General features: G+C 71.6%; 111 protein-coding genes and 1 pseudogene (1 of these 112 cut by a window edge). 67 read left to right on the top strand and 45 right to left on the bottom strand.

The annotated features are described in order from the left end of the window. On the top strand, positions 1 to 413 hold a 413-nt coding region (locus ABFX51_RS20370; RefSeq protein ID WP_346054578.1), incomplete at its 5' end, for a DUF2188 domain-containing protein. A gap of 36 nt (positions 414 to 449) precedes the next feature. On the opposite strand, the gene ABFX51_RS20375 is transcribed toward ABFX51_RS20370, so the two are convergent. Genes ABFX51_RS20375 through ABFX51_RS20390 form a run of 4 tightly spaced genes read right to left on the bottom strand, consistent with a single transcriptional unit; the run spans position 450 to position 5,000 of the window. Beyond that, a complete protein-coding gene (locus tag ABFX51_RS20375) occupies positions 450 to 1,352 on the bottom strand; it encodes a carbamate kinase (RefSeq protein WP_346054579.1) in 903 nt (300 codons plus the stop codon). Beyond that, entirely contained in the window at positions 1,349 to 2,341 is a 993-nt protein-coding gene (argF, locus tag ABFX51_RS20380; protein ID WP_346054581.1) for an ornithine carbamoyltransferase, read from the bottom strand. Before argF ends, ABFX51_RS20375 begins: the two co-directional genes overlap by 4 nt. 17 nt (positions 2,342 to 2,358) lie before the next feature. Continuing rightward, on the bottom strand, positions 2,359 to 3,576 hold the full coding sequence (locus tag ABFX51_RS20385) for an arginine deiminase (protein ID WP_346054582.1): 1,218 nt from the start codon (positions 3,574 to 3,576) through the stop codon (positions 2,359 to 2,361). 17 nt (positions 3,577 to 3,593) lie between these two features. Then, entirely contained in the window at positions 3,594 to 5,000 is a 1,407-nt protein-coding gene (locus ABFX51_RS20390) for an APC family permease (RefSeq protein ID WP_346054584.1), read from the bottom strand. Positions 5,001 to 5,138: 138 nt separating this feature from the next. On the opposite strand from ABFX51_RS20390, the gene ABFX51_RS20395 reads away from it, so the two are divergent. After that, positions 5,139 to 5,774 carry a GntR family transcriptional regulator gene (locus ABFX51_RS20395; RefSeq protein ID WP_428832487.1) on the top strand — a complete coding sequence of 212 codons (636 nt, stop codon included), beginning with the start codon at positions 5,139 to 5,141 and terminating at the stop codon, positions 5,772 to 5,774. A gap of 11 nt (positions 5,775 to 5,785) precedes the next feature. Beyond that, a complete protein-coding gene (locus ABFX51_RS20400; protein WP_346054587.1) occupies positions 5,786 to 6,793 on the top strand; it encodes a 1-aminocyclopropane-1-carboxylate deaminase in 1,008 nt (335 codons plus the stop codon). Between the two features lie 3 nt (positions 6,794 to 6,796). On the opposite strand, the gene ABFX51_RS20405 is transcribed toward ABFX51_RS20400, so the two are convergent. Further along, complete coding sequence (locus ABFX51_RS20405) at positions 6,797 to 7,084, bottom strand: ArsR/SmtB family transcription factor (protein ID WP_428832488.1); 288 nt, start codon at positions 7,082 to 7,084, stop codon at positions 6,797 to 6,799. A gap of 101 nt (positions 7,085 to 7,185) precedes the next feature. Here ABFX51_RS20405 and ABFX51_RS20410 point away from each other — a divergent pair, with 101 nt between their 5' ends. After that, positions 7,186 to 7,674, top strand: a complete 489-nt coding sequence (locus tag ABFX51_RS20410) for a YybH family protein (RefSeq protein ID WP_346054590.1) — start codon at positions 7,186 to 7,188, stop codon at positions 7,672 to 7,674. On the opposite strand, the pseudogene ABFX51_RS20415 reads toward ABFX51_RS20410, so the two are convergent. The 3 genes and pseudogenes from ABFX51_RS20415 to ABFX51_RS20425 form a co-directional block, all read right to left on the bottom strand. Next, a pseudogene (locus tag ABFX51_RS20415) lies at positions 7,671 to 9,035 on the bottom strand (MFS transporter); the annotation flags it as partial. The gene ABFX51_RS20410 and the pseudogene ABFX51_RS20415 overlap by 4 nt on opposite strands. Positions 9,036 to 9,050: 15 nt before the next feature. After that, complete coding sequence (locus ABFX51_RS20420; protein ID WP_346054591.1) at positions 9,051 to 9,176, bottom strand: hypothetical protein; 126 nt, start codon at positions 9,174 to 9,176, stop codon at positions 9,051 to 9,053. After that, on the bottom strand, positions 9,173 to 9,754 hold the full coding sequence (locus ABFX51_RS20425; protein WP_346054592.1) for a class I SAM-dependent methyltransferase: 582 nt from the start codon (positions 9,752 to 9,754) through the stop codon (positions 9,173 to 9,175). Before ABFX51_RS20425 ends, ABFX51_RS20420 begins: the two co-directional genes overlap by 4 nt. A 67-nt stretch (positions 9,755 to 9,821) precedes the next feature. On the opposite strand from ABFX51_RS20425, the gene ABFX51_RS20430 reads away from it, so the two are divergent. From ABFX51_RS20430 to ABFX51_RS20455, 6 genes are all read left to right on the top strand, one after another. Continuing rightward, positions 9,822 to 10,409, top strand: coding sequence for a helix-turn-helix domain-containing protein (locus ABFX51_RS20430; protein ID WP_346054593.1), 588 nt, complete (start codon positions 9,822 to 9,824; stop codon positions 10,407 to 10,409). 137 nt (positions 10,410 to 10,546) lie between these two features. Further along, positions 10,547 to 11,995: an amidohydrolase family protein gene (locus tag ABFX51_RS20435; RefSeq protein ID WP_091509749.1), complete on the top strand. Its 1,449-nt coding sequence runs from the start codon at positions 10,547 to 10,549 to the stop codon at positions 11,993 to 11,995. Continuing rightward, the gene (locus tag ABFX51_RS20440) at positions 11,970 to 13,127 is read left to right on the top strand and encodes a CaiB/BaiF CoA transferase family protein (protein ID WP_346054594.1); all 1,158 of its coding nucleotides are present in this window, start codon (positions 11,970 to 11,972) and stop codon (positions 13,125 to 13,127) included. The genes ABFX51_RS20435 and ABFX51_RS20440 overlap by 26 nt, the downstream gene beginning before the upstream one ends. Then, on the top strand, positions 13,124 to 13,912 hold the full coding sequence (locus tag ABFX51_RS20445; RefSeq protein WP_346054595.1) for a citryl-CoA lyase: 789 nt from the start codon (positions 13,124 to 13,126) through the stop codon (positions 13,910 to 13,912). The genes ABFX51_RS20440 and ABFX51_RS20445 overlap by 4 nt, the downstream gene beginning before the upstream one ends. A 1-nt stretch (position 13,913) precedes the next feature. Further along, a complete protein-coding gene (locus ABFX51_RS20450; RefSeq protein WP_346054596.1) occupies positions 13,914 to 14,774 on the top strand; it encodes a DODA-type extradiol aromatic ring-opening family dioxygenase in 861 nt (286 codons plus the stop codon). Then, on the top strand, positions 14,771 to 15,133 hold the full coding sequence (locus ABFX51_RS20455; RefSeq protein WP_346054597.1) for a hypothetical protein: 363 nt from the start codon (positions 14,771 to 14,773) through the stop codon (positions 15,131 to 15,133). The genes ABFX51_RS20450 and ABFX51_RS20455 overlap by 4 nt, the downstream gene beginning before the upstream one ends. Here ABFX51_RS20455 and ABFX51_RS20460 read toward each other — a convergent pair. The 9 genes from ABFX51_RS20460 to ABFX51_RS20500 form a co-directional block, all read right to left on the bottom strand. Continuing rightward, positions 15,126 to 15,767: a hypothetical protein gene (locus ABFX51_RS20460; protein WP_346054598.1), complete on the bottom strand. Its 642-nt coding sequence runs from the start codon at positions 15,765 to 15,767 to the stop codon at positions 15,126 to 15,128. The two genes, ABFX51_RS20455 and ABFX51_RS20460, sit on opposite strands and share 8 nt — an antisense overlap. Positions 15,768 to 15,920: 153 nt before the next feature. Continuing rightward, positions 15,921 to 16,115 (bottom strand): hypothetical protein, encoded by a 195-nt coding sequence (locus ABFX51_RS20465; protein WP_346054599.1) that lies wholly within the window; start codon positions 16,113 to 16,115, stop codon positions 15,921 to 15,923. A 6-nt stretch (positions 16,116 to 16,121) separates the two neighbouring features. After that, entirely contained in the window at positions 16,122 to 16,652 is a 531-nt protein-coding gene (locus ABFX51_RS20470; protein WP_346054600.1) for a CGNR zinc finger domain-containing protein, read from the bottom strand. Positions 16,653 to 16,862: 210 nt separating this feature from the next. After that, positions 16,863 to 17,666, bottom strand: coding sequence for an IclR family transcriptional regulator domain-containing protein (locus ABFX51_RS20475; RefSeq protein WP_091509736.1), 804 nt, complete (start codon positions 17,664 to 17,666; stop codon positions 16,863 to 16,865). 26 nt (positions 17,667 to 17,692) lie between these two features. Beyond that, a complete protein-coding gene (locus ABFX51_RS20480; protein ID WP_346054601.1) occupies positions 17,693 to 18,892 on the bottom strand; it encodes a cytochrome P450 in 1,200 nt (399 codons plus the stop codon). A 111-nt stretch (positions 18,893 to 19,003) separates the two neighbouring features. Next, entirely contained in the window at positions 19,004 to 19,621 is a 618-nt protein-coding gene (locus tag ABFX51_RS20485; protein ID WP_091509733.1) for a TetR/AcrR family transcriptional regulator, read from the bottom strand. A gap of 35 nt (positions 19,622 to 19,656) precedes the next feature. Then, entirely contained in the window at positions 19,657 to 20,706 is a 1,050-nt protein-coding gene (locus ABFX51_RS20490; RefSeq protein WP_346054602.1) for an amidohydrolase family protein, read from the bottom strand. After that, entirely contained in the window at positions 20,703 to 21,776 is a 1,074-nt protein-coding gene (locus tag ABFX51_RS20495) for an amidohydrolase family protein (protein WP_346054603.1), read from the bottom strand. The genes ABFX51_RS20490 and ABFX51_RS20495 overlap by 4 nt, the downstream gene beginning before the upstream one ends. 2 nt (positions 21,777 to 21,778) lie before the next feature. After that, on the bottom strand, positions 21,779 to 22,234 hold the full coding sequence (locus ABFX51_RS20500; protein ID WP_346054604.1) for a Rieske (2Fe-2S) protein: 456 nt from the start codon (positions 22,232 to 22,234) through the stop codon (positions 21,779 to 21,781). 96 nt (positions 22,235 to 22,330) lie between these two features. Between ABFX51_RS20500 and ABFX51_RS20505 the strand changes: the two genes are divergently transcribed. After that, complete coding sequence (locus ABFX51_RS20505) at positions 22,331 to 23,731, top strand: 3-oxoacid CoA-transferase (RefSeq protein ID WP_346054605.1); 1,401 nt, start codon at positions 22,331 to 22,333, stop codon at positions 23,729 to 23,731. A gap of 41 nt (positions 23,732 to 23,772) precedes the next feature. On the opposite strand, the gene ABFX51_RS20510 is transcribed toward ABFX51_RS20505, so the two are convergent. The 3 genes from ABFX51_RS20510 to ABFX51_RS20520 all read right to left on the bottom strand — a co-directional run bounded on the left by ABFX51_RS20510 (position 23,773) and on the right by ABFX51_RS20520 (position 26,367). Continuing rightward, positions 23,773 to 24,891 (bottom strand): NDMA-dependent alcohol dehydrogenase, encoded by a 1,119-nt coding sequence (locus tag ABFX51_RS20510; RefSeq protein ID WP_346054606.1) that lies wholly within the window; start codon positions 24,889 to 24,891, stop codon positions 23,773 to 23,775. 66 nt (positions 24,892 to 24,957) lie between these two features. Next, positions 24,958 to 25,248, bottom strand: a complete 291-nt coding sequence (locus tag ABFX51_RS20515; protein ID WP_346054607.1) for a muconolactone Delta-isomerase family protein — start codon at positions 25,246 to 25,248, stop codon at positions 24,958 to 24,960. A 9-nt stretch (positions 25,249 to 25,257) separates the two neighbouring features. After that, on the bottom strand, positions 25,258 to 26,367 hold the full coding sequence (locus ABFX51_RS20520) for an NDMA-dependent alcohol dehydrogenase (RefSeq protein ID WP_346054608.1): 1,110 nt from the start codon (positions 26,365 to 26,367) through the stop codon (positions 25,258 to 25,260). A gap of 157 nt (positions 26,368 to 26,524) precedes the next feature. On the opposite strand from ABFX51_RS20520, the gene ABFX51_RS20525 reads away from it, so the two are divergent. Then, on the top strand, positions 26,525 to 27,889 hold the full coding sequence (locus tag ABFX51_RS20525) for an FAD-dependent oxidoreductase (RefSeq protein WP_346054609.1): 1,365 nt from the start codon (positions 26,525 to 26,527) through the stop codon (positions 27,887 to 27,889). Positions 27,890 to 27,948: 59 nt separating this feature from the next. On the opposite strand, the gene ABFX51_RS20530 is transcribed toward ABFX51_RS20525, so the two are convergent. Continuing rightward, positions 27,949 to 28,815 (bottom strand): amidohydrolase family protein, encoded by an 867-nt coding sequence (locus ABFX51_RS20530; RefSeq protein WP_346054610.1) that lies wholly within the window; start codon positions 28,813 to 28,815, stop codon positions 27,949 to 27,951. Between the two features lie 252 nt (positions 28,816 to 29,067). Continuing rightward, entirely contained in the window at positions 29,068 to 29,736 is a 669-nt protein-coding gene (locus ABFX51_RS20535) for a GntR family transcriptional regulator (RefSeq protein WP_091509710.1), read from the bottom strand. Between the two features lie 235 nt (positions 29,737 to 29,971). Here ABFX51_RS20535 and ABFX51_RS20540 point away from each other — a divergent pair, with 235 nt between their 5' ends. The 11 genes from ABFX51_RS20540 to ABFX51_RS20590 all read left to right on the top strand — a co-directional run bounded on the left by ABFX51_RS20540 (position 29,972) and on the right by ABFX51_RS20590 (position 41,407). Further along, on the top strand, positions 29,972 to 31,204 hold the full coding sequence (locus tag ABFX51_RS20540; protein ID WP_346054611.1) for a GAF domain-containing sensor histidine kinase: 1,233 nt from the start codon (positions 29,972 to 29,974) through the stop codon (positions 31,202 to 31,204). Positions 31,205 to 31,287: 83 nt separating this feature from the next. Further along, positions 31,288 to 31,926, top strand: coding sequence for a response regulator (locus tag ABFX51_RS20545; RefSeq protein WP_091509708.1), 639 nt, complete (start codon positions 31,288 to 31,290; stop codon positions 31,924 to 31,926). 151 nt (positions 31,927 to 32,077) lie between these two features. After that, positions 32,078 to 33,184 (top strand): NDMA-dependent alcohol dehydrogenase, encoded by a 1,107-nt coding sequence (locus ABFX51_RS20550; protein WP_091509705.1) that lies wholly within the window; start codon positions 32,078 to 32,080, stop codon positions 33,182 to 33,184. A 15-nt stretch (positions 33,185 to 33,199) separates the two neighbouring features. Continuing rightward, on the top strand, positions 33,200 to 34,318 hold the full coding sequence (locus ABFX51_RS20555; protein ID WP_346054612.1) for an NDMA-dependent alcohol dehydrogenase: 1,119 nt from the start codon (positions 33,200 to 33,202) through the stop codon (positions 34,316 to 34,318). A gap of 10 nt (positions 34,319 to 34,328) precedes the next feature. Then, positions 34,329 to 35,942, top strand: a complete 1,614-nt coding sequence (locus ABFX51_RS20560; protein WP_346054613.1) for an ABC transporter substrate-binding protein — start codon at positions 34,329 to 34,331, stop codon at positions 35,940 to 35,942. After that, complete coding sequence (locus ABFX51_RS20565; RefSeq protein WP_091509701.1) at positions 35,939 to 36,949, top strand: ABC transporter permease; 1,011 nt, start codon at positions 35,939 to 35,941, stop codon at positions 36,947 to 36,949. The genes ABFX51_RS20560 and ABFX51_RS20565 overlap by 4 nt, the downstream gene beginning before the upstream one ends. Beyond that, a complete protein-coding gene (locus ABFX51_RS20570; RefSeq protein ID WP_346054614.1) occupies positions 36,936 to 37,814 on the top strand; it encodes an ABC transporter permease in 879 nt (292 codons plus the stop codon). Before ABFX51_RS20565 ends, ABFX51_RS20570 begins: the two co-directional genes overlap by 14 nt. After that, positions 37,811 to 38,836: an ABC transporter ATP-binding protein gene (locus ABFX51_RS20575; RefSeq protein WP_346054615.1), complete on the top strand. Its 1,026-nt coding sequence runs from the start codon at positions 37,811 to 37,813 to the stop codon at positions 38,834 to 38,836. Before ABFX51_RS20570 ends, ABFX51_RS20575 begins: the two co-directional genes overlap by 4 nt. After that, positions 38,833 to 39,804, top strand: a complete 972-nt coding sequence (locus ABFX51_RS20580; RefSeq protein WP_346054617.1) for an ABC transporter ATP-binding protein — start codon at positions 38,833 to 38,835, stop codon at positions 39,802 to 39,804. The genes ABFX51_RS20575 and ABFX51_RS20580 overlap by 4 nt, the downstream gene beginning before the upstream one ends. A 4-nt stretch (positions 39,805 to 39,808) precedes the next feature. Then, complete coding sequence (locus ABFX51_RS20585; RefSeq protein WP_218153502.1) at positions 39,809 to 40,462, top strand: response regulator; 654 nt, start codon at positions 39,809 to 39,811, stop codon at positions 40,460 to 40,462. Positions 40,463 to 40,474: 12 nt separating this feature from the next. After that, positions 40,475 to 41,407 (top strand): SDR family NAD(P)-dependent oxidoreductase, encoded by a 933-nt coding sequence (locus tag ABFX51_RS20590; RefSeq protein WP_346054618.1) that lies wholly within the window; start codon positions 40,475 to 40,477, stop codon positions 41,405 to 41,407. 21 nt (positions 41,408 to 41,428) lie between these two features. Here ABFX51_RS20590 and ABFX51_RS20595 read toward each other — a convergent pair whose 3' ends face one another. The 4 genes from ABFX51_RS20595 to ABFX51_RS20610 are packed head-to-tail and all read right to left on the bottom strand — an operon-like array spanning position 41,429 to position 45,062. Then, positions 41,429 to 42,421 carry an NAD(P)-dependent alcohol dehydrogenase gene (locus ABFX51_RS20595; protein ID WP_346054619.1) on the bottom strand — a complete coding sequence of 331 codons (993 nt, stop codon included), beginning with the start codon at positions 42,419 to 42,421 and terminating at the stop codon, positions 41,429 to 41,431. 13 nt (positions 42,422 to 42,434) lie between these two features. Then, on the bottom strand, positions 42,435 to 43,985 hold the full coding sequence (locus tag ABFX51_RS20600) for an amidase family protein (protein WP_346054620.1): 1,551 nt from the start codon (positions 43,983 to 43,985) through the stop codon (positions 42,435 to 42,437). 37 nt (positions 43,986 to 44,022) lie between these two features. Further along, positions 44,023 to 44,508: a nuclear transport factor 2 family protein gene (locus ABFX51_RS20605; RefSeq protein WP_091509672.1), complete on the bottom strand. Its 486-nt coding sequence runs from the start codon at positions 44,506 to 44,508 to the stop codon at positions 44,023 to 44,025. Continuing rightward, entirely contained in the window at positions 44,505 to 45,062 is a 558-nt protein-coding gene (locus ABFX51_RS20610) for a cupin domain-containing protein (protein ID WP_091509669.1), read from the bottom strand. Before ABFX51_RS20610 ends, ABFX51_RS20605 begins: the two co-directional genes overlap by 4 nt. 126 nt (positions 45,063 to 45,188) lie before the next feature. On the opposite strand from ABFX51_RS20610, the gene ABFX51_RS20615 reads away from it, so the two are divergent. Continuing rightward, a complete protein-coding gene (locus ABFX51_RS20615) occupies positions 45,189 to 45,833 on the top strand; it encodes a TetR-like C-terminal domain-containing protein (protein ID WP_091509667.1) in 645 nt (214 codons plus the stop codon). A gap of 46 nt (positions 45,834 to 45,879) precedes the next feature. Here ABFX51_RS20615 and ABFX51_RS20620 read toward each other — a convergent pair whose 3' ends face one another. Further along, the gene (locus ABFX51_RS20620) at positions 45,880 to 46,653 is read right to left on the bottom strand and encodes an IclR family transcriptional regulator (RefSeq protein WP_245783153.1); all 774 of its coding nucleotides are present in this window, start codon (positions 46,651 to 46,653) and stop codon (positions 45,880 to 45,882) included. Between the two features lie 385 nt (positions 46,654 to 47,038). On the opposite strand from ABFX51_RS20620, the gene ABFX51_RS20625 reads away from it, so the two are divergent. Both ABFX51_RS20625 and ABFX51_RS20630 read left to right on the top strand, forming a co-directional pair. Further along, entirely contained in the window at positions 47,039 to 48,643 is a 1,605-nt protein-coding gene (locus ABFX51_RS20625) for an ABC transporter substrate-binding protein (protein ID WP_245783142.1), read from the top strand. Between the two features lie 64 nt (positions 48,644 to 48,707). Beyond that, positions 48,708 to 49,712 carry a DUF11 domain-containing protein gene (locus ABFX51_RS20630; RefSeq protein ID WP_091509661.1) on the top strand — a complete coding sequence of 335 codons (1,005 nt, stop codon included), beginning with the start codon at positions 48,708 to 48,710 and terminating at the stop codon, positions 49,710 to 49,712. Positions 49,713 to 49,763: 51 nt separating this feature from the next. Here the strand turns inward: ABFX51_RS20630 and ABFX51_RS20635 are convergent, their stop codons facing one another. From ABFX51_RS20635 to ABFX51_RS20645, 3 genes are read right to left on the bottom strand one after another with little or no spacing between them, the layout of a single operon-like run. Then, positions 49,764 to 50,792, bottom strand: coding sequence for a hypothetical protein (locus tag ABFX51_RS20635; protein ID WP_091509658.1), 1,029 nt, complete (start codon positions 50,790 to 50,792; stop codon positions 49,764 to 49,766). Beyond that, positions 50,789 to 51,340: a UGSC family (seleno)protein gene (locus ABFX51_RS20640; protein ID WP_346054621.1), complete on the bottom strand. Its 552-nt coding sequence runs from the start codon at positions 51,338 to 51,340 to the stop codon at positions 50,789 to 50,791. The genes ABFX51_RS20635 and ABFX51_RS20640 overlap by 4 nt, the downstream gene beginning before the upstream one ends. Before the next feature lie 10 nt (positions 51,341 to 51,350). Next, positions 51,351 to 52,679: an MFS transporter gene (locus ABFX51_RS20645; protein WP_091509654.1), complete on the bottom strand. Its 1,329-nt coding sequence runs from the start codon at positions 52,677 to 52,679 to the stop codon at positions 51,351 to 51,353. 174 nt (positions 52,680 to 52,853) lie between these two features. Between ABFX51_RS20645 and ABFX51_RS20650 the strand changes: the two genes are divergently transcribed. From ABFX51_RS20650 to ABFX51_RS20670, 5 genes are read left to right on the top strand one after another with little or no spacing between them, the layout of a single operon-like run. Then, positions 52,854 to 54,320 carry an aldehyde dehydrogenase family protein gene (locus tag ABFX51_RS20650; protein ID WP_346054622.1) on the top strand — a complete coding sequence of 489 codons (1,467 nt, stop codon included), beginning with the start codon at positions 52,854 to 52,856 and terminating at the stop codon, positions 54,318 to 54,320. Then, a complete protein-coding gene (locus ABFX51_RS20655) occupies positions 54,307 to 55,263 on the top strand; it encodes an LLM class F420-dependent oxidoreductase (protein WP_091509649.1) in 957 nt (318 codons plus the stop codon). Before ABFX51_RS20650 ends, ABFX51_RS20655 begins: the two co-directional genes overlap by 14 nt. 11 nt (positions 55,264 to 55,274) lie before the next feature. Further along, positions 55,275 to 56,564, top strand: coding sequence for a phenylacetate--CoA ligase family protein (locus tag ABFX51_RS20660; RefSeq protein ID WP_346054623.1), 1,290 nt, complete (start codon positions 55,275 to 55,277; stop codon positions 56,562 to 56,564). A gap of 16 nt (positions 56,565 to 56,580) precedes the next feature. Then, positions 56,581 to 57,678, top strand: coding sequence for a zinc-dependent alcohol dehydrogenase (locus ABFX51_RS20665; protein WP_346054624.1), 1,098 nt, complete (start codon positions 56,581 to 56,583; stop codon positions 57,676 to 57,678). Between the two features lie 9 nt (positions 57,679 to 57,687). After that, positions 57,688 to 58,695, top strand: coding sequence for an amidohydrolase family protein (locus tag ABFX51_RS20670; protein ID WP_346054626.1), 1,008 nt, complete (start codon positions 57,688 to 57,690; stop codon positions 58,693 to 58,695). 120 nt (positions 58,696 to 58,815) lie between these two features. Here the strand turns inward: ABFX51_RS20670 and ABFX51_RS20675 are convergent, their stop codons facing one another. Next, positions 58,816 to 59,649 (bottom strand): SDR family oxidoreductase, encoded by an 834-nt coding sequence (locus tag ABFX51_RS20675; protein ID WP_346054628.1) that lies wholly within the window; start codon positions 59,647 to 59,649, stop codon positions 58,816 to 58,818. Between the two features lie 128 nt (positions 59,650 to 59,777). On the opposite strand from ABFX51_RS20675, the gene ABFX51_RS20680 reads away from it, so the two are divergent. Next, positions 59,778 to 60,698: a LysR family transcriptional regulator gene (locus tag ABFX51_RS20680; RefSeq protein WP_346054629.1), complete on the top strand. Its 921-nt coding sequence runs from the start codon at positions 59,778 to 59,780 to the stop codon at positions 60,696 to 60,698. A 344-nt stretch (positions 60,699 to 61,042) separates the two neighbouring features. Here the strand turns inward: ABFX51_RS20680 and ligM are convergent, their stop codons facing one another. Beyond that, positions 61,043 to 62,446, bottom strand: coding sequence for a vanillate/3-O-methylgallate O-demethylase (gene ligM / locus ABFX51_RS20685; protein ID WP_091509635.1), 1,404 nt, complete (start codon positions 62,444 to 62,446; stop codon positions 61,043 to 61,045). Positions 62,447 to 62,662: 216 nt separating this feature from the next. On the opposite strand from ligM, the gene pabB reads away from it, so the two are divergent. The 8 genes from pabB (at position 62,663) to ABFX51_RS20725 (ending at position 69,744) form a co-directional block, all read left to right on the top strand. Beyond that, positions 62,663 to 63,817, top strand: coding sequence for an aminodeoxychorismate synthase component I (pabB, locus tag ABFX51_RS20690; RefSeq protein ID WP_091509878.1), 1,155 nt, complete (start codon positions 62,663 to 62,665; stop codon positions 63,815 to 63,817). Positions 63,818 to 63,894: 77 nt separating this feature from the next. Further along, on the top strand, positions 63,895 to 65,247 hold the full coding sequence (locus tag ABFX51_RS20695; RefSeq protein ID WP_091509632.1) for an aminomethyltransferase family protein: 1,353 nt from the start codon (positions 63,895 to 63,897) through the stop codon (positions 65,245 to 65,247). 39 nt (positions 65,248 to 65,286) lie between these two features. Continuing rightward, positions 65,287 to 66,162: a methylenetetrahydrofolate reductase gene (locus ABFX51_RS20700; RefSeq protein ID WP_091509631.1), complete on the top strand. Its 876-nt coding sequence runs from the start codon at positions 65,287 to 65,289 to the stop codon at positions 66,160 to 66,162. Continuing rightward, the gene (purU, locus tag ABFX51_RS20705) at positions 66,159 to 67,034 is read left to right on the top strand and encodes a formyltetrahydrofolate deformylase (RefSeq protein ID WP_091509629.1); all 876 of its coding nucleotides are present in this window, start codon (positions 66,159 to 66,161) and stop codon (positions 67,032 to 67,034) included. Before ABFX51_RS20700 ends, purU begins: the two co-directional genes overlap by 4 nt. Next, positions 67,031 to 67,873, top strand: coding sequence for a bifunctional 5,10-methylenetetrahydrofolate dehydrogenase/5,10-methenyltetrahydrofolate cyclohydrolase (locus ABFX51_RS20710; protein ID WP_346054630.1), 843 nt, complete (start codon positions 67,031 to 67,033; stop codon positions 67,871 to 67,873). Before purU ends, ABFX51_RS20710 begins: the two co-directional genes overlap by 4 nt. Then, entirely contained in the window at positions 67,870 to 68,214 is a 345-nt protein-coding gene (locus tag ABFX51_RS20715) for a protocatechuate 3,4-dioxygenase (protein ID WP_346054631.1), read from the top strand. Before ABFX51_RS20710 ends, ABFX51_RS20715 begins: the two co-directional genes overlap by 4 nt. Position 68,215: 1 nt before the next feature. Beyond that, on the top strand, positions 68,216 to 69,052 hold the full coding sequence (locus ABFX51_RS20720; RefSeq protein ID WP_487046921.1) for a class III extradiol dioxygenase subunit beta: 837 nt from the start codon (positions 68,216 to 68,218) through the stop codon (positions 69,050 to 69,052). Further along, on the top strand, positions 69,049 to 69,744 hold the full coding sequence (locus ABFX51_RS20725) for an alpha/beta fold hydrolase (protein WP_346054634.1): 696 nt from the start codon (positions 69,049 to 69,051) through the stop codon (positions 69,742 to 69,744). The genes ABFX51_RS20720 and ABFX51_RS20725 overlap by 4 nt, the downstream gene beginning before the upstream one ends. A 180-nt stretch (positions 69,745 to 69,924) precedes the next feature. On the opposite strand, the gene ABFX51_RS20730 is transcribed toward ABFX51_RS20725, so the two are convergent. Then, entirely contained in the window at positions 69,925 to 70,656 is a 732-nt protein-coding gene (locus tag ABFX51_RS20730) for a response regulator transcription factor (RefSeq protein ID WP_346054635.1), read from the bottom strand. Then, a complete protein-coding gene (locus ABFX51_RS20735) occupies positions 70,560 to 72,029 on the bottom strand; it encodes a sensor histidine kinase (RefSeq protein WP_346054636.1) in 1,470 nt (489 codons plus the stop codon). The genes ABFX51_RS20730 and ABFX51_RS20735 overlap by 97 nt, the downstream gene beginning before the upstream one ends. 171 nt (positions 72,030 to 72,200) lie before the next feature. Here ABFX51_RS20735 and folP point away from each other — a divergent pair, with 171 nt between their 5' ends. Together folP and ABFX51_RS20745 are read left to right on the top strand one after the other, a co-directional pair. Further along, positions 72,201 to 72,962 (top strand): dihydropteroate synthase, encoded by a 762-nt coding sequence (folP, locus tag ABFX51_RS20740; protein WP_346054637.1) that lies wholly within the window; start codon positions 72,201 to 72,203, stop codon positions 72,960 to 72,962. Positions 72,963 to 73,031: 69 nt separating this feature from the next. Continuing rightward, positions 73,032 to 73,709 (top strand): hypothetical protein, encoded by a 678-nt coding sequence (locus tag ABFX51_RS20745; protein WP_346054638.1) that lies wholly within the window; start codon positions 73,032 to 73,034, stop codon positions 73,707 to 73,709. 2 nt (positions 73,710 to 73,711) lie between these two features. Here ABFX51_RS20745 and ABFX51_RS20750 read toward each other — a convergent pair whose 3' ends face one another. Further along, entirely contained in the window at positions 73,712 to 74,617 is a 906-nt protein-coding gene (locus tag ABFX51_RS20750) for a LysR family transcriptional regulator (RefSeq protein ID WP_346054640.1), read from the bottom strand. Between the two features lie 103 nt (positions 74,618 to 74,720). On the opposite strand from ABFX51_RS20750, the gene mdlC reads away from it, so the two are divergent. Further along, complete coding sequence (gene mdlC / locus ABFX51_RS20755; protein ID WP_346054641.1) at positions 74,721 to 76,295, top strand: benzoylformate decarboxylase; 1,575 nt, start codon at positions 74,721 to 74,723, stop codon at positions 76,293 to 76,295. Positions 76,296 to 76,346: 51 nt separating this feature from the next. Next, entirely contained in the window at positions 76,347 to 77,573 is a 1,227-nt protein-coding gene (locus ABFX51_RS20760) for an MFS transporter (protein ID WP_346054642.1), read from the top strand. A 66-nt stretch (positions 77,574 to 77,639) separates the two neighbouring features. Here the strand turns inward: ABFX51_RS20760 and ABFX51_RS20765 are convergent, their stop codons facing one another. Continuing rightward, positions 77,640 to 77,852 carry a hypothetical protein gene (locus tag ABFX51_RS20765; protein ID WP_346054643.1) on the bottom strand — a complete coding sequence of 71 codons (213 nt, stop codon included), beginning with the start codon at positions 77,850 to 77,852 and terminating at the stop codon, positions 77,640 to 77,642. A gap of 212 nt (positions 77,853 to 78,064) precedes the next feature. Between ABFX51_RS20765 and ABFX51_RS20770 the strand changes: the two genes are divergently transcribed. The 3 genes from ABFX51_RS20770 to ABFX51_RS20780 are packed head-to-tail and all read left to right on the top strand — an operon-like array spanning position 78,065 to position 79,578. Next, complete coding sequence (locus ABFX51_RS20770) at positions 78,065 to 78,874, top strand: endonuclease/exonuclease/phosphatase family protein (protein WP_346054644.1); 810 nt, start codon at positions 78,065 to 78,067, stop codon at positions 78,872 to 78,874. A gap of 21 nt (positions 78,875 to 78,895) precedes the next feature. Next, on the top strand, positions 78,896 to 79,189 hold the full coding sequence (locus ABFX51_RS20775; protein WP_346054645.1) for an ArsR/SmtB family transcription factor: 294 nt from the start codon (positions 78,896 to 78,898) through the stop codon (positions 79,187 to 79,189). Further along, on the top strand, positions 79,186 to 79,578 hold the full coding sequence (locus ABFX51_RS20780) for a VOC family protein (protein ID WP_346054646.1): 393 nt from the start codon (positions 79,186 to 79,188) through the stop codon (positions 79,576 to 79,578). The genes ABFX51_RS20775 and ABFX51_RS20780 overlap by 4 nt, the downstream gene beginning before the upstream one ends. Here the strand turns inward: ABFX51_RS20780 and ABFX51_RS20785 are convergent. Then, complete coding sequence (locus ABFX51_RS20785; RefSeq protein ID WP_346054647.1) at positions 79,575 to 80,270, bottom strand: NPCBM/NEW2 domain-containing protein; 696 nt, start codon at positions 80,268 to 80,270, stop codon at positions 79,575 to 79,577. The genes ABFX51_RS20780 and ABFX51_RS20785 overlap by 4 nt on opposite strands. Positions 80,271 to 80,476: 206 nt before the next feature. Continuing rightward, positions 80,477 to 80,728: an SEFIR domain-containing protein gene (locus ABFX51_RS20790; RefSeq protein WP_346054648.1), complete on the bottom strand. Its 252-nt coding sequence runs from the start codon at positions 80,726 to 80,728 to the stop codon at positions 80,477 to 80,479. Between the two features lie 185 nt (positions 80,729 to 80,913). Between ABFX51_RS20790 and ABFX51_RS20795 the strand changes: the two genes are divergently transcribed. The 4 genes from ABFX51_RS20795 to ABFX51_RS20810 are packed head-to-tail and all read left to right on the top strand — an operon-like array spanning position 80,914 to position 86,718. After that, positions 80,914 to 81,498 carry a TIR domain-containing protein gene (locus ABFX51_RS20795; RefSeq protein WP_091509599.1) on the top strand — a complete coding sequence of 195 codons (585 nt, stop codon included), beginning with the start codon at positions 80,914 to 80,916 and terminating at the stop codon, positions 81,496 to 81,498. 5 nt (positions 81,499 to 81,503) lie between these two features. After that, positions 81,504 to 83,057 (top strand): KGGVGR-motif variant AAA ATPase, encoded by a 1,554-nt coding sequence (locus ABFX51_RS20800; RefSeq protein WP_091509596.1) that lies wholly within the window; start codon positions 81,504 to 81,506, stop codon positions 83,055 to 83,057. Then, positions 83,054 to 83,674: a hypothetical protein gene (locus ABFX51_RS20805; RefSeq protein ID WP_091509595.1), complete on the top strand. Its 621-nt coding sequence runs from the start codon at positions 83,054 to 83,056 to the stop codon at positions 83,672 to 83,674. The genes ABFX51_RS20800 and ABFX51_RS20805 overlap by 4 nt, the downstream gene beginning before the upstream one ends. Continuing rightward, positions 83,674 to 86,718, top strand: a complete 3,045-nt coding sequence (locus ABFX51_RS20810; protein ID WP_091509593.1) for a helicase HerA domain-containing protein — start codon at positions 83,674 to 83,676, stop codon at positions 86,716 to 86,718. The genes ABFX51_RS20805 and ABFX51_RS20810 overlap by 1 nt, the downstream gene beginning before the upstream one ends. A 7-nt stretch (positions 86,719 to 86,725) precedes the next feature. On the opposite strand, the gene ABFX51_RS20815 is transcribed toward ABFX51_RS20810, so the two are convergent. Beyond that, positions 86,726 to 87,265 carry a CGNR zinc finger domain-containing protein gene (locus ABFX51_RS20815; RefSeq protein WP_218153501.1) on the bottom strand — a complete coding sequence of 180 codons (540 nt, stop codon included), beginning with the start codon at positions 87,263 to 87,265 and terminating at the stop codon, positions 86,726 to 86,728. Positions 87,266 to 87,340: 75 nt separating this feature from the next. Between ABFX51_RS20815 and ABFX51_RS20820 the strand changes: the two genes are divergently transcribed. From ABFX51_RS20820 to ABFX51_RS20835, 4 genes are all read left to right on the top strand, one after another. Continuing rightward, complete coding sequence (locus tag ABFX51_RS20820) at positions 87,341 to 87,805, top strand: mycothiol transferase (RefSeq protein ID WP_346054649.1); 465 nt, start codon at positions 87,341 to 87,343, stop codon at positions 87,803 to 87,805. Next, positions 87,802 to 88,956, top strand: coding sequence for a MalY/PatB family protein (locus ABFX51_RS20825; protein ID WP_346054650.1), 1,155 nt, complete (start codon positions 87,802 to 87,804; stop codon positions 88,954 to 88,956). The genes ABFX51_RS20820 and ABFX51_RS20825 overlap by 4 nt, the downstream gene beginning before the upstream one ends. A 63-nt stretch (positions 88,957 to 89,019) precedes the next feature. Further along, positions 89,020 to 90,420 (top strand): MFS transporter, encoded by a 1,401-nt coding sequence (locus ABFX51_RS20830; RefSeq protein ID WP_346054651.1) that lies wholly within the window; start codon positions 89,020 to 89,022, stop codon positions 90,418 to 90,420. Beyond that, positions 90,417 to 91,670, top strand: a complete 1,254-nt coding sequence (locus ABFX51_RS20835; RefSeq protein ID WP_346054652.1) for an alpha-hydroxy acid oxidase — start codon at positions 90,417 to 90,419, stop codon at positions 91,668 to 91,670. Before ABFX51_RS20830 ends, ABFX51_RS20835 begins: the two co-directional genes overlap by 4 nt. 13 nt (positions 91,671 to 91,683) lie before the next feature. Here ABFX51_RS20835 and ABFX51_RS20840 read toward each other — a convergent pair whose 3' ends face one another. The 4 genes from ABFX51_RS20840 to ABFX51_RS20855 all read right to left on the bottom strand — a co-directional run bounded on the left by ABFX51_RS20840 (position 91,684) and on the right by ABFX51_RS20855 (position 95,255). Then, positions 91,684 to 92,607, bottom strand: a complete 924-nt coding sequence (locus tag ABFX51_RS20840; protein ID WP_346054653.1) for an NADP-dependent oxidoreductase — start codon at positions 92,605 to 92,607, stop codon at positions 91,684 to 91,686. A gap of 104 nt (positions 92,608 to 92,711) precedes the next feature. After that, on the bottom strand, positions 92,712 to 93,194 hold the full coding sequence (locus tag ABFX51_RS20845; RefSeq protein ID WP_091509580.1) for a hypothetical protein: 483 nt from the start codon (positions 93,192 to 93,194) through the stop codon (positions 92,712 to 92,714). Positions 93,195 to 93,224: 30 nt separating this feature from the next. Beyond that, positions 93,225 to 94,598, bottom strand: coding sequence for a UbiD family decarboxylase (locus ABFX51_RS20850; protein ID WP_091509578.1), 1,374 nt, complete (start codon positions 94,596 to 94,598; stop codon positions 93,225 to 93,227). An 87-nt stretch (positions 94,599 to 94,685) separates the two neighbouring features. After that, a complete protein-coding gene (locus ABFX51_RS20855) occupies positions 94,686 to 95,255 on the bottom strand; it encodes a PadR family transcriptional regulator (protein WP_091509575.1) in 570 nt (189 codons plus the stop codon). 132 nt (positions 95,256 to 95,387) lie between these two features. Between ABFX51_RS20855 and ABFX51_RS20860 the strand changes: the two genes are divergently transcribed. From ABFX51_RS20860 to ABFX51_RS20910, 11 genes are all read left to right on the top strand, one after another. Next, positions 95,388 to 96,899: a class I adenylate-forming enzyme family protein gene (locus ABFX51_RS20860; RefSeq protein ID WP_091509573.1), complete on the top strand. Its 1,512-nt coding sequence runs from the start codon at positions 95,388 to 95,390 to the stop codon at positions 96,897 to 96,899. Beyond that, positions 96,896 to 99,295 carry a xanthine dehydrogenase family protein molybdopterin-binding subunit gene (locus tag ABFX51_RS20865; RefSeq protein WP_091509570.1) on the top strand — a complete coding sequence of 800 codons (2,400 nt, stop codon included), beginning with the start codon at positions 96,896 to 96,898 and terminating at the stop codon, positions 99,293 to 99,295. Before ABFX51_RS20860 ends, ABFX51_RS20865 begins: the two co-directional genes overlap by 4 nt. 2 nt (positions 99,296 to 99,297) lie before the next feature. Further along, positions 99,298 to 100,077 (top strand): enoyl-CoA hydratase/isomerase family protein, encoded by a 780-nt coding sequence (locus ABFX51_RS20870; RefSeq protein WP_091509567.1) that lies wholly within the window; start codon positions 99,298 to 99,300, stop codon positions 100,075 to 100,077. 7 nt (positions 100,078 to 100,084) lie between these two features. Next, entirely contained in the window at positions 100,085 to 100,906 is an 822-nt protein-coding gene (locus ABFX51_RS20875; RefSeq protein ID WP_346054654.1) for an FAD binding domain-containing protein, read from the top strand. Continuing rightward, a complete protein-coding gene (locus ABFX51_RS20880) occupies positions 100,893 to 102,083 on the top strand; it encodes a xanthine dehydrogenase family Fe-S subunit (protein ID WP_091509563.1) in 1,191 nt (396 codons plus the stop codon). The genes ABFX51_RS20875 and ABFX51_RS20880 overlap by 14 nt, the downstream gene beginning before the upstream one ends. A gap of 7 nt (positions 102,084 to 102,090) precedes the next feature. Next, positions 102,091 to 102,999, top strand: coding sequence for a LysR family transcriptional regulator (locus tag ABFX51_RS20885; RefSeq protein ID WP_091509560.1), 909 nt, complete (start codon positions 102,091 to 102,093; stop codon positions 102,997 to 102,999). Between the two features lie 283 nt (positions 103,000 to 103,282). After that, positions 103,283 to 104,617, top strand: a complete 1,335-nt coding sequence (locus ABFX51_RS20890) for an MFS transporter (protein ID WP_091509559.1) — start codon at positions 103,283 to 103,285, stop codon at positions 104,615 to 104,617. Then, the gene (locus ABFX51_RS20895) at positions 104,614 to 105,366 is read left to right on the top strand and encodes an SDR family NAD(P)-dependent oxidoreductase (RefSeq protein WP_091509557.1); all 753 of its coding nucleotides are present in this window, start codon (positions 104,614 to 104,616) and stop codon (positions 105,364 to 105,366) included. Before ABFX51_RS20890 ends, ABFX51_RS20895 begins: the two co-directional genes overlap by 4 nt. Then, positions 105,366 to 106,754 (top strand): aldehyde dehydrogenase family protein, encoded by a 1,389-nt coding sequence (locus ABFX51_RS20900; RefSeq protein ID WP_091509556.1) that lies wholly within the window; start codon positions 105,366 to 105,368, stop codon positions 106,752 to 106,754. The genes ABFX51_RS20895 and ABFX51_RS20900 overlap by 1 nt, the downstream gene beginning before the upstream one ends. Then, on the top strand, positions 106,751 to 107,329 hold the full coding sequence (locus tag ABFX51_RS20905; protein WP_346054655.1) for a UbiX family flavin prenyltransferase: 579 nt from the start codon (positions 106,751 to 106,753) through the stop codon (positions 107,327 to 107,329). Before ABFX51_RS20900 ends, ABFX51_RS20905 begins: the two co-directional genes overlap by 4 nt. A gap of 25 nt (positions 107,330 to 107,354) precedes the next feature. Next, a complete protein-coding gene (locus ABFX51_RS20910; protein ID WP_091509552.1) occupies positions 107,355 to 107,693 on the top strand; it encodes a P-II family nitrogen regulator in 339 nt (112 codons plus the stop codon). A gap of 208 nt (positions 107,694 to 107,901) precedes the next feature. On the opposite strand, the gene ABFX51_RS20915 is transcribed toward ABFX51_RS20910, so the two are convergent. Then, entirely contained in the window at positions 107,902 to 108,183 is a 282-nt protein-coding gene (locus ABFX51_RS20915) for a hypothetical protein (protein WP_346054656.1), read from the bottom strand. A gap of 213 nt (positions 108,184 to 108,396) precedes the next feature. Here ABFX51_RS20915 and ABFX51_RS20920 point away from each other — a divergent pair, with 213 nt between their 5' ends. Beyond that, positions 108,397 to 109,812, top strand: a complete 1,416-nt coding sequence (locus ABFX51_RS20920) for an MFS transporter (RefSeq protein ID WP_346054657.1) — start codon at positions 108,397 to 108,399, stop codon at positions 109,810 to 109,812. A 45-nt stretch (positions 109,813 to 109,857) separates the two neighbouring features. Here ABFX51_RS20920 and ABFX51_RS20925 read toward each other — a convergent pair whose 3' ends face one another. Continuing rightward, positions 109,858 to 110,896, bottom strand: the 3' portion of a protein-coding gene (locus ABFX51_RS20925; protein WP_143249899.1) for a DUF7933 domain-containing protein. Its footprint extends 182 nt past the window's final position; 1,039 of the gene's 1,221 nt are visible here — the last part of the coding sequence; its start codon lies beyond the right edge, outside the window; the stop codon is at positions 109,858 to 109,860.

A 110,896-nucleotide genomic window follows, 5' to 3' on the forward strand; every position in this document is an offset into this window, starting at 1 on the left:
CCCTGTTCGACGAGGAGAACCAGGAGCACAACCACACGATCTGGCACCTGTCCGACGGTCCCCACGGGCCCGAGGGCGGGTGGACCCGCGAGCTGGAGTACCTGATGGAGCCCCAGCCGCTGGGTGGTCCCGCGTCGGCCCCGGCACCCGACCCGGCGCTGTTCGCGACGTACGCGCCCGCGACGTCCGCGACCGCGGCGCCGGAGATCGCCGAGGGTGACGTGCAGACGTTCTACAGCGAGCGTGACGGCCGCTGGAAGAACCAGGTCGAGGGCAACAAGCGGGCGTCCAGTGCGAGTGACACGAAGGCCGAGGCGCAGCGGGAAGGCCGGCGTCTGGCCAAGGACCGCGGGGTGACGCACGTCGTGCGCAAGAAGGACGGCGAGATCGCCGAGACGCACGACTACTCGTGACACGGGGTCCGGCAGGGTGACCTGCCGGACCCCGTGTCACGGCGTGACGACCGTTCCCGCGGTGCCCACGGCGAGTTCCGGGGCGTCGGCGAGGCGTCCGATCGCGGCGAACCGGCCACCCCCGTCGACGAAACGGCACGCCGCGGTCACCTTCGGGCCCATCGAGCCCGCCGGGAACGAACGCGCACCCAGCTCCCCGCTGGAGATCCGGGAAATCGGTCTGGCTTCCGGGGTGCCGAAGCCCTCCTGCACCGCCTCGACGTCGGTGAGCAGCAGCAGTGCGTCGGCGCCGAGTTCCCTCGCCACCAGTTCGGCCGTGAAGTCCTTGTCCACCACGGCTTCCACCCCGGTGAGCCCGCCGTCCCCACCGCGCACGACCGGGATGCCGCCGCCGCCCCCGCACACGACGGTGGTGCCGTCGGCGATCGCGTGCCGGACGAGGGGGAGTTCGACGAGCCCGGCGGGCTCCGGCGAGGGCACGACGCGCCGCCAGCGCGCGCCGTCGCGGGCGACGCGCCAGCCGCGTTCGGCCGCGAGCCGCCGTGCGGTCGCCTCGTCGTAGACCGGGCCCACGAACTTCGACGGCGCCGCGAGCGCGGGGTCGTCGGCGTGCACGAGGGTCCGGCTCAGCACGCACACCGCGTCCAGCCGGGCCACGTTGTGCAGCGCCTGCACGAGCCAGTAGCCGATCATGCCCTGAGTCTGGGCGCCGAGGACGTCGAAGGGGTAGGGGCGGGACAGCGCCGGATCGCTCTCGTTCTCGATCGCGAGCAACCCGATCTGCGGCCCGTTCCCGTGCGTGATCACCAGTTCGTGCTCACGAGCCAGCGGTGCCAGTGCCTCGGCCGCCGCGAGCACGTGCTTCTCCTGGATCTCCGAGTCCGGCGCCTCCCCGCGTTCGAGCAGCGCGTTCCCGCCCAGTGCCACGACGATCCTCATGCGACGGTCGCCACCATGAGCGCCTTGATGGTGTGCAACCGGTTCTCGGCCTGGTCGAACACCACCGACGCGGGCGAGGAGAACACCTCGTCGGTCACTTCCAGTCCGTCGAGCCCGTACCGCTCACCCAGCTTCCGGCCGACGGATGTCTCGCGGTCGTGCAGCGCGGGCAGGCAGTGCAGGAACTTCACGTGCGGGTTCCCCGTGGCCTCCAGCACCTTCGCGTTGACCTGGTAGGGCAGCAGCAGCTCGATCCGCTCGGCCCAGCTGTCCTCCGGCTCGCCCATCGACAGCCACACGTCGGTGTAGACGAAGTCGGCGCCGTGCACCGCGCGCGGGAGGTCGTCGGTGACGAGCGTGTTCGCGCCCGAATTCCGCGCCAGGCCGTCCGCCAGCTCCCGCACTCCCGCCGCGGGCTGCAGTTCCGGCGGCGCGCAGATCCGGACGTCCAGTCCCAGCAGGGCGCCGGTGACGAGCAGTGAGTTCGCGACGTTGTCCCGGCCGTCGCCCACGTAGCAGTAGCTCACGTCGTCGAGCGGCTTCCCCGCGTGGTCGCGCATCGTCAGCATGTCGGCCAGCATCTGGGTGGGGTGCCACTGGTCGGTCAGGCCGTTCCACACCGGCACGCCCGCGTATGCCCCCAGCGTCTCCACCGCTTCCTGCGCCGAGCCGCGGAACTCGATGCCGTCGAACATGCGGCCGAGCACCTGGGCGGTGTCGCGCACCGATTCCTTGTGCCCCAGGTGGGAATCACCGGGACCGAGGTAGGTCACCTGTGCGCCCTCGTCGTAGGCGGCGACCTCGAAGGCCGACAGCGTGCGGGTCGAGCTCTTCTCGAACACCAGCGCGATGGTGCGCCCCGCCAGGCGCAGCGGCCGGACGCGGGCGCGCTTCTCGGCGCGGAGGTCGCCCGCGAGGTCCAGCAGGTACCGGAACTCCTCCGCGCTCAGGTCGGTTTCCTTGAGCAGGTTGCGTCCCTGCAGGTTCATCGTCTTCCTCCGGGTTCTCAGGCGGGGTCGCGTTCGATCGGGCAGCTCATGCAGCGCGGGCCGCCGCGGCCGCGACCGAGCTCGCCGCCGGGCACGGTGATCACCTCGATGCCGTGCTTGCGCAGCAAGGTGTTGGTGGCGACGTTGCGGTCGTAGCCGAGCACCACACCCGGTGCCACGGCGAGGTAGTTGTTGCCGTCGTCCCACTGCTCGCGTTCGGCCGCGCGCACGTCCTCGTCGGTGGACAGGACCGTCAGCTCGGCGACGTCGAGCACCTGGGCGAGCGTCTCCCACAGGTCCTGGTTCTGACGGATGCCGAGCTCACCCGGCTCGTCGCCACGGGTGATGGTCCAGGACCGCAGGTACCGGTCGAAGTACGGGTAGAGCACGAAGGTGCCCTTGTCGACCATCGTCATCAGGGTGTCGAGGTGCATCATCGCGTGTGAGCGGGGCAGCTCGACGGCGACGACGGTGTGCGCGTAGCCGTCGGCGAACAGCGCGCGGGACAGCATCTCCACCGCCATCGGCGTGGTGCGCTCGCCCATCCCGATCAGCACCGCGCCGCCGCCGAGCACGTGCACGTCCCCGCCTTCGACGGTGGCGGGGAAGTACTCCCCGTCCTCGTCGCCGTAGTACCGCGTGAACCCGCCCTCGGCGAACATCGGGTGGTAGCGGTAGATGGCGCGGGCGTGCAGGGTTTCGCGCTGCCGCGCGGGTTTCGCCATCGGGTTGACCGACACGCCGCCGTAGACCCAGCACGAGTTGTCGCGCGGGAACAGGTGGTTCGGCAGGGGCGGCAGGACGAAGTCGTCGGCGTGCATCAGGTGCCACTTCAGGCTCGTGGCCCGCAGGGGGTGCAACTCGGCCTTGAGCACGCCGCCGATCAGCGACTGCGCGAGCTGCTCGCCGTCGAGGTCGTCGAACAGCCGGCGCACGGGGTCGACGAGTGCCGGGCCGAGCGCCTGCGGAGTGCACACGCGGTCGAGCACGAACTCCCGTCCCTGCGGCACCTCCAACGTCTGGGCGAGCAGATTCGCGAAGTAGTGCACGCGCACGCCCTGCTCCCGCAGGGTCTCGGCGAACACGTCGTGTTCCTCCTTGGCCTTCTTCGCCCACATCACGTCGTCGAACAGCAGCTCGTGGACGTTGCGCGGGGTCAGCCTCGCCAGCTCCGCGCCGGGGCGGTGGATGACCACCTGGCGCAGCTTGCCGATTTCGGAGTCCACAGTGAACATTCGGGTTGGTTCCTTTCTCAGGCGGCGCGGGGGAGTTCGCGTACTTCGGGTTCCTGCTTGTCCTCACGCGGACCGCGGCGGGCGTTGAGGAAGGCGTAGAGGACCAGGCCGATCAGCAGCAGCACCAGCGCCTGGTACACCGCGGCGTAGCCCGCGGCGAACGTGATCCACATCGAGAACAACACGCTCACGCCGGTGATCAGCAGGTCGCGGGCGAGCAGCAGGCCGCGGATGCCGCGGCGCCGCGACACCAGGTGCGTCAGCTGGGCGCAGGCGGAGAAGAAGTAGGGGATCGCGACCGTGACGACCGACAGGTTCACCAGGAACGTGAAGACGGTGAGCCCCGTGTCGGCGGTGTAGCGCCACAACATCAGCAGCGAGGGCAACGCGGCGGCCACCAGGACGCCGAACCACGGCGTGTGCTTGCGGTCCGCCCACGCGAAGGCCTTCGGGAAGAGGCCGTCCGCGGCGGTGGCGCGGGAGACCTCGCTCGTGACGAGCGTCCAGCCGTTGAGCGCGCCGATACCGGAGATCACCGCGAGCGCGGCGACGAGCTTCCCGGCCCAGTCCACGCCGGGCAGGACCGCCTCGAACGCGGGCACGAACGGCGTGCCGTTGCCCACCAGCGTGTCGTGGGGCACCAGCCCCATCACGGCGGCGGACACGACGAGGTAGAGCACGGCGCTCGCGGCGGTGCCCAGCACCGAGGCGAGGCCCACGTTGCGCCCGGGGTTCCGGACGCGCTTGGCGGTGATGGCGGCGACCTCGACGCCGATGAAGGCGAACAACGCGACGCCCGCCCCGATGCCGATGGCACTGTAGAGACTGCCGCCGGAGGCGTTGAACGGGCCGAAGTTGCCCGAGGAGACGAAGAACCAGCCGACCACGCCGACGAACAGCAGCGGCAGGAACTTCAGCACCACGGTGAGGTTCTCGAACCAGGCCATCTGCCGGACACCGGCGAGGTTCACCGCGGCGGGGATCCACAGCCCGGCGAGCGCGATGAGCCAGTTGGCCCAGCCCGGCGGGTTTTCGAGGCCGAACAACGCGTCGACGTAGAGCACCCACGAGGACACGATCGCGGCGTTGCCCGCCCACGCGGAAACCCAGTAGCACCAGCCGGTGAGGTAGCCGGCGAAGTCGCCGAACTCGTGGCGGGCGTAGGCGTACAGCCCGCCGTCCGCGTTGGGCACCCGGCGCGTCAACTGTCCGAAGAGGACGGCCAGCAGGGTCGCGCCGACCGCGACGACGCCGAGCACGAGCAGGGAACTCGTGCCGCCTCCGGCGAGCACCGCGGGCATCGTGAACACCCCGGTGCCGATGACGCTGCCGACGACGAGGCCGGTAGCCGACGTGAGGCCGAGTGCACGGGCTTTGTGCTCGGCGGGGGTGCGTGGCTGGACGGCCCGCTGCGGTCTGGACATGGCTTTCCTTCCGGGAAGTCGGTGACGAACCCAGAAGACGCCAGGTGGCGGCCGGTCGAGCAGAGCCGATGGGGATCTTCGCGGAGGACCTAAGTACTTCCCGTTGACTTCCGATGACTGACATCTAACATGTCAGTTGTGCTCGAACCCGTCCGCCGTCCCCTCCTGCGGGAGACCGCCCACCGGCTCATCCGCGAGGCCATCGTCCGCGGTGAGCTGCCGCCGGGCAGCGTCGTGCGCGATGCCGAGCTGGCGGAGCGGCTCGGGCTGTCGCGGGCCCCGGTCCGTGACGCGCTCGCCCGGCTGGCCGACGAGGGCCTGGTGCGGACGAAACCGCAGAGCCACACGCGCGTCACCCCGATCGACGCGGGTGAGGTGCGGGACGCCGCGGCGGTGGTGCGGGCGATGCACGAGCTGGCCGCCCGCACGGGCGTGCCCAGGCTGACGGCCGAGCACCTCGCGACCATGACCGAGGCGAACCAGCGGTTCGACGCCGCGGTACGCGCGGGTGACGTCGACGAGGCGATGCGGGCGGACGACGAGCTGCACGACGTGCTCGTCGCGGCCTGCGGGAACCGGGCGGTGGCCGCGACGATCGACCGGTACACGCCGCTGATCCGCAGGCTGGAGCGGCTGCGGTTCAGCGTGCCCGCCGCGCGGGAGTCGGTGGCGCGGCACGAACGGCTCATCGAAGCCTGCCGGGGCGCGGACGTCGAAGCGGCGGTGCGCGTCACGGCGGAGATCTGGCACGAGCTGGAAGAGCTCGCCGACTGAAACGGAGTCCCATGTCACTGGAGTCGTTCGCGCGCTACCCGCTGTTGTTCGGCCCGTCCCCGGTGCACCCGCTCGAACGGCTCACCCAGCACCTCGGCGGTGCGGCGCTGTGGGCCAAGCGGGAGGACTGCAACTCGGGGATCGCCTTCGGGGGCAACAAGACCCGGAAACTGGAGTACCTCGTCGCCGACGCGCTCGCGCAGGGCTGCGACACGCTGGTGTCGATCGGCGGGGTGCAGTCGAACCACACGCGGCAGGTGGCGGCGGTCGCCGCGCGGGCGGGGCTGAAGTGCGTGCTGGTGCAGGAAAGCTGGGTCGACTGGCCGGACGCGGTGTACGACAAGGTGGGCAACATCCTGCTCAGCAGGCTGGCCGGGGCCGAGGTGCGGCTCGTGCGCGCCGGGTTCGGCATCGGGTTCAAGGAGAGCTGGGAGCAGGCGCTGCGGGACGTCGAGGAACGCGGTGGCAAGCCGTACGCGATTCCCGCCGGGGCCTCCGACCACCCGCTCGGCGGATTGGGCTTCGCGCGGTGGGCGTTCGAGGTGGCGGAGCAGGAGCGGGAACTGGGGGTCTTCTTCGACACGATCGTCGTGTGCTCGGTGACCGGCAGCACCCAGGCGGGCATGGTCGCGGGTTTCGCCGCGCTCGGCGGGCGTCCCCGGCGCGTGCTGGGGATCGACGCCTCGGCCAAGCCGGCGGAAACCCGCGACCAGATCACCCGCATCGCGCGTCGCACGGCGGAAAGCATCGGTGTGGACCGTGCCCTCCGCGAGGACGAGATCGAACTCGACGAGCGTTACCACGCGGGCACGTACGGCATCCCGGATGAGTCCACTATGGACGCGATGCGGCTGGCGGCCCGTACGGAAGGGATGATCACCGACCCGGTGTACGAGGGGAAGTCCTTCGCGGGCATGGTGGATCTGGTGTCCCGGGGCGAGATTCCCCGGGACTCCACGGTGCTGTACGCGCACTTGGGCGGGCAGCCCGCCTTGAACGGGTACAGCGCGTTGTTCTAGTTGTCACGTCCCGGGAGGGGCCTGCTCGGCCAGGACCAGGTCGAGCAGGCCCGGGAAGATCTCGTCGAACTCGGCGTAGCGCAGCCGGTTGAGGCGGCGGGGTCCCTCGTCGCGCTGCTCGATGAGCCCGGCGGCACGCAGAACCGCGAAGTGGTGGCTGCGGGTCGCCTTGGTGACCGGCAGCTCGAAGGTGCCGCAGGCTTTCGTCCAGTCCGGCAGCCCGGCCAGCTCCCGCACGATGGTGCGCCGCACCGGATCCGCGAGCGCGGTCAGCGCGTCCTGCAGTGGCACGTCGCGCGGGTGCACGTGCGTCAAGCCGCGCGCTCGCGCACTGTTCGATGACTGTCGTACACTCATGTGATCGACCTCCATCGAACAGTCTAGGAGCTTTCGTGACACGGCAGCTTGACGTCTCCTTCGGGCCCACCTCACGCAACCGGCTCGGCGAAGCGGCGTCTCCTGGAACCGACGGCGCGCTGGCCGCGCTGGAGACGTTCTACTTCGCCTTCAACAACCGGGACCTCGACGTGTTCGCCCAGGTGTGGGCCCACGACCCGCTGGCGCAGCTGAACAACCCGCTCGGCGGCATCCTCCGTGGCGGCGAGGCGATCACCGCGCTGTACGACCGGGTCTTCCGCGGCCCCGCCCTGGTCACCGTCACCTTCGGCGACATCGTCGAGTACGCCGACGCCACCCACGTCCTGTTCGCCGGGCGTGAGACGGGCGAGTACTCGGTGGCCGGCGGGCGGGCCGTGCCGCTGTCGATCCGCACCAGCCGCTACTTCCGCTACGAGGGCGGCCGCTGGAGCCAGTACCACCACCACGGCAGCATCGACGATGCGGACGCGCTGGCGGCGTACCAGGGCGCGATCCGGGGTTAGCCCCGCCGTGGTCCGCGGAACAGGATGTAACAGAACAGGATCGCCATGACCGCGAACCCTGCCCACATCGCCTGCTGCCACCCGTGCACGAAGGACTCCTGTGCGGCGCGGACAAGCGGGGTGTCCCTGGCGGCCGCGACCGCGTTGGCGACGCCCGCCCTCGCGGCATCCGCGACCGGCCCGGGGACGCCGCCCAGCCGGGGGTCGATCGCGTCGCGGTAGCCCGCCGCCAGTACCGCCCCGAGCAGGGCGACGCCGAGCGCGGTGCCGAACTCCCTGGTCACGTCGTTCAGCGCGGACGCGACGCCCTGCCGCTCGCGGGGCAGCGCCGAGGTGATGGCCTCGGTCGAGGGGGTCATGGACAGGCCCATGCCGAGCCCCATCGCCACCATGCCGGGCAAGATCGAGAGGAAGCCGGCGTCGACGGAGACGAACGTCGCCATCAGCGCCAGGCCCACGCCGCCGAGGAGGACCCCAGTGGCCATTGTGGACCGTGCGCCGAGGCGGGCGGCCACCTTCGGCGCGAGGCCGGAGGCGAACATCATCGGCAGCGCCATCGGCATCAGCCCCAGCGTGGCCACCAGGCCGGACCAGCCGAGTACGGCCTGGAAGTACGGGAAGAGCACGACGGAAATCCCCGCCTGCACCCCGAACACCGCCAGGAGCGTCACCGAACCACTGGACAGCCCGCGCTCGGCGAACAGCCGGACGTCGAGCAGCGGCGCCTGCTGCCGCAGCTCCCAAGCCACGAAAGCGGCTGTGGCCACAGCGCCCACGAGCAGGCTCAGCAGCGTCACGGGTTCGCCCCAGCCCCGCTCGGGCCCTTCGTGGAGGAAGAAGATGAGCCCGAGCACGGCGACCATCGAGGTCAGCGAGCCCACCACGTCGAACCGGTGCTCCGTCCGCTCGCGGGAGGCGGGGACCACCCGCACCGTCATGACGGCGGCGACGAGCACGAGCGCGACGGGCAGCGCGAACAACCACCGCCAGCTCGCGACGTCGACCAGGACGGCCGACAGGTACATCCCGAGGATCCCGCCGCCGCCCGCGACGCCGGTCCACACGCCGATCGCCTTGGCGCGTTCCTCCGCGGGGAACGTGGACGTGATGACGGCGAGGGTGACCGGCATGATCATCGCCGCCCCCACGCCGCTGAGCACGCGGGCGGCGAGCATGACCTCGGCCGCCGGGGCCAGGCCCGCGGCGGCGTTCGACACGCCGAAGACCGCGAGACCGGTGAGCAGCACGGGTTTGCGGCCCCAGCGGTCGCCGACCGCGCCGAGCGGGAGCAGCAGTGCGGCGAGGGCGATGGCGTAGCTGTTGATGAACCACAGCACGGTGCTCTGCGTCGCGTCGAACTCGAGGGCGAGCTGCGGCTACGCGACGCCCAGCCCGGACACCGACGCGATGACCGCCATCAGCGCGACGCACACCGCGACGAGGACGGCGCGGCGCCGGCGGGGGTCCTCGATGACGGCCTGCGACGACACGGGGGTGCTCATCGGTTCTCCTTCCGGGCGCGCACGACGACGTCGTGGAGGGTGGTGCCGGCGAGGGCGCGGCGGTGCTCTTCGGCGGTGACGATGTGCCAGGCCGCCTCGTCCAGCCGGGCGGTGATGGCTTCGGCGGTGACCGAAGCCTCGGCGGGGGAGTCGTGGCCGTGCCGGTGCCCGACGATCAGCAGCGTGCCGCCGGGGGCCACCCAGTCCGCGATCCGGTCGTAGAACTCCAGCTGGGGCATGGCGGGGTGGGCGTAGTGGGTCGTGACGAGGTCGAACCGCTGCTCCGGCTGCCAGTCGCACAGGTCCGCCTCCACCAACCGCACGCGCTCGGCCACGTCGCCGTCCGTCGCGCGCTCGGCTGCGCGGGCGAGCGCGGCGGCCGAGATGTCCGCGGCGGTCACCTGCCACCCGTGTGCGGCGAGCCAGACCGCCTCGGCCCCGGTCCCGCACCCGGCGTCCAGCGCCGTGCCCGGCGCGAGATCGCCGGTTTCCGTTGCCAGGTAAGGGTTCGGCGGGTGTTCGAAGTGGGAGTCGTGCCAGTGCCGCTCCCAGTACTCCTTGTCGAATGCGTGTGTCACGACGGCGATGGTGGACCGCGTCGTGACGGTCCGGCAAAGTTTCTTGCCGAATGGCAAAATCGGGGGCATGCACGAAGCGACAGACCGGACGCTCGACGCCGTCGGGCCGAGGCTCAAGAAACTACGGATGGCCCGCGACATCACGCTGACCGACCTGGCCGCGCAGACCGGTATCTCGGCCAGCACGCTGTCCCGGCTGGAGGCCGGCCTGCGGCGGCCCACGCTCGAACAGCTCCTGCCGCTGGCCCGCGTCCACGGGGTGACGCTCGACGAGCTCGTCGGCGCCCCGCCCACCGGTGACCCCCGGATCCACCTGCGCCCGATCCCCTGCGGCGACGGGTCGACGATCCTGCCGCTGACCCGCAGGCCGGGTGGCGTCCAGGCGTACAAGTTCGTGCTCGCGGCGGGAACCGACGACGCCGAACCCGACCTGCGCACCCACGAGGGCCACGACTGGGTCTACGTCCTCAACGGCACGCTGCGCCTGGTGCTGGGCGAGCAGGACCTCCTCCTCAAGCCGGGGGAGGCCGCGGAGTTCGACACCAGCACCCCGCACTGGTTCGGGGCCACCGGCGCCGGTCCCGTCGAGTTCCTCAGCCTGGTCGGGCGGCAGGGCGAGCGCGCGCACGTCCGGGCGGTCGCGACCCGCGACTAGATCAACGGACAACTGTCCGCATCGCGGACACGGCTCTTGACTTCTCCTGGGATGCGGGCCAGAGTGGGCGCAACCACCAGGCTGTCCGGAGTGCGGACAGCTGTACGGGCGACCACGAAGAAGTGAGGAGTGCCCTCATGAGCCAGCCGAGCGAGTTCGCGCCGGGAAGGCCCGTCGTGTTGCGGGGCGGCACCGTCCTGACCCTGGACGACCAGCGGCGCGTGCTCGACCGCGCCGACGTGCTCGTCACCGGTGATCGCATCACCGCCGTCGGCCCGGACCTCGAGGTGCCGCAGGACGCCGTGGTGATCGACGCGAGCGGCGGCATCGTCATGCCGGGCATGATCGACACCCACCGGCACATGTGGCAGACCGCGATGCGCGGCTACGGCGCCGACTGGACCCTCACGCAGTACTTCGTCTGGTACTACCTGGAAAGCGGCAAGCTGTTCCGCCCCCAGGACGTCCACGCCGGCAACGTGCTCGCCGCCGTCGAAGCGCTCGAATCCGGCGTCACCACCGTCGTCGACTGGTCGCACGGGCTGCGGACCGTGGACCACGCCGACGCCGCCGTCGACGCGCTGCAGTCGGTGCCGGGCCGGTTCGTCCTCGCCTACGGCAACATCCAGGCCCCGCCCGCCGAGTGGACCGCCGCGCCGGAGTTCCGCGACTTCGTGCGCCGCCGGATCACCGGGGACGACCTGCTCGGCTTCCAGCTCGCCTTCGACGTGACCGGCGACCCGGCCTTCCCCGAGAAGCCCGCGTTCGAGGTCGCGAGGGAGCTGGGCGTGGCCGTCACCACGCACGCCGGCGTGTGGGGCGCGACCAACGACGACGGCATCAAGCTCATGCACGACCACGGTTTCATGACCCCGGAAACCGTCTACGTGCACGCGGCCTCGCTGTCCGCCGACTCCTACCACCGCATCGCGGCGACCGGCGGCTCCATCTCCGTGTCCACCGAGAGCGAGCAGAGCGCGGGCCAGGGCTACCCGCCCACCTGGGCCATCCGCGCGCACGGCATCCCGGTTTCGCTGTCCATGGACACCTCCGTGTGGTGGAGCGGCGACCTGTTCTCCGCCATGCGCACGACACTGGGCGCGGACCGGTCGCGTGAGCACCTGGAGGCGCACGCGAAGAACGAGACCGTCACGCACGCCAGCCTCCGCGCCGAGCACGTCGTCGACTGGGCCACGCGCGGCGGCGCCCACGCGATCGGCCGCGACGACCTCGGCAGCCTCGAACCGGGCAAGAAGGCCGACGTCGTGCTCATCAAGAACGACCACAGCTCGGTGTCGTTCCCGCTGCTGAACCCGTACGGCCACGTCGCTTTCCAGGCCCAGCGCGGGGACGTGCACACGGTGCTGGTGAACGGGCGCGTGGTCAAGCACGACCACCGCCTCGTCGGCATCGACCTCGACGCCGTGCGCCGCGAGGTCGACGAGACCGTGACGTACCTGCGGACGCAGCTGGGCGAGGAAGCCTGGCGCAAGGGCATGAACCCGGACATCCCCGAGACCAAGGTCCTCGACAACCCCTACACGTACACGGACTACGCCAGTGCCTCGACCCACACCCGCTCCTGACCGCAGCGGCCCGCTCGCCGGGCTGCTCGTCGCGGACTTCTCCCGGATCCTCGCCGGTCCCTACGCCACGATGCTGCTGGCGGACCTGGGCGCGGAAGTGATCAAAGTGGAGGGTCCGCGCGGCGACGACACACGCACCTGGATGCCCCCGGTGCGCGACGGCGTCGCGACGTACTACCTCGGTGTCAACCGCGGCAAGCGGTCCATCGCGCTCGACCTGCGGGACGAGACCGACGCCCGGCTCGCCCGCGAGCTGGCCCGCCGCGCCGACGTGCTGATCGAGAACTTCAAACCCGGCGGGCTCGCCAAGTACGGACTGGACTTCGACGCCGTGCTCGAGGCGAACCCCGGCGTCATCTACGCCTCGATCAGCGGGTTCGGCTCCGGCGCCGGCCGGAACGTGCCCGGCTACGACCTGATGGTGCAGGCGATCTCCGGGCTGATGAGCCTCACCGGGGACCCGGACGGGCCGCCGTACCGCGCGGGCATCTCGGTGTTCGACGTGATGGCGGGCAACCACGCCACGATCGGCATCCTCGCCGCGCTGCGCCACCGCGACGCGACAGGGCAGGGACAGCACGTCGAGGTGAACCTGCTTTCTTCGGCGCTGACCGGGCTGGTGAACCACAGCTCGGCGTACGTCGCGGGCGGCACCGTGCCCTACCGGATGGGCAACGCGCACCCCAGCGTGTTCCCGTACGAGCCGCTGCCGACGGCCGACAACGACCTCATCGTCACCGCCGCCAACGACGGGCAGTTCCGCAAGCTGTGCGAGGTGCTCGGCATCCCCGAGATCGCGGACGACCCGCGCTTCGCGCGCAACGCCGACCGCACCGAGCGGCGCGACGAGCTGCGCCCCATCCTCGCCGAGCAGCTGCGCAAACGCGGCGCGCTGGAATGGTTCGACCTGCTCGTCGAGGCCGGGGTGCCGTGCGGGCCGATCAACACGATCGACCAGGGGTTCGCGATGGCGGAACGGTTCGAGCTGGACCCGGTGGTCGAGGTCGGGGGAGTGCCGACGACCCGGCACCCGATCCGGTTCTCCGAGACGCCGGTGGACTACCGGCTGCCGCCGCCCGGACTCGACGAGCACGGGGCGGAACTGCGCAAGTGGCTGGAGCAGCAGGAATGACGGAGTACCCGACGGCGCTGGGCGCGTCCTCGCTGGACAAGATCACGTTGCTGGGGCAGGACCTGGCGCGGGACGTGATGGGCAAGGTCTCCTTCGGTGAGCTGGCGTTCTGGCTCGCCACGCAGCGACGTCCGTCGCCCGGGGAGACGCGGGTGTTCGAGGCCGTGCTCGCCGCGCTGGCGGACCACGGCTTCACGCCGACCGCGATCGTGACCCGGCTGACCTACCTGTCCGCGCCCGACTCGGTGCAGGGCGCGCTCGCCGCGGGCCTGCTCGGCGGCGGTTCGCGGTTCCTCGGCGTGACCGAGGACTGCGGCCGGTTCCTGCACGAAGTTCTGTCCACTGTGGAGGCTCCGGGAGACGAGGCCGGCTGGGACGCGCTCGCGCTGGAGACCGTGAAAGCCCGCCGTGCAGCCGGAAAGCTCATCCCGGGCCTCGGCCACCACGTGCACAAGCAGGGCGACCCCCGCACGCCGCGGCTGTTCGAGATCGCCCGCGAGGAGGACCTGTTCGGCTCGCACCTGTCGCTGTTCGCGGCGATCGGGCGCGTGCACCCGCAGGTGCTCGGCCGCACCTTGCCGCTCAACGGCGCCGGGGTCTGCGGCGCCGCGCTCGCGGACCTGGGGCTGCCACTGGAACTGCTGCGTGGCTTCGCCCTGCTCGCCCGCACCGCGGGGCTCATCGGGCAGCTGGCCGAGGAGCTGCGCAACCCGGTCGCCAACGAGATCTTCCTGTCCGTGGACCTGAACAACCGGTCCGTGCCGCCCGAACCGTCCGGAGGCTGAGATGGCTCAACTGGTCGCGGTGATCGCGTCCACCCACCACCCGTTCTACTACCGCGCCAGCACCGCGACCGGTGAGGACCGCCCGGACTTCGCCGACGAGTGGGTGCGCAAGGTCGAGGCGTTCCGCCAGACGCTGACGCGGGCGCGGCCGGACGTGCTCGTGATGGTCGGCTCCGACCACTTCCACCAGCTGTGGCTGGACAACATGCCGCAGTTCCTCGTCGGCAAGGCCCCCGTCTACGACGCCAACTGGTACAACGAGGAACGCGAGTTCGGGCTGCCCAGGATGGTCCTCAAAGGACAGGAGGACCTGTCGGAGTACGTGCTGCGCGAAGGCCTGGACGCCGGGTTCGACCTGGCGTTCTCCAACGAGCTGCGGATCGACCACTCCATCACGTGCCCGATCATCACCCTGCGCCCGCAGAACGACCTGCCGATCGTGCCCATCTACACCAACATCTTCGCGCCCCCGCTGCCGCAGCCGAAGCGGTTCGTCCAGTTGGGACGGACGATCCGGCAGCTGATCGAGTCCTGGCCGTCGGACCAGCGCGTGGCGGTGATCGGCACCGGGCACCTGTCGCTGGAACTGGGCGGTCCGCGGCAGTTCGGGCCGCACGGACCGGATCCCGAGTTCGACCGCAAGGCCGTGGACTGGATAGCGAACGGCGACATCGAAAAGTGCCTTGGTGAGGTCACGCTGGAGAGCCTGCACCTGCCGGGCAACGCGACGCACGGGTTCATGGACTTCATGCTGATGATGGGCGTGGCGGGGGAGGGGCAGCGGGTGGACTACGTCGACACCTACGACCTGTTCCACACGATGGAGGCCTACTTCACCTGGTACCCGGGAGGGCTGCGGTGAGCAAGTACCTGCTGGACAAGTTCCTGTACACGATCGACCGCGACCCGGAGCTCGTCGAGCGCTACCGCGAGGACCCGGCGGGCACGGTGCGGTGGTGGGAGGCCGAGCGCGCCAACGCGATCCTCAACTGCCACAGCGGGGAGAACTCGACGTGGCTGCGGTTCGAGGAAGCCGAGCGCGAGGCACTGTCCACTCACGACTACCCGAAGCTGTTCGAGCTGGGCGCCCACCCGTTCCTCACGCTGACCCTGTTCATCGCGATGTTCGAACGCGACTACGACGAGCCGCTGGGCTTCCAGCGCGAGTATGCGAAGCGGCTGGCGCACTTCTCGATGCCGTACCCGGACATCGCTACCTGAGGCGCTGTGCTTCGGCGCTGCTGTGCAGGGGAAACCGGAAGGTCGACCCGTCGGGCCAGGTGATGGTGCACCCGCGGACGTCGACCTCCGGCGCCTGTGGCGTCCGCGCCTGCCAGACGATCCGCGGCGGGGCCGCGTCGGCGGGGTCGAGGTAGGCCGATCCGCTGTCGACGAGGGCGACGCCCGACCGGGAGAGCACCAGCCAGGGCCCTTTCACCGACCGGAGCCGGTCGGTGAGGTCGAGGGCGAGCGCGTTCGCCGGGCCCTTGACGCGGATCTCCCGCTCGAACGGGCTGCCCCATCGTCCGCCGCCACCGCCCGCGCCGTTGACCAGCGCGAAGACGGTCCACGCCCCGCCGGCGATGCCACGCAGGATGTTCCAGAAGAACCGCCGCGCGAGCTTCCTGCCCTTGATCGTGCCGTCCAGGCGCCTGCCGGGCACCTCGAACCCCAGTGAGGTGTCGCCGAGGCGCAGCGCGGCGACCGGCTCGCCCCACTCGCCGCGCATCAGCTCTTCGACCCGTTCCCGGAAACCGGGGCGAACCTCGCGCTCGTGCCGCTGCGCCGCGAGGCGTTCCTCGTGGGCGAAGATCTTCTCGGCGGCCCGCCGTCGGGCGGGACTGGGTTCGGTCATACGTCAAGGTCCTTACGGGTCTCCTCCGGGCTCCGGTCCCCACCGATCTGGCTCTTGTCGAACCACGGCTCGTCCCCATCGCCCGGCACGGCGTCCTTGGCCAGTGCCCGGTTGCCGGGCGTCAGCGCCGTCCCGGCGGTGTGAGCGGAGTGGTCAGCGGCACAGCATCGAGTTCTGGTCGAAGTGGTCGTCGTCCCCGGGTGCGGGGCGGCGCGCGGGGCGCGGCGCCTGCTGCTCCGACGCGGGGCCCTCCGCCGCGGTTCCGCACGCGTCGTCCAGTATCCCGGCCTGCTGCCGGGCCGTCCCGGCGACGGGTGCCGGCTTTCGCCGGAAGATCCAGTTCCCCACCGGGGCTCAAGCCGTCCCGGCTCGCTGCCTTCGCCGGTGTGCCGCGACGTGGGCGCGGTTCGCGCATTCCGGTGAGCAGAAGCGGCGCCGTCCGTTGCGGGAGGTGTCCACGAACACCGTCGCGCAGCCCGGGCGGCCGCAGGAGCCGATCCGTTGTGGATCGTCGCACAGGACGTGGCCCACGCCCATGATCGTGTAGGCCTTGATGCGCTGCACCGTCGGCGCGTCCTCGGCCGCGTAGTGGAAGTGCGGCGGGCGGTCGTGGTGCTGCGAGAGGTACGGGCGGGCGGCCACCACGGCCAGCAGCTCGTTCACCAGGTCCACCCGCGGCTGCAGTGCCGGCTCCGAGAACACCGGGCGCAGCCGCTCCGCCCACGCCGTCAGCTCGGCCGCCTCCGCCGGCGTGACGGGGGACGTGCCGCGGTAGTCGTAGGTCTCGATGAGGTCCTCGTAGGTGGCGGTCGTCGCGCCGGGGGCCGCGTTGACGAGGGCGGCGGCCAGCTGCGCGGCGACCCCTCCGTAAGGCGTGAACTGCATGCCCCCAGTGTAAGCATTGAACTGCACAACGGCCTTACTTCATGCTGGGGGCATGGTCAGTGAACACCACGGTTGCCGTGAGCGGGTGATCTCCCGCCACCCCACCTCCGAGGGTGAGGTCCGTTACCTGCGGTGCGAGTGCGGGGTGATCCGGCTCGTCCTCGATGGACGGTCACGAGCCGTCGTCAGAACCCCGGCGCGGTAAGGGGTTCAGCCCTCGACGACCGTCTCCAGTGGACGGTTGTGCCATGCCGCCCAGTCCGCGCCGATCGCGCTCGCCGCGTGCAGCAGCAGCGGCAGGTGGTGGTCCACGAGCGTCTCCATGGACGTCTCGGCCGCATGGGCGTTGACGTTCACCGCCGCCACCACGCGGCCGTCGCCGTCACGGATCGGCGCCGCCACCGAGCGGATGCCCAGCGCCAGCTGCTCGTCCGTGGCGGCCCAGCCGCGGGCCCGCACCTCCCGCAGCTCGGCGTCGAGCTCCGCCCGGCCGGGCTGCCAGCGGGAGGTGACCCCGGCCCGGCTCGGTTCGGCGAGCGCGGCGTCCAGCTCGCCGGGGCTCAGCGCGGCGAGCAGCACCTTGCCCAGCGACGTGGCCGGCGCGGGGAACCGGGTGCCGATGGTGACCGCGAGCGTGACCAGCTTCGGCACCGCGACCCGCGCCACGTACACCACGTCGGAGCCGTCGAGCTGCGCGATCGAGCACGACTCGCCGGTCTGCCGGACCAGCTCCCGCAGGTGCGGGTGCGCCAGGTCCCACAGGTTCACCGAGCCGATGTAGGCCATGCCCAGCTCCAGCACCCGCGGCGTCAGCGAGAACGCGCCGCCGTCGTTGCGGACGTAGCCGAGCTGCTCCAGGGTGATGAGGATGCGGCGCGCGGTGGGCCTGGCCAGCTCCGCCGCGGCGGCGACCTCGCTGAGCGTCATCGACGCCCGGCCCGGTTCGAAGCAGCGGAGCACGTCCAGCCCGCGGGCCAGCGCTTCGATGAACTCCGGGTTCCCGTCACGACGCATACGAGCAGGTTAGCCGCACTGGCACGTCACCAGGTCACGGGCAGTTCGTGCACGCCGTGGACGAGCATGTCGTGCTTGTAGCGCAACTCCCCGGCCGGGACGGCCAGCGCGAGCGTCGGAACGCGGCGGTAGAGCGTGCCGTAGACGACCTGCAGCTCGACCCGGGCCAGCGGCTGGCCGAGGCACTGGTGCACGCCGTAGCCGAACGCCACGTGGTGCCGGGCCGCGCGGTGCAGGTCGAGCGAGTCCGCGCCGGGGAAGGCCGTCTCGTCCCGGTTCGCCGCGTCGGTCGCCGCGATGAGGCCCTCGCCCGCGCGGATCAGCTGCCCGCCCAGCTCCAGGTCCTCCGTTGCGACGCGCCGTCGTCCTGAGTGGACGATCGTCAGGTACCGCAGCAGCTCCTCGACGGCGTTGGCGACGAACTCCGGGTCCTCGCTGGCCCGCAGCTCCGCGAGCTGCCCGGGATGTGTCAGCAGCGCGACGGTGCCGAGCGCGATCATGTTGGCCGTCGTCTCGTGCCCCGCGACGAGCAGCAGCTGGCCCATCGCGGCGATCTCGCGCCGGGTCAGCTTCCCGGTGCGGAACTGTGCCACGGCGAGCCTGCTGAGCAGGTCGTCGCCCGGGTCGGCGGCCTTGCGCTCGACCAGCCCGCCCAGGTAGTCCAGCAGCTCCTCCGCGGCCGCGACCGACGCCTCCGGGGTGGCGTCGCGCGAGACCAGCAGCTTGCTGATGCCGTGGAAGAACGCCCGGTCCGCGTAGGGCACGCCGAGCAGCTCGCAGATCACCAGCGACGGCACCGGCAACGCGAGCGCCTCGACGAGGTCGGCCGGTTGGGGTCCGGCGAGCAGGTCGTCGACGAGTTCGTCGACGATCCGCTGGATCCGGGGGCGCAGCGCCTCGACGCGCCGCACCGTGAAGTCGGCGGTGAGCAGGCGCCGCCCGGCGGCGTGCCCGGGATCGTCCTGGTTGATGAAGGTCTTCGCCCGCCGTCGCCGCGCCGCGATGCCGGGGGTCACGTGGGGGTAGCCGGGCCGGTCGCTGTCGGCGCTGACCCTCGGGTCGCGCAGCATCGCGCGCACGTCTTCGTATCGCGTGACCAGCCAGGGGGTGCTGCCGTCCCACAGCCGGACCCTCGTGACCGGTGCCTCCTCGCACAGCCGGGACAGCTCGGGGGGCGGGTCGAGCGGGCAGCGCGGGGTCATGGGGAAGCTGGGTGCCTCGGTCATCGGGCCTCCTGCCGCACAGTTCCCAAACGGTTGTTCGGTTACTTGTCGAACAGATGTTAGGCAACTGTGGGGGAGGTTGTCGAAGGAGACCACACGCCCGGAGCAACGCGTTCACGCGAAGACGAGCGCCACCAGCTCGTCGACGAAGCTCCGCACCGCCGGTGCCCCGGGGCCGCCGGGATTGCTGTGCAGCAGGGCCACGCGCCCGTGCGCGCCGACGAACACGATGACGGCGGCGCGATCGCTGGGGATCCGCAGGGTGTGCCCGGCGGCGGCGCAGCGTTCGAACGCCTCCGTGAGCGCGGCGAAGACGTCGGCCAGCGGACCGCGTGGCGAGCCCTCGGCGGGGGAGCGCCCGCTGAGCATGAGCCGGTAGTGCCCGGGGTTGTCGATGGCGAACGCGCAGTAGGCGTGCAGCTGAGCCCGCACCCGGGCCACCACGTCGTGTTCCGGTGGCCGCGCGTCGGCCTCCCGCATCAGCGACCGGAGCCGCGCGAACTCGTGCTCGCGCAGGCCCCTGACCAGCGCGGCACGGTCGGCGAAGTGCTGGTAGATGCTGGCCGGGGCGATGCCTGCCGCCCTGGCGACCCCGCGGATCGTCAGCCCGTCCTCACCGCCGAGACCGGACAGCAGGCGGCTCGCGGCGGCCAGGATCTCGCCGCGCAGGCGCTCGCCCTCGCCCCAGCGGTTGCGGGTGCGGACGGGGGAGGGGTTCGGCTGGTCGGGCATCCGGCCATTCTCGCTCCCGCCGCCCGCACCCGCCGTCAGGACCGGTAGAACGCCGCCGCGTTGCCGTACCGCACGGCGGCCTGACCATCGGCATCCAGGGCGCCCAGCAGGCGCTGCCCGCCCGGCCCGTGGTCGTGCGGGTGGTCGCTGGCGTACATGAGGAACTCCGGCGCCCGCATCATCTCGATCAGCTCCGCCAGCTGCCCGTCGTCCGGGGGCAGCTGCGCGGGCTCGGTCGTCGAGCGGAAGTGCCGGTAGAAGTACTCCGCGGGCGACTCCCGCATCCACGGCACCTCGCGCCACACCGAGCGCCACTCCTTGTCGAACCGCCACAGCAGCGAGGGCAGCCACGAGAACCCGCACTCGCTCAGGCAGATCTTCAGCTCCGGCTGGTCGCGGAACACGCCCTCCGCGATCAGGCTCACCACGTGCGCCTGCACGATCTGCGAGTTGCTGAGGTAGTCCTCGACGTAGGTGTGGGCGAACCCGGTCGGCGTGGGAGAACTCGAAATCCGGCCCCACGCGTGCAGCCCGACGACGAGCCCGTGCCGCGCCGCCGCCGCCAGCACCGGGTGGAAGCGCTTGTTGCCGTAGCGCACGTCCTGCCCGCGGATGGGCAACAGCACCTGCACGAACCGGCGGTCGGGACCGAGGCGCTCGATCTCGGCGATCGCGGCATCGGTGTCCATCGTCGGGATCACCATCGACGCCCGCAGCCGGTCGTCCTGGTCGAGCCACTCCGTGCGCAGCCAGTCGTTGACCGCGCGGGTGAGCGCGTTCTCGTAGTACGGGTTGTGGCTGATGTCGAACGACGTGACGCAGTTGAGGATCGCGTACCGCAGCCCGTCCCGGTCCAACACCTGCTTGCGCATCGCCTCGACGTTGTCGGGCGGGAAGGTGCCCGCCGCGCGGGACTCCGGCGTCGCGGACGTGGGTGCGCCCGGCGGGTACGCGCCGCCGAAGGTGGGCGACAGCTTCATGTTCGCTTCGGTCACGTACTCGCGCCAGTAGCTGTCCAGGTACGGGAACAGCGCCTCCAGCGAGGCCGGCGCGCAGTGGACGTCGGTGTCGATGTGCTCGGTCACGGGCGCTCCAGGTTCCGGTAGAGCCGGTAGGCGTTCTCGTTCATGATCTCCTCGCGCAGCTCCTTGGGCAGCTCACGCAGCGCCGTCGTGGGCGAGTCGAAGTCCCAGTGCGGGTAGTCGGAGGCGAACATGATCCGGTCGGTCATCCCGGTCTGCGCCAGCGCCATCCCGAGGTGCTTCGGGTTCGGCGGCTCCTCGATGGGCTGCGTGCTGAACCAGAAGTGCTCGCGGAAGTACTCGGAAGGCTTGCGCTGCAACCGGGGCACGTCGGCACTCAGCAGCGACCACGCCTCGTCGAGGCTCCACATCAGCGGGGCCGACCACGCGATGCCGCCTTCGACGAGCACGATCTGCAGGTCCGGCACCTGCTCGAACACGCCTTCGAGGATCAGGTTCGCGGCCAGCATCGCCATGCCGTTGCCGAACCAGCAGTGGTGCTCCAGGTAGAACGACGGCCAGCCGTCCCCGCGGTGCTGCTCGATGCCGCCGAGGTGGATCGCGACGGGCAGCCCGGCCTCCGCCGCCGCGCGGTAGATCGGCAGGTACTTCTGGTGGCCCAGCACGGTTTCCGGCCCGCCGGGGAAGAGCACCTGAACGAACCGCGGGTCGTCGGCGTAGCGCTCGATCTCCGCGATGGACAGCTCCGGCGACTCGTGCGGCACGCACAGGCTGCTCACCAGCCGCGGCTCGGGGTCGAGGAAGTCCTCGCGGATGCTTTCGTTCAGCGCGTGGCACAGCGCCTGCGCGTACTCCGGCTGCTCGGCGCCGTAACTGTGCGCCTGCAAGGGGATCAGCACGCCGTAGCCGATGCCGTAGGCGTCGAGCAGCTGCTCGCGGATCAGCCCGAGGTCGCTGCCGGGGATGCCGTTGGCGGGGTAGGAGTCCAGGCGCATGCCGCCGTTGCGCACGCGCGGGTAGATCGCGGGCGGCGGGGCGACGCGCGTGCCGAACGTCTGGAACCGCGTGCGCCACGGCTCGGGCAACCGCGCCGCGAGGTTCGCCGCCGGGATCGTCGGGTGGATGTCGGCGTCGACAACGGCGGTCCGCTGCTGGGTCTCGGTGGTCGTCATGGTCACCTCACTGCCTGCCGGGCGGTCGTGTCGACCACCACGTAGTCGTCTTCCACGTGCACTTCGAAGGTCTCCGCCACGTACGGGCCGGGCACCCGGTCCGGGAACTTCACGTCCGCGCCCAGCGCTTCACCGGGTGCCACGGAAACGCCGTAGCTGCGCACCGGGGTTTCGCCGGGTCCCAGGTAGGACTGGCCGGTCGTGACGTCGTACTCCCAGCCGTGCCAGGGACAGGCGACGAACACGTCCTCGTTCACGGTGTACTCGCCGGGCCTGCTGGAGGAGGTCGTGGGCGCCGTGCGGCCGAGGCACAGCGGCCCGCCCTGGTGCGGGCAGTAGTTGTTGAGGGCGTAGAACCTCTCGCCGATCCGGAAGACGCCGATCGAGCGTTTCCCGACCTGCACGATGCGCCGGTCTCCTGGCGGGAACTCGGAAACCTTCGCCACCACGATCTTCATTGAGCACGCTCCTTCGGGGCTGGCTGATCGAGAATCGCCGTTGTAGAATTTATTGTCAACATTTTTGTTGACATTCTTCCGCCAGCTGGAGGCCTCATGGACAAGGTCATGGTGACGCCCGCCGAAGCGGTCCGCGACATTCCCGACGGGGCGAGCATCGCGGTCGCCGGTTTCGGGGTGGCGCACCGGTTCCCCTCCAGCCTCATCGTGGCGTTGCACGAACTCGGCACGAGCGGGCTCACCGTGTACTGCAACGGGCTCGGCCAGCCCGGCACGCCGACCGCCCACCTGCTCGCCGAGGGCAAGCAGATCGCCCGCCTCGTCACGTGTTTCTCCGCGCGGCCCGGCATCGTGTCCGAGGCCGAGCGCCAGATCCGGGCCGGGACCATGGAGCTGGAAATGGTCCCGCAGGGCACGCTCGTCGAGCGGATGCGAGCCGGTGGCGCCGGGATCCCCGCGTTCTACACGCCCGTCGGCGTCGGCACCGCGATCGCCGAGGGCAAGGACGTGCGTCATTTCGACGGCCGGCCGCACATCCTCGAAACCGCGATCCGCCCCGACTACGCGTTCGTCAGGGCGCACCGCGCCGACGCTTCCGGGAACCTCCAGCTGCGGGGCGGGAGCCGGAACTTCAACGTCAGCTTCGCGAAGGCGGCGCGCGTGACCATCGCGGAGGTGGACGAGATCGTCGGCGTTGGCGAGCTGGCGCCCGAGGAGATCGATATCCCCGGCGTGTTCGTCAGCCGCGTCGTGCGCAGCACCGTCCAGCTCGACGTGCGGAACCTGCCGATGCGGCCGAGCCGCGCCGCGGACAGCGCACGCGAGTACGGCGGCAAGCCCGCGCTGACGCGGGCGGGAATGGCCCGGCGCACGGCGGCGCTGCTGCCCGACGGGGCGACCGTCAACCTCGGCGCCGGGCTGCCGACCCTCGTGTCCGACTTCGTCGGGGACCGCCCCGTCGCGCTGCACAGCGAGAACGGCATCCTGCGCTACGGCGCGATCATTCGCGACGACTCGTTCGACCCGGACGTGCACGACGCCGGCGGCTATTTCGTCGGCCTGCGGCCGGGAGCGTCCTTTTTCGACAGTGTGACGTCGTTCGAGATAGCGCGCTCGGGCAGGCTGGACGCGGTCGTGCTGGGCGCCTACCAGGTGTCCGCGGCGGGCGATCTCGCCAACTGGACGCTGCCCACGATGACGGGCGGCGGCATCGGCGGCGCGATGGACCTGGCGGTGGGCGCGCGGCAGGTCGTGGCACTGCTGGAGCACACCGACTCCCACGGGCGCCCGAAGCTCGTCGAGCAGTGCGAGTTCGCGCTGACGACGCCGGGCTGCGTCGACACGATCGTCACCGATCTCGCGCTGCTCACCAGGACCGGCGGGGGTTTCCGGCTCGACGAGGTCGCCGCGGGCTTCACGGTCGAGGAGGTGCTGGCGCTGACCGCGATGCCCGTCACCGTCGCCGGGGACGTGGGGACGATGCAGGACCGCTGGTGACCCCGGTGGCCCGGCCGCGCCGCCGGGCCACCACCGCACCGTCACTGCCCGTGGACGACGATGCCGCGGATGATCCGGCCCTCGTCGAGGTCGGCGTACCCCTGGTTGATCTCGTCCAGCGGGTAGCGGCGGGTGATCAGTTCGTCGAGCTTGAGCCGCCCGGCCCGGTAGAGGCCGTGCAGCTTCGGGATGTCGTACAGCGGGTTGCACTTGCCGAACACGTGGCCCTGCACGCGCCGCTGGTAGCCCACGAGCAGCCCGTTCGCGGCGAGCTGGACGTGCACGTCACCCGTGCGGCCCACCGACGTGACGGTGACCTGGCCGTCCTTGCCGACGATCGCGGTGGCCTGCGAGACGACCTCGGCGGTGAGCACGCCGACGGTGCAGATGGCGTGGTCGGCGAGCTGCCCCCGCGTCAGCTCGACCACCGCCTCGTGCGCCGACGCCGCGTCGGCGAACACGTGCGTCGCGCCGAACTCCTCCGCCTTGTCCCGTTTGAACGGCACCGGGTCCACGACGACGATGTTCTTGGCGCCCGCGTAGGCCGCGCCCTGCACGGCGTTCGAGCCGACGCCGCCGCAGCCGAAGACGACCACCGTGTCCCCGGCGCGGACGCCCGCCACGTAGACCGAGGAACCCCAGCCGGTCGGCACCCCGCAGCCGGTGAGCGCGGCGACCTCGAACGGGATGTCGTCGTCCAGTTTCACGCACGAGGCCTGGGAAACCACCGCGTGCTCGGCGAAGGTGCCCAGCATGCAGAACCCGCCGAGGTCCTCGCCCGCGTCGTCGTGGAAGCGGAACCCGCCACCGGGCAGCAGCCCCGTGGCCATCTCCGCACCCTGGTCGCACAGGTTCTGCCTGCCGGTCGAGCAGTAGCGGCACACGCCGCACGCGGGGATGAACGAGCACACCACGCGGTCGCCGGGGCGGACCCGGGTCACGCCGGGGCCGGTCGCCTCCACGACGCCCGCTCCTTCGTGACCGCCGACGATCGGCAGCCTGGAAACGCTGTCGCCGGTGCGCAGGTGTTCGTCGGAGTGGCACATCCCGGACACGGCGAACCGGATGCGGACCTCACCCTCGCGGGGGTCGTCCAGCTCCAGTTCCGTGACCTCCCAGGGCTTCCCGGTCTCCCGGATGATCGCGGCTCGCGTGCGCATGGCTCTTCCCGTCCTGTCGATCTTCTCCTGCCAACGTAGGTGAACCGGCCTTCACCGGGCCCATGGTCAAGCGTCTTTTTCGCGTGGCGGAAGGTTTTTCTCCTGCGGGTGCGTCACGAGCGGCTCCACCTGGAACCGCATCCACGGCGCCATCGGCAGGGAATACAACGCCTCGTGCAGCGCGTCGGCGTCCGGCGCCTCGTACAACGCGATCGAGTCCGTCGAACCGAGCACGCGCCACAGCTTCACGAGGATGCCCGCGTCCCGCAGCTCCTGCGCGCGGGCGCGTTCACGCGCCCGGAGCGCCTCGCGGCGCTCCGGGTCGGCGTTGTTCTGCTGGCGTACCAGGAACTCCATGCTGTCCCTTCAGTAGCGGATGAGCCCGCGGATGTTGCGGTGCGCCCGCATGTCCGCGTAACCGTCGTTGACCTGGTCGAGGGTGTAGGTGCGCGTGACGAGGTCGTCCAGCAGCAGTTCGCCCTGCCGGTACAGCTCGAGCAGCTTCGGCACGTCCGCACGCGGGTTCGCGTGGCCGAACAGGCAGCCCACGACCTGTTTCTCGTACGCGGTCAGCTCGAACATCGGCAGCTCCACCTGCCGCGAGACGACCGGCGCCAGCGACGTGAGCACCACCCTGCCCAGCTTGCCGACGAGCGAGATCGCGTCGGCGATGATCGTCGGCGTCGCGGTGTCGACGGTGATCAGCGCCTTGTCCGCCAGGCGCCCCCGCGTCATGTCCGGCAGCACCTCCAGAGCGTCCTTTGTGGATGCGAAGGTGTGCGTCGCACCGAAGCGCCTGGCCTGCTCGCGGTTGAACTCCCCGGGGTCGATCGCGAGGATCCGGGTCGCACCGGCGATCCGGGCGCCCTGCACGGCGTTCGCGCCCACACCGCCGACGCCGAGCACCACCACGGTGTCCCCGGCCCGCACCTGCCCGCCGTAGACGGCCGTGCCCCAGCCCGTCGTGACCCCGCAGCCGATGAGCGCCGCCTTGTCCAGCGGGAGGTCGTCGTCGATGCGGATCGCGGAGTTCTCGCTGCACACCGTGTACGGCGAGAACGTGCCGAGCAGGCACATCAGGCGGGCGTCGTGGCCCCGCACGTGGTGGCGCGCGGTCCCGTCGCGCTGCAGGCCCACGGTCAGGCCGGCGCCCTCGTCGCACAGGTTCTGGTGGCCGGCGGCGCACCACGTGCACTGGCCGCACGCGGGGATGAAGCTGAGCACGACGTGGTCGCCCTCGCGCACCTTGGACACGCCGGGCCCGACGCGTTCCACCACGCCCGCGCCCTCGTGGCCGCCGATGCCGGGCAGCGCCTCCAACGGCAGGTCCCCGACCCGCACGTGCTCATCGGAGTGGCACAACCCGGAGGCCGCGAGGCGCACCAGGACCTCACCCTCGTGGGGTTCGTCGAGTTCGAGTTCTTCGATTTCCCAGTCCTTGCCGTACTCCCATAGGACGGCCGCTGTGGTCTTCACCTGTGGGAGTATGCGGCCGGCGAGGGCGTTCACCCCCTGCCGCGAGCGAGAAATACGTCAAACGACGCAGGCGGGGTGACCGCGGCGGCGCGGTCCCGGTCCGCTCTTCGCTCGACGATCATTCCCAAGCGGGCCCGCGCCGTGTTTGGCTGGGCGCATGAATTCCCGCACCGTCGAAGAACCGCCCCGCCGCACCCCGCTCTACGGCGAGTTCGACGTGGTCGTGGTGGGTGGCGGTCCCGCCGGGCTGATGGCCGCCGCCGCGGCCGCCCGCACCGGCCGGTCCACGCTGCTCATCGAGCGGTACGGCTTCCTCGGCGGCGCGGGGACGGCGGGCGGGCTGAGCACGTTCTGCGGGCTGCACGCGAAGATCCACGGGGAGCACCACCGCGTCATCCGCGGGCTGGCCGACGAACTGCTCGGGCGGCTGGAGAAGCTCGACGGCCTCAACCAGCCGCACCTGACGATCAACGATGGCATCCAGGCGCAGGCGTTCGACATCTCCGCGTACAAGATCGCGCTGGACGACCTGCTCGTGTCCTCCGGTGCCCGGATCCTGTTCCACGCCATGGCCGTCGGCGTCGTCATGGCGGACGACGACACGATCGACGCGGTGCTCGTGGAGTCGAAGTCCGGCCGGGTGGCCGTGCGCGGGCGGATGTTCATCGACGGCTCCGGCGACGGGGACGTCGCCGCGTGGGCCGGTGCGCCGTTCGAGAAGTCCCCGCCGGTGGACGGGATGCTTTACCCGTCGCTGATGTTCCGGCTCAACGGGGTGGACGTGGCGGCGGCGGGCCCGGCGCCGTGGAAGACGGTCGAGCGCCTGATGAGCGAGGCGGAGCAGGCCGGCACGCACCACTTCCCGCGCAAGAAGCCCATCGTCCGGCCGCAGCGCAACCCGCTGGAGTGGCGGGCGAACCTGACCCAGCTGTCCACTGAGGACGGTGGGGCGATCGACGGCACGGACGTCGACCAGCTGACCCGCGGTGAGCTGCAGGGCAGGGCGCAGGCGTGGGACGCGTTCTCGTTCATCCGCGACCGCACGCCCGGCTTCCGCGAGTCCTACATCGTCGACATCGCCCCGCAGATCGGCATCCGCGAGACCCGGCGGATCGTGGGGCGCTACCAGCTGTCCGAGGACGACGTGCTGGACTGCGCGGACTTCGACGACACCATCGGCGTCAACGGCTGGCCCGTCGAAGCGCACGTCGCCGGCACCGTCGAGTTCCGCTGGCAGCGGGGGGACGACCCGCGTGGGTTCAACCAGCTGCCGTTCCGGATGATCGTGCCCGAGAAGATCCGCAACCTCTACGTGGTCGGCCGGTGCGCGTCGATGACCCACGGGGGTCAGTCCTCGGCCCGCGTGACCGGCCCGTGCTTCGCGATGGGGGAGGCGGCCGGCGTGGCCGCGGACCTCGCGCTGGACCGCGTCTCGGCCGGTGACATCGATGTGCGTGTGCTGCAGCAGCGCCTGGCGCGCGGCGGCGTCTTCCTGGGCGAGACGCTCACGCCGGGCACCTGAGCGGCCCGGTTCCCGGCGGAGTCCGTCCCCTTCCCCGCCGGGAACCGGGGCCTTCCACGTCACTCCAGGCCGAGCGCGCGGATCGCGTTCTCCTTGAACAGCTTCGGCTTCACCTCGTCGCGGATCCCGGTCTTCTCCAGGTCCGCCAGCCAGCGCTCCGGCGTGAGCATGGGGAAGTCGGTGCCGAACAGCACCTTGTCCTTCAGCAGCGTGTTCGCGTACTGCACCAGGATCGGCGGGAAGTACTTCGGCGACCAGCCCGACAGGTCGATGTAGACGAGCGGTTTGTGCAGGGCGACCGAGATCGCTTCCTCCTGCCAGGGGAACGACGGGTGCGCCATGATGATCGTCAGATCGGGGAAGTCGGCGGCCACGTCGTCGAGGTAGATCGGGTTGGAGTAACGCAGTTTCAGCCCGCCCCCGCCACGTTGCCCCGCGCCGGCGCCGGTCTGGCCGGTGTGGAACAACGCGGGCAGCCCGGCCTCCTGGATCACCTCGTACAGCGGGTACACGGCACGGTCGTCGGGCTGGAACGCCTGCGCGGTGGGGTGGAACTTGAACCCGCGCACGCCGTGCTCCTCGATCAGCCGCCGCGCCCAGCGGACACCCTCGGCGCCACGGGCGGGATCCACGCTGGCGAACGGGATCAGCACGTCGGAGTTCGCGTGCGCCCGCTCGGCGATCTCCTCGTTGGTCGGCTGGCCGGGGTTCTCGGGGGCGTCCTTGACGTCGACGGTGAACGTCACGGCGGCCATGTTCTGGTCCCGGTAGAAGGCGGCCAGTTCGTCCACCGTGTAGCTCTTGGGGGTTGTTCTGAAGTACTGGGCCATCGAGGTCAGGGCTTCGCTGGGGGTGTCCGGGGTGGCGTGGGTGGAGCGCTGGACGTGCGTGTGGACGTCGATGGCTTTCAGGTGGTCGGTTTCCATGTGGGCTCCTTGCGTTCGGGCGCTGGGCGCCCTTTCTTGTGGGCCCACCCCCGCCCCGATCTTTGAGTGTCCCGGCCGATCTGGCGTGTAAAGGGCGCCTGCGGCGTCGCTTCGCGATGGCTGCGCCACCCTTGACACGCCAGATCGGCCGTAAGTGCGGCTGGGGATCGGGGCGGGGGTGGGTGCGGGCGGTGGGCCCTGCTCGCTTCGCATCGCCGGGTTGCGTGGCGTGGGTGCTGCCCCGGTGTCCAGTCAGGGGCCTGCGGTGTTCACCTCCACCAGGCGCCGTAGTGCGGTCGCTACTGCTTCCCAGTGTTCGCGCATGGCGGCTTCGGCCTCCTCGGCGTTGTGGGAGCACACCGCCTCGATGACGCGCACGTGGTTCCGCGTGCCCTGCGCCGCCTGGCCCGGTAGCAGTGCGACGTGCAGCTGGTACCGCACGCTCTGGTACCGCAGCCGTTCGAGGATCGCCGCGACCGTGCTCTGCCTGGCCATCTCCCGCAGCCGGACGTGCATCTGCTGGCTCAGCCGCGCGTACGCCACCGAGTCGGCGGGGTCCGCCGCTTCACGCAGCTTGCGTTCGATCACCCGCAGCTGACGTCGCTCGGCCGCGGTCGCCGCTTCGGCGGCCTTGGCGGCGCACAGGGCTTCCAATACGGCCCTGACCTCGGTGATCTCCACGGCCTCCGCGAGCGGGACGGGCCGCACGTGGGCACCGCGGTTGCGTTCCCGCGCGACGAGACCCTCGTTGCTCAGCAAGGCGATCGCCTCGCGGACGGTGCCTCGCGAGGCACCGTGCCGCTTCGCGAGCTCCGCTTCGACCAGTCGCTGCCCGGGCGGCAGCTCACCCTGGTAGATCGCCGTCCGAAGTGCCTCCAGCAGGGCGGAAGTCGCCGACGAGTGCGGGGCGGACGGCGGCATGGGTCGATTGTGGGACACCGGGCACGGCCCGGGCAGCCGCCCGTGGCCGTTTTCCGTGCATTGCCACGGGCCACTCGCGACATTTGTCGCGCATGATCCGGGACGGGACGCCGGGGCACGCCCAGAAACACCCGCGCGCCCCCTTGCGGCCACCCGAACCACCTGCACAGACTGGGGCCGCCGGGAAGTCCCGCACCACGACGGTGCGGGAGGACGCTGCACGAAGGGGTCCAGCGTGACGGAAGTGGTGACGAAGGTGGCGGTGGTCTGCCCGGGATGTGGCCGTCCGCCGGGCGACGGCGGCGGGGTCGACGACGTCGGGCGGCGGCAGCGCAGGCTCGCGGCGATCGCGCGTGCGGCGTCGAGCGTGGCCGACGCGGCGTCGCTCAGCGTGACGCTGGACGTCGTCGCGCGTGAGGTCGTGCAGGCCACGCACATCTCGGCGGTCCAGATCCTGCGTGTCGAGCGGGGCACGATGCGCGTCGTCGGGAAGGCCGGTTTCACCGACGCCGACGACTTCGCCGAGCGGCTGGAGGCGTGCCGCAAGCTGGGCGCGCGCCTGATGTTCGTCGAGGCCTACCAGTCCCACCGGCGCATCGTCGTGCCGCACCGCAAGGCCGCCGTCCTCGCCGACCCCCGCTGGGAACCCCTGCACGCGATCATGGGCGCCCCGGACTGGGACACGTTCGTCGCCGTCCCGCTGGTCGTGCGGGGCCGCGCGGTCGGCGTCCTCAACGCGTTCTACTCGCCGGGCGAGGACCCGGGCAACGAGACGCTGGAGTTCCTCGACGCGATGGCCGACCAGGCCGCGATGGCCGTCGACTCCGCGGAGCTGCTGGCCCGCTCCCGCCACGAGGCGAGGCTCGAGGAACGCGCCCGCCTCGCCCGCGAGCTGCACGATTCCGTGGTGCAGCAGGTGTTCTCCATGCGCATGCACGCGAAGGCGCTGCGGGCCCAGGTCGGCAGCGCGACCCCGGACCAGGTGCGGGGCGTCGCGGACGAACTGCTCGGCCTCGCCCAGAACGCGCTGGCCGACCTGCGCGGGCTGGTCCTGCAGCTGCACCCGCTCGAACTGGCCGGCCGCGGCCTCGTGGGTGCTGTGCGCACCCTCGCCGAGTCGCTGCAGGCGGCATCCGGAGTGCGGATCCGGATCATCGCCGACGAGCTGCCCGAGCTGCCCACGGAACTGCAGGACGACGTGTACCGCATCGTGCAGGAGGCGCTGCACAACGTGGTCAAGCACGCGCAGGCGACCTCCGCCGTCGTGTCGATTTCGGTGACCGACGGCAGGCTGACGCTGGAGGTGCGGGACGACGGGGTGGGCCTGGCCGGCACGCCCCGGCCGCACGCGCTGGGGCTGGTGTCGATGCGCGAGCGCGCCCAGCAGTGGAACGGGACGATGGAGATCGGGAACACCGCCGGCGGCTGCCGGGTGCTGGTGCGGATGACGGTGCCGGAGGAGCATTGATCGCGGCGGATTTCACAGCGGCGCAGAGCGCCTCGACCGGGGGTGGTGGCCGGGTGACGGGCGGGCGAGACCAGATAGGCGTGATGGTCGTCGACGACCACGCCGTGGTGCGGCGCGGGCTGGCCGCGTACCTGGAGAGCGCCGAGGGGATCGAGGTGGTCGCGGAGGCCACCGACGGGCAGGACGCGCTGGCGACGCTCGCCCGCCTCGCGGCGCAGGGGTGGCTGCCGCGCGTGGTGCTGATGGACGTGCTGATGCCGCGCCTGGACGGGATTTCCGCGCTCGCCTCGGTGGTCGCCAAGTACCCGGACGTGCGCGTGGTCGTGCTGACCAGCTTCGGCGAGACCGAACGCGTGCACGCCGCGCTGCAGGCGGGCGCCGCGGGCTACCTGCTCAAGGACGCCGACCCCGACGAGGTCGCCGCCGCCATCCGCGCCGCCGCACGCGGCGAGGTGCACCTCGACCCGGCCGTGGCGGGGCGGCTCACGCGGCAGCTGGTGTCCCCGCCGATGGGCCTGGCCGCCCTCACCGCCCGCGAGCGCACCATCCTCACGCTCGTGGGCCGGGGGCTGTCCAACCGGCAGATCGCCACGGAACTGTCGATCAGCGAGCGGACGGCCCGCACGCACGTCAGCCACGTGCTGACGAAACTGCAGCTGCCGTCCCGCACGCAGGCGGCGTTGTTCGCCATCCGCGAGGGGCTGATCGACGCGCCGAGCTGACGGCTTTTTCATCCGGCGAAAAGGGCGTCCTGCGGGGCGCCCTTTTCGTTCGTCCCGGCCCCGATCCCGCCTTTCGCGAGGTGGAATGGCTATGGCCGCGGTCACACCGGCGGGCGATTGTTGAGCCACTGCCGGATGAACGGGGAGCCAGATGATCACTACGCGGGCCGCGATCTGCCGGGAACCCCGGCGCCCCTGGGAAATCGTCGATCTCGAGCTCGACGAACCGAAGGCCGACGAGGTTCGGGTGAAGTTCTACGCCGCGGGCCTGTGCCATTCCGACGACCACATCCAGAAGGGTGACGCGCGCATGCGTTTCCCCGTCGTCGGCGGGCACGAGGGCGCCGGGGTGGTCGAGGCCGTGGGCGCCGACGTGACGCGGGTGGAGGTGGGCGACCACGTCGTGTGCTCGTTCATCCCCGCGTGCGGCAAGTGCCGCTACTGCTCGACGGGCCACCAGAACCTGTGCGACGAGGGCAAGAACGCCTCGACGGGCGAGTTCGCGGACGGGACGTTCCGCTTCCACCGCGACGGCGAGGACTACGGCGGGCTGTGCGTGCTCGGCACGTTCTCGCAGTACGCGGTGCTGTCGGAGTACTCGGTCATCAAGATCCCGGACGACATCCCGTTCGACGTGGCCGCGCTCGTCAGCTGCGGCGTGCCGACGGGCTGGGGCACCGCGGTGTACGCGGCCGGCGTCCGGCCGGGCGAGACGGTCGTGGTCTACGGCGCCGGTGGCGTCGGGAGCAACGCCGTGCAGGGCGCGCGGTACGCCGGGGCGAAGAACGTCGTGGTGGTGGACCCGGTGGAGTTCAAGCGGGACATGGCGAAGGTGTTCGGGGCGACCCACACGTTCGCCGATGCCAAGGAAGCCCACGACTTCGTGGTCGAGACCACCTGGGGCCAGCTGGCGGACCACGCGCTGATCACGGTCGGCATCCTGTCCGACGAGGTGATCACGAACGCGGTCAACGTCGTCGGCAAGTCCGGCAAGGTCACGATCACCGCGGTCGGGCCGGGCCAGCTCGACCTGCCGGCCGGGATGCTGATCGGCTACCAGCGGCGGGTGCAGGGCGCGATCTTCGGCGCGTGCAACCCGCTCTACGACGTGCCGCGCCTGCTGGGCCTGTACCGCTCGGGCGACGTGAAGCTCGACGAGCTGATCACGCGCCGCTACAAGCTCGAAGAAGTCAACCAGGGCTACCAGGACATGTTGGACGGCAAGAACATCCGCGGCGTCATCGTCCACGAACACTGAAAGGGGTTCCCAGACATGCCGATCACGACGCGCGCCGCGATCACCCGCAAGGCGCACACCCCCTGGGAGATCGTCGACCTGCAGCTCGACGAGCCGAAGGCGCACGAGGTCAGGGTCAGGTTCCACGCGGCGGGGATGTGCCACTCCGACGACCACATCACCCGCGGCGACGCGCCGGTGCGGCTGCCCGTCGTCGGCGGGCACGAGGGCGCCGGCATCGTCGAGTCGGTCGGCCCGCACGTGCGGCGGGTCAAGCCCGGCGACCGGATCGTGTGCTCCTACATCCCGGCGTGCGGGGCGTGCCGCCCCTGCTCGACCGGGCACCAGAACATGTGCGAGAAGGGGCTCAACGCCTCCACGGGCATGTTCCTCGACGGCACGTTCCGCTTCCACCTCGACGGCGAGGACCTCGGCGGCTTCTGCACGCTGGGCACTTTTTCGCAGTACGCCGTGGTTTCCGAGTGGGCGTGCATCCCGCTGGCCGACGACATCCCGTTCGAGATCGCCGCGCTCGTCGGCTGTGGCGTACCGACCGGCTGGGGCTCGGCCGTGTACGCCGCGGGAGTCCGCGCCGGGCAGACCGTGGTGATCTACGGGGCGGGCGGCGTGGGCAGCAACGCCGTGCAGGGCGCGCGGTACGCCGGGGCGAAGAACGTGGTCGTGGTGGACCCGGTGGAGTTCAAGCGGGACATGGCGAAGGTGTTCGGGGCGACCCACACCTTCGCCGATGCCAAGGAGGCCCACGAGTTCGTGGTCGAGACCACGTGGGGTCAGCTGGCCGACCACGCCATCTGCACCCCGGGTGTGCTCACCGAGGAGATCGTCAACTCCGCGATCGCGATCACCGGCAAGACCGGCAAGGTCACGATCACGGCCGTGGGGAAGCTCGGCGAGAAGGCGGTCCACTTCCCCGGCGGCATGCTGATCGGCTACCAGCGGCAGATCCGCGGCGCCCTGTTCGGCGACAGCAACCCGCTCTACGACGTGCCGCGCCTGCTCGGCCTGTACCGCTCGGGCGACCTCAAGCTCGACGAGCTGGTCACCCGCAAGTACAAGCTGGACGAGGTCAACCAGGGTTACCAGGACATGCTGGACGGCAAGAACATCCGCGGCGTGATCATCCACGAGCACTAGGGAATCCACTGTGGACTTCAAGACCAGGACAGCCAGGGTGCTCGCGCTGGTGGCGGTGGCCGTGCTGGCCACCGCCTGCGGCGGCGCGGGCGGGGCGGGCGGGGCGGGCGACGGGAACGCGGCCGCCGGACCGCCCCAGCGCGGTGGCACGCTCACCGTGCTCGAACTCGCGAGTTTCGCGGGCGGGTGGCCGAGCGGCCTCGACCCCGCGACCAACACCACCGGAGCCGCGAACCTCAGCCTCATGACCGCCATCTACGGCGGGCTCTTCCGGTTGTCGGCCGATGAGGACGGCAGCAACGCGCGTGTCGAACCCGATCTGGCCAGCGGCTACGACGTCAGCCCCGACGGCAAGACGGTGCGGATCACCATCCGCGACGGCGTGAAGTTCAGCGACGGCACGCCGTTCAACGCCGAAGCCGTCGCGTTCAACTTCAACCGCGACATCAAGTCCACGTGCACGTGTGCGCCGAAGTGGCCGCTCGCCGACAACGGCATCACGACCGAGGGCAACACCGTCGTGCTGAAGTTCACCCGGCCCTACGCGCCGGTGATCAACGCGATGCTGGTGTCGAACGCGAACTGGATCGCCTCGCCCACCGCGCTGCAGCAGCTCGGCCAGGACAAGTTCCGCGTGACGCCGGTCGGGGCCGGGCCGTTCAAGGTCGAGAACAACGTGCTCAGCTCCGAACTCCGGTTGACCCGCAACGAGAACTACTACAAGCCGGGCCAGCCCTACCTCGACAAGCTGGTCTTCAAGTCGATCGGCGGGGACCAGGCCGCGTACCAGGCGGTACAGGCCGGGCAGGCGCAGGCCTACGAGGGCATGGTCACCACGCCGCTGATCGAGCAGGCGCAGGCCGACAAGCGGGTCACGCTCACGGTCCAGCCCGCGACCTCGCCCTACGTCATCCAGCTCAACACCAAGGCAGCGCCGTTCAACGACCAGCGCGCCCGCGAGGCGATCTACTACGCGACGGACGTGGCGGCCATCCGCAAGGGCCTGTTCAAGGACCTCTACCCGGTCTCGCAGATGTTCACCGCGCCGGGCGGCCTGTTCCACCACGACACCGTGCCCGGCTACCGCACCTACGACCTGGCCAAGGCCAAGGAGCTGGTGACGCAGCTGGGCGGGCTCACGGTGGACCTGGCCACGCTCAAGAGCTACGTCGCCGAGCAGGTGATCACCGCGCTGAAGAGCCAGTGGGAGGCCGCCGGCATCACCGTCACGATGCACACCGACGAGCTGAACGCGCAGATCCAGCGCTACAACTCGGGCCAGTGGCAGATCCAGCTGGCGACCTCCGGCGCGTGGGACCCCGCGGCCGGTACCGGCGTCGGCTTCCGGTTCCTGTCGAACCGCCCGTTCAGCGGCGTCGACGACCCGCAGCTGGACTCGCTGCTCAACCAGGCCGAGGCCGTCACCGACCCGGCGCAGCGCGACGCGCTGTACCAGCAGGCGGGCAAGCTCATGAGCGACAAGGCCTACGCCCCGTTCCTGCTGGCCGACGCCCGCGCCAACCTCGCCGCCCGCGGCGTGCACGGCCCCGGCCTCACCACGAAGATCCCGCCGCTGGTGGTCAACAACGGCATCCAGTGGGACAGCGTCTGGAGGAGCTCATGACCGCGGTCGAGGCGCGTGCGCCGAGCACGCTGACCCACGTCCTGCGCTCGCCGAGCCTGCGGCTCGTCGTCCGGCGGCTGCTGACCGCGATCCCGATCGTGCTCGGCGTCAGCATCCTGACCTTCCTGGTGCTGAGCCTGATCCCGGGCAACGCGGCGCAGCTGCTGCTCGGTCCGGAGGCGACGCAGGAGCAGATCGACGCGCTCAACCACCAGATGGGCCTCGACCAGCCCGCCGTCGAGCGGTACCTGAACTGGCTGGCGGGCGCGGTCCACGGCGACTTCGGCAACTCGCTCGTCAGCGGGCAGTCGGTGTCGGGGGAGCTGACCTCGCGGCTGGGCGTGAGCGCGGAACTGGTCGGGCTCGCCTTCGTGGTCTCGCTCGGGCTGGCGATCCCGGTCGCGCTGCTGGCGGCGTACCGGCCCAACAAACTGCTGGACCGCGTGAGCATGCTGGTGAGCATCACCGGGCTGTCGGTGGCGAACTACGTGTTCGCGCTGCTGCTGGTGCTGGTGTTCGCGGTGCAGCTGGCGGTGTTCCCGGCCATCGGGTTCGTGCCCATCAGCGACGGGCTGGGGGAGAACCTGCGCTCGCTGTTCCTGCCCGCGGTGGCGATCGCCTTCCCGCTGTTCTGCTTCTACACCCGGTTCCTCCGCGGCGACCTGGTGGACCAGCTGCAGGGCGAGGACTACATCACCACCGCGCGGGCCAAGGGGATCGGGCCGTGGCAGGTGCTGCTGCGGCACGCCTTCCGCAACTCCTCCTTCGGCCTGCTCACCGTCGTGGGCCTCAACCTCGGCACGCTGATCGGCGCGACCGTGATCATCGAGCAGATCTTCGCGCTGCCGGGCATCGGGCAGCTGCTGCTGCAGGCGATCAACACCCGCGACTACCCGGTCGTGCAGGCGTGCGTCGTGGTGTTCGCGATCGTCGCCGTGCTGGCCAACCTGATCACCGACCTGCTCTACGCCGTACTCGACCCGAGGATCCGCTATGGCAATGGTTGACGCGAGCGCCTCGGCCGTGCTGCTGGCCGAGGACACCGGACTGGGCCGGGGCCGCGGCTGGCTGCGCCAGCTCGAGCTCGTCGTGCCGATCGCGCTGCTGGTGCTGGTCGTCGGCGCGTGCTTCGTGTGGCCGCTCGTCGGCCAGGTGCCCGACCCGATCGGCGGGGACGTGCTGTCGTCCAACCTGCCGTCGTTCTCGCCGGGGCACCTGCTCGGCACCGACCCCAACGGCAACGACGTCTGGGCGCGCCTGCTCTACGGCGGCCGCTCCTCGCTGATCGTCGGTGTCTCGGTGAACGTGCTGGGCCTGCTCATCGGCGGCACGCTCGGTGCGGTGAGCGCTTACGCGGGCGGCGTGCTGGACGCGATCATCATGCGGGTGCTGGACGTGCTGATCGCGTTCCCGTCGCTCGTGCTGACGCTGGCCGTCGCGCAGAGCCTCGGCCCGAGCCAGCTCAACACGATCTTCGCGCTGGCGTTCTTCTCGGTGCCGGCGTTCGCGCGGATCTCCCGCGCGGCGACGCTGCGCCTGCGCGAGCAGCCGTTCATGGTGGCCGCGGACCTGTGCGGCACGCGGACGTGGCGCATGCTGTTCAAGCACATCGCGCCCAACATCCTGCCGCAGCTGGTGACGTTCTCGATGCTCGGCATGGGCATCGTGATCGTCATCGAGGGCGCGCTGAGCTTCCTCGGGCTCGGCATCCCGCCGCCCGCCCCGAGCTGGGGCAACATGATCTCGCAGGGCCAGCAGAGCCTGTCGGCGACGCCGATGCTCGTGGTCTGGCCGTGCCTGATGCTCTTCCTGACCGTGCTGGCGTTCAACCTGCTGGGCGAGACGCTGCGCTCCCGCTGGAGTGGCCGATGAGTATCGAAGAAGCCGCGCAGCCCGCGGCCGTGTCCGTTCCCGACCCGCCCGACCCGCTGCTGGAGGTCACCGACCTGCGGGTGCGCTTCGACACGAAGGGGCGGCGGGTCAACGCCGTCAACGGGTTGTCGTACCGGCTCTCCGCCGGCCGCACGCTCGCCATCATCGGCGAGTCCGGCTCGGGCAAGAGCGTCAGCTCGCGGGCGCTGATGGGCCTGCTGCCGCCGACGGCGAAGGTGACCGGCTCGGCCCGCTTCGCCGGGAAAGAGCTGGTCGGCCGGTCGGAGAAACAGCTCCGCGGCCTGCGGGGCGCCGACATCGCGATGGTGTTCCAGGACCCGGCCCGCTCGCTGAACCCGACGATGCGCATCGGCACGCAGATCACCGAAGCCGTGCGGGCACACGCGAAGATCGACCGCAAGGCGGCGCACGCGCGGGCCGTCGAGCTGCTGCAGCTCGTCCGGCTTCCCGCGGCGGAGCGGCGTTTCCACGAGTACCCGCACCAGCTCTCCGGTGGCATGCGGCAGCGCGTGATGATCGCGATCGCGCTCGCGGCGGACCCCAAGCTGCTCATCGCGGACGAGGCGACCACCGCGCTCGACGTGACGACGCAGGCGCAGATCATGGAGCTGCTGCTGGAACTGCAGCGCAGGCTCGGCACCGCGATCGTGCTGATCAGCCACGACCTCGGCCTCGCCGCCAGCTACGCCGACGACGTGGTGGTCATGTACGCGGGGCGGGCCGTCGAGTACGCGCCCGCGAGCACGCTGTTCTCCCGCGTCCGGATGCCCTACACCGAGGCCCTGATGGCGGCGATCCCCCGCCTGGAACGACCGCCGCACGCGGAACTCCCCGTCACGCCGGGCCAGCCGCCCGACCTGACGCGGCTCCCGCCGGGCTGCCCGTTCGCGCCGCGGTGCGCGCGGGCGACCGACGAGTGCCGCACCGAGGTCCCGCCGTTCACCGAACACGAGCCGGGCCACTGGTGGGCCTGCTGGCACCCCTGTGGAGAACCGTCATGACCACGCCGCTGCTCAGCGTCCGCAACGTCGTGCAGGAGTTCACCGCCCGCGGCCGCGGCGGGGTCAAGGGCGGTGTGGTGCACGCCCTCTCGGACGTGTCGTTCGACCTGCAGGCCGGGGAAACCCTCGGCATAGTCGGGGAAACCGGCTCGGGCAAGTCCACTTTGGCCCGTTCGATCCTGCAGGCGCCGCGGCCCAAGTCGGGCGAGGTGTACTTCCAGGGGCAGGACCTGATGCGCCGCCGCAGCCGTGACCTCACCGAGGCGCGGCGGCAGCTGCAGATGGTGTTCCAGGACCCGTTCGCGTCGCTCAACCCGCGGTGGCGGGTGTCGGAGATCGTCGCGGAGCCGCTCGTCGGGTACCGCGTCGGCAACCGCGACGCGCGGGTGCGGGAGCTGCTGGACCTGGTGGGGCTCAACCCGGGCACGTTCGCGAGCCGCCGCCCGCACGAGCTGTCGGGCGGGCAGTGCCAGCGCGTCGCGATCGCCCGCGCCATCGCGCTCGACCCGGCGCTCGTGGTGTGCGACGAGGCGGTGTCCTCTTTGGACGTGCTGATCCAGGCGCAGGTGCTGAACCTGTTCGAGCAGCTGCGGCGCGAGCTGGGGCTGTCGTACCTGTTCATCTCCCACGACCTGGCGCTGGTCAAGCAGGTCAGCGACCGCGTGGCGGTGATGCACCTCGGCCAGCTGTGCGAGATCGGCCCGGCGGAGGGGCTGTACCGGGCGCCGATGCACCCCTACACCGTCGCGCTGCTGGCATCGATCCCGAAGCTGGACCCCGGGGCGCGCGGGAAGAAACCGGTGACGCTGGAAGGAGAACCGCCGTCGCCGATCTCCCCGCCCAGCGGCTGCCGGTTCCGCACGCGCTGCCCGTTCGCGCAGGACCGGTGCGCCACGGAAGCGCCCGTGCTGCGTGAACTCGCGCCGGGGCACAGCGTCGCCTGCCACTTCCCGATGCCGGGGGAGTGAGGCGGTGGCGATCAGCGTGCTGCTCGTCGACGACCACGCGGTGGTGCGCCGGGGGCTGACCGCCTACCTGGAGGTGGTCCCGGACATCCACGTCGTCGGCGAGGCGGGCAGCGGCGAGGGTGCGCTGCGCTGGCTGGCGACCGCGCCGGTGCTGCCCGACGTCGTCCTGATGGACCTGATGCTGCCCGGGGTGGACGGGATCACCACGACGGAACGGATCCGCCGCGAGTTCCCCGGCCCGGCCGTGGTGGCGTTGACGAGCTTCGGCGAGAGCGGGCGGGTGCAGGCCGCGCTGGCGGCGGGCATGTCGGGGTACGTGCTCAAGGACGCCGACCCCGAGGACGTCGCCGCCGCGGTGCGGGCGGCGGTGCGGGGCGAGGTGTGGCTGTCGGGGCTCGCGGCCCGTGGGCTGGCCCGCACGTTCGGCGCGCCCGCCGCCGGGCCGGCGACGTTGACCGCGCGGGAGAACGAAATCCTCGAGCTCGTCGCCGAAGGCTGTTCGAACCAGGAGATCGCGGACCGGCTGACGATCAGCGAGCGCACGGCGCGCACGCACGTCAGCAACGTCCTGGCCAAGCTCGGCCTGTCCTCGCGGACGCAGGCCGCACTGCTGGCGATCCGGGAGGGGCTCGTGCCGCTGCCGGACGCCGTCGACTGAGAGGTGGATGTGGTGGAAGTTTCCCTGGAGGGCAAGGTCGCCGTCGTCACCGGTGCCGGGCCGAACATCGGCAGCGGGATCGCGCTCGCGCTGGCCCGGTACGGCGCGAAGGTCGCGTGCAACGACCTGGACGCCGACGCCGCGCAGAAGTCGGTGGAGCGCATCGAACGCAACGGCGGCACGGCGATCGCGATCCCCGGCGACGTGACCGACGAGCAGCAGGTGCTGGCCTACCTCGACCGGGTCGTGGCGGGGTTCGGCCGGATCGACATCCTGGTCAACAACGCGGCGCTGCTGGGCGGGCGCGGGGTGCTCGACGAGAGCCCGGAGTTCTTCTCGCGCGCGGTGCAGGTCGCGGCGATGGGCAATTTCCTGAACACCAAGCACGTCGGCCGGTACATGGCCGAGCACGGGATCCGCGGGTCCATCGTGTCGATCTCGTCGTCGAACGGCTGGTCGGGCAGCGCCGGGGTGATCGCGTACGCGTTCCACAAGGGCGGGGTGAACAACTTCGTGCGTGCGGCGGCGATGGATCTCGCGCCGTACGGCATCCGGGTCAACAGCTTCACGCCGACCGCGCCCACGCCGGACAACCCGGAGCTGATCGCCGAGCAGGGGCCGGGTGGCGTATTGGATCGCCCGCGCAGCAACGGACTGGGCGGCCCCACGGGCGACGAACCGTGGCGCCGCCCGTCCCGGTGGAGCGGTGATCGCATGCCGCTGGTGCCGATGGGCACGACCGGCACGCCGACGGACATCGGGCACTGCGTGGCGTGGCTGTGCTCGGACTACGCGCGCCTGATCACCGGCTGCGACCTCGTCGTGGACGGCGGCGCGAGGGCGAAGAACTTCGCCTACGCCCCCGCGGCACCGGCCGACCTGGCGGGCCCGCTGCCGGTCATCCCGCTCGACGTGGCGGACGTCGCGGACGCCCCCGCGCGGTGACGCGGCCGGCCCCGGGCGGCCTCACGGGGCAGCCTGGCCGGAGCCGTCGACGTCGATGATGTGCTTGCCCCGCACGCCGCCCGCTTCGACGGCGCGGTGGGCTTCGGCGATGGCGGAGAGCGGGTGGACGCCGTCCACGACCGGCCGCAGCTGCCCGCTCTCCGCGAGGCGGGTGACCTCGGCCATCAGCTCCCGCTTCGGGTTGCCGCTGAAGAACCGCACCCGCCGCGAGCCGTGCACCGCGGACGCGGCGATGGAGCCGAGCGAGCGCGCGATGTGCTCGAGGTCGAAGGAGATCGCCACCATCCTGCCCCCGGGCGTCAGCAGCCGGCGGAACGCGGCGAGGTCGGTGCCGACGGTGTCGAACACGACGTCGAACGAACCGAGATCGGCCGGGCCCGCGGTCGTGTAGCTGACCACCTCGTCGGCGCCGAGGCCGCGCACGAACTCCAGGTTGGACGGTCCGGCCAGCCCGGTGACGTGCGCGCCCATCGCCTTGCCGACCTGCACGGCCAGGCTGCCGGTGCCCCCGCTGGCCCCGCGCACGAGGAGGCGCTCGCCGCGGACGAGGTGCGCCTTGTCGCGCAGGCCGATGATCGGCACCACCGCCACCACCAGCGACGCCGCTTCGACCGGGGTGAGGCCGGCCGGAGCGCGCGACACGCGGTCCGCGTCGACCGCCAGGTACTCGGCCGCCGCCCCGCTCCGCGAGTCGACCTCGGCGGTGCGCGGGAGCGTACCCCACACGCGATCACCCGCCAGGAGACCGGAGTCACCGGAACCGGGGTCGGCGACCTCGCCCACGAAGTCGAGCCCGATCCCTTTGGGAAAGCGCTTTCCGGTCAGCAGGCGCAGCTTTCCGGCGCGGGCGCTGAGTTCCCCGCCGTTCACGCTGGTCGCCTGCACCCGCACCAGGAGCTGACCCGGCCGCGGCCGCGGCACCGCGACCTTGCCCTCGTACAACACGTCCGGCGGCCCGTAGCGGTCGTACTGCGCCGCGCGCATCATCGCCATGTCTTCTGTCCTTTCACGACGTTCCTCCTCGGTTTTCCGGTGGGCGCCGCGGCCAGCCGATCGCCCTTTCGACCGTCTCGCCCACCGTGAGCAGCCGCGTGTCGGCGAACTTCCGGCCGACGAGCATGACGCCGGCGGGCAGCCCCTCGGCGAGACCGAGCGGGAGGGTGATCGCGGGGTGGCCGGTGATGTTCGTCGGCGCCGTGTTGGCGACCAGGCCCCACGCCCGGAGCGCCCGGTCGGCGGGGTCGAGACCGGGCGCCACGGGGTGGGCCACCACGGGTACGGTCGGCATGGCGAGCACATCGCACTCGGCGAGCGCCTTCTCGTAGCCGGTGGTGACGAGGTGCCGCAGGTTGGCCGCCCGCGCGTAGCGGCTGCCGCCGCCTGCGCGTTCCGCTCCGCTGCCCAGGATCAGCATCAGTTTGAGCGTGGGCGACAGGGCGTCGCCCGCCTTCTCGAACCCCCGCCGCAGGGCCTCGGCGAGCTCCGGCCAGTAGCGGCCGCCCGCACCGAACAACGCCCCGCCGCCACGCATCTGCGCCGCGAAACTCTCCGGGAACAGGTTGAACGCGATCGGCCCGCACAGCCGGTGCTCGGGCACCGAAACGGGCACCACCGAGGCGCCCAGCTCACGCAGCCGGGCGAGCGAGACGTCGAACGCCTGGCGGACCTCCGGCGACACCCCGCCCGCGGGATCCAGCCCCTCGGCCAGGACCCCGATGCGCAGACCGGCCAGGGACGCCGGTGCCGACTCGACCGCGGCCACGGCGTCGAGCCGGGGCAGCCGCGCGGGCTGGCGCGGGTCGGGGTCCTCGTCGTCGGTCCCGGCCAGCACCTGCAGCACGGCCGCGACGTCGGCCGTGGTGCGGGCGAGCGGGCCGACGTGGTCGAGCAGCGGCTCCCCGCCGAGCACCCCGGAGTGCGGCACCAGGCCGTGCGTCGGCTTGAGACCGACCAGCCCGCACCACGCCGCCGGGATCCGCACCGAGCCGCCGGAGTCCGCGCCGAGCGCGACGTCGATGCCGTCGTAGTACAGCGCCGCCGCCGAACCGCCGGACGAGCCGCCCGCGGTCCGCGTGGTGTCCCACGGGTTGAGGGTCGGCCCGTAGCAGCTCGAGTCACCGCTCGGGGCGACCCCCATCTCGTCCATGTTGGTGGTGGCGCAGATGTGCCCGCCCGCGTCGAGCAGCCGGCGGACCACGGTGCTGTCCCGGTCGGGCACGAACCCCTGCAGCAACGCCGAGCCCGCCGTCATCGGCACACCGGCCACCGCCACGCAGTCCTTGACCGCGACGCCGACGCCGGACAGGAGCCCGCGCGCGCCCGGCTTGCGCACCGACACCCAGTGCACGACCGCGTTGTACGGGTCTTGGCGGGCGTCGGTGTGCACGACGCGATCGGCCTGCGCCACCGACGGCGGGTCCGCCCGCAGGTCGTCCATCGCGGCGATGACCGGTGCCAGGTGGGCGATGGCGGGCAGGACGCCGGCCGCGCCGGCACGCGAGATTCCCCACGAGGAGGCGAGGTCGTAGAACTCCTCCTCGCTGATGGCGTGCGACATGCGCACCCCTTTCGGTTTCCGGTGGACCCCGGCCAGGTCAGGCGAGGGGCATGAATCGTTGCGCCACCCAGCCCCGGTCGAACGGCGTGAACGCGTCGACGGTCAGGACGAGGTCGCTGATCCGCCAGCCGCCGGGGCCGGGTTCGTGCCGCTCGCGGTAGCGGCCCATGTGCCACGCGGCGGTCCCGTAGATCGTCAGCGGTTGCCAGAGGTACCAGGTGGAGCGGGCGCTGCGCAGGTCGTCGGCCAGCTCGATGTCGCCGCTGACGATGTAGTGCAGCGACCACTCCAGCGTGGCCGCGACGTCGGCGAAGTGCCTCCGCAGCTCCGCATGCCCCGCGTGCCGCCCCAGCAGTCCGCCGCCGTCCCACACGCACGCCGGCGTGAACAGCTCGGGGATGCGGTCGAGCGGGAAACCCGCGTCGCAGAAGCGGACGTAAGCCATCTGCAGCGCGCGGATGGCGTCCAGGGCCTCCAGGCGCGCCACCCGGGCCTCGAGTGGCGCGCTCAGCGGTCCGGTCATCCCGCCTCGTCGACCTTCACGACGTTCGTCAGCTCGCCGCCCTGGGTCTCGGCGTCGATCACCGTCGCGCGGTACTCGCCGGTTTCCGGGTCGAGGGCGTAGAACGTGGTCGGGTAGGACGCGGGCAGCTCGACCGCGATGACCTCGAAGTCGGACGAGGCGTCCAGTTCGCGGTGCCGGTTGCGCGGCGGCTGGTAGAAGGCCGTGCCCGCCTCCAGGCGGACCTTGCCGACTCCCTCGAACTCGAAGAGGGCCCACCCCTTGACGATGTAGTTGAAGTGCACGTTGAGGTGGTGCATGTGCCAGGGCGCGCCCTGCCACTTGTACTCGGGGTTGGCCTTGATGACGAAAGCGTTGGCCAGACCGCCGCTGTACTTCGCGACGGCCGGCAGCGGACGCAGGTCCGCGGCCGGGAAGCCCGCGATCGGCTGGAAGCTGTCCGGTTCCAGGGGCATGAACATGTCCGGCTGGGCGAACGTCGCCTCCTCCGGTGCGGGCGGCAGCGGGACCTCGGGGGCGGTTGCGGTCGTCGGGTTCTCTGCGGTCGTCGACATGGGCCGACTCCTCACTGTAGTCAGGCTTTACGGCGTGCTACTTAGGGTACGATTTCGTACTCTTTCACTACAGTAGCCTGGGCGCGGCCGCCCGGCAAGGGCGACGAGGAACACGCGAGGAGCGAGATGCCACCGCACACGGAGCACGCCGCCGAGCCGGCCACCACGGACCCGCGCCGCGGGCCGCGCCGCCGCGGGGAGGCCCTGGAGCAGGCGATACTCACGGCCACCGTCGAAGAGCTGACCGAGGTCGGCTACCCCGCGCTGACCGTCGACAGGGTGGCGGCCAGGGCCAGGACCAGCAAGGCCGCGATCTACCGCCGCTGGTCCGGGCTGCCCCAGCTGGTCGCCGACGCCTGTGCGCGCCACCAGATGGCCGACATCGAGGTGCCGGACACCGGCGCGTACCGGACCGATGTGCTCGCGGTGCTGCGGGAGATGGGGGCGCGGATCACCGGTCCCTTCGGCAGTGTCATCCGCACCGTGGTCAGCGAAATCGCCCGCAGTCCCGAGTTCGCGGCGCTGGCCGAGGCCCAGTTCGACGTCGCCGAGCAGATCATGACGACCTTGCTGGAGCGCGGCATCGAGCGCGGCGAGGTCGACCCGCGGGTGCGCGGCACCCGCCGCGTGACCGTCGCGACCGACCTGATCATCAGGCACCTGCTGATGACGCCGGACCCCGACGTGGACGCGGTCATCGTCGACATCGTCGACGACATCCACCTGCCGCTCGTGCTCCGGGCGGACGGCGAATCCGGCGGTACCGCGTAGGCGAGGTCCACAGTGGACTACGGGGCCGCGGGGCCCCAGCAAGCCGTCAGTGCGCCGCCCGGGGTGCGGGGGTCTCGGCGAGCCACCGGGGCGCCGCCGTCGGGACGGCGCGTTCCGCGAGCGTGCGGGACAGGGAGCGCGAGGTCTCCATCAGGATGCGGGCCAGTGCGCGTGGCCGGGCCCGTGCCGTCTCCACCACCACGCTGATCGCCGCCGTCACGTGCCCGTCGACCCCCACCACCGGGACCGCGACCACCATGTCGTCCACCGTGATCTGGCCGCGCGCGACCGCGACGCCGGTCTGCCGGATCCGCGCGAGCTGCCTGCGCAGCTCCGCCGGGTCGGTGATCGTCAGCGGCGTGAACCGCTCCAGCGGCGAGCGCAGCACCTCCGCCTGCAGCTCGGGCTCGGCGTGCGCCAGCAGCACCAGCCCGGTCCCGGTGGCGTGCATCGGCCACCGGTCGCCCACCCTGCTGCTCACCGGCTTGCGGGACCGCAGCGTCTCGACGTACACGACCTCCCGCCCGTCACGGACCCCGAGGTGCACGTTGCCCCTCGTCGTCTCGTGCAGGTTGTCCAGGTACGGGAACGCGGCCTCGCGCAGCTGCAGCCCCCGCGGGGCGAGCGCGGCGAGTTCGAGCAGCCGCAGGCCGACCGAGTACCGGCCGTCCTCGTCGCGTTCGAGGCCGCCCCACGCGACCAGCTCCCGGATGAGCCGGTGCGCCGTGGGCAGGGTCAGGTTCGCGCGCCGCGCGATGTCGCTGAGCGTCAGGGTGCGGTGACGGGGACCGAACGCGCCGAGCACGGCCAGTACCCGCATCGCCGCGGTGGGCCGGGGCTCCGGCTCCGCCACGGTCCGCCTTCCCGCCGCCGTCGCCGGGGAACCGGGCATGTCACACCTCCGCAAGACCACGGTGTCCCGCACCGTCCTAAATGGATTTCACAGGGCGTCCAGCAGGACGGACCGGGTGCGTCTTACGATTCTTCCCGGGGCCGCGGGCCCGCCACAAGACCAACTCCGCGCCTTCGCCGAAAGCGCTCGCGGGTGCCGCGACGGATGTTGTACGCGGTGCTTCCCCGCTGGCATCCCGGCGCGCGCGGCCCAGCTTCCTTTCCGTCCCGTGAAATCGCTCGTTGTCGGCCCCGGTCCCCGCGGTCACCCTGAGCGGAACCACCAGGTCGGAGTGGACAGTGGGAGGACGCACGTGAGAAGGAAAAGGCAATGGACGGCACTCCTGCTCGCGACGCTCCTGGGCGTCGCCGCGTGCGGGGGCCAGGGTTCGTCCGGCGGCAGCGCCGCCCCGGCGGGCCCGCCGCAGCGCGGCGGTGAGCTGACGGTGCTGGAGGACGGGGCGTTCGCCGGCGGCTGGCCCTCCGGCCTCGACCCGGCCACGAACACCACCGGTGGCGCGAACATCTCGCAGATGAGCGCCATCTACGGCGGCCTGTTCCGGGTCGCCGCCAACGACGACGGCACCAACGCCCGCGTCGAACCCAACCAGGCCGAGAGCTACGAGGTGCTCGACGGCGGCCGCGGGCTGAAGATCACCCTGCGGCAGGGCATCAAGTTCAGCGACGGCACCCCGCTCGACGCCGAGGCCGTCGCCTTCAACTTCCGCCGCGACGTGACGGCGACCTGCACGTGCGCCCCGCAGTGGCAGCTGACGCAGGACGGCATCACCGTGGCCGACCCGCGCACGATCGTGCTGAAGTTCAGCAGGCCCAACGCCACGGCGGTCAACGCGTTCCCGATCTCCAACGTGAACTGGATCGTCTCGCCGACCGCGCTGCAGCAGGCGGGCCCGGACCAGTTCAAGATCAACCCGGTGGGCGCGGGCCCGTTCAAGGTCGTGTCGAACCGGCTCAGCTCCGAACTGGTGCTGGAGCGCAACCCGAACTACTTCAAGGCGGGCCTGCCGTACCTGGACAAGCTGACGTTCAAGTCCATCGGCGGCGACCAGCCCGCGTACCAGGCGCTGCAGGCGGGACAGGCGCAGGCGTACGAGGGGCTGAGCACGGTTCCGCTGCTGGAGCAGGCGAAGACGAACAACCGGCTCACCGTGACCGTCCAGCCGCCGACGTCGCCCTACGTCATCCAGCTCAACACGAAGACGGCGCCGTTCGACAACGAGCTGGCGCGGCAGGCGATCTACTACGCGACGGACTTCGAGGCGATCGCGAAGGGCCTGTTCAAGGGCCTGTACCCGGTGAGCCAGATGTTCACCGCCGAGGGCGGGCTGTTCAACCACCCCACGGTGCCGGGTTACCGCACGTACGACCCGGAGAAGGCCAAGCAGCTGGTGCAGCAGCTCGGCGGGCTGAACATCAAGCTGGGCACGCTGGGCGCGTACGTGGCGCAGCAGGTGGTGACGGCGCTGCAGACGCAGTGGAAGGCCGTCGGCATCAACGTCACGATCGAGACCTACCAACTGTCCACTTTGGTCCAGCAGTTCAACTCCGGGACCTGGCAGGCGATGCTGCAGACCGCGGGCGCGTGGGACCCGGCCGCCGGGGTGGGCGTGGCGTTCCGCTTCTCGTCGACGTCGCCGTTCAGCGGTGTCAAGGACCCGCACCTGGACGACCTGCTGAACCAGGCGTCGGCCACGGTGGATTCGGGGCAGCGTGACGCGCTGTACCTGCAGGCGGGCCAGTACATCAGCGAGAAGGCCTACGCCCCGTTCGGGCTGGCGTTCGCCCCGGCGAACCTCGCGGTGAAGGGCGTGTACGGGCCGGGGCTGACCACGAAGATCCCGCCGCTGGTCGTGAACAGCGGCGTCCTGTGGGACGAGGTGTGGCGCAGCGGGGCGTGATGTTCGCCCTCTCCGCCCGGTCTTCCCGTGTGCCGTTCCATGAACCTCACGGGAAGGAAAAGCGATGCGAAGACCCCTGTTGGGACTTCTGGGTGCCGGGATGGTGACGGGAGCCGTGGCCGCCGGCGCGCTGAGCGCCGGCGCCGCGCAGGTCACCGCCGACGTGCCGTTGCAGACCATCGGCCAGGGGCCGGCGTCGGCGACGCTCGCCAACGGTGTCACGGCGTCGGTGGACCAGGGGCGGTGGGGTGGGTCGGGCGTGTACCTGACCTACCCCGCCGACGGCCCCCAGACCTGGTCGTTCAGCGAGCCGGTGAGCGTCCGGTTCGGTATCACCAACCTCAACGGTTCGCCGCCCGAGTCGCCCGGCTACGAATGCGTGCAGTTCCCCGACGGCGGGGTGGCGGTCGAGAGCCTGGCGCCCGCGCACACCTGGGATCCCGCCACTTCGACGCTGTGCCACACCGGCCCGGACGGCTCCGGAACCGAGGACGAGACCGTCCTCGTGACGACCGCCCCGACGACGTCGCTGACGTGGGCCGCGCTGAACAACCCGGACCAGGCGCGGGGTATCTCGTTCATGCAGGTCTCGGTCGGCGAGCCGGCCGGTCCCCAGGCGGACCTCTCGGTCGTGAAGTCCGGCCCCGATTCGGCGAACGCGGGTGACCGGATCGAGTACACGCTGCTGGTCATGAACAACGGCCCGGCCGACTCGACGGGCTTCGTCCTCACCGACCGGCTTCCGCGGGAGCTGACGCAGGCGGTGCCGCCCCCGGGCTGCACGATCGCCACTGACACGATCACCTGCACGGGTGGTCCGCTGGCCGTCGGCGCGGGTCACGCGTACACGTTCACCGCCGTGGTGGACCAGAACTCGCCGAAGATCTTCACCAACTCGGCCTCGGTGGCCGGCAACGAGGACGACCCGAACCCGGGCAACAACTCGTCCAGCGTGTCGACCATGGTCACGCGGGTCCCGATGGTGTCGGCCGGTGTCGCCGCCGGTGCGCTGGGCCTCGCGGGCGGCGGCTGGCTGCTGCGACGCCGGACGCGCCCGGTCCGGAACTGACGGGAGCCGCCGGGCTGGGCGGGTTTCCCCTGCCCAGCCCGGCGGACAGGCCTAGACCCGCTGCACGGGATGCGAGGTCCGCGACCAGCCACCGAAACCGAAGGGCCGCACGACCATCGACATGGCGGCGTTGCGCGCGCCCGCCACGATGATCGGGATCTGCTCCGGGCTCGGCGTCATGTGCAGCCCGTACTCGTCGACGCCGGGCGCGTCCCGCTCGTCCAGGGCCTTGCCTGCCCGCTCCAGATCGGCGTGGGTGCGGACGGCGTGGTCGTACAGCCACTGTTGCACGTCCCGCTTGGCGAACCCGCCGTCGGCGAACAGCTGCGCGTGCTCCGGGCTCAGGATCAGCCCCGCGGAGGAGAACCGTCCGATCGCCGCACCCGTGCGCCACACCGTGTCGCAGAAGTCCCAGAGGACCTCCTCCGGGTCCTTGGTGTGCCGGTTGTCCACGAACTCGCACGTGCGCAGCAGCAGCGCCGACACCGCGTTCGTGCCCGGTTCGAGGCCGTGCTCCACCGACAGCGGCTCCCACGGGCTTTCTTCCTCGTTCTCGCCGACGCACAGCGTCCACCGGCCCGGCAGGCCCTGCGTCGCCTGCTCCAGCTCGTGCGGCCGGATCCCGAAGACGTTGCGCACCACCAGCCCGATCGACCGCGCGATCGTCGCGTTGGCGCGGAAACCCGGGCCCAGCACGCCGCCGGCGGAGTTGATGCCCAGCTCGTGCCTGATCGGCCCGTTCACGACGATCAGCGGCGCCGGGCCGCTCGTGCTCTGCCAGCCGCCGCCGGTGACGACGCGCTGGTTCATCAGCGCGTCCCACGCGGCGAGCACGACCGGGAAGTACTCCGCGCGGCACCCGGCGAGCGCCGCGTTCACCGCGGCCTGCTCGACCGTGCACTCGCGCTCCAGGTGCGGCACGGACGCGACCACCTCGTCCCGCGGCCGCGGGGTGGTCGCCAGGAACTCCTCGACCATCCCCCCGGTCACGGGTACCACCGGCAGCCCGTCCGTCCAGCCCTGCTCGTAGGCGTGTTCGAGGGCGAGCCGCGTGTAGTCCAGCCGCTCGACGTCGGTCATGCCGCGGCCGTCGCGCCGGAGGTGGTCAGCACGCCGAGCAGGTCGGGCAGGATGCGCACCGCGCGTTCCCGCACCTCGTCGCGCTCCAGCGGCGCGACCGGGTGCGGGGTGCGGGCGTAGGTGTACCCCTTGGCGCCCTTGAGGTCCGCCATCGCGTCGGCGGTCGCGACGAACGCCTCGCTGCAGATGACCACCGCGGGCACGCCGTCGGCCTCCAGCAGCAGCCCGTCGGCGATCGCCGAGGCGCTGCACGAACCGCAGTCCCCGACGCCGACGACCACGACGTCACACGCCTCGACCAGCTCCTTGCGGATCTCCTCCGGCGCCGCCTCGGCGATGTTGAGCTTCTTGCGGCGCACCAGGTTCGCCACGCCGTGCTCCTCGGTGAGCAGAGCGCCCACCTCGTCGAGGAAGGTCTCGGCGTTCTTCTTCGTGTTGGCCAGCAGGCCCACGGTCAGCCCCGCGAGCGACGCCGGGCGCGGCGCGAGCGCACCGCGTGCGGCGCCCGCTCCGGGACGGCCGGTCGGATCGATCATCGCCTCGAACATGGGCGGCTCCTCACGTCGGTTCCCGCTCCGACGCTAGGCCGGGCAGTTCCACCTCCGCGACGGCCTTTTCGCGCCCCGGAAGGGAAACCGGCCGCAGCAGCAGCGCCGCGCCGAGGCTCGCCGCGCAGATCAGCGCCAGGTACAGCGCGAGCGGGACGGAGGAGTGGAAGGCGCCGAACAACGCGGTCGACACCAGCGGCCCGACCGCGCCGCCCACCAGCCCGCCGAGCTGGTAGGCGACCGACGCGCCGGTGAACCGCAGGCGCGTGGAGAACAGCTCCGTGAACAACGCGCCCTGTGCGCCCGCCATGATCGCCTGCACGACCGCGGCGACGAAGAACGCGACCGCCGCGGCGAAGAGGTTCCGGGTGTTGATCAGCGCGAACAGCGGGAAGGCCCACGCGACCGCGGTCAGCGCGCCGACGACGTAAACCCGCTTGCTGCCCCACCGGTCGGCCCACAACGCGGCGAAGTAGATCATCACGATCCACAGCACCGCCGACAGCAGCAACAGCGTCAGCAGGGTGGTGCGGGCGAAACCGGCGACCGCGGTGCCGTAGTTGAGCATGTAGACCATCACCGTGTAGCCGACGGCGGGCGGCGCGATCGCGGCGATGCTCGCCAGCACGAGCGTGCCGGGCTGTTCCCGCAGCAGCGTCCCGAAGGGCAGCTTGCTCACGCGGTTGTTCTCCTTGACGCGCCGGAAGTCCGGGCTCTCGTCGAGCTTCCGCCGCACCAGCATGCCGACCCCGAGCAGCACGACGCTGAGCAGGAACGGGATCCGCCAGCCCCACGACTGGAAACTCGCCGGGGGCAGCTGGGACGCCAGCAGGAACACCAGGTTCGAGGTCAGCACGCCGATCGGCACGCCGAACTGCGCGAAACTGCCGTACACCGCGCGTTGCCGGGGCGACGCGTGTTCCGTCGCCACCAGCACCGCGCCGCCCCATTCGCCGCCGACGCCGAAACCCTGCAGCAGCCGCAACAGGACGAGCAGCAGCGGCGCGGCCACGCCGATGGTGGCGTAGGTGGGCAGCAGGCCGATGAGGAACGTCGACAGCCCGGCGAGCATGAGCGTGAGCACCAGCATCGACTTGCGGCCGATCCGGTCGCCGAAGTGCCCGATCACCGCGCCGCCGAGCGGGCGGGCGATGAACCCGACCGCGAACGTGCCGAACGCGGCGAGCGTGCCGGCGACGGGGGAGAACGACGGGTAGAACAGCGACCCGAAGACGAGTGCCGACGCACTGCCGAAGATGTAGTAGTCGTACCACTCGATCGACGTGCCGACGCAACTGGCGAGCAGGATCGAGGCCCTGCTGGGCGGTGAGCCGGTCATGAACCGTCCTCCCGATTCGGAAAAAGGTCACCTCGAAGTAAAGGAGGCACAGCGCGCCACGTCGTCCGTCAGGAGGCGGGCGCGGCGTGGGACGGATGTCGCGTCCGCCGACGGTTTTCCGCGTCGTGAAAGGCATCTCGCCCCGTGTCGGACCAGCTCGGCATAGTTCTTCCCATGACGACACTCCTGCCTGATCCGGGGCCCCTGCTCGTCGACAACGCCCAGCTCATCGGAGCGGACTGGGTGCCGGCGCACAGCGGCGAGACCATCGACGTGCTCGACCCGGCGACGCGGGAGGTGCTCGCCAGGGTGCCCCGCGGTGGCGCCGAGGACGTCGACGCGGCCGTGCGGGCAGCGGCCGCCGCCTTCCCCGCCTGGCGGGACACGAACCCGAGCGCCCGCGCCGCGCTCATCATGCGGTGGGTGCAGAAGATCGGCGAGCACGAGACCGAACTGGACCGGCTCGAGTCCCGTGAGGTCGGACGGCCGAGCTGGGGACCGCCGCCGTACGGGCGCATCCTCACGTTCATCGCGGGCCAGGCCGACAAGGTGCAGGGCCTGTCCCTGCCGGGCTTCACGCCGGACGTGCTGGGTCTGACCCTGCGCGAACCGTACGGCGTGGTCGGCAGCGTCATCCCGTGGAACGCGCCGGGGCCGATGTTCGTCAGCGACGTCGGTGCCGCGATCGCCGCGGGCAACACCATCGTCATCAAGCCCGCCGAGGACGCTCCGCTCACGCCGCTCGCGCTCGCGCGGCTGGCGCTCGAAGCGGGCATCCCGCCCGGCGTGATCAACGTCGTCACCGGTTACGGGCACGAGGCGGGGGCGGCGATCCCCGCGCACCGCGGCATCCGCCGGATGAGCTTCACCGGCTCGCCCGAGACGGGTTCGCTCGTGATGGCCGCGTGCGCGAAGAACCTCACGCCGCTGCACCTGGAACTGGGCGGCAAGTCCCCGCAGGTGATCTTCGCCGACGCCGATCTCGACGCCGCGGTTCCCGCCATCGTCAACGGGATCACGCTCAACACCGGGCAGATCTGCGCCGCCGGTTCCCGTGTCGTGGTGGAGCGGTCGGTGCACGGCGAGGTCGTGCAGCGGCTCGCCGAGCGGCTGAGCCAGGTGCGCGTCGGGCCGTGGCACGAGCAGGTGCAGATGGGCCCGCTCATCAACGCCAAGCAGCACGACCGCGTGCTGAACTACGTGCGGCTGGGCCAGGAAGAGGGCGCCGAGCTGGTCGTCGGCGGCGGGGTGCCCGAGGGGGAGGACTACGCGCGCGGGTTCTTCGTCGAGGCCACGTTGTTCGACCGCGTCGACCCCGGTATGCGCATCGCGCAGGAGGAGATCTTCGGCCCGGTGCTGTCCGTGATCCCGGTGGACGGTGAGGGCGAGGCGATCGACGTCGCCAACGGCACGGACTACGGGCTCGTCGCCTCCGTGTGGACGCGGGACGTCGGCCGTGCGGTGCGGCTGTCGAAGGCGTTGCAGGCCGGTCAGGTCGCGGTGAACGCCGCGCTCGGCGCGGGGTTGATCGGCGCGCCGTTCGGCGGTTACAAGCGCAGCGGGTTCGGCCGCACGATGGGTGCCGACGCCGTGCTCAACTACACCCAGGTGAAGGCGGTGTCGTTGCGTGGCACGAACTGACTTCCGGCTGCGGGTGCTCATGGAGCCCCGCCACGGCGCCACCTACGACGAGATACTGGCACTCGCGCTGGCCGTCGAGGACGCCGGGTTCGAGGCGTTCTTCCGCTCGGACCACCTGCTCGGCGTCGACCCGGACGACCGCACCTACCGGCCCACCGACTGCTGGACCACGCTCGGCGGGCTCGCCCGCGACACCCGCCGCGTGCGGCTGGGCGCGCTGGTCGGCGCCGCGACGTTCCGCGCGCCCGGGCTGCTGGCCACCATCGTGGCGTCGGTGGACCAGATGAGCGGCGGCCGCGTCGAACTGGGCCTGGGCACCGGCTGGTACGAGCGCGAGCACGCGGCGTTCGGCATCCCGTTCCCGGGCACGGGGGAGCGGTTCGACCGGTTCGAAGAGGTGCTGGCCATCGTCACCGGTTTGTGGCGCACCCCGGAGGGCGGGACCTTTTCCTTCGAGGGCAAGCACTTCTCGATCGACGAGAACGGCGCACCACCCCGCCCCGTGCAGCGGCCGCACCCACCCGTCATCATCGGCGGATCCGGTCCTAAAAGGACACCAGCCATCGCCGCGCGCTTCGCCGACGAGTTCAACGGCGCGCTCGGCGGGGACCTGCGTGAACGCTTCGCGATCTTCGCCCGCGCCTGCGAGGCGATCGGGCGTGACCCGGAAGAGGCCAGGCGGTCGGCGGTGCTGCCGGTCGCGTGTGGCACGACGCCCGCGGAGATCGAGCGGCGGGCCGCGATCATCGGGTCCGAGTTCATGCGCACCAACGCCGCGATCGGCACGCCCGCCGAGGTGTCCGACCGGATCGGCGCGCTGCGCGAGGCCGGGGCCGACACCGTCTACCTGCACATCTACGACATCTCCGACCTGGAGCACATCGCGCTGCTCGGTGCCGAGGTCGTGCCGCACCACGCGGCTGTCGCACCCGCGAGCCCCTGAAAGGTGATCCTGTGGTCAATTCCGGCTTCGTCGCACCAGAGGACAGAGACGCCGTCACGGCGGCGCTGCGCACGCAGCTCGACGGGCTGCCCGCGCGCTCGCCGTTCTACGCGGACTCCTTCGCCGAGCACGGCGTCACGCCCTCGGCACTGTCCACACTAGACGATCTGGCGAAGTTCCCCTTCACCACCAAGCAGATGCTGCGCGACTCGCAGACCGAGGCGCCCCCGCTCGGCCGGCACGCCGGGGTGGACCTGACCGAGGTCGTCCGCGTGCACGCCTCCACCGGTACCACCGGGAAACCGAGCTGGGTGGGTGTGACGCGGCGTGACGCGGCGGCGTGGACCGAGATGGTGGCGCGGGCCTTCCGCACGATGGGCGCGACACGTGAGGACATCGTGGTGCACGGCGCCGGGCTGACCCTGTTCGTCGGCGGACTGCCGATCCGCGACGCGCTGGAGAGCATCGGCTCCACGTTCGTCCCGATCGGCACCGGGGCGTCCGAAAAGGTCGTGCAGGCCATGGACACCCTCGGTGTCACGGCGCTGCACTCGACGCCGTCCTACGTGCGCTACCTCGCCGAGTACGTGCGCGGGCTCGGCCGCGACCCGCGGGAGTTCGGGCTGCGCAAGGTGTTCGTGGGCGGCGAGCCGGGCGGCGGCGAACCCGCGTTCCGCGAGTACGTGGAACGCGAGTGGGGCGCGCCGGTCACCGAAGGGCTCGGCAACGCCGACATGGCGCCCGTGTTGTTCGGCGAGGCTCCCGGCAGCGGCGGTATGCGCTTCACGGGCGGACGGCACGTGGTGGTGGAGCTGATCGACCCGGACAGCGGCGAACCCGTCGAGGCCGAGCCCGGCGCCACCGGCGAGCTGGTCTACACCTCCGTGGACCGGGAGTGCTGCCCGCTGGTGCGCTTCCGCACGCACGACCGCGTCGTGATCACCGGCCGCGCCGAGGACGGCGCCCCGCTGATCCGCTGCGTCGGGCGCACCGACGACATGCTGATCGTGCTGGGCGTCAACGTGTTCCCCTCCGCGGTGCGCGACCTGGTGCAGACCCAGCACCCGCGCACCACCGGGGCGGTGCAGATCGTCGTGCCGGGCACCGGGCCGCGGGTGGAGCCGCCGCTGCGCGTCGAGGCCGAGTGGGGCGAGGCCCCCGGCGACCGCGACCAGCTGCGGCAGGAGCTGGAGGGGCTGATCCGCTCGCGGCTGTCGGTCCGCGCCGAGGTGACGCTGGTGCCGCCCGGCACGCTCGAACGGTCCGAGATGAAGTCCCGCCTCGTCCGGCTCGCCGGCTGACACCTGGGAGGAAGCCATGGCAGACACCGTGCGCGCCGCCGTGCAGACCGGCCCCCGCGCCATCGAGATCCGCGAGTTCCCCCGCCCGAAGATCGGTCCCGACGACGGGCTGCTGCGCGTGGAGGCCAACGGCATCTGCGGCAGCGACGTCGAAACCTACAAGGGGCACATGGGTTACAGCGCGCGCGGCCCGTTCATCCCCGGCCACGAGCCGCTCGGCATCGTCGAGGAGCTGGGGGAGCGGGCCGCCGAGCGCTGGGGCGTCCAGCCCGGCGACCGCGTGGCGCTGGAGGTGATCGTGCCGTGCCGCGCGTGCCAGCAGTGCCTCACCGGGCGTTACCAGTCCTGCCCCAACCGCAAGTACGGGCACGGCGTCACCGGCATCGACGTCGAACCGACGCTGTGGGGCGGGCTCGCGGAGTACCTGTACATCTCGCCGGGCAGCGTGCTGCACAAGATCGACCGGAGCGTGCCGGTCGAGGTCGCGGCGATGTTCAACCCGCTCGGCGCCGGCGTGCGCTGGGCGGCGCAGCTGGGCGGGATCCGGCTCGGCGACACCGTGCTCGTGCTCGGCTCCGGGCAGCGGGGGATCGCGTCGGTGATCGCCGCGCGCGCCGCCGGGGCCGGGACGGTCATCGTGACCGGGCTGGAGTCCGACAAGCACAAGCTGGACCTGGCGCGCGAGTTCGGCGCCGACCACACGATCTTCGCCGATTCGGAGAACACCGTCGAGAAGGTCGCCGACCTCACCGGCGGTGCGATGGCCGACGTGACGCTCGAACTCACCCCGATGGCCGCCGCCCCGGTCACCGATGCCCTGCTCGCCACCCGGCACGGCGGCCGCGTCGTGCTCGCGGGCCTCAAGGGCGGCAAGGAGATTCCACTGAGGACGGACCTGATCATCAACCGCGCGCTGCAGGTCTTCGGCGCCTTCGGGGTCGACGCGACCGCCAACGAGCAGGCGATCGCGATCCTCGAATCCGGCCGGTTCCCGCTCGAGAAGATGCACACCCACACCTTCGGTCTCGACGACACCGCGCTCGCGATCGAGACCCTCGCCGGCGAGGTAGCAGGCGAGCAGGCCGTGCACGTCTCCGTCCACCCGAACTCCTAGGAGGCCCCCGTGCTCGCCGACGCCCACGCCCACCTGCTGCCGCGCGACTACCCGGCGGACGCGCCCGCGTGTTTTCCCCGCATGGAACCCGTCGACGGCGAGTCCGCGCGGATGTTGTTGTTCGGCAGCCTGAAGTTCAAGGCCCGCGACGCGTTCTTCGACGCCGAACGGCGGATCGAGGAGATGGCGGCCTCCGGGGTGGACTTCGAGGTGCTCAGCCCGATGCCGCCCCTGCTGCGCTACGACCTGCCTGTCGCGGACGGGCTCGCGCTGGCACGGCACGTCAACGAGTTCACGGCCACCCTGTGCGCGACCGACCCGTCGCGGTTCGCGGGGCTGGGCATGGTGCCGCTGCAGGACCCGGACGTGGCGACGGCGGAGCTGACCGCCGTGCGGGACGCCGGGCTGCGGGGTGTGGAGATCGCGTCGAACGTGGTCGGGGTGTCCATCGGGGACGAACGGTTCCTGCCGTTCTTCGCGGAGGCGGAACGGCTGGGGCTGTCGGTGTTCGTGCACGCGATGCCGAGCCTGAACGACCGGCTGCCCGCGTCCACGATGGGGACGTACGTCGTGGGGTTGGAGGGCGCGCTCGCCGCCGCGTCGCTGATCACCGGCGGCACGGCGGCGAAGTGCCCGGACCTGCGGGTGTCGTTCAGCCACGCGGCGGGCGGGTTCGGGCTCATGGTGCCGAGGGCGCAGTACTTCTGGAGCGGCACGTGGAACGAGGAGCCGCCGGTGCCGGAGCGCGCGCTCCAGCACGACGACGGCCCCTCGCCACTGGAGTACGCGCGCCGGTTCTACTACGACTCCATGGTGTTCGACGTCCGCGCCGTGCGGTACCTGGTGGACCTGCTGGGCGCCGACCGCCTGCTCGTCGGCTCGGACTTCCCGGCCATGCCCCGTGAGGACCCGGCGGGGCGGACGCTGCGGATGGCCGGCCTGCCGGAGGACGAGCTGGCGGAGGTGTTGTGGGGGAACGCTTTTCGGTTCCTCGGCATGGCGCCGCCGGTGAGCTGACCGGAGGCGGCGGGGCTGGCGGGGTTGTGCAGCGCGTTCCCCGCGGCCCGGCATGGCTCTCCGGTCAGCTGACGGGGGTCGGCGCCGGGTTGCACAGCCCGTTCCCCAGCACCGGCGCGGTCAGCTGGCCGCTCGCACGTCCTCGGCGTCGGCGGTGGCGGCGTTGTCCCGCTGGGGTTCGATCTCGGCGAGCCGCCGCCGCAGTGCGCCGGTGACCAGCTCCCACGCATCCGAGCCCAGCACCAGCCGCCGGGGCGGGTCCACGGACTCGGCGGCCCGGATCACTCCCGCGATCGTGTTCTCCTCGCTGTCGGTCATCTCCTCCAGCGGGATCGGCGCCGTGTCCCCGGGGCCGCCGCGGTAGGGCTCGCTCACCGGCACGCGCGTGGCGGCGTCGTAGAAGGTCGTGCGCACCATGCCGGGCTCGATGAGCGTCGTGCGGATGCCGAACGGCGCCACCTCCTCGGCCAGCGCCTCGAAGAACCCCTCGATGCCCCACTTGGTGACGTGGTAGAGCGAGAACGCCGGGAACGCGAGGTGCCCGCCCATGCTCGACATCTGCATCAGCAGCCCGCCGCCCTGCGCCCGCAGGTGCGGCACGACCGCGCGGGCGAGCTGGATCGAGCCGGTCAGGTTGGTGGCGATCATCTGGTCGATCTGCTGGTCGGTCAGGTCCTCCGCGACGGCGAACACGCCATAGCCCGCGTTGGACACGACGACGTCGATCCGCTCGTGCGCGGCGAACGCCTCGTCGACCACCGCCCGCAGCTGCCGCGTGTCGGTGACGTCCAGCGCCCGCACCCACAGCCGGTCGCCGTAGCGGGCGGCGAGGTCGTCCAGCTGCTCCGGGCGGCGGAGGGTGGCCGCCACCCGGTCACCGCGGGCCAGCACCTGCTCGACGAGCTCACGGCCCAGGCCCCGGGAGGCGCCGGTCACGAACCAGGTCCTCGACATGTCTTCTCTCCTCGTTGTCGTTGGTGCCTTCGTTAGCGAAAACCCGTGCGCGGCAACGAAAAATCCATACGGGCGATGAGAGTTCCGGATCGAAGCCATACGCATCGTGCATGGGTAGGATCGGCCCCGTGAGTGAACTGACGATCGCGGGCCTGCGGGTCGTGCGGGAGATCGCGCTGACCGGGTCGTTCACCGCCGCGGCGCGGTTGCTGGGCTATTCACAGCCCGCGATCTCGCGCCAGGTGGCGGCGATGGAGGCGGCCGCCGGGGCGCCGCTGTTCGTCCGCGAGGGCCGCGGGGTGCGGCTCAGCCCGGCGGGCGAGGTGGTGGTGGAGCACGCGGGCCGGGTGCTGGCCGGGCTGGACGCGCTGCGGCAGGACCTGGCGAGCCTGGACGACCGGCTGGCCGGGCGGATCAAGCTGGGCGCCTTCCCGTCGGCGACCGCGGTGCTGGTCCCGCTGGCGCTCGCCCGGCTGCGGGCGGACCACCCCCGGCTGGAGGTGGCACTGGCCGAGGGCTCGACGCCCACGCTGCTCCGGCAGCTGCGCGCGCGGCGGCTGGGGGTGGCCGTCATCGGGGTCGGCGCGGGCCTGCCGGACTACGACCTGGGCGGGCTCAGGCAGGAGGTGGTGTTCGCCGGGGGCCTGCGCGTGGCCGTGCCCGCGGGCCACCGCCTCGCCGGCGCGGGCACCGTCGAAGTGGCGGAACTGGCGGGGGAGACGTGGATAGCGGGCGAGGGCGCGAACGGCGATCCGCAGTTCCGCGCGTGGCCCACGCTGAGCGACCCGGTGATCGGGCACGTCGTACGCGGCTGGCCGGCCCGGCTGGGGCTCGTCGCGGCGGGACTGGGGCTGTGTCTCGTGCCCGAGGTCGCCGCACTGTCCATTCCGGCGGGTGTGGTCACGGTGGCCGTCGAGGACCCGAGCTGGCAGGACCGCGTCACGCTCGCGGTGACGGCAGCCGAACCCGCCGCGGAGGCCGTCGCGGTGGTCACCGCGCTGCGGCGAGCGGGGGAGGAGATCCACGCCCGTGGGGGAAAGCGGGGTTGATCAGCTTCGGTGGCGGGCTCGGGCCAGGTTGGCTGTCGTGGCAGCGAAAACCCGGCGCTGTCGCGGCCTGCCGCGACAGCGCCGCGGGCGGGGGAATCCGCGCCGGTGGCGGGAAGCCGGGTGGCCGGGGTGGGTCAGCCGGGCTGGCTGCGGCGGGTACCGATACCCGGCCCCGTCGAGGCCGCCGTGTTGCGCCGCGCGGGCCGGAAGATCCGCGCCGGTGGCGGGAAGCCGGGCCACCGCTCACCCTCACCGAGCCGAACCCGCCACCCGGGCGACGCGAGGCGCCCCGGCAAAAAGCCGGGCAGCGGGGCCGGAACCCCGCCACCCGGCGGAAACGGACCTCAGACCGTGACGGCGGTGCGCCACCCGGGCTGGTAGTCCTCGCGCGCGATCTTCGAGTACGGCGCCGGGCTGACGACGGCCCGCACGCGGAGCTGCTCGTGCGGCTGCACCGTCGTCTTCTTGCTGCCGCCGTCCGGCTCGCCCCACACGACGGTGACCTCGGCGCCCAGCGGCACGTCCGGCTTGACCGTCGCGAGCGACAGCACCTGGCGCTCGTTCGCGCTGTAGCCGGTGAACAGCGACAGGCCGATGGTGTTGCCGTCCGCGTCGAGCACCGAGTCGAAGTTCGACGAACCGTAGTTGGCGTTGGGCAGGTCGAAGAACTGGTACTTCGGGCCGCCCGGCTCGACGAGCGTCGACAGCAGCTTCGCGACGTCCTCGGAGTTCCACGCCAGCGTCACCTTGCGGCGCTGGCTGTCCTTGTCCAGCGCCTCCAGCGCGTCACGGCCGATGAAGTCGTGGTCGAACTTGACGAACCCGCCGTAGCCCAGCTCCCACGGATTGAGGTAGTAGTCCTCGATCCGGTCCGACACGAACGAACCCGCCAGCGCGTTGGTCGCCTCGTAGCTGTCCGCACCGAGCCACTCACGGTACGGACGCAGCTCCTCGCTCGTGTACACGGCGGGCAGGGGCGACGGGATCCAGCCCGACTCCAGGGTGTTGCAGGAGTACGCCCGCGAGCCACACGGCTCGATGCCGAACTCCTGGCCCGCTTCGAGGATCGCGTCACGGATCTTGAAGTAGCTCTCGTACGGGCCCCAGATCTCCAGACCCGGCGCGCCCGCCATGCCGTGGCGCAGCGTGCGCACGCGCTCACCCGCGATGTTCATGTAGCCCATGCGGAAGAACTTCACCTGCTCCACCGGGCCGCCGTTGACCTTCTCGATGACGTCCCACGCCTTCGGGCCCTGGATCTGGAAGCGCCACAGGTCGCGCTTGACCGGCAGGCCGTACGGGCGGGAAGGCGACCGCTGGTCGAGCCGGATGTCCAGGTTGTAGCCCTTGGCCCCCTTGAAGGACAGCCAGTTGGCGACCGGCGCGCGGCCGACGAACACGAACTCCTCCTCCTCGAGCCGGAAGAGGATGCCGTCGCCGATCACCCCGCCCTCGGGGGAGACCGGGACGAACTGCTTCGCCGTGTTGACGGGGAACTTCGCCGTGCTGTTGATGCCGGTGTCGGTGAACAGCTTCAGCGCGTCCGGCCCGGAGACGAACAGGTTGACCATGTGGTGCGACTGGTCGAACAGCACCGCGGTCTCCCGCCACGCGATCGTCTCGCGGCGCCAGTTCGTGAACTCGGCGGGGACCACGGGGTAGATGTAGGCCCCCAGCTGCGAGTTGCGCAGCAGTTCCACCGTGTTGCCCGCCTGGTCCAGCACTTGCTGCAGGTTTTTCGCGTTCATCTGCTACCCGTTCTCGTTCGGATCTACTGAGTTGAAAGCTACGCATGGCGGGTGCGCAGCGGCAGCGAGGAATGGCGGGAATGCAATACTCGCACCGGCCAGGACGCACGGGTCATTTGTCGCGGTACCACCTCGCCGTCGCGCCGTACCGCCGCGGCCCCGGGCCGCCTAGCGTGGGGAAACCCCGGTGATCGACGGGAAAGGGAGGTGGGCCGCATGCGGCCACAGGTGGCGTTCGCGCGGTTCGACGATCTGCGGGCCGGCACGGCGATGGCGTTCCCGGAGATCGCCTACGACCTGGTGGCGCACCGCCCGGAGGACGTGGCCGGGGTGCTCGCCGAGCTGGACCGCGCGACCGCTGACGGTTGGTGGGCCTTCGGTTACGTGGCGTACGAGGCGGCCGCGGGGCTCGACCCCGCGTTGCCGGTGCACGACCCGGTGCCCGGGCTGCCGCTGGCGTGGTTCGGCGTGTGCGCGGCGCCGGAGTCCGTGCCGGTGGTCACCCCGCCCGAGCCCGGCGCGTACCGGGTGGGGGAGTGGACGCCGCAGTGGACCGAGGAGGAACACCGCCGCCGCGTGGAGGCCGTGCGGCGGCACATCGCGGCGGGCGAGACGTACCAGTGCAACCTGACCACGCGCCTGACCGCCGGACTGAGCGGTGATCTCGCCGCCTGCTACGCGGATCTCGCGCTGGCGCAACGGGGTTCGTACAGCGCGTACCTCGACCTCGGCCGGTTCGTGATCGCCGGGGCGAGCCCCGAGCTGTTCTTCGAGATCCGCGACGGCGACGTCCACCTGCGCCCGATGAAGGGCACCGCCCGCCGCGGTGGCACGCCGGAGGAGGACGCCGCGATCGTCGCGAGACTTCGCGCCAGCACCAAGGAACGCGCCGAGAACATCATGATCGTCGACCTGATGCGCAACGACGTGGCGCGCATCGCGGAGACCGGCAGCGTCCGCGTCACCTCGCTGTGCCACGCCGAACAGTACGAGACTGTGCACCAGCTCACATCGGACGTCAGCGCGCGGCTGCTGCCCGGCACCGGGACGGCGGACGTGTTCCGCGCGTTGTTCCCGTGTGGTTCGGTCACGGGCGCGCCGAAACCCCGCACGATGGCCCTGATCCGCGACCTCGAACCCGGGCCGCGTGGCGTCTACTGTGGCGCGGTCGGTGTAGTCGCTCCTGAGGGGGCGCCGTTCCGGGCGCGGTTCAACGTGGCCATCCGCACGGTCCTCGCCGATCGCGACACCGGCCTGGCGACGTACGGTACCGGCGGCGGGATCACGTGGGGGTCCGAACCGGCCGCCGAGTACGCGGAACTGCTGGCCAAAGCGGAGGTCCTGACCGCGCGCCCGCGCATCCCGGGGTGATCGTCGGACATTTGTCGCGGTCAACTCGGCCTCGATGCCCGAGGTAACGCGATCTCTCCTCGGTTGTACTGGAACACATGGGAGAGAGCCTCGAAGCCGCGATCCGCCGTGCGGGCTCGCCGGTCGCGCTGCTGCGCGATTCGGCCGCCCGCCCGCACGCCTTCCCCGTCGCGCCCGAGTTCACCAACTGGCGCTCGGAGCAGCGGGCATGGCGGACGTCGTGCGTGCTGTTCGACCAGTCGCACCACATGACGGACTTCTTCCTGCGGGGCAAGGACGCGCTGCGGCTGCTGGCGGACTTCGGGGTCAACTCGTTCGCGAACTTCACCCCCGGCAAGGCGAAGCAGTACGTGGCCGCCACTGCGGACGGTCAGCTCGTCGGCGACGCGATCCTGTTCCACCTCGACGACGACTACTTCGACCTCGTCGGCCACTCGATGGTGCCGGACTGGCTGCAGTACCAGGCCGAGACGGGCGGCTACGACGTCACGATCGAGCGCGACCCGAACTCCTACGACCGCCCGTCCGGCCCGCCGCGCCTGTACCGCTACGAACTGCAGGGCCCGACCGCGGGCCCGCTCGTGGAAAAGCTCACCGGCGAGCCGCTGCCCGACGTGAAGTTCTTCCACATGACCGAATTCCGCATCGGCGGGCACCACGTCCGCGCGCTGCGGCACGGCATGGCGGGTCAGCCCGGCTTCGAGCTGTTCGGCCCGTGGGAGGAGGGCGAGGACGTGCTCGGCGCGATCCTCGAAGCCGGGCAGCACACCGGGCTCGTGCGCGCCGGCGCGAAGGCGTACTCCACGGCGAACCTGGAGTCCGGGTGGATCCCCACCCCGGTGCCCGCCGTGTTCGGGCCGGAGCTGACCGGCTACCGCGAGTGGCTGAGCGCGGACTCGCTCGGTTCGCTCGGCGGCAGCATGGACTCGCCGGACATCGCCGACTACTACGTCACCCCCTATGACGTGGGTTACGGCCGCACGGTGAAGTTCGACCACGACTTCCTCGGCCGTGCCGCGCTGGAGCGCCTCGCCGACCGGCCGCGCCGCCGGAAGGTGACGCTCGTCTGGCACCCCGAAGACCTCGCCGCGACCGTCCGCTCGCTCGTGGAACCGGGCACACCGGCCAAGTACCTCGAAATGCCGAAGGCGCGTTACGCGTTCTTCCAGGTGGACAAGGTGCTGCGGGACGGCGTGCCCGTCGGCCTCTCGCTCGACGCCGGGTACCTGACCAACGAGCAGGCGTTCGTGTCACTGGCGACCCTCGACGTCGCCGCAAGCGAACCCGGCACCGAGGTCACGGTGCTGTGGGGCGAGGAGCCCAACTCCGCCAAGCCCGCCGTCGAACGCCACCGGCAGACCGCGGTCAGGGCGACGGTCGCGCCCGCGCCGTTCGTCCGGGAAGTCCGCGACTCCTACCGCAGGTCGTGATCCCCCGTCGTGCCCGCACACAGGAATGAGGAACAGCCCATGACCACCCAGCAGGAGGTGCCCGGCGCCCGGCGGTCGGGCTTCGCCGAACTCGTGCACGCCATGAGCTACGAGGTGATGCCGTTCAAGAACACCGAGCGGGACGTGCTGGAGTACGTGCCGACGTCGGTGCCGCTCACGGTGACGGTCACCGAGGCGAAGGGCATCGGGGCGACGCTGGACCTCGCGGAACGCTTGCTGGGGCACGGTTACCAGGTCGCGCCGCACCTGCCCGCCCGGCAGTTCACCGACGACGCGCACGTCGCCGACGTGGTCGCGCGGCTGCGCGAGTCCGGGTTCCGCTCGGTGTTCGTCGTGGGCGGCGACGCGCCGAAGCCGGCGGGCCGGTTCACCGACGCGTACTCGCTGCTGCAGGCGATGGACGAGCTCGGCCACCCCTTCGAGGAGGTCGGCATCGGCGGGTACCCCGAGGGGCACGCCAAGATCCCGCAGGAGGCGCTGGACCTCGCGCTCAAGCAGAAGGCGCCGCTGGCCACGCGCATCCTCACGCAGATCTGCTTCGACGCGGGCACGACCGCGAACTGGGCCGCGGGCCTGGCGGAGGACGGGATCGGGCTGCCCATCTACGTCGGGATGCCGGGGCCGGTCAACCGGCAGAAGCTGGTGCGGATCTCCGCCGGGATCGGGCTGGGGCAGTCCGCGCGGTTCCTGCAGAAGCAGCAGAGCCTGTTCTGGCGGTTCCTGCTGCCCGGCGGCTACAACCCGACCAAGCTCGCCAAGCGCCTCGCCGCGGCCGCGCCGAAGGTGGACGCCAACCTCGGCGGCCTGCACATCTTCACGTTCAACGAGCTGCGGGGCACCGAGCAGTGGCGGCAGCGGCTGCTGGCCTCGCTCCCCGAGAAGGACCGGTCATGACCGAACTGACGCACCAGACCGACTACGGCCGCCTGATCGTCCAGGGCGCCGACCGCCCCGGCATCGTCTCGACGGTGTCCGCGGTGCTCACCGAGCACGGCGCCAACATCGTGTCGCTGGACCAGTCGTCGAGCGACCCGTCGGGCGGCCGGTTCTTCCAGCGCACCGTGTTCCACCTGCCGGAGCTGTCGGTGAAGCTGGACGAGCTGAACGCCGCGCTGGAGACGCGGCTGGGCGAGGACCTTGGGCTGGAGTTCCGGCTCGTGGAGGCCCGCAAGCGCAAGCGCGTCGCGGTGTTCGTGTCCAAAGCGGACCACTGCCTGCTCGACCTGCTGTGGCGGCAGCGGCGCGGCGAGATCCCGATGACGGTGCCGATGGTCGTGTCCAACCACCCCGACCTCGGCGACGACGTGCGGCAGTTCGGCATCCCGTTCTTCTACGTGCCGGTCGAGAAGGGCCGCAAGGAGGCCGCGGAGAAGGAACAGCTGAACCTGCTGAAGGGCAACATCGACCTGCTCGTGCTCGCGCGGTACATGCAGATCCTGTCGGGGGAGTTCCTCGAGGAGCTCGGCGTGCCCGTGATCAACATCCACCACTCGTTCCTGCCCGCGTTCATGGGCGCCGGCCCGTACCAGCGCGCGAAGGAACGCGGCGTGAAGCTGGTCGGCGCGACGGCGCACTACGTGACCGAGGACCTCGACGAGGGCCCGATCATCGAGCAGGACGTGATCCGCGTGTCGCACCACGAATCGGTGCGGGAGCTGCAGCGCAAGGGCGCGGACGTGGAACGCCTTGTCCTGTCGCGGGCGGTGGAGTGGCACTGCGAAGATCGCGTGCTGCGCGACGGCAACACCACGGTGGTGTTTTCGTGACCGCACGGATCCTCGACGGCCGGGCCACCTCGGCCGCCATGCTGGACCGCGTCCGCGAGGAGGTGGCGGAGTTCTCCCGCGAGCACGGGCGCGTGCCGGTGCTCGCGACCGTCCTCGTCGGGGACGACCCGGCGTCGCACACGTACGTGCGCATGAAGGCCAACCGGTGCGCGAAGGTCGGCATGGAGTCGCGGCGCGTGGAGCTGGACGCCGGGATCAGCACGGAGACCCTCGTCAAGACGATCCGCGAGCTGTCGGCGGATCCGGCGGTCGACGGCATCCTGCTCCAGCACCCGGTGCCCGGGCACATCGACGAGCGGGCGGCGTTCGAGGCGATCGACCCGGCGAAGGACGTCGACGGCGTGACCCGGACTTCCTTCGCCCGCATGGCTTTCGACGAGGGCGGGTTCGCCTCGGCGACGCCCGGCGGGATCATGGCGCTGCTCGACGCGTACGAGATCCCCTTGTCCGGCAAGCACGCCGTCGTCGTGGGGCGAAGCCCGATCCTCGGCAAGCCGGTGGGAATGCTGTTGCTGGCAAGGGATGCGACGGTGACGTACTGCCACTCGCGCACGCGGGACCTGGCGCGGCACGTGGCGCAGGCGGACGTCGTCGTCGCGGCCGTGGGCCGCCCGGAGCTCATCCGGGGGGAGTGGATCAAGCCCGGGGCGGTCGTCGTCGACGCCGGGTACGCCGACAACAGGGGTGACGTGGAGTACGAGGCGGCGGCGGAACGCGCCTCGTTCATCACGCCGGTACCCGGTGGGGTCGGCCCGATGACCATCGCGACCCTGCTCGCCCAGACGGTACGGGCGGCGCGGGAGGGAACGGAAAAGTGACCCAGGCACAGGATAACTACCTGCTCGACCTGTCGGCGAGCCGGCGGGGGTACGCGATCAACCGGCTCTGCGGGTCCTTGAAGGACGCCGCGAACCGGCAGCGGTTCAGCGAGGACGAGGCCGCCTACTGCGACGCCTACGGGCTTTCGCCGGAGCAGAAGCGCGCGGTGCTCGAACGGGACTGGACCGGGATGCTCGACCTCGGGGCGTCCATCTTCTACACCTACAAACTGGCGATGCTGGACAAGAAGTCGATGCAGTACCTCGGTGGCGTGTTCACCGGGATGTCGGCGGAGGAGTTCACCGCCCTGCTGCGCTCGGGAGGGCGGCGTTTTGGCTAGGGTGATCTGGGGTCTGGCGACCTCGCACGTGCCGTCGATCGGCGCGGCCATGGACTCCGGGAAGACCGGGGACCCGTACTGGAAGCCGTTGTTCGACGGGTACGCCCCGGCGCGGGCGTGGATGGCGGAGCACAAGCCGGACGTCGCCGTGGTGGTCTACAACGACCACGCCAACGCGGTGGACCTCGACATGGTGCCCGCGTTCGCGATCGGCACCGCGGAGGAGTACAAGCCCGCCGACGAGGGCTGGGGCCCGCGTCCCGTGCCGGTCGTGCAGGGCGCGCCGGAGTTCAGCGAGCACCTGGTGCGTGAGCTGACCGACGAGTGGTTCGACATCACCACGTGCCACCGCCTCGACGTCGACCACGGGCTGACCGTGCCGTTGTCGGTGTACTGCCCCGATCCGGGGGAGGAGTGGCCCTGCCCGGTGGTTCCGGTGCTGGTCAACGTGATCCAGTACCCGCAGCCGAGCGCGGCGCGGTGTTACGCGCTGGGGCAGGCGCTCGGGCGGGCGATCCGCTCGTTCCCGGAGGATCTGAAGGTCGCCGTGTTCGGCACCGGTGGGATGTCGCACCAGCTCGCGGGCGCGCGGGCAGGGCTCATCAACCCCGAGTTCGACCGCATGTTCCTGGAGGCCATCGAAACCGATCCGGAGAGGCTCGCGGCGCTGACGCGGGAGGACTACATCCGCGAGGCGGGGACCGAGGGCATCGAGCTGATCATGTGGCTCGTGATGCGCGGGGCGCTGAGCGGGAACATCCGGCGGATCGCGGAGACCTACCACGTGCCGGCGTCCAACACCGCCGCCGCGCTGGCTTTGTTCGAGGAGCTTTCGTGAGTACTTTCGTGTTGCTGCACGGGGCTTGGCACGGTGGCTGGGCGTGGCAACGGGTCGCGCCGCTGCTGCGGGCCGAGGGGCACGAGGTGTACGCGCCGACGTTGACCGGCGTGAGCGACCGGGCGCACCTGCTGAACCCTTCGGTGGGTTTGAGCACGCACGTGCAGGACGTGGTGGCGCTGCTGGAGGCCCACGACCTCGAGGACGTGGTGCTGGTCGGGCACAGCTACGCCGGGCAGGTGGTGACGGGCGTGGCGGACCGCGTGCCTTCGCGGATCGCCCGCCGGGTGTACCTGGACGCCTTCGTCGGCGACGACGGGGAGGCCGCGATCGACCTGCTGCCGGAGACGGTGGCCGGGCACTACCGGGAGTCGGTGGCGGGGCCGGGGTTCGGCTGGCTGATCCCGGTGCGGTCGCTGACCGTGCTGGGCGTGACGGAGCAGGCCGATCTGGACTGGCTGACCCCGCGCCTAACGCCCCACCCGTGGCTGACGTACACCGAACCGTTGCGGCTCAAGGGTTCCGAGGTCCCGGCGGCGTTCATCGAGTGCGTGGACTGGATGCGGGTGTTCCGCCCCCACGCCGAGCGCGCGGCCGCGAGGGGCTGGCCGGTGCACGAAGTGGCGACCGGCCACGAGGCGATGGTCACGGCGCCCAAGGAACTGGCCGATGTGCTCCTGACGCTGGCGTGAGGTCGGCGGCGGGGGATGCGGTTGCCGTGTCCCGCGGCGGGGTTGGCCGTGCCGCGGTGCCTGGCGCCGAGTCCTACGTCCTGCCGGGCCGGGCAACGCTGCCCTAACGCCTGATCGCGTGGCGGCGTTGGGGCTGCCGTGCCGCGACCGGCAGCCGGCAACCGCCGCCAGCCACCGACCTCACCCCTGCGGCGGTACCAGCCCCTCCCGGACCGCGACCAGCGCCGCCTGCGTGCGGGAGCTCAGCTCCAGCTTCCGCAGCACGTTGCTGACGTGGGTGCGGGCCGTGCGCTCGCTGATCACCAGTTCCGCCGCGATCTCCCGGTTCGACCGGCCGCCCGCGAGCAGCATCAGCACGTCCCGTTCCCGGTCGGTCAGCGCGCCGAGCCCCGTGCGCGGCGACACCAGCTCCCGCGTGAGCCGCCGCGCGACGGACGGGTCCAGGAACACCTCGCCGCGGGCGGCGGCGCGGATCGCGGCCACCACCTCGTCCGGGCCGGCGCTCTTGAGCAGGTAGCCCGCCGCCCCGCCGGCCAGCGCCGCGTGCACCCGCTCCGTCTCGCCGAAGCTCGTCAGCACCACCACCCGCACACCCGGGAACCCTTGCGTCACATGGGAAATCACGCCGATCCCATCCAGACCCGGCATCAGCAGGTCGAGCAGGACGACGTCGGGTTCCTCCCGGTGCGCGGCCATCGCCGCGAGCCGGTCGAGCGCCTCCTGACCGTCACCGGCCTCCGCGACGACCTCGATCCCGTCGAGCACCTCCAGGTACGCCCGGATGCCCCGCCGCACGACGGCGTGGTCGTCGACGATCAGGACCCGGACGGGGCCGGGCTGTCCACCGGCACCACGAGCCGCACGACCGTGCCGGACCTCCGGTGTCGCCGCACTGTCACGGTTCCGCCCCATCGTTCAGCTCTCTCCCGCATCGTCCTCAACCCGTACCCACCCGGCCCCGCCGCGCCGATCCCGCACCCGTCGTCGGTGACCGTCGCCGTGAACCGGCCGTCGCGCACCGCCAGGCGGATCGACACCTGTTCCGCGCCCGCGTGCTTCACCACGTTGTGGATGGCCTCCGCCACCACGCGGTACACGTCCTCCGCCAGCTCGCCGGTGAGCTGCCCGGCGCCGCGCCCCACGGTGAGGCCGAACTTCAGCCCCGTGCGGTTCGCGGTGCTGTCGGCCAGCGCCCTGATGGCCTCCTCCAGCCCGCCCAGCTCCGCCGACGTCGAGGGCCGCAGCTCGTGCACCATCGCCCGCAGGTCGGCGAGCACGGTGTGCGACAGCGAGCCGACCTCACCCGCGATCCGCGCCACCGCCGCCACCGGCACACTCTCACCGCGCTGCCCCAGCACCTCCAGCGACTTCGCCTGCATGCTGATGGAGAACACCTGCTGCACGATCGAATCGTGCAGGTCGCGCGCCAGCCGCTGCCGTTCCTCGCGGCGCGCGTCCTCGCGTTCACGGCGCAGCAGCCCGGCGTAGTCTACGGCCATCGCCGCCTGCTCCGCCATCGCGAGCAGGAACTCCACCGTCTGCGGCCCGACGGAGTGCCCCGGCAGGAAGAACGCGTTGAGCACGCCCACCGCGGTGCCCCGCACCAGCAGCGGGACGCTGGCGAACGTCTCCCAGTCGAGCTCGCCCATGTAGTGGGCCAGCGGCCGCCACGCCGGGTCGCGCTGGATCGCCGCACCCCGGTCGGGCACGACCACCGGCTCGCCCGTTTCGAACGCCTCCAGCATCTTCAGCGACGCGCCCCGGCGGCGGCATTCCATGAGCCGGGGGAAGAAGTCCGGCCAGTGCCGGAACCCGGCCGAGCCCATGATCCGCAACCCCGCTCCCGAGTCGTCGAGCGCGAGGATCTGCACGGCCGCCAGCGCGTCGGTCCGCAGCACCTCCGACGCGAGCGCGTCGAGGATCTCCGGCAACGACCCCTGCGAAGCCAGGTTCGCCGCCGTGCTGGCCAGGGCGGCGAGCCGCCGCTGCCGGTGTCGTTCGTCCGTGACGTCGCGGAACGAGACCAGTGTGGACCCGTCGGGCAGACCCCGCGTGCGGTAGGCGAATTCGCGCCGCACTTCGGGTTCGGGTGTCCACACCGCGCTCTGCTCGCCCTCGCCGGCGGTGAACGGCGACGGTGCGCCGAGCACCTCGCGGCCGCACAGGCGCGCGGCGGCGTGGTTGAGCCAGGCGAACCGGCCGCCGGGATCGACCAGCGCCAGTCCATCGGGCGCGTCGAGGGCGAGCACGGCCACGTCGACGGCCGGGGCTTTCAGGCCGGGCATGGCGTTCTCCTTCCACACGTGCTCCTCCAGCATGCCGGTGGGACGGCGCGGGCAGCAGAGCCAGGGGCCGGATCCGCATCATTTGTCTCGGCCCGTCCGGGGCCGATTACCGCGTGCGCGCCGTCATTGCTCCGTGGTCCGCGCCCGGTGGCGCTGCCTACGATCTTTCCGGTGCGGGTACTGGGAATCGTGAACGCGACGCCGGATTCGTTCTGGGCGGGCAGCCGCTTCGACACGGTCGCGCGCGCCGTCGCGGCCGGACAGCGGATGTTCAGCGACGGCGCGTGGGCGGTGGACGTCGGCGGCGAGTCCACCCGTCCCGGCGCCGTGCCGGTCTCGGTGGAGGAGGAGCTGGACCGCGTCGTGCCGGTGGTTTCGGCGCTGGCGGCGCGCGGCCGGGTCTCGGTGGACACCCGCAACGCCGACGTGGCGGAGGCGGCGGTGGAGGCCGGCGCGACGATCGTCAACGACGTCTCGGGCAAGCTGTACGACGTCGCGGGCAGGCTCGGCGTCGGGTACATCGGGATGCACGCGCACACGGTGCCTGTGCTACCGGGCGCGGCACCGTCCTATGTGGACGTGTGTGCGGAGGTCGCGGGTTACCTGACCTCGTTGGCGGAGGCGGCGCGGGCGGACGGCGTGCGGGAGCTGTGGCTCGACCCGGGGATCGGGTTCGGCAAGAACGCCGAGGACAACGTGCGCCTGCTGCGGGACCTGCCGCGCCTGTGCGAGCTCGGGATCCCGGTCGCGCTGGGGGTGAGCCGCAAGTCGTTCCTGGGCGCGCTCACCGGCAGGCCGGTGGACGACCGGCTGCCGGCGTCCCTGGCGTTGCTCGCCCCGGCGCTGCGGGCCGGGGTGGACCTGATCCGCGTGCACGACGTGGCGGAGACGGTGGACACGATCGCCGTGCTGAAGGCGGTGTGGGACCTGTAACGCGACCCGGAGGCGGAACGATCATGGAATCGTCCGCGGGCGCCGCGGCGCTCCCGGAAGGTTCCTCCCATGCTCCGCAGAATCGCGGCCACCGCACTGTTGCTGCTGCCCCTCGCCGCGTGTTCGGCCCCCGCCCCGGCCGCACCCCAGCCGTCCGCACCGCCGCCCCCGCCTCCCGCGAGCAGCTCGCAAGCGCCCGACGCCGCACCGGTCGTCCGTGCGATGCTCACCGCGCAGGACGCGGCCACGCTCGGCTTCACGAGCGACACCCAGCCGCGCGCCGTGAGCGGGCCCGGCCTCCAGCTCGTCGGCTCGTGCCGCGACAAGCTGCCTTCGGACGCCGAGATCATCCAGGAGCAGGCGAAGGACTGGTACACCGGGGATCCGCTGAGCGTCGCGGTGAACCTGCACCAGCAGACCGCGCAGTACCCGGATGGCAAGGCGGCGCAGGCGGTCGCCGAGCTGCTGGCCGCGGGAGGCTGCACCGCGGGCACGGGCAGCCCCACCGGCACGAAGCAGCCGCAGCTGGCCGCCGCGCCCGGCGTGGACGCGCAGGCCGCAGTGTGCTCGGAGTACGAGGGCCCCTTCGCGGAGCGCAACTGCGTGGTCGTCGTCGCGCACGGCACGCTGGTGACGTCGGCCGCCCTGGACGTCCAGGGGAACGCGGCGGGCGAGGCCAAGCGCAAGGCCGACGCGGTGTTCGGCAAGCTCGGCCCGCTGCTCGCCGCCGCCGTGACGCGCGCCTGACGTCACTGGCCGAGGCCCGCCAGCTCCGCGTGCATGAACTCCACCAGCCATTGCTGCGCCGGGGTGCACGTGTGGCGGTGCCGCGCGTAGACGGACACCTGCGCGGGCTCGATCTCCATCGGCAGCTCCAGCAGCCGCACCCGGTGCTCGGCCGTGAACACCCTGCCGACGAGCCGGGGCACCATCGCCACGAGTTCGCTGTCCTGCACCAGGTACGGCAGCGTCGAAAACCGCGTCACCTCCAGGACGACGCGGTCGAGCAGCCCGTGTGCCTCCAGCGCCCGGCGCGGCCCCTCGTGCCCGGCGGGGCCGAACACCGCGATGTGCCGTTCGCCCGCGAGCGCGGCCAGGTCTGCGCGCTTGCCCCGCAGCCGGGGGTGGTCCGCCGCCACCATGCCGACGTACCCCTCGGAGAACAGCGGAACCCGCCGCACCCGCTGCGAACTCAGCGGCGGCGAGGCGATGAACGCGTCGATCTCCCCGCGCCCCAGCTGGTCCACGGCGTTCACCACGTCGAGCGGGCGCACGGTCAGCGTCACCCCGGGCGCGCGCGACGGCAGCGCCGCCATCAGGACCGGCAGCAGCGACACCTCACCGAGGTCCGACAGGCACAGCGTGAACGACGTGCGCGCCGACGCCGGGTCGAACGAGTGCGCCCCGCTGACCGCGGACTCGATCTCCACCAGCGCGCTCTGCAACGGCCGGTACAGCTCCCGCGCCGTCGTCGTGGGCACGAGGCCGTTGCCGCTGCGGCGGAACAGCTCGTCGGAGAAGCGGCGGCGCAGCTTCAGCAGGCCGTAGCTGATCGTCGGCTGGGTGACGTGCATCGACTCGGCCGTCGCGGTCACGCTGCGGGTCTCGTAGAGCAGGACGAACGTGCGCACGAGGTTGAGGTCGAACTCCCGCATCATCGATCCTGTCTATAAGCATCGTCGCCAACATTGATTGGAACACAGGCCGCTCCCGGTCCTACGCTCAGCCCACCACCGTTGTCGAGGAGGACACCGCGTCATGCCGACCGCCCGCCGGATCGCCCACGAGTTCCTGGAACGCCGGGGCCTGACCACGATCTTCGGCAACCCCGGGTCGAACGAGCTGCCGTTCCTCGCGGAGCTGCCCGAGGGTTTCCGCTACGTGCTCGGCCTGCACGAAGGCGTCGTGGTGGGCATGGCCGACGGGTACGCGCAGGCCACCGGCCGTCCGGTGCTGGTGAACCTGCACGCCGCGGCCGGGTCCGGCAACGCGATGGGCGCGCTCACCAACGCCGTCTCCTCGCGTTCGCCGCTCGTGCTCACCGCGGGCCAGCAGGTGCGCTCGGCGATCGGCCTGGAGGCGATGCTCGCCAACGTCGAGGCGACCCAGCTCATGCGTCCGCTCGTCGGCTGGGCGGGGGAGCCGAGTTGCGCCGCCGACGTGCCGCGTTCGCTCGCGCAGGCGGTGTTCGAGGCGGAACTGCAGCGCCGTCCCACCTACCTGTCGGTGCCCTACGACGACTGGTCGGCCGAGCTGGACGCCAACGCCGCTCTGACGCTCGACCGGAGCGTGCAACGCGCGTCGGGGCCGGACGAGGCCCAGCTGCGGGAGCTGGCGCAGGAGCTCGAAGCCGCGCGCAACCCCGTGCTGGTGCTCGGCGCGGACCTCGACACCGCGGGCTTGTTCGACCGGGCGGTCGCGTTCGCCGAGCACCGGCAGCTGCCGGTGTGGGTGGCGCCGTCGCCGCACCGCCTGCCGTTCCCCAACCGGCACCCGCTGTTCCGCGGCGTGCTCCCGGCGGGCATCGGCGCGGTGTCGGACGCCGTGGCGGGGCACGACCTCGTGCTCGTGCTGGGGGCGCCCGTGTTCCGGTACCACCAGCACGTGCCGGGGCCGTACCTGCCCGAGGGCACCAGGCTGGTCCAGATCACCGACGACGCCGGGGCCGCCGCCCGCGCGCCCATGGGACGCGCGCTCGTCGCGGATCCGGGGCCGGTGCTGGCGAGCCTGCTCACCCGGCTGCCCGCGGTTCCCGGCGGGGACCGCGAGTTCGTGCCGAACCCCGAGCCCGCGACCGCGGAGGGAGCGCTGCACCCGGAGCAGGTTTTCGCCGCCCTGCGGGAAACCCAGCCCGCGGACACGTGTTACGTCGTCGAGTCGACGTCGACGAACTCCGCGTGGTGGCGGCAGATGGACCTGAGGCGCCCTGGTTCGTACTTCTTCCCGGCCGCGGGCGGGCTCGGGTTCGGGCTGCCCGCGGCGGTCGGGATGGCGATGGGCCTCGAGGGGCGGCCGGTCGTCGGGGTCATCGGTGACGGCTCGGCCAACTACGGCATCACCGCGCTGTGGACGGCGGCGCAGTACCGCGTGCCGGTGACGTTCGTGGTGCTGCGCAACGGAACCTACGGCGCGCTGCGCTGGTTCGGGAGCGTGCTCGGCACGCCGGACGTGCCGGGCACCGAGATCCCCGGGCTGGACTTCACCGCGATCGCCGCGGGGTACGGCGTGCCCGCCACCGCGGTCACGGAGCTGGACGACCTGCGCGCCCAGCTGAAGACGACGGCGGCGGGCCCGCGCCTGATCCAGGTCGACACCGCCGAGACGACCCCGTGACCGTCCTAACAGGACAATGATGGAATCCCCTTTCCTCGAAGGAGTACGGCAATGACGACGTCTCCCACCCGGTCGGCCGCCACGGCGTTGCTGTGCTGGCTCACCGTGCTGCTGGAGGGCTACGACCTCGTGGCGCTCGGCGCGACGATCCCGACGCTGCTCAAGACGCACTACCTCGGGTTCACCGCTGCCGGGGCGACCGCGGTGGCGACGGTTTCGCTGATCGGGGTGGCGGTGGGTGCGGCCGGGCTCGGACCGCTCACCGACCGGTTCGGCAGGCGGAGCATGCTCATCGGCTCGGTGCTGCTGTTCTCGCTTTTCACCCTGCTGACACCGCTTTCGCCGAACGTGGCGGTGTTCGGGGTGCTCCGGTTCGCCGCCGGACTCGGCCTCGGCGCGTGCATGCCGGTGGCGCTGACGGTGATGGCGGAGAACCTGCCCGCACGGCGGCGGGCGAGCGCGAGCACGTTCACGATGACGGGCTACCACGTGGGTGCCGTGCTGACGTCGATCCTCGCGCTGGTCGTGGCGGAGGACTGGCACGTGCTGTTCTACGGCGGCGGCGCGGTCGGGCTGCTCGTGGTGCCGCTGATGTGGTGGCGGCTGCCCGAATCGGCAGCATACCTGGCGGCCAAGCAGGAGCCGGAGGCCGAGCGGCTGCGCCTGCGTGACCTGCTGGGGCCGCGGTTCCGGCGCGTCAGCATCGCGGTCTGGACCGGTTCGTTCATGGGGCTGCTGCTGGTGTACGGGCTGAACACGTGGCTGCCGCAGCTCATGCGCAGCGCGGGTTACCCGATCTCGACGTCGATCGCGTTGCTGCTCGTGCTCAACGTGGGCGCGGTGATCGGCCTCGTGCTGGCGGGCACGATCGCGGACCGGCGCGGTATCCGGCCCATCGCGCGGATCTGGTTCGGCGCGGGTGCGGTGCTGCTCGCGTTGCTGAGCCTGCGGATCGGCAACAGCGTGCTGCTCAACGCCTTGGTGCTGCTGACGGGGGTGTTCGTGTTCTCGGCGCAGGTGCTGATCTACGGCTACGTCACGCAGGTCTTCCCGGCCCGGGCACGCGGTACGGCGCTCGGCCTGACCTCCGCCGTGGGGCGGCTGGGGTCCATCGTGGGGCCGTTCATCACCGGTGCGCTCGTCACCGCGGGCGTGGCCTACCCGTGGGGGTTCTGGTTCTTCGCGCTCGTGGCCGCGCTGGGGCTGGCCGCGGTCCTGCTGCTGGGCGGCCGCTCGGAAACGGTGTCCGGCAGCGAGGCGGCGGCGCTGCAGAGCTGAGAGTCCGAAGAGGACGGACGGCGCGGGAAGCGCTTTCCGGCGGCCCGGACCGTCCGGTTCGGACCTTCAGGCGGTGGCCGGTTTGTCGGTGGCCTGCTCGTCGGCGGCACCCAGCTGGCGCAGCCGGCGCCAGGCCAGGCGGTAGGGGTCACGGGCGAGCACCCGTCCCGTCCGCACGTCGAACCGCGCGCCGGCGAGCGCCAGCTCGGCGGCGGTGGTCGGGACGTGGTGTTTCCGGCAGCGGGCCCAGAAGACTCGGAGAGCTTGTGCCTCATCCACACCGGAAAGAGTGCCGCCTCCCGCGCGCCGCGGCCAGTGGACCACGGCGGTTTCAGCAGGTCAGGTGACACCCGGAACCGCCGGACCCGCTGGTCGGCCCGCGCCACGTGCTCGTCGCGCAAGCGCCCGCCCCGGTTCACCGGCACCTCATCCGCCGTGTGCCCGCCGGCCCGAAGATCGTTCGCGATCCCGGAACCGGATGAGGAGAAGACGTGCGGAAAGTACTGGTGACGCTGCTGCTGGTGTGCGGTGTGACGACGGTGGCGGCGGCGCCCGCCCAGGCGGGTGCCGCCCGGGTGCTGAACGTGCTGTCGTTCAACATCCACCACGCCGAGGGCACCGACGGGGTGCTGGACGTCGCGCGGGTGGCGGACGTGGTCCGGCGCAGCGGCGCGGACGTGGTGGGGCTGCAGGAGGTGGACCGGCACTACTCGGCCCGCAGCGAGTGGGCCGACCAGGCGGGGGAGCTGGCGCGGCTGCTGGGCTACCAGGTCGTGTTCGGGGCGAACATCGACCGCGAGCCGCCCTCGGCGGGGCAGCCGCGGGTGCAGTACGGCACGGCGATCCTTTCGCGGTACCCGGTCCGCGCCTGGGACAACACGTACCTGTCCCGTTCGCCCGGCCAGGAGCAGCGCGGTCTGCTGCACGCGGAACTGGACGTCCGCGGCAAGCGCGTGCACTTCTACGACACGCACCTGGCGGCCAGCTCGCAGACCGACCGGCTCGTGCAGACGCGCCAGATCGTGGACCTGATCGGCGGGACCCGGCCCTCGGTGCTCGTCGGCGACCTCAACGCGCTGCCGGACGCGCCGGAGATCGCCACGCTGGCGAGCGCTTTCACGGACGCCTGGCCGGTTTCCGGCCGTGGGGACGAGGCGACCTACCCGGCGGAGGCCCCGGACCGGCGGATCGACTACGTCTACGCCGGGGCCGGCGCGCGGCCCCTGGTCACGCGCGTCGTGCACGCCGACCCGGCCGCGTCGGACCACCTGCCGCTGGCGGCGCGCGTGCAGGTGCGTTGACAGGCAAGTAGCCACTTGCCTATGGTGGGGCGCGTGGGTGACGTCTTCAAGGCCTTGGCGGATCCCACGCGCCGGGCGATCCTCGACGAGCTCACCGAGCGGGACGGGCAGACGCTCTTCGAGATCTGCGGCCGGCTCACGATGAAGCACGGCCTCGGTTCGTCGCGGCAGGCGGTCTCGCAGCACCTCGACGTCCTCGAGGCGGCCGGCCTGGTCGAGACCAGGCGCGAGGGCCGGTACAAGTTCCACCACATCAACACGGCACCGCTCGAACCGATCGTCGAGCGGTGGCTGCGCAGGAGGGGTTCGGCATGAGGATCGAGCTGACGAGCGTGTACGTCGACGACCAGGAGAAGGCGCTGCGGTTCTACACCGAGGTGCTGGGTTTCGTGAAGAAGCACGACATCCCGGTGGGCGGCGGGGCGCGGTGGCTGACCGTGGTGTCGCCGGAGCGGCCGGAGGGCACGGAGCTCCTGCTCGAACCGACGGGCCATCCCGCGGCGAAGTCGTTCAAGGACGCGCTCGCCGCCGACGGCATCCCGTTCACACAGTTCGCGGTCGACGACGTGCAGGCGGAGTACGACCGGCTGACCGGGCTGGGCGTGCGCTTCACCCAGGAACCCACCGACATGGGCACCGTGACCACCGCCGTCTTCGACGACACGTGCGGCAACCTCATCCAGATCGCGCACCAGAAGGTCTAGACCAGAAGCGGGTCCCCCCACGCGAGTTCCGCCGGGTGGGACCCGGCCAGTGCCGGCGGGCGGTGCATCTCCAGTCGCAGCCGCAGCGTGCCGGTGACGTCCAGCTCGACCGGCACCGGTTTGCCGAGGGTGGCCGTGGTCTCCGCGCGCGGCCGACCGTCGAGCAGGACGCGGAAACGCCCTACCTGGAACGGTTCCGCCGCGTCGTCGGGGACGCCCGCGACAGCGGTGAACCTGCCGTAGGAGGCATCGAGCGCCAGTTCGACGAAACCCGTCCCGCCGGGCTCCCGCGGCCGGAAGACGATGCTGTTGTCGTACCGCACCCCGTCCAGCAGTACTCCGGCCCTGTGCACACCGGTGCTGTGGGCGACCCACGGCGTTCCCGGCGACAGCGGATCGTCCGCCGCGCCGCCCCGCCACTCGCCGCGCTCGGGCATCGGGTACGGGCCCTGCCCGGTGATCGCGGCCAGCAGTCCCGCCACACCCCGGACGCTGATTTCCGGTATTTCGAACCGGGTCGTGGAGTAGGCCATCAGGAACGCCGGGATGTCCTCGACCGAGCGTCCCGGCAGCACGACCGGGAGCACGCGCTGCGTCTCCGCACGCAGGTTCCTGGTGAGGTTGTCCCGCAGGATCGCCGCCTCGTACTGCGACCCGCGGCCCTCGTCCGGTGGTGCCTGCCCGTCGGCCAATACCGCTAAGTTTAGGCGAGTTTCCGCAGCTCAGAGGCGTTTGGAGGCGTCGCCCACAGAGCGGTCACACCCCGACAGAACAGTTGCCTCAATTGAAGATTCCCCTCAACCGCAACGGCGACTGTCTCAAGTGGAGAACCGCCTAACCGGCGGGAACGACTGAACAGAGCCTCCGGTAACGCCCTGACCAGGTAAAACGTACTAACTTAGCGGTATTGCCCGTCGGCGCGGCGCCGGTAGGCGGGTGACGCGACGACCAGGACGAAATCGGCGTTCGTGAGCAGTTCGGTCGCCCACGCCGACCAGTCGAGACGCCGGTGGTCGGCCCACTGGTCGAGTGCCACGTCGAGCCCGATCCGCCTGCGCAGCAGCGTCGCGAAACCCCTGACCTGCGCCATGTGCTCCGGCGAGTCCTGCGCGTAGCTGATGAAGACCCTCGGTGCCTTCCCGTCGGACATCCCCGCATTCTCTCCGTGCCCGCACCACCCGTGAAGGCGTGTCGTGGAACTGACGACTTCCTGTCGTGTCCTTTGTGGACTCTGTCGGGAAAAGTGGCAGGAGATTGTCGTGTTTTTGACGATCCGTTCCCGGGCCGGAGCTGGCTAGCATCGGCCACGGTGCGGCGGCGGGAAGGGCGGCGCGGGTGTACGAGTACGACGTTTTCCTCAGCTACCGGCGCAAGGGGGGCACCGTGCCCGCGTGGGTGCGCACGCACTTCCACCCCAGGCTGGCGGAGCTGCTGGACGACTACCTCGACCACGAGGCGAAGATCTTCTTCGACGACCAGGTACCCGCGGGCACGGCCTGGCCGCTGGAGGTGCGCAATGCCTTGCAGCGGGCCAAGGTGCTCGTCGCGGTGTGCTCGCCGAAGTACTTCTCCAGCGAGTGGTGCCTGGCGGAATGGCATTCGATGGCCCGCCGCGAGGAGCTCACGGGCCTGGCGACGCCGGAACGCCCGCAGGGGCTGATCTACCCGGTGATCTTCTGCGACTCGGAGAACTTCCCGAAGTACGCGCACGAGCGGCGCATGCTGGACCTCAAACGCTGGAACCAGCCGTACCAGCAGTTCCAGGACTCGCCGGCCTACCTCGACTTCCACCGCAACCTGCAGGTCGTCGCGACCGAGCTGGCCGGGCTCATCGCGCACGCGCCGGAGTGGCGCCCCGACTGGCCGGTGGAAACCCCGCTGCCCGATCCGCCGCCGACATCACGTCTGCCGAGGTTCTGAAGACCATGCCGGGAACCGTGATCACGTTCTACTCCTACAAGGGCGGCGTCGGCCGCAGCTTCACGCTCGCCAACATCGCGGTCCTGCTGGCGCGCTGGGGGAACCGGGTGCTGTGCGTGGACTGGGACCTGGAGGCACCAGGGCTGGCGGACTACTTCCGCCCCTTGCTGGCCGCGGACCCAGCGAGCGGCGTGGTGGACCTCGTCGACGACTTCGTGTCCGGGCGGCCGGATCCGGGTGCGCACCGGACGCGCCTGACCGGTGAGGGCACGCTCGACCTCATCGCCGCGGGCCGAGCCGACCCGGACTACGTCGGCCGCGTGCAACGGATCGACTGGGCGGGGCTGTACGAGGACGGGTTCGGCGAGTACCTCGAACAGTGCCGCGCACGCTGGACCGAGGAGTACGACTACGTCCTCCTCGACAGCCGCACCGGCGTCTCCGACATCGGCGGCATCTGCACGGCCCACCTGCCGGACCGGCTCGTGGTGTTGTTCACCGCCAACCTGCAGAGCGTGCGGGGCGCGGTGGAGATCGCGGAGCGGGCGAACGCGGCACGCGACCGGCTGCCCTACGACCGCCCCCAGCTGCCGGTCCTGCCCGTGTTGTCCCGGTTCGACAGCCGCGAGGAGTACGCCAGGGCGGAGGAGTGGCGGCGCATCTGCCTGGAGGAGACCAAGGGGCTGTACCACAACTGGCTGCACGGCGACGTCACGCCGGACCAGATGGCGCGGTACCTCACCCTGCCCTACGTCTCGTTCTGGACCTTCGGCGAGCAGTTGCCGGTGCGCACCGAGCCGGAACCGGCGCCGGACCAGGTGAGCTTCGCGCTGGAGACGGTGGCGGCGGTCATCGCCTCCCACTTCGACCGCGCGGACCTGCTGACCGAGAACCGGGACGCCTACGTGGCCTCGGTCAGAGCCAGCAGGCGCGAGTTCCCCCACGAACTCCGCGTGAGCACCCCGCGTTCGTTGCTGGGCGTCGCACAGGAACTGGTCGCGGAGCTGACGGCGTTCGGCGCGAGGGCCCAGCTTTCGCTGTCCGGCGACCGGTCGTTGCTGCAGCGTGGCGAGGACGACGCCCGGCACCTCTGCCTGCTGGTCGACGGGAAGGTCAACCGCTGGCAGGCCACGGAGGCCGAGCTGTTCCTGCACCGCACGCTCGGTCAGGACCGGCGGGTGCTGCCCGTGCTCGCCGGCGACGCGGACGCCCGTGACCTGCCCGGATCCTTCGGCAACCTGCGTTACCTCCGGCTGGGCACGGGCGGCCCGGCCGAGCTGGCACGCGAGATCGCGGGCCAGCTCGACGGCTCGGGCGAGGACGACGCGAGCGCCGTCCTGCGGCGCGCCTCCCGCGCGACCCTGCGGCCGCTGCTGTGGGAGCTGGTGGACGAGATCGTGCGGGCGCTGGGCGACGCGGACCAGGAACAGGCACGGGAGCTCATCGGCGACCTCGCGCTGGTCGTCAAGCGCACGGGACGGGGAGTGCCCGCCCCCGCGAGCACGCGGGCGGCGATCGAGCGGGCGCTGCGCGCCACGGAGGAAGGGGAACCCGGATGACGGAACGGCTCAACCACAAGCAGACCGCGGCGATGTTCACGCTGATGGTGCTCGCGAAAGCGGTCTCCAACACCGAGCTGAAGGAGGCGGTGGGGTTCACCCTCGACGGCCAGGACCGCGTGCGGCTGAACGACCTGAAGCTGGTCGACAGCCGCCGGGAAGGCAACCGGCCGTTCACGCACGAGCTGACGGAGCGGGGCTGGGCGTGGTGTGGCGAGGAACTGGGGGCTCGCACGCCTCCGCCACCCCACCCGCGCAGCACCCTCGTCCCCGCGCTCTACGCGATGCTCGCCGGGTTCGCCGAGTACCTGGGGCAGTCCGGGTTGCGCCTGGTCGACGTGTTCGGGCAGCCGGCGGACCTGGAGCACCGGATCCGCGCCGCCTACCGCAAGCTCACGGCCGCCCCGGGCGAGTGGGCGCGGCTGGCCGAACTGCGGCCGCTGCTGAACGGCGCCCCGGCCAAGGCGGTCGACGAGGCGCTCCAGGAGCTCAGCCGCAGCGGCCGGGCCCACCTGATCCCGGAGTCCGACCGCAAGGCGCTGACCGGCGAGGACCACGAGGCGGCGGTGCGGCTCGGTGGGGAGGACAACCACCTGCTCGCGCTGGAGGAGTGGTGATGGAACCGTTGTCCGCACTTGCCACCCTGCGGTTCGACTGGGCCGACACGCCGGACCAGGTCTGGCGCGACTCGCCCTACCACGTCGACGGCCTGCACGACGACATCGCCGACGAGATCGACAAGGACATCCGCGCCGCCGCCGTCAGCGACGGGCCCAGCCCGATCGGGCTCGTGCTCAAGGGGCAGAAGGGCGTCGGCAAGACGCACCTGCTCGGCCTCGTGCGGCGCCAGGCCCACCGCGCCGGCGGGTACTTCTTCCTCGACGAGCTCACCGCCGAGGACGCGTTCTGGGAGAACACGGCTGAGGCGCTGCGCCGGGGACTGTCCCAGCCGGACGACTCCGGGGCACCGCAGTCGAAGACGTTCCTGCAGCGGATCTGCCAGGCCGGACGCGTGGACCAGCGGGTCACCGACAACGTCCTCAATGGACGGAAGCTCCGGCCCGGCGACGTGGACGCGGTGCTCGACGGGCTCCGCGCCGTCGACCGGCAGCTGGCCGTCGACTGCGGGGACGTGGCGCGTGCGCTCGTGCTGCACGGCAGCGAGGACGCGGGCGCGAACCAGATCGCCGACGACTACCTTGGCCGGTTCGAGGAGGCGAAGAGCGGCGAGCGGCGGAAGTGGGGGATCCGGTCGCACCCGAAGTCCCCGGCGGCGCAGGTCCGCGACCTCACCCGCCTGCTCGCCGCGACCGGTCCGCTCGTGATCGGTGTCGACCAGCTCGACACCCTCATCGCCCGCAGTACCCGCCGCACCACGGACAGCGGCGCCGACGAGGACCTGCTGGTGGCCGGGATCGCCGACGGGCTGATGGGCCTGCGCGAGGTGACCCGGCGGACCGTCACGGTGCTGGCGTGCCTGCCCGCCACGTGGGCGCGGATCAAGGGCAGGGCGGCCGACACGGTGCCCGACCGGTTCCGCGAGGCGCAGACCCTGGGCCGCATCACCGACGCGGCGCTCGGCCGCACGCTCGTGGAGAAACGGCTGGGCGTGGCGTACCGGGCGATGGGGTTCGCGCCGCCGTACCCGTCGTGGCCGGTGGCGCCCGCCGCGTTCGAGGGGAAGTGGCCCCAGTACACGCCGCGGGAGCTGCTCAAGCGCGTCGGCTCGCACATCGACGCGTGCGTGCGTGCCGGGCAGGTCTGGGAGCTGACGGGTTTCGACGAGCGCGAGCCCGTGCCGCCGCCGCGGCGTGCGGCCGTACCGCAGGACCGGTTCGCGGAACTGGACGCCCGGTTCGGGGAGCTGCGATCGGCCGCCGAGGTTTCGCGGCTGCTGGACCACCACCGGGAGGACGAGGTGATGCCCGTGCTGCTGTCGGCGGCGTTGCGCGGGTGGATCGCCGAGGTCGGCAACGACGACATGCAGTGGGAGCCGCAGCCGCGGCAGGGGACCGAGGTGCACGCGTGGCTCACGCACACCCTCGACGAGGCCGCCGATCTGCAGGAGCACTGGGCTTTCCGGGTGATCGGCGCACCGCACCACCTGTCCGTGCTGCACCGGCTGCGCAAGGCCCGTGCCGCGCTGGGCGCACGAGCCGGGGCCGACAACCGCCACCTGATCCTGTTGCGCAACTCGAAGTGGGCGCGCGGTGAGGTGACGCAACGGGAACTCAAGGCGATCGAGGAAGCCGGCGGGCGACGGCTGGCACTGTCCGAATCGGACATCCGCACGTTCTGGGCGCTGGACCGGATGTTCACCGAGGCGCCTGCCGGCTTGCAGGAGTGGCTGATCGACCGGCGGCCGGCGGGGCGGTCGGAGCTGCTGTCGGAGGCGTTGCCGGACGGGCAGCGCGCAAGGGCACGGGCGGCGGAGCTCACGCTCGGCACGGTGGTCGGCACCGGCGAGCCGGTGCGGATCGAGCTGTCGGCTTTGCGCAAGCACGCCGCGGTTTTCGCCGGGTCGGGGTCGGGGAAAACCGTGTTGTTGCGCCGGATCGTCGAGGAGTGCGCGCTGCGCGGGGTGTCGGCGATCGTGCTGGACCCCAACAACGACCTCGCCCGCCTCGGCGACCCGTGGCCGGAGCCACCGGAGGCGTGGGCACCGGACGACGCGCGGCTCGCGGAGCAGTACCTCGCGGACACCGACGTCGTGGTGTGGACGCCGGGACGCGCGAACGGCAGACCGCTGACGTTCCGGCCGCTGCCGGACTTCGCGGGTGTGCTCGACGACGAGGACGAGTTCAACGCGGCCGTGGAGGTGGCGGTCGCGACGCTCGCCCCGCAGATCCGGCTCACCGGCAGCACCCAGCGGGCGAACCTCGGGCTGGCCGTGCTGCGGCAGGCCGTCGTGCACCACGCGCGCACGGGCTCCCGAAGCCTGCCCGGGCTGATCGAGGTCCTGGCCGACCTGCCGGAGGGGGTCACCACGCTCAACGACGGCAGGCGCATCGCCGCCGATCTCGCCGAAGCGCTGAAGGCGGCGATGGTCAACGACCCGCTCTTCGCGGGCAACGGGGAATCGGTGGACCCCGGCCTCCTGCTGACCCCGGCGGCGGGCAAGCGGGCGCGGGTGTCGGTGATCAGTTTCGTCGGGCTGCCCGCCGAGGAGCAGCGGCAGAACTTCGTCAACCAGCTGCAGATGGAGCTGTTCGCGTGGGTCAAGCGCAACCCGGCGGGGGACCGGCCGCTCGGAGCGCTGTTCGTGATGGACGAGGCGCAGACGCTCGCGTCGTCGGGCACGCTGACGGCGAGCACCCGCAGCACGATCGTGCTCGCGTCGCAGGCCCGGAAGTACGGGCTGGGGTTGCTGTTCGCGACGCAGGCGCCGAAGGGGCTGCACAACCAGGTCGTGGGCAACGCGATGACGCAGTTCTTCGGGCGGCTCAACAGCCCGGCCCAGATCGCCGCGGCGAACGAGCTGGCTCGCGCCAAGGGCAGCCCGGTCGCGGACATCTCCCGGCTCGAGCGTGCCCAGTTCTACGTGGCCGGGGAGGCGTTCGGCTTCCGGCAGGTCGCGACTCCGCTGTGCCTGAGCCACCACCCGGCGAGTCCGTTGCGGCTGGAGGAGGTGCTCGAACGGGCCCGGAAACCGCTGTCCTGAAAGCGCTTCACGCGGTTCGTTTCCTCGCGCGGTACGCGGCGGCCTTCACGCGGTTGCCGCATTCGTCCATGCCGCACCACGTTCGGCGCCTGCCGCGGGAGCGGTCGACGAACACGCGGGTGCACTCGTCTCGCGCGCATTCCTTCAGCAGCTCCGCGTCCGGGCCCGTGAGCAGGTCGATCGCGGCGTGGGCGAGGGCCGTCAGACCCGCCGCCGCCGGGCCGGTGCGGGAAACCGCGCCCTCGCCGAGGACCGGCACCGGCACCTCGCCCGCCGCGGCCGCGTTCAAAGCCGCGATCGAGTCGCCGGGCCACGGGGCGCCGGTCCGGGTGGCCGTCGTCAACGAGTAGATCGCCTCGCGCAGGGTCAGCGCCCGGGGAAGGTCCCCGGCCGCGACCGGGGGCGGCTCCGTCAGCACCCCGGCTGCCACGAACCAGCGCGCCAGCTCCCGAGGGCCGGAAAGCGTTTCCTCCGGCTCGGAGCGGCGCCACTTCAGCGTCCCCGCGAAATCCAGCGCCACGTGGCCGCTGACGAACACGAACGTCACGTCACCACCTTGACAGGTGACGCCCTGGGCTGCAACTGTCGTCACCAGTTGAACTGGTGACGACAGGAGTTCCCCTTGCTCACCCCCTCCGACTACACGTACTTCGCCGACCGCGCCCTCGACGGCATGGCGGGCATCGTGCGCGAACTCGGCGACGAACGCGCCAACCGCCGCCCGGGCGTGCCCGGCGCCAACAGCCCGTACGCCCTGCTCACGCACTGCCTCGGCGTCATCGAGTACTGGGCGGGCCACCTCGTCGCGGGCCGCCCGGCCGAACGGGACCGCGCCGCCGAGTTCACCGCGAGCGGTCCCGTCGCGCCCCTGCTCGACCGAACCCGGGCAATCCAGACAACCTTCGCCGAGGACGTGCGGAAAGCCGACCCGGCCGCGCCACCACGCGCCGTGCCGCCCGCCGAGTTCGAAGGCCCCGGCCGCGTGCACACGCAGGGCGCCGTGCTGCAGCACGTCTTCGAGGAGCTCGCGCAGCACCACGGCCAGATGCAGGTCCTGCGGGACGTCATCCTGGCGGAGGCCGCATGAGCGACACCTTCGAATCCGTCGACCTCGACCGCCTGCGGAGCGGCTTCGGTGTCAAGTGGGGACTGGACGACGACCTGCTCAACGCGTGGGTCGCGGACATGGACTTCGGCATCCCCGGCCCCGTGCGCCACCGGCTGCGCGAGGTGGTCGACCGCGAGGACTTCGGCTACCCCCACTGGCCCGGCGGCGATCCCGTCGTCGCCGCGTTCGAACAGCGCATGCGCGACCGGTACGGCTGGGCACCCGAACCCGGCCGCACCCGCGTGTTCACCGACCTCATCCAGATCCTGCAGGTGGTCATCGAACACGCCACCGCGCCCGGCGACGGGATCGCGCTGCACGTGCCGAACTACCCGCCGTTCCTCGCGAGCATCCACCGGGCGGGCCGCCGTGCCGTGCCGCTGCCGGTGCTCCGGGGTGAGCGCGGCTGGGAGTTCCCCGTGGACGCCCGGCGGCTGCGTGACGAGGGCTGCACGATGTTGCTGCTGGTCAACCCGCACAACCCCACCGGCCGCGTGTTCCGGCGCGAGGAGCTGCGCGCTTTCGCCGACGCCGCAAGGGAACTGGACCTCGTCGTGCTCTCGGACGAGATCCACGCCGACCTCACCTACGACCCGCACCGGCACGTGCCGTTCGCCTCCCTCGACGACGACACCGCGGCGCGCACGATCACGGCCACCTCGGCCACGAAGGCCTTCAACCTGGCCGCCACGCGCTGCGCCGTCGCACACGTCGGCCACGAGGGCGTCCGGCGGGAGCTGGACCGCGCCCCGCTGGACTACTTCGGCACGCCGAGCCTGCTCGGGCGCGTGGCGACCGTCGCCGCCTGGCGGGAAAGTGAGGACTGGCACCGGCGGCTGATGCACCGCCTCACGCGGAACCGGGACCTGGTCGCGGACTGGAGCCGGGAGTCCGATGTGGACTGTGTCCCGCCCGAGGCCACCTACCTGGCCTGGCTGGACTTTTCCCGCACCCGCCTCACCGATCCCGCCGAAGCGGTCCTGCGCGCCGGGGTTCGGCTCAGCCCGGGCCCGGAGTTCGCGCAGCACACCGACGTCGTCACGAAACCTTTCGCCCGCCTGAACTTCGCCACCAGCGAAGCCCTGCTGCTCCGCGTCCTGGCGGGGATCGACGGCGCCGTGAACGGTTGACCACTGAATCGGTTGTGTGGCAGGTTGTTTCCCGAACCGCGTTGACCGGCAAGGGAGCCGACCGTGGACCAGGCCGAACTGAGGGCATTGAGCGACCGTGCGGCCCGGCACGTGCTGAACCGGGAAGGCACCGGCGACGGCCGCAAGGCCGGCTGGCTGATGATCTCGACGATCCTGGTCGAGGCGTGGGACCTCTACGCCATCTCGTTCCTGCTGCTGTTCATCCGCGACGAGCTGCACCCCAGCCCCGCGATGCTGGGGCTGGCCTCCGGCGCCGTGCAGGCAGGGGCGCTGCTGGGCGCGGTGTTCGGCGGCTGGATCGCCGACCGGCTCGGCCGCCGGCGGGTTTTCCTCGCGACGATGGTGCTGTTCGTCGTGCTGGCGGTGGCGCAGGCGTTCGCGATGAACATGTGGCAGCTGGTGCTCATCCGGCTGCTACTCGGCTTCCCGCTGGGCAGCGACATCTCCACCGGCTACGCCTACATCATGGAGAGCATGCCCAAGGGCAAGCGCGAGGTGATGGGCAACCGCTGGCAGGCGATGTTCGGGATCGGCGAGATCGTCGCGATCATCGTCGTGACGATCATGTACCTGTCCGGGGTCGACCACCACCTGCTGTGGCGCATCGGGCTCGGCCTCGGCGCGGTGCCCGCGCTGGTGCTGCTCGCGCTGCGGCTCGACGTGCCGGACACGGCGCTCGCGCTGATCCAGCGCGGCCGGTTCGCGCAGGCCAAACGGGTGGCGCGGCAGATGTTCGACGACGACCTCGACATGCTGCCCGACCGGGACTACCGCATCGACCGCCCGCGCACGCGGGACTTCCTGAAGAGCATCTGGTCGGACCGCGTGCGGCGCCGGGCGAGCGTCTTCGCCTGGATCTCGAACGCCATGCAGGGCGCCGAGTTCGCCGCGTTCGGGTTCTACCTGCCGACGATCCTCGTCATCACCGGCGTCACGGGCATCGCGGCGACGAACTTCGTCACCGCCGGGATCTACGTCATCGCCACGATCGGCGGGTTCACCGCGCCCATCGCCACGCCCCGGATCGGCCACCGCGGCGTGGCCCGCGTCGGCTACGGCATGGCGTTCGTGTCGTTGCTGCTCGCCGCGCTGTTCCTGCACGTGGACTGGAAACCGCTGGTACCGCTCGCGGCGGCGGGCCTGATGTTCGGGCACTACTGGGACGCCTCGAACGGCATGACGATCGCCTCGATGGTCGCGCCGTCCCGGTACCGGGCGACCGCGTCCGGGTTCGGCTACATCTTCGTCAAGCTCGCGTCGTTCGTGTCGATCTTCTTCTTCCCGATCATGTTCGACGCGCTGGGCGTGCCGCTGGCGACCGTGCTGGTGTCGCTGCTGTCCCTGACCGGCTTCCTCGCGGCGACCTACGTGCTGCCCGAGGTCTACGGCTACGTGGAACAGGAGACCGCGAGCGAGCGGCAGGCACGGGAAGGAGCCCCATGACCGCGACCGACGTCGCTCCCGACACCCCGGAGGTCGCGCCACGCAGGCTGCCGCGGCCGGCGGAGGTGCGGGAGCTGCTGCGGTTCCGGAAGGTGCGGCTCGGCCCGGTCGAGCGGCGGCTCACGCGGGCGCTCACCATCGAGGACCTGCGCCGCGCCGGCAGGCGCACCACGCCGCGCGCGGTCTTCGACTACGTGGACGGGGCGGCGGACGGCGAGGTCACGGCGGCCCGCAACATCGCGGCCTTCGAGGACACGGTGTTCGTGCCGGAAGGCCTGAACCCGGTGCGGGACCCGGATCTGTCCACCGTCCTTTTCGGACGTGAGATCGCCTTCCCGCTGGTGTTCTCGCCCACCGGCTACACGCGGATGATGCACCACGAGGGCGAGATCGCCGTCGCGAGGGTAGCCGCCCGCGCGGGGCTGCCGTACTCACTGTCCACAGTGGGCACGACGAACGCCGGAGAACTGCGCCGCGCCGTGCCCGACGGGGACCACTGGTTCCAGCTGTACCTCACGAACGAGCGGCGGCTCAACGACGAGCTCGTGCGCCGGGCGCGGGACGCGGGGTTCTCCACGCTCCTGCTCACGATCGACACCGCGGTCGCGGGCAGGCGGCTCAAGGACGTCCGCAACGGCCTGACGATCCCGCCCACCCTGACCGTCCGCACCGTGCTCGACATGGCGCGGTTCCCGGCCTGGTGCTTCCACAAGCTCACCACGCCGCCGATCGGGTTCGCGTCGCTGCGCAGCTTTCCCGGTTCGTCCGCGGACGTGGCCGCCATGATGTTCGACCCCGGCCTCAGCTACGACGACCTGGAGTGGCTGCGGCGCGTGTGGCCGGGGAAGCTGCTCGTCAAGGGGATCCTGCGGCCTTCGGACGCCCGGCGGGTGGTCGAGCTGGGGGCCGACGGTGTCGTGGTGTCCAACCACGGCGGCCGCCAGCTCGACCGCACACCGTCCACTTTGGAGGTGCTGCCCGAGGTGCGGGACGCGGTCGGCACCGGCCCGGCGGTCCTGCTCGACGGCGGGGTGCGCAGCGGGCAGGACATCCTCGCGGCCGTCGCGCTCGGCGCGGATGCCGCGATGGTCGGCCGGGCCTACCTCTACGGGCTGATGGCGGGCGGGGAGCGCGGCGTCGAGCGAGCCGTGGAGATCCTGCGGAGCGAGTACCAGCGGGCGCTGCAGCTGCTCGGCCTCGACGCGACGCGGAAGGTCTCGGGGCGGCACGTGCGCCGTGCCGCCGGGTGATCCGGAAGGCCGGTCACGCCACCTTGATCACCACTTTGCCCGCGGCGTGGCCGTTTTCGACGGTGGCGAGGGCGGCCGGGGCGTCGGAGAGCGGGTGGACGGCGGTGATCACGGGCTTGAGGGCCCCGTCGAGGGCCAGCCGGGCGGACCGCTCCAGGTTCTCGCGGTCAAGGCGGCGCTCGACGAAACAGCCGCCGATCTCGGACACTGACATGTCACCCACGGAGACGACTTTGCGGGGATCCCGCGCCAGCGGGGCGACCGTCCGCAACGCGGTGCCGCCGACCAGGTCGACGATCCCGTCGAAGCCGTCCGGAACCAGCTCGCGTGCCGCGGCGACGACGTCACCGGCGGTGTAGTCGAGGAACCGCACTCCGGCGGCCTCGGCGTGCTCGCGCTTGGCGGCGCTCCCGGTGCCGACCACCCGCAGCCCGTGTGCGGCGGCGAGCCGGGCGACCGCGAGACCGACCCCGCCGCCGACCCCGTTCACCAGGATCGTGGCGCCGGCCGGGAGGCCGAGCTGGTCGAGCGCGTCCACCGCGGTGGTCCCGGCGATCGGCAGCGTCGCCGCCACGGTGGGGGACAGCCCCGCCGGGATGCGCGCGGTGTTCGGCGCGGACAGCACCGTCGTCTCGGCGTAGGTGCCGCCACCGGTGAGCGCGAAACCGAAGACCGCGTCGCCCACCTCGAGGCCGTCCACGTCCTCGCCCAGGGCGAGCACGGTTCCCGCCGCTTCCATGCCCAGCACGCGGGGGAACGGACGCCCGCCGTCGAGCCCGGGCACCAGACCCGCGCGCAGGAGGTGGTCGAGCGGGTTCACACCGGCGACCTCGACCCGGATCAGCACCTCATCGCGACCGGGGACGGGATCGGGACGGTCGAAGAACTCCTGCACCTCCGGTCCGCCGTGTTCGCGGAAACCCCACGCCTGCGCCATTTTTCCTGCCTCCTGTCTGGCCGCCCCGGTGTTTCCGGGGCTGAGGCCATGTTCACCGCTGACGCCGGTGTGAGGGGCAACCCGTTGAGACGCAGGTCATAACGTCAGGAGCGGACGGCCTCCAGGTACGTCGCCGTCGGGAGGGTCGACGGGGTGCGTTCCTCCGTACCGCTGCCGCGCGCCAGCAGGCCCTTCGCCAGCGCCGTCAGCACCGCCAGGCCCGCGACGTTGAGCGCCGCCGTCCAGTCGAACCGCACGAGGTGGAACGGCGTCGCCGCGGCGACCGAACCCGCCAGCGACGCCAGGAAAGTCTTCGCCAGCCGCACGGCCAGGTCGCCCCAGAACAACCCGGCGCCGCGCAGGTGCCAGCGCGCCGGGTCACGCAGGTTCGGCAGGTACTGCACCGTGGTCAGCAGCACCGACGCCACCGCCGCGCCGAGCGCCTGCGCCGAGGCGTAGCCCCACGGCAGGTTCGCCACGGTGATCGCCGTACCGCCGGCGAGCAGCGTCGCGAAGAACACCTGCCCCGCCGACCAGCCCGCGCGTTCCGCGAAATCGGACAGGATCGCCTTCCACCGAACGGACACGCCGTGCCCTCCCCAGGTTCCGGGCGAGCCTCAGCGGCGGGCCGCCCCCAGCCAGTCGGGGGGAGCATGCCGGGTCAGCGCTCCGATGTCCAGTGCGTCTTGCCCCGGCACGCCGATCCTGGTGAACCGCCCCGGTTTCGCCCCGTGCGGCACGGTCGCGTCGACGCCCATCTTCGCGCCGACACCGTCCGCGGTCGACGGGTCCAGCCGCGACCCCTGCGTGCCCGGCACGACGACCAAGTCGCGGTCCGCCTGGAAGCGGGTGGCGACCGCCCATTCGACCTCGGCCGGGTCGTGGAGGTCGACGTCGGTGTCCACGACGGTCACGTGCTTGATGTCGTAGTGCACGGCCAGCGCCGCGAGGATTACGTTCTTCACCTCGCCCGGCGCCGGGCGGTCCACCTGCACGTACAGGTGGTAGCGGCAGGTGCCTCCGAGTGGCAGGTGCACCGCGGTGACACACGGGAACGTCCGCCGCAGCTCGGACAGGAACGAGCCCTCACGGGGGATGCACCCCAGCAGCAGGTGTTCCCGCCCGCCACCGACGATCGTGTGGTAGAGCGGTTCGCGCCGGTGCGTCACCGCACTCAGCTCGATCACGTGCCGCGCCGCGCGTTCCCCGTAGTACTGCGGGAATTCCCCGAACGGACCCTCGGGCTCGCGCACCCCGGCCAGCAGCCTGCCCTCCAGGACGATCTCCGCGTGCGCGGGCACGAGGATGTCGCTGTCGAGGCAGCGCACCACCGGCAGCGGCTCACCGCGCAGCGCGCCGGAGATCTCCAGCTCGTCCTGTCCCAAGGGGACGATCGCCTGCGAAGCCATGAGCGTCAGCGGGTCCACGCCGATCACGACGGCGACCGCCAGGTCCTCGCCGGACTCCTCGTGCTCCCGGAAGAACGCGAGGGTGTGCCGGGGCAGCAGCAGCGCCCCGAGACGGGCAGCTCCGCTGACCTGCAACCGGTGGATCGACACGTTCTGCCTGCCTCGGTGCCGCGTGATCAGCAGCCCCGCCGTGATGTAGGCGCCGTGGTCGTGTTCGTTGTGCGTCGGCAACGGCAGGAGCTCCGCCAGGTCGACGTCGCGGTGCACGACCTCCTGGCACGGCGCGTCCTCGACCCTCCGGCAGGGCACGGGTTCCCGGCAGGCACGCTGGAACTGCGCCACCAGCTCGCCTTCGGGCACGCCCGCCGCCTCGGCCATCCAGGACCGCTGGGACAGCAGCCCCGACACGACCGGCACCGGGTGCCCGCCGGGACGCGGGAACAGCGTCGCGCGCGTGCCGTCGAGGCGGTTCGCGACGCCCGCGAGGCCGAACTCCAGGGCCACCTCCGGTTCGGCGAGCGCGAGCCTACCGCTCGCCTGAAGCACGTCGAGCCAGTTCCGCAGTTCCGCACCGGGTTTCATGCCCTCCGACACTGCTGCCCGGCGAGGCCCGGCGGCAATGCGCGAAGCGCGATGGCAACGATAGGCGGTGACTATCGCGGCGGTTCGTTACCGGACCTTTTCCCGCGGTACCGGGAACTCGCCGCGTTCGACCCGTGCCGCGACGCCGCGCCAGAAGTCCAGCGCGGCCCGTTCCATGCCGAGCCCGAGTTCGAGCGTGACCATGCGGGTGGCCACGTCGTCGATGTCGCCGTAGCGGCGCTGCATCTCCTCGTACTCCGCGATGCGCCGCTCGTGCTGCTCGATCTGGCCCGCGGCGAGCCGGGCGACGTCGACGGGTTCGGCCAGCTCGTTGAAGAACAGCTTGATCTCCGCGACGTCCCGCAGTTCGAAGTGCGCGTGCACCGGCTCCCGCAGCCAGTCCCGCAGCGCGGCGCGCCCGCTGTCGGTGATCGTGTACAGCTTCCGGCGGCGTCCGTGCTGTTCCTCGTGCAGGTCGAGCAGCCCGGCCTCCTCCAGCCGTTTGGGCTCGGAGTACAGCTGCGCGTGCGGGAAGCTCCAGAAGTAGCCCACGGAACGCCCTACCGCGCGCTTGAGGTCATACGGCGTCGACGGGCCGCGGAGCGCGATCATGCCGAGCACGACGTAGGACGTCGTCGAGAGACGCACGCTTGACATGCCCCGAAGGCTATCGTACGTTCGAGACAGTCTGAAACAGACGATACGCATCGTACTATCGCCTGGCGGGCTTCGTCCCGCTTCCGAACTGTTGCAACGGAGAGCAGTGATGGATCTGGGCACAGCACTGCGCTGGACCGCAGAGCGTTATCCCGGCGCCGCGCCGTCGGCGGCCGGCACCCGCTCACCTACGCCGAGTGGGACGAGCACACCGGCCGCCTGGCCCGCGCGCTGGGCGAGCTGGGGGTGCGTCCCGGCGACCGCGTGGTGTTCGTGCTCGCGGGCGGCCTGCCGCTGGCGAGCCTGCACCTGGCCGCGCAGAAACTCGGGGCGGTGTCGGTCCCCCTGTCGTTCCGGTTCGGCGCGCCCGAACTGGCGTACTGCATCGCCGACGCGGCACCCGCGCTGGTGGTCTTCGACGAGCCCCACGAGGAGCTGGTCGGCACGGCGCTCGCGCAGATCCCGCCGGTGGCCGGCAGTTCCGCGGAAGCGATCGAGACGCAGGCGAGCCGGGGTGGCGTGGCGCCTGCGGTGGCGGTACCCGACGACGCGATCAGCGTCATGCTCTACACCTCGGGCACCACGGGCAAACCCAAGGGGGTGCCCAGGACGCACGCCGCCGAGCACTACGCCGCGCTCGCCCACATCATCCAGACGGGACAGTCCTGTTTCGACACCACGCTCGGTGTGATGCCGCTTTTCCACACGATGGGCATGCGCACACTGCTGTCGTCCGTGGTCACCGCGAGCACGTGGGTGCCGCAGGTGCGGTTCGACGCCGACGAGGCGATGGAGCTGGTCCTGCGTGAAGGCGTCAACAGCCTCTACCTCGTGCCCACGATCTTCTGGTCCCTGCTGCGCACCGGACGACTCGCCGAGGCACAGTCGGTCGAAAAGATCTCCTACGCGGGGGCGGCGATGACCACCGCACTCGCCGGGCAGCTGACCGAGGCGCTGCGCCCGCGGAAGTTCGTGAACCACTTCGGCAGCACGGAGATCTACACGTTCAGCGTCGGCCCGAACGCGGCGGCGAAACCGGGCAGCGCGGGCCGGGCGGGCGTGTTCTCGCGGATCCGGCTCGTCGCCCCGGAACCGGGCGCGGGCCCGGACGACCTGGTGGGCCCGGGGGAGCAGGGGCAGCTCGCGGTCTCGATGGCCAGCCCGGAAGCGTTTTCCGGCTACTGGAACCGGCCGGATGCCAACGCGAAGTCCATCCGGGACGGCTGGTACTTCCCCGGTGACCTCGCCACCGCGGACGAGGACGGCGACCTGTGGGTGGCCGGCCGCGTGGACGACATGATCAACTCCGGCGGCGAGAACATCTACCCCGACGAGATCGAGGACGCGCTCGCACGCTGCCCCGCCGTGCGTGAGGTGGTGGTAGCGGGGACCTCCGACGACCGGTGGGGCCAGGCGGTCACCGCATTCTTCGTGCCGGAGCACGGGTTCGCGCCCGGTGAAGCCGTCGAGCAGGTGTGGCGCTTCGCCCGCGAGGGCTCGGGCCTGCCGTCACTGAAGCGGCCGAAGCGCGTGATCGCCGTGCCCGAGATCCCCAAGTCCGCCGTGGGCAAGATCCTCCGCCGCGAACTGGGCGCCGGGCACTACGAGGTGCTCGCCCGACACGATCTTCAGGAGCACGCATGACCACCGCCCGCATCGAGGACCCGGCGCTGCTGACCGGCCGCGGCCGGTTCCTCGACGACCTCGACCCGTTCGCCGGCACGCTGACGGCCGCCATCGTCCGCAGCCCCCATCCCCACGCGCGCATCCGCAGCGTGGACCTGTCCCGGGCCCGCCGCCATCCGGGCGTGGCGGCGGTGCTCGGCCCGGAGGAGGTCGCCGCTGAGCTGAAACCGTTCCCGCTGGCGGTGAAGACCCCGATGCCGTACTACCCGACGGCGGTGGACAAGGCCCGCTTCGTCGGCGAACCGGTCGCGGTCGTCGTCGCGGCCGACCGGTACCTCGCCGAGGACGCCGCCGAGCTGATCGACGTCGAGTACGAGCCGCTGCCGCCCGTGGTGGAGATCGCGCACGCCCTCTCGCCAGACTCGCCCCGGTTGCACGACACCGCCGAGAGCAACGTCGCCACGGACCGCACGTTCGACTTCGGCGACGTGGACGAGGTGTTCGCCCGCGCAGACCGGGTCGTGGTGGGGGAGTACGACTTCCCGCGCTACTCCTCGACCCCCATGGAGTGCTACTCGGTCGTCGCGGAGTGGCGGGACGAGGCCGACGGGCCGTCGATCGAGGCGTGGGCGAACTTCCACGGCCCGTTTTCGATGGTCGCGGTGCTCGCGGGGGCGTTCGGCGTGCCCGCGTCCCGCATCCGGCTGCGCATCCCCGCCGACAACGGCGGAAGCTTCGGCATCAAGGCCGGGATCTACCCCTACGTCGCGTTGATGGCGCTGGCGAGCAAGCATGCCGGGCGTCCGGTGCGCTGGACCGAGGACCGCGTCGAGCACCTGCTGGGCAGTTCCGCGGGGTCCGACCGGAAGATGCGGTTCGAGGCCGCGGTGTCCGAGGACGGGATCGTCCAGGGGCTGCGGGCCGACCTGATCGACAACGTCGGCGCGTACCTGCGGCCGCCCGAGCCGAGCACGCTGTACCGCTGCTTCGGCAACATCACCGGCGCGTACCGCGTCGACGCGGTGCGGATCCGCTCGCGCGCGGTGGTGACGAACAAGACGCCCACCGGGCTCAACCGCGGGTTCGGCGGCCAGCAGTTGTACTTCGGGCTCGAACGTCTGATGGACGAGGTCGCGCAGCAGTGCCACCTGGATCCGGTGGAGCTGCGCCGTCGCAACTTCGTCCGCGGCTCGGATTTCCCCTATCCCACACCCACCGGCGGCATCTACGACTCCGGCGACTACCACGCCGCCGTGGACCTGCTGCTGAAGAACGCCGACTACCCGGCGCTGCGTGAGCGGCAGCGGGCCGCGCGCGAGGCGGGGGAGTACTTCGGCATCGGCATCGCGACGATCGTCGATCCGTCGGCGACCAACATCGGCTACGTCGGCCTCGCCACGCCTGCCGAGCAGCGCGCGGCCGGGCGCGGCAAGTCCGGGTCCACCGAGCACGTGCGGATCAGCGTGGACCCCAACGGGCTGGTGTCGGTGCTGCTCGGCACCGTGCCGCAGGGACAGGGGCACGCGACCGTGGCACAGGCGATCGTCGCGGACCAGCTCGGGCTGCCGCGCGAGCACGTCCGCCCCGTCGTGGAGATGGACACGGCCACGACGCCGTGGACGATCAGTTCCGGCAGCTACTCCTCCCGGTTCGCGCCGCTGCTCACCAGCGCGCTCGTCGAGGCGAGCGAACGGCTCGCCGGGACCATCAAGATCGCCGGGGCGGTGCTGCTGGGCGCCGACGCCGCGGATGTCGAACTGGCCGAGGGCAAGGTCCGCGTGCGCGCGGAACCCGAGCGCTCGGTGGCGTTCCGGCACGCGGCCGGGCTCGTGCACTGGGACCCGGGTTCGCTGCCGGAGGGCGTTTCGGCGCGCCTGTACGAGGAAGCCGCCTTCACCCCGCCGGAGTCCAAAGCCGCCAGCCGCAGCGACCAGATCAACTCCAGCCTCTGCTACGGCTTCGTCGCGGAGCTGGCGGTCGTGCGGATCGACCGCGACACGCGGGAGGTGAAGCTGGAGCGCGTGGTGACGGTGCATGACGCCGGCACCATCCTCAACCCGGTCCTGCTGGAGGGCCAGGTGCACGGCGCGCTCGCGCACGCGCTCGGCGGCGCGCTGCTGGAGGAGATGCGCTACACCGACGCGGGCCAGCCGACGGCGACGTTCATGGACTACCTCTGCCCGACGTCCGCCGAAACCACCTACGAACTCGACAGCGACCACCGGGAAACCCCGTCGCCGTTGACCAAACTCGGCGCGAAGGGCTGCGGCGAGGGCAGCTGCATGAGCCTGCCCGTCGCGATCGCCAACGCCGTCGCCGACGCGCTCGCGCCCGAAGGCGTCGAGATCACGAGCCTGCCGCTGCACGGCGACGTCGTGCACGCGCTGCTGGAGAACAAGGAAGGGAAGAACTGAGCATGGCACTCACCGGAGGCGAGATCCGGCTGGACCGCGGGCACGAAGGCCGCGTCGCCTACCTGACGCTCGACCACGGCAGGTTCAACATCATCACCTGGGAGACGCGGCAGGTGATGGCCGACCGCTTCGCCGAGATCGACGCCGACGACGAGATCCAGGTCGTCGTGGTGCGGGCCGAGGGCGAGCACTTCTCCTCCGGCGGCGACATCGCGGGCTTCATGGAGGTCGACCCGGTCGATTTCACCGACCTCGGCCACAACGTCACCGCCCCGGCGCGCAGCCCGAAGCCGGTGATCACGGCCGTCGACGGCTACTGCTTCGGCGTGGGGCTGGAACTCGCGCTGTCCACGGACATCCGCGTCTGCACCGAGCGCAGCGAGTTCGCGCTGCCGGAGATGCGGCTGGGCATGATCCCCGGTTCCGGTGGCACGCAGCGGCTCGCCCGGCTGATCGGGCTGTCCCGCGCGAAGTACCACATCATGACCGCGAGCCGGATCAAGGCCCAGCAGGCCGGGGACTGGGGGCTGGTCGCGAACGTGCTGCCGGACCGCGAGGCGTTGGACGCCGAGGTCGAGCGGATCGTCGGGGTGCTGCTCGGGTACTCGCCGCTGGCCGCCCGCACCGCCAAGGAGGTCCTCGACAAGGGCGTGGACGCGCCGCTGTACTCCGGGATCGAGCTGGAGCGCAAGGCGTACGCGATGCTGCGCTCCAGCAAGGACTTCGCCGAGGGCGTCGCGGCGTTCACCGAGAAGCGCGCGCCCAAGTTCCAGGGCAGGTGAGCACCCCTTGAAGGCAGCGCCGTTCGCCTACTCCCGTCCCTCCACAGTGGACGAGGCGGTGGCCGAGCTGACCCGTTCCGACGGGGGCGGCAAGGTCATCTCGGGCGGCCAGTCGCTCGTGCCGGTGCTCGCGATGCGGCTGGCCCGGCCCGACGTGCTGGTGGACATCAACGCGATCCCCGGGCTGGACCGCATCGAGCGCGGCGACGGGTACGCCGAGCTGGGCGCGACCGTCCGGCAGCGCACCGTCGAGCGGGACCCGGTCAGCTCGGAGGTGCCGTTGCTGGGACTGGCGCTGCCGTGGGTGGGCCACCGTGAGTTGCGCAGCCGGGGGACGGTGTGCGGCAGCCTCGCGCACGCCGACCCGGCCGCGGAACTGCCCGCGGTGGCCTGCTGCCTCGACGCGTCGCTGACGCTGGCGGGACCCTCGGGCACCCGCCGTGTCGCGGCCCGCGAGTTCTTCGCCGGGGCGATGATGACCGCGCTCGGTCCCGACGAACTGCTGACCGCGGTGCGGTTCCCGTCGGCACTGCCCGGCGACGGGTTCGGGTTCGCCGAAATCGCTCGCAGGCACGGGGATTTCGCGCTCGCCGGGGTCGCGGTGCACGTCCGCGGCGAGGGCGTGACACTGACCGGGTTCGGCATCTCCGACCGGCCGGTGACCCGTGCCGTGGCGTTGGACGAGGTCACGCCCGAACTGCTCGACGAGATGGTCGACACCGACGGTGACGCGCACGCCTCGCGGGACTACCGCCGCCGCCTGTTCCGCGTGCTCGCGCGACGGGAGATCGACCGAGCCACCAGGAAGGCCAGGAATGACGACCGCTGAACCGACCCCGCGCCCGGTCCGTGCGGAAGCGGGGGAACTCGTCGACGTCACCTTCACCGTCAACGGCACCCCGGCGACGCTGAAGCTGCCGGCCCGCGTCACGCTGTCCGACGCGTTGCGCGACCACCTCGGGCTAACCGGCACGCACGTCGGCTGCGAGCACGGCGTGTGCGGCATGTGCACGGTGCTGGTGGACGGGCAGGCCGCGCGAGCGTGCCTGCTGTTCGCGGTACAGCTGGACGGCGCCGAGATCGTGACCGTGGAAGGGCTCGGCAAACCGGACGAGCTGCACCCGCTGCAGGAGTCCTTCGGCCGCAACCACGCGCTGCAGTGCGGGTTCTGCACCCCGGGCTTCCTGATGAGCTCCTACGACCTGCTCACTGGCAAACCGGACGTGACGCCCGAGGAACTGCCGGCGGAGCTGTCCGGGGTGATCTGCCGCTGCACGGGTTACCGCAACATCGTCACGGCCGTGCGTGAGACGCAGGAGTCGTTCCCGGAAGGCATTCCGGCACCGGGCAACTGCGGTACACGGGCACTGGCGGGGCGCGCGACGGTCCGGGTCGGCGACGAACGGCAGGAGACCGAGGCCGTGGCGGAGCCGGTGTCCACGGAAATCGCGCTTCCGGACGGAGAACCCACGATCGCGGTCGAGGTAGCGACCGGAGTGGACGTCGAATCCGGCCGGGTGTGGGACGTGTTCGACGACGTCCACCTGCTCGCGAGCTGCCTGCCGGGCGCGGAGTTGACCGAGGAGCTGGGCGCGGACACCTACGCCGGGCGCGCGAAGGTTTCGGTCGGGCCGGTGAAGCTCAAGTTCGACGGTGTGGCCCGGATCCTGGAGCACGACCGCTCGGCGGGGCGGCTGCGCGTGCTGGCGCAGGGCCGCGACACCGGCGGCGCGCAGACGCAGGCCGCGATCGAGCTGCGCACCGAAGCCACGGCGGGCGGCACGGTGCTGCACGCCGACGCGAAGGTGTACCTGACGGGCCGGATCGCGCAGTTCGGCCGCGCGCTGGCTGGGGACATCAGCCGCCGGATGTTCGAGCAGTTCGCAGCCGCGGTCGCGACCGCGGCGACATCGGGCAGGGCGCCCGAGGGACCGGTCAAGCCGCCCAGCGCGCTCAAGCTCATGCTCGCGACGCTGCTCGACCGGTTCCGGCGGCGCCGGCGGTGAGGGTCCGGTGGAACTGCACCAGCTCCGCTACGTCGCGGCCGTCGCCGAGGCGGGCGGCTTCACCAGGGCCGCCGAGGTGCTCTACCTCGCGCAGCCGTCGCTGTCGGTCCAGATCCGCAAGCTGGAGAAGGAACTCGGCGTCGCGTTGTTCGAGCGGCTGGGTCGCAAGGTCGTGCTGACCACGGCGGGGGAGGTGTTCCTGGAGCACGTCCGGCCGGCGTTGTTCCATCTGGAGCGGGCGCGCGAGGAAGCCGTGGCGGTGCGGAACCTGCAGCGCGGCAGGCTCGCGATCGGCACCCTGCCCAGTGCCGGGGCGAGCGTGCTGCCGCGCGTGCTCGCGGGGTACCGCGCGGCGCACCCCGACATCGAGCTGAGGCTGATCGAGCACAACGTCTCGGCGGACTTCGAGCGGATGGTGCAGGTCGGCGAGCTGGACCTCGCGTTGACCAGGGCGCCGTGGTCGCGGCCGGGCATCACCGGGCGGGTGCTGATCCGCGAGCCGATGGTGGCGATGCTGCCGCCGGGACACCGGCTGGACGGGCTCGCGGAGCTGGACCTGGCCGACCTCGCGGAAGCCGATTTTGTCGCGATGTCCACCGGTTCTGGCCTGCGGGAGCTGTTGGAGGCTTCGTGCCGGCGGCACGGGTTCACGCCGCGCGTGACCGTGGAGACCGAGCAGCTGTCGGTGCTCGCGGGCATGGTGCGCAACGGGGTCGGGGTTTCGGTGGTGCCGCGCCTGGTCGCGGCGGATTACCCGGTCGCCGTGCGCCTGGCCGATCCGCGGGATGCGCGGGAGCTGGCCGTGGTGTGGCGCGCGGGCGGTCAGCTCGCACCCGCGGCACGGGCCCTGCTGGACCTGCTGCTGACGGCGACGCGCGAGCTGAGCGACGAGACCACAGTGGACGGAGAGCCATAGGCAACGCCTACCGGGCCGGTAGGGAACTGCGCATCGCCGCGCGAACCCGCCCTGGCTGTAATGGGGAGGGAGATCTCTTCAAAGCGGTGGCAGCCGTTCGGTGAGCGGAGAACCCGTGATGACGTGGACAGTCATGGGGAGGCGATCCCGGAGCCGGGAACAGCACGTTCACCGGGGGCGGGAGCCGGGCGACGGGTGGGCGGCGGAGGTTCCGCCGCCTGCCGCCACGGAACAGACCAAGAAGTTCCTGCAAAGGGCGAGCACACACCACAAGGAGGTGGGTATGGCGTCCCGTCGTGCGACGCTCTACGCGGCCGTTTCCTCGGTCGCGGGCTGGGCGTTCGATCTGTTCGACCTGTTCATCCTGCTCTACATCGCCGGGACCGTCGGCAAGCTGATCTTCCCCGCGCACAGCCCGACGCTGAGCCTCGCCGCGGTGTACGCGTCGTTCGCGGTCAGCGTGCTGTTGCGGCCCGCGGGCGCGGCGATCTTCGGCGTCGTCGCGGACCGGAGCGGGCGGAAGAAGACCATGGTGGTCGTGCTCGCCGGGGTCGGGCTGTCGACGGCCGCGATGGGCCTGGTGCCCACCTACGCCGCCGCCGGGATCACCGCACCGCTGCTGTTCCTCGCGCTGCGGCTGGTGCAGGGCATCTTCGTCGGCGGGGTGGTGGCCGCAACGCACACGCTCGGCACGGAAAGCGTGCCGCCGCGCTGGCGTGGCCTGATGTCCGGGCTGATCGGCGGTGGGGGCGCCGGGGTCGGTGCGGCCCTCGCCAGCGGGCTCTACATCGGCGTGAGCCAGCTCTTCCCCGGCGAGCAGTTCACGGTGTGGGGCTGGCGCGTGATGTTCCTGTCGGGTCTCGTCGCCGCCCTGCTGAGCTACCTCGTGGTGCGCGGCGTCGAGGAGTCCCCGCTGTGGAAGGCGGCGCACCAGGCGGGACCGCCGCCCAGGACGCGCCTGGCCGACCTCGTGCGTGGCGGGCGCGGGAAGGTGTTCGCCCTCAACATCGTCCTCGTCGCGGGCGCGGGATCCCAGTACTACCTCACCTCCGGCTACCTGCCCACGCTGCTCGGCGACGTCACCGGCGTCCGTGGCGGTACGCAGGGCGTGATCCTGCTGGTGTCGAGCCTCGGCGTGGTGCTGGGCACGATCGTCGCCGGGGAACTGAGCGAGCACCTCGGCCGCCGGCGCACGATGCTGGCCTTCGGCGCCGTCAACCTCGTCGCGCTGCCGCTCCTCGTGTGGCTCATCAGCAGCAGCGATCCCGGTGCCACCACGGCGATCCTGTGGTACTCGACCGCGCTCGGGTTCCTCGCCAACGCCGCCTACGCGCCCGTGCTCGTGTTCCTCAACGAGCGGTACCCGACGGCGCTACGCTCGCGGGGCACGGCGGTCTGCTGGAACCTCGGCTTCATGATCGGCGGCCTGATGCCCACCTTCGTCAACCTCGCGAGCCCCGGGCTCGCGGATGTGCCGAGCAGGCTCGTCGTGTTCCTCGGCGTGATGGTCGCCGTGTTCCTCGTGGCCAACGCGATCAGCCCGGAAACCCGTGGTGGCATGGACGAACCGGCGTCGCGTGCCGTGGCCCGCACCCCGAACAAGGAGGAGATCCTGTGAACGCTGTGAACGAGCGAACCGTCCTGCTGACCGGCTGCACCGGCGACATCGGCGTCGCGTACCTCAAGGCGCTCACCGCGACGGGCCACAACGTGGTGGCGGTGGACCTCGCCGACGGCACCGCAGCGGTCGAATCCGTCGCCGGTCCCGGCAAGGCCGTCTTCCAGCGCTGCGACGTCACGGAGGACGCCGAGCTCGAGTCCGCCGTGCGGCTGGCCGTGGACCGCTTCGGCGGGCTGGACGCGGTGATCAACAACGCCGCCGTCTACCGGGGACTGGGCCGCAAACGGCCACTGGAGGAGCTGACCAACGACGACTGGGACCTCGTGCTGCGGGTCAACGTGCGCGGGATGTGGCAGGTGATCAAGGCGGCGCTGCCCGCGTTGCGGGAGCGGGGCGGCGGCCGGATCGTCAACATCGCGTCGTCCGTCGCGAGGACCGCGCCTCCCGGGTTCGCCCACTACGTCGCGTCGAAGGCCGCGGTCGAGGGCCTGACGCGCGCCGCGGCCAGGGAACTCGGCCGGTACGGGATCACGGTGAACTCCGTGTCGCCCGGCCTGGTCGACGACGCCGCGACCCGTGCGCTCAACGACTCCGGTTACGTGGCCGCCGCGAGCGCGGGCCGGTCCCTGCCCCGCGACATGCGGCCCGACGACCTCGTCGGCGCCGTGTTGTGGCTGACCGGGCCGGACAGCGGGTTCGTGACGGGCCAGACGATCGTGGTGGACGGCGGCGGGGTGTTCGTCTGATGGGCTGGGAGGTGCCGCAGGACGCCCGGCCCGCCGACCCGGCCACGTTGCGCGTCCTCGGCGAAGTTCCGGCCACCACGCCGGGGGAGCTGGACAAGGCGGTGCGCACGGCCGACGAGGCCCAGCACGGTACCTGGCCGGTGGACGCGAAGCAGCGGCAGGGACTGTTGTGGCGCTGGGCCGATCTGCTGGAGGAGCACCGCGGCGAACTCGTGACCTCGCTCGTCGCCGAGAGCGGCAAACCCGTGCGGGAAGCGGGGATCGAGGTCACCGGCGTCGTGGACGCCTTGCGCTACAACGCGGGCATGGCCCGGCTGGTGCACGGCCGGGCGGGCACGCTTCCCGACGGTTCGCAGGCGCACCTGGTGCGGGAGCCGGTCGGCGTCACCGCGTTCATCGTGCCGTGGAACTGGCCGTTGCTGCTGCTCCTGCGCGATCTCGCCCCGGCGCTCGCGGCCGGCGTGACCGCACTCGTGAAGCCGGCTCCGCAGACCACCCTCGTCACCCGGCGCGCCCTGGAACTGGCCCGTGAAGCGGGGATCGGTGAGGACGTCGTCCGGCTCGTCGTCGGCGACGGGCTCGTGGGGGAACGCCTCGTCACACATCCGCTCGTGCGGGCGGTCGCGTTCACCGGTTCGACGGCGGTCGGTGCGGCGATCCGCGCGGCCGCCGCGCCGGACATGACACGAGCGCTGCTGGAGCTGGGCGGCAAGGCGAGCATGACCGTGTTCGCCGACGCCCGCGTGGACGAGGCCGCCGAGACCGCCGCCCGTGCCGCGGTGATCACCGCCGGCCAGATGTGCATGGCGTGCACGAGGTTGCTGGTGCAGCGCCCGGTTTTCGCGAGAGTCCGGGACACCGTGGTGGACGTCCTGCGTACCCTGCGCACCGGTGATCCCCGTGACGAGGCGACCGACGTCGGGCCCCTCATCTCCGGGCCCGCACTGGACCGGTTCTCCGAGCACATCGCGCTGGCCCGCTCGTCCGCTCGGGTCCTGACGGGCGGCGAGCGCCTGGACCGGCCCGGGCACTTCGTGACACCTGCCGCCGTCACCGGCCTGCGTGTGGATTCGCCGCTGGTGCAGCACGACCTGTTCGGCCCACTGTTGAGCATTGAGCCGTTCGACGACGAGGACGAGGCGGTCACGCTGGCGAACGCCACGCCGTACGGGCTGGCGGCGTCGGTGTGGACCGCGGACCTCGACCGGGCGTGGCGGGCTTCGCGGCGGATCAGGGCGGGCACGGTGTGGGTCAACGGTTACAACCGGTCCTACGCCGAAATGCCCAGTGGTGGCTACGGTTCTTCGGGGCTCGGCCGGACGCGGGGCGTCGAGGGGATCGAGCAGTTCACCGAACTCAAGCACGTCCACTTCGGAGGGCCGGTATGACCGGGTTCCCGCCGCGGATCGTGGTCGGCATCAGCGGCGCGTCCGGGGTCGTCTACGGAGTGCGGGCGCTGAAACTGCTGTCACAGCTGGGCGTCGAGACACACCTGGTGTTCACGAAGGCGGCGCGCGCGACACTCGCGCAGGAGACGGACCTGACCGTCGCGGACGTGCGCGCGCTGGCCGACCACGTGCATTCCGAGCACGACCTCGGCGCGGAGATCGCGAGCGGATCGTTCCCCACCGATGGGATGCTGGTCGCGCCGTGCAGCGTGAAATCGTTGTCCGGCATCGCGAACAGCTACGACGAGACACTGCTCGTGCGGGCCGCGGACGTGACGCTCAAGGAGCGGCGGCCGCTCGTGCTGCTGGTGCGCGAAACCCCGTTGCACGCCGGGCACCTGCGGCTGATGAGCCAGGCGTGCGAGATGGGCGCGACGATCATGCCGCCGGTACCCGCGTTCTACACGAAGCCGGCTTCGCTGGACGAGCTGGTCACGCAGACCGTCGGCCGTGCGCTCGACGCGTTGCGGCTGCCGCACCCCGCCACCGCCCGCTGGACGGCGGGCGCGCGCTGACGGCCCGGCTGGCAGGATCGTGCCCGTGAAACTGCTGACCGCGATCGTGCGTCCCTTCGTGCTCGACGACGTCCGCGCTGCGCTGGAACGCCTGGCGGTCCTGGGCATGACCGTGACGGAGGTGCACGGGTACGGCAGGCAGAAGGGCCATCGGGAGGTCTACCGCGGTGCCGAGTACGAGGTGGACTTCGTGCGCAAGGTGCGCATCGAGGTGCTGCTGCCCGACGAACTGGTCGAGCGCGTGCTCGATGCCGTGCTGCGGGTGTGCCGCACGGGCCGCATCGGCGACGGCAAGATCTGGGTCACGCCGGTGGAGACGGTCGTGCGCGTCCGCACGGGCGAACGCGGCGCGGACGCCGTTTAGCCGGTCACCGGCGCGTGGCCGGCAGGTCGATCGCGGGGGAGCGGGTGATCAGGCCGGCCGTCGCGGACCGGAAGCCGGCCCGTCGCCGCCGGCGCCGACCGCGCCCCTGATCAGCCGTGAAGCGCCACTCTGGTCAGACCGGGTTCATCCGCGATCGCGTTCACCCTCGCAGGCTCGTCACGGCCGGCCAGTGCCGCCGCCGCCTCCGTCACCAGGACAAGGCGCGCTTGTCCAGCAGAGGAGCCGGCCCGGGCCTGCCTCGTTCATCCCGTCGCGGCGTCGTGGCCTTGCCGTCCACGACGCGGAACACCGTCGCCACCCGGGCCGGCGACGGGTCTTGCGGCCACCTCGCGTCTTCCTCCACCACCATCAACCGCTCGCTGACCGGGTACCACGATCGCGTCACCAACCGGATGCCCGACCGGTCCACCCTCTCGGCGAACTGGTCCGGTGGGATCGGCCCCAGCGCCTTCGGCCCGAGGACCACCACCGGACCCCCGATGACCGCCGCCGAACGACGCGGTTCGCGCGCGGTGGGGCCGCCCCCCGTCAGTGGGCGTTGGCGGCCCGCGGCCGGTCCGGACCAGTGGAGGCGAGGCGCTCGACTTCTCCACAGGTCGCGCCAAGGTAAGTCAATCAGTTGACTTAGAATGAGCTCCCGCGCCCGGTGATCGACACCGGAGACGAGAGGGGAGCCATCCTGATGACCAGTGCCGCTGTGGGGACACCGAGACGGGCCGCGCGGGTGGTGCGGCCGAACGTCGTGGTCGCGGTGCTGGCCTTCGGCGGGATCGTCGTCTCGCTGATGCAGACCCTGGTGATCCCGCTGGTGCCGGTGCTGCCGGGGCTGCTGGGCGCGTCGGCGGGCGACACCACGTGGGCGATCACCGCCACCCTGCTCGCCGCCGCCGTCGCCACGCCGACGGTCGGGCGGCTCGGCGACATGTACGGCAAGCGGCGCATGCTGCTGTTCAGCGTCGTGATGCTGGTCGTGGGTTCGGTGCTGTGCGGGCTGTCGGACAGCCTCGCGCCGATGGTCGTCGGGCGTGCGCTGCAGGGTCTCGCGTCCGGGGTCATCCCGCTGGGCATCAGCATCATGCGGGACGAGCTGCCACCGGAACGGCTCGGCGGCGCCACCGCCCTGATGAGCGCTTCGCTCGGCGTCGGCGGCGCGCTGGGCCTGCCCGCCGCGGCGCTGCTGGTCGAAAACGCCGACTGGCACACGCTTTTCTGGACCGCCGCCGGGCTCGGTGTCGTCGCCGGGGTGCTCGTCGTCGTGCTCGTCCCCGAGTCGGAGGTCCGCACGGGCGGCCGCTTCGACCTGCCGGGCGCGCTGGGCCTGTCGGTCGCGCTGCTGTGCCTGCTGCTGGCGATCTCCAAGGGTGCCGACTGGGGCTGGGGCAACGGGACGACGCTGGGGCTGCTCGCCGCCGCGGTCGTCGTGTTGCTGTGCTGGGGTTTCTGGGAACTGCGCACGCGGGAGCCGCTGGTGGACCTGCGCACGACCGCGCGCCGCCAGGTGCTGCTCACCAACCTCGCGTCCGTGGTGATGGGTTTCGCGATGTTCGCGATGTCGCTGGTGGTCCCGCAGCTGCTGCAGCTGCCCGCGGCCACCGGGTACGGGCTGGGGCAGTCGATCCTCGCGGCGGGGCTGGTGATGGCGCCCAACGGGCTGGTGATGATGGCGGTGGCGCCGCTGTCCGCGCGGGTTTCGCGGACGCGGGGCCCGAAGGTGACGCTGATGCTCGGCGCGCTCGTCGTCGCGTTCGGCTACGGGCTGACGACGGTCATGATGGGCACGGTCTGGCAGCTGCTGATCTCGTCGAGCTTCATCGGCGCCGGGATCGGGCTCGCGTACGGTGCGATGCCCGCGCTCGTCATGGGGGCGGTGCCGGTGTCGGAGACGGCCGCCGCGAACAGCCTCAACACGCTGATGCGCTCGATCGGGACGTCGGTGTCGAGCGCGGTCGCCGGGGTCATCCTGGCCCACTTGACGATGCGCCTCGGCCCGGTGGCGGTGCCCACGGAAAGCGCTTTCAAGGTCGTGCTGGTCGTCGGCGGGGCGGCCGCGCTGGGAGCCTTCGCGATCGCGGCCTTCCTGCCCGGCCGCCGCGCCTGAGTGGAAGGACGACGCGCCGGAACCCTCCGGCGCGCCGTCCGGTCTCTACTGCCGCGTCACCCGCGAGCGGCGGGAGAACAGCCAGCCACCACCGCCGAGGACGAGGGCGGCGGCAGCGGCCGAGCCCGCGATCATCGGCGTGTCGACCACGAGCACGGTGCTCGTGTCGGGCACGAGGTTCGCCACCCCGGTCGACAGGTTGCTGTTGTCGTTGGTGTAGCTGCCCGGCGTGTCCGAGGTGACGTGCACGGTCAGGATGCACGTCGTGCCGGGGGAGACGGTCAGGTTCGCCGCCTTCACCCCGGTGTCACCGGCGTCGAGTGAGCCACCGGCCGCATCGGTCACCGCCGGGGTGCCGCACTGGCTGTTGGTGCCGAAGGTGGAGTCCGCGATCGTGACGCCCGCGGGGAGCGCGTCGGTGAAGTCGAGCGGGGACAGGGTCGGCTGCTGGTTGTCGACCGGGTTGGTGATGAAGAAGTTCAGCTCCCCGGTCTCACCGGCCTGGATCTTCCCCGGCTCGAACGCCTTGGTGAGCTTGACGGTCGGGAAGGACAGCGACCAGGCCCACGCGTCACCGCCGGTGACGTTGCCCATCTGGTTGTAGAGCGTGAAAGACTTGACGGGGCCGCCGCCCAGCACGAAGGAACCGCAGCCCGCGGTGGGGTTCGTCCCGTCGTCGGCCTGGCAACCCGCGTTGCGCGCGACCTGCGGTGTGCTGTTCAGGACGGTGCTGTTGCCGCTCGGGGAAACCTCCAGCGCGTTGTTCTTCGTCAGCGTGGTCAGCGTGACGGGAGCACCGGTGGTCGTGGTGCCGCCTACGGAAGCGAGGCTGCCGTCGAGGTTGTCGACGTGCAGGATCGGGGAGAGCACGGGCTTGCTGAACGTGACCACCTGCGTGAAGGCGCTGCCCTGGCCGGTGCACTGCTGCACGGCGGCAGAGCCCGCTGGGGGATCGGGTTCGAGGAAGTCGGTCGCGTTGGTGCCGCCGAGGGTGCCTGCGGGAGCGGGCCAGGAACAGGTGGTGTTGGTGCCGGAGACCACCTGGATCGTCGCGGTCACGCCGGTGTCACCGAAACCGGCGGTC

Origin of the sequence: Amycolatopsis dongchuanensis (genome assembly GCF_039542405.1) — a bacterium.
In the GTDB taxonomy this organism is placed as follows: domain Bacteria; phylum Actinomycetota; class Actinomycetes; order Mycobacteriales; family Pseudonocardiaceae; genus Amycolatopsis_E; species Amycolatopsis_E sacchari.

Bases quoted from the DNA above. Each gene is read 5' to 3' on its own strand.
- ABFX51_RS20650 (WP_346054622.1), top strand. From the start codon at position 52,854: ATGACGACACTCCTGCCTGATCCGGGGCCCCTGCTCGTCGACAACGCC.
- argF (WP_346054581.1), bottom strand. From the start codon at position 2,341: ATGAACCTGCAGGGACGCAACCTGCTCAAGGAAACCGACCTGAGCGCG.
- ABFX51_RS20460 (WP_346054598.1), bottom strand. From the start codon at position 15,767: ATGACCGAACCCAGTCCCGCCCGACGGCGGGCCGCCGAGAAGATCTTC.
- ABFX51_RS20550 (WP_091509705.1), top strand. From the start codon at position 32,078: ATGATCACTACGCGGGCCGCGATCTGCCGGGAACCCCGGCGCCCCTGG.
- ABFX51_RS20810 (WP_091509593.1), top strand. From the start codon at position 83,674: ATGGAACCGTTGTCCGCACTTGCCACCCTGCGGTTCGACTGGGCCGAC.
- ABFX51_RS20850 (WP_091509578.1), bottom strand. From the start codon at position 94,598: ATGAAACCCGGTGCGGAACTGCGGAACTGGCTCGACGTGCTTCAGGCG.
- ABFX51_RS20645 (WP_091509654.1), bottom strand. From the start codon at position 52,679: ATGACCGGCTCACCGCCCAGCAGGGCCTCGATCCTGCTCGCCAGTTGC.
- ABFX51_RS20750 (WP_346054640.1), bottom strand. From the start codon at position 74,617: ATGCGGGAGTTCGACCTCAACCTCGTGCGCACGTTCGTCCTGCTCTAC.
- ABFX51_RS20375 (WP_346054579.1), bottom strand. From the start codon at position 1,352: ATGAGGATCGTCGTGGCACTGGGCGGGAACGCGCTGCTCGAACGCGGG.
- ABFX51_RS20800 (WP_091509596.1), top strand. From the start codon at position 81,504: ATGCCGGGAACCGTGATCACGTTCTACTCCTACAAGGGCGGCGTCGGC.
- ABFX51_RS20505 (WP_346054605.1), top strand. From the start codon at position 22,331: ATGGACAAGGTCATGGTGACGCCCGCCGAAGCGGTCCGCGACATTCCC.
- ABFX51_RS20595 (WP_346054619.1), bottom strand. From the start codon at position 42,421: ATGGCGATGATGCGCGCGGCGCAGTACGACCGCTACGGGCCGCCGGAC.
- ABFX51_RS20880 (WP_091509563.1), top strand. From the start codon at position 100,893: ATGACGACCGCTGAACCGACCCCGCGCCCGGTCCGTGCGGAAGCGGGG.
- ABFX51_RS20695 (WP_091509632.1), top strand. From the start codon at position 63,895: ATGGGAGAGAGCCTCGAAGCCGCGATCCGCCGTGCGGGCTCGCCGGTC.
- ABFX51_RS20510 (WP_346054606.1), bottom strand. From the start codon at position 24,891: ATGCGCACGCGAGCCGCGATCATCCGGGAGACCGGGAAGCCCTGGGAG.
- ABFX51_RS20530 (WP_346054610.1), bottom strand. From the start codon at position 28,815: ATGGAAACCGACCACCTGAAAGCCATCGACGTCCACACGCACGTCCAG.
- ABFX51_RS20920 (WP_346054657.1), top strand. From the start codon at position 108,397: ATGACCAGTGCCGCTGTGGGGACACCGAGACGGGCCGCGCGGGTGGTG.
- ABFX51_RS20840 (WP_346054653.1), bottom strand. From the start codon at position 92,607: ATGGCGCAGGCGTGGGGTTTCCGCGAACACGGCGGACCGGAGGTGCAG.
- ABFX51_RS20620 (WP_245783153.1), bottom strand. From the start codon at position 46,653: ATGCGGGTACTGGCCGTGCTCGGCGCGTTCGGTCCCCGTCACCGCACC.
- purU (WP_091509629.1), top strand. From the start codon at position 66,159: ATGACCGAACTGACGCACCAGACCGACTACGGCCGCCTGATCGTCCAG.
- ABFX51_RS20500 (WP_346054604.1), bottom strand. From the start codon at position 22,234: ATGAAGATCGTGGTGGCGAAGGTTTCCGAGTTCCCGCCAGGAGACCGG.
- ABFX51_RS20445 (WP_346054595.1), top strand. From the start codon at position 13,124: ATGACGGAGTACCCGACGGCGCTGGGCGCGTCCTCGCTGGACAAGATC.
- ABFX51_RS20580 (WP_346054617.1), top strand. From the start codon at position 38,833: ATGACCACGCCGCTGCTCAGCGTCCGCAACGTCGTGCAGGAGTTCACC.
- ABFX51_RS20420 (WP_346054591.1), bottom strand. From the start codon at position 9,176: ATGAGCACCCCCGTGTCGTCGCAGGCCGTCATCGAGGACCCCCGCCGG.
- ABFX51_RS20640 (WP_346054621.1), bottom strand. From the start codon at position 51,340: ATGTTCGAGGCGATGATCGATCCGACCGGCCGTCCCGGAGCGGGCGCC.
- ligM (WP_091509635.1), bottom strand. From the start codon at position 62,446: ATGAACGCGAAAAACCTGCAGCAAGTGCTGGACCAGGCGGGCAACACG.
- ABFX51_RS20790 (WP_346054648.1), bottom strand. From the start codon at position 80,728: ATGTCCGACGGGAAGGCACCGAGGGTCTTCATCAGCTACGCGCAGGAC.
- ABFX51_RS20745 (WP_346054638.1), top strand. From the start codon at position 73,032: ATGCTCCGCAGAATCGCGGCCACCGCACTGTTGCTGCTGCCCCTCGCC.
- ABFX51_RS20535 (WP_091509710.1), bottom strand. From the start codon at position 29,736: ATGCCGCCGTCCGCCCCGCACTCGTCGGCGACTTCCGCCCTGCTGGAG.
- ABFX51_RS20760 (WP_346054642.1), top strand. From the start codon at position 76,347: ATGACGACGTCTCCCACCCGGTCGGCCGCCACGGCGTTGCTGTGCTGG.
- ABFX51_RS20805 (WP_091509595.1), top strand. From the start codon at position 83,054: ATGACGGAACGGCTCAACCACAAGCAGACCGCGGCGATGTTCACGCTG.
- ABFX51_RS20665 (WP_346054624.1), top strand. From the start codon at position 56,581: ATGGCAGACACCGTGCGCGCCGCCGTGCAGACCGGCCCCCGCGCCATC.
- ABFX51_RS20870 (WP_091509567.1), top strand. From the start codon at position 99,298: ATGGCACTCACCGGAGGCGAGATCCGGCTGGACCGCGGGCACGAAGGC.
- pabB (WP_091509878.1), top strand. From the start codon at position 62,663: ATGCGGCCACAGGTGGCGTTCGCGCGGTTCGACGATCTGCGGGCCGGC.
- ABFX51_RS20825 (WP_346054650.1), top strand. From the start codon at position 87,802: ATGAGCGACACCTTCGAATCCGTCGACCTCGACCGCCTGCGGAGCGGC.
- ABFX51_RS20565 (WP_091509701.1), top strand. From the start codon at position 35,939: ATGACCGCGGTCGAGGCGCGTGCGCCGAGCACGCTGACCCACGTCCTG.
- ABFX51_RS20525 (WP_346054609.1), top strand. From the start codon at position 26,525: ATGAATTCCCGCACCGTCGAAGAACCGCCCCGCCGCACCCCGCTCTAC.
- ABFX51_RS20400 (WP_346054587.1), top strand. From the start codon at position 5,786: ATGTCACTGGAGTCGTTCGCGCGCTACCCGCTGTTGTTCGGCCCGTCC.
- ABFX51_RS20615 (WP_091509667.1), top strand. From the start codon at position 45,189: ATGCCACCGCACACGGAGCACGCCGCCGAGCCGGCCACCACGGACCCG.
- ABFX51_RS20775 (WP_346054645.1), top strand. From the start codon at position 78,896: ATGGTGGGGCGCGTGGGTGACGTCTTCAAGGCCTTGGCGGATCCCACG.
- ABFX51_RS20730 (WP_346054635.1), bottom strand. From the start codon at position 70,656: ATGGGGCGGAACCGTGACAGTGCGGCGACACCGGAGGTCCGGCACGGT.
- ABFX51_RS20385 (WP_346054582.1), bottom strand. From the start codon at position 3,576: ATGTTCACTGTGGACTCCGAAATCGGCAAGCTGCGCCAGGTGGTCATC.
- ABFX51_RS20435 (WP_091509749.1), top strand. From the start codon at position 10,547: ATGAGCCAGCCGAGCGAGTTCGCGCCGGGAAGGCCCGTCGTGTTGCGG.
- ABFX51_RS20430 (WP_346054593.1), top strand. From the start codon at position 9,822: ATGCACGAAGCGACAGACCGGACGCTCGACGCCGTCGGGCCGAGGCTC.
- mdlC (WP_346054641.1), top strand. From the start codon at position 74,721: ATGCCGACCGCCCGCCGGATCGCCCACGAGTTCCTGGAACGCCGGGGC.
- ABFX51_RS20470 (WP_346054600.1), bottom strand. From the start codon at position 16,652: ATGCAGTTCACGCCTTACGGAGGGGTCGCCGCGCAGCTGGCCGCCGCC.
- ABFX51_RS20865 (WP_091509570.1), top strand. From the start codon at position 96,896: ATGACCACCGCCCGCATCGAGGACCCGGCGCTGCTGACCGGCCGCGGC.
- ABFX51_RS20480 (WP_346054601.1), bottom strand. From the start codon at position 18,892: ATGACCGAGGCACCCAGCTTCCCCATGACCCCGCGCTGCCCGCTCGAC.
- ABFX51_RS20735 (WP_346054636.1), bottom strand. From the start codon at position 72,029: ATGCCCGGCCTGAAAGCCCCGGCCGTCGACGTGGCCGTGCTCGCCCTC.
- ABFX51_RS20835 (WP_346054652.1), top strand. From the start codon at position 90,417: ATGACCGCGACCGACGTCGCTCCCGACACCCCGGAGGTCGCGCCACGC.
- ABFX51_RS20555 (WP_346054612.1), top strand. From the start codon at position 33,200: ATGCCGATCACGACGCGCGCCGCGATCACCCGCAAGGCGCACACCCCC.
- ABFX51_RS20890 (WP_091509559.1), top strand. From the start codon at position 103,283: ATGGCGTCCCGTCGTGCGACGCTCTACGCGGCCGTTTCCTCGGTCGCG.
- ABFX51_RS20515 (WP_346054607.1), bottom strand. From the start codon at position 25,248: ATGGAGTTCCTGGTACGCCAGCAGAACAACGCCGACCCGGAGCGCCGC.
- ABFX51_RS20605 (WP_091509672.1), bottom strand. From the start codon at position 44,508: ATGACCGGACCGCTGAGCGCGCCACTCGAGGCCCGGGTGGCGCGCCTG.
- ABFX51_RS20905 (WP_346054655.1), top strand. From the start codon at position 106,751: ATGACCGGGTTCCCGCCGCGGATCGTGGTCGGCATCAGCGGCGCGTCC.
- ABFX51_RS20545 (WP_091509708.1), top strand. From the start codon at position 31,288: ATGGTCGTCGACGACCACGCCGTGGTGCGGCGCGGGCTGGCCGCGTAC.
- ABFX51_RS20700 (WP_091509631.1), top strand. From the start codon at position 65,287: ATGACCACCCAGCAGGAGGTGCCCGGCGCCCGGCGGTCGGGCTTCGCC.
- ABFX51_RS20600 (WP_346054620.1), bottom strand. From the start codon at position 43,985: ATGTCGCACGCCATCAGCGAGGAGGAGTTCTACGACCTCGCCTCCTCG.
- ABFX51_RS20630 (WP_091509661.1), top strand. From the start codon at position 48,708: ATGCGAAGACCCCTGTTGGGACTTCTGGGTGCCGGGATGGTGACGGGA.
- ABFX51_RS20495 (WP_346054603.1), bottom strand. From the start codon at position 21,776: ATGACGACCACCGAGACCCAGCAGCGGACCGCCGTTGTCGACGCCGAC.
- ABFX51_RS20780 (WP_346054646.1), top strand. From the start codon at position 79,186: ATGAGGATCGAGCTGACGAGCGTGTACGTCGACGACCAGGAGAAGGCG.
- ABFX51_RS20855 (WP_091509575.1), bottom strand. From the start codon at position 95,255: ATGTCAAGCGTGCGTCTCTCGACGACGTCCTACGTCGTGCTCGGCATG.
- ABFX51_RS20450 (WP_346054596.1), top strand. From the start codon at position 13,914: ATGGCTCAACTGGTCGCGGTGATCGCGTCCACCCACCACCCGTTCTAC.
- ABFX51_RS20570 (WP_346054614.1), top strand. From the start codon at position 36,936: ATGGCAATGGTTGACGCGAGCGCCTCGGCCGTGCTGCTGGCCGAGGAC.
- ABFX51_RS20675 (WP_346054628.1), bottom strand. From the start codon at position 59,649: ATGTCGAGGACCTGGTTCGTGACCGGCGCCTCCCGGGGCCTGGGCCGT.
- ABFX51_RS20575 (WP_346054615.1), top strand. From the start codon at position 37,811: ATGAGTATCGAAGAAGCCGCGCAGCCCGCGGCCGTGTCCGTTCCCGAC.
- ABFX51_RS20635 (WP_091509658.1), bottom strand. From the start codon at position 50,792: ATGACCGACGTCGAGCGGCTGGACTACACGCGGCTCGCCCTCGAACAC.
- ABFX51_RS20390 (WP_346054584.1), bottom strand. From the start codon at position 5,000: ATGTCCAGACCGCAGCGGGCCGTCCAGCCACGCACCCCCGCCGAGCAC.
- ABFX51_RS20610 (WP_091509669.1), bottom strand. From the start codon at position 45,062: ATGTCGACGACCGCAGAGAACCCGACGACCGCAACCGCCCCCGAGGTC.
- ABFX51_RS20900 (WP_091509556.1), top strand. From the start codon at position 105,366: ATGGGCTGGGAGGTGCCGCAGGACGCCCGGCCCGCCGACCCGGCCACG.
- ABFX51_RS20475 (WP_091509736.1), bottom strand. From the start codon at position 17,666: ATGCGTCGTGACGGGAACCCGGAGTTCATCGAAGCGCTGGCCCGCGGG.
- ABFX51_RS20485 (WP_091509733.1), bottom strand. From the start codon at position 19,621: ATGCCCGACCAGCCGAACCCCTCCCCCGTCCGCACCCGCAACCGCTGG.